At 58.5% G+C, this 115,343-nt stretch carries 104 protein-coding genes and 1 other annotated feature; of the genes, 37 read left to right on the forward strand and 67 right to left on the reverse strand.

The annotated features are described in order from the left end of the window. Positions 1–284 precede the first annotated feature (284 nt). Complete coding sequence (locus AACR93_RS11070; RefSeq protein WP_043850803.1) at positions 285–635, reverse strand: DUF3653 domain-containing protein; 351 nt, start codon at positions 633–635, stop codon at positions 285–287. A gap of 115 nt (positions 636–750) precedes the next feature. Between AACR93_RS11070 and AACR93_RS11075 the strand changes: the two genes are divergently transcribed. Both AACR93_RS11075 and AACR93_RS11080 read left to right on the forward strand, forming a co-directional pair. Next, positions 751–975: a helix-turn-helix domain-containing transcriptional regulator gene (locus AACR93_RS11075; protein ID WP_043850804.1), complete on the forward strand. Its 225-nt coding sequence runs from the start codon at positions 751–753 to the stop codon at positions 973–975. Positions 976–1,064: 89 nt separating this feature from the next. Next, positions 1,065–1,307 (forward strand): YodC family protein, encoded by a 243-nt coding sequence (locus tag AACR93_RS11080; protein ID WP_043850805.1) that lies wholly within the window; start codon positions 1,065–1,067, stop codon positions 1,305–1,307. 89 nt (positions 1,308–1,396) lie between these two features. Here the strand turns inward: AACR93_RS11080 and AACR93_RS11085 are convergent, their stop codons facing one another. The 3 genes from AACR93_RS11085 to AACR93_RS11095 form a co-directional block, all read right to left on the reverse strand. Next, complete coding sequence (locus AACR93_RS11085) at positions 1,397–1,783, reverse strand: hypothetical protein (protein WP_156152944.1); 387 nt, start codon at positions 1,781–1,783, stop codon at positions 1,397–1,399. A 102-nt stretch (positions 1,784–1,885) separates the two neighbouring features. Next, complete coding sequence (locus tag AACR93_RS11090; protein ID WP_442853471.1) at positions 1,886–3,133, reverse strand: tyrosine-type recombinase/integrase; 1,248 nt, start codon at positions 3,131–3,133, stop codon at positions 1,886–1,888. Positions 3,134–3,419: 286 nt separating this feature from the next. After that, complete coding sequence (locus tag AACR93_RS11095; protein WP_043850931.1) at positions 3,420–3,722, reverse strand: YebG family protein; 303 nt, start codon at positions 3,720–3,722, stop codon at positions 3,420–3,422. 169 nt (positions 3,723–3,891) lie between these two features. Here AACR93_RS11095 and AACR93_RS11100 point away from each other — a divergent pair, with 169 nt between their 5' ends. Further along, positions 3,892–4,767 carry an esterase/lipase family protein gene (locus tag AACR93_RS11100; RefSeq protein WP_043850807.1) on the forward strand — a complete coding sequence of 292 codons (876 nt, stop codon included), beginning with the start codon at positions 3,892–3,894 and terminating at the stop codon, positions 4,765–4,767. 85 nt (positions 4,768–4,852) lie between these two features. On the opposite strand, the gene AACR93_RS11105 is transcribed toward AACR93_RS11100, so the two are convergent. Continuing rightward, positions 4,853–6,826, reverse strand: a complete 1,974-nt coding sequence (locus AACR93_RS11105) for an SDR family oxidoreductase (RefSeq protein WP_043850808.1) — start codon at positions 6,824–6,826, stop codon at positions 4,853–4,855. Between the two features lie 248 nt (positions 6,827–7,074). On the opposite strand from AACR93_RS11105, the gene AACR93_RS11110 reads away from it, so the two are divergent. From AACR93_RS11110 to AACR93_RS11125, 4 genes are all read left to right on the forward strand, one after another. Further along, positions 7,075–7,647, forward strand: a complete 573-nt coding sequence (locus tag AACR93_RS11110) for a phasin family protein (RefSeq protein ID WP_042030972.1) — start codon at positions 7,075–7,077, stop codon at positions 7,645–7,647. Positions 7,648–7,728: 81 nt separating this feature from the next. Beyond that, positions 7,729–8,916: a patatin-like phospholipase family protein gene (locus tag AACR93_RS11115; RefSeq protein ID WP_043850809.1), complete on the forward strand. Its 1,188-nt coding sequence runs from the start codon at positions 7,729–7,731 to the stop codon at positions 8,914–8,916. Position 8,917: 1 nt separating this feature from the next. Beyond that, positions 8,918–9,559 (forward strand): TetR/AcrR family transcriptional regulator, encoded by a 642-nt coding sequence (locus AACR93_RS11120; RefSeq protein ID WP_041207755.1) that lies wholly within the window; start codon positions 8,918–8,920, stop codon positions 9,557–9,559. Between the two features lie 25 nt (positions 9,560–9,584). Further along, positions 9,585–10,373 carry a hypothetical protein gene (locus AACR93_RS11125; protein ID WP_042030969.1) on the forward strand — a complete coding sequence of 263 codons (789 nt, stop codon included), beginning with the start codon at positions 9,585–9,587 and terminating at the stop codon, positions 10,371–10,373. 93 nt (positions 10,374–10,466) lie between these two features. Here AACR93_RS11125 and AACR93_RS11130 read toward each other — a convergent pair whose 3' ends face one another. Together AACR93_RS11130 and AACR93_RS11135 are read right to left on the reverse strand one after the other, a co-directional pair. Next, on the reverse strand, positions 10,467–11,897 hold the full coding sequence (locus tag AACR93_RS11130; RefSeq protein ID WP_043850810.1) for a wax ester/triacylglycerol synthase family O-acyltransferase: 1,431 nt from the start codon (positions 11,895–11,897) through the stop codon (positions 10,467–10,469). 261 nt (positions 11,898–12,158) lie between these two features. Beyond that, positions 12,159–12,494 (reverse strand): polyhydroxyalkanoic acid system family protein, encoded by a 336-nt coding sequence (locus tag AACR93_RS11135; RefSeq protein ID WP_043850811.1) that lies wholly within the window; start codon positions 12,492–12,494, stop codon positions 12,159–12,161. 258 nt (positions 12,495–12,752) lie between these two features. Between AACR93_RS11135 and AACR93_RS11140 the strand changes: the two genes are divergently transcribed. Further along, complete coding sequence (locus AACR93_RS11140) at positions 12,753–13,481, forward strand: FFLEELY motif protein (RefSeq protein ID WP_043850812.1); 729 nt, start codon at positions 12,753–12,755, stop codon at positions 13,479–13,481. 271 nt (positions 13,482–13,752) lie between these two features. Here the strand turns inward: AACR93_RS11140 and AACR93_RS11145 are convergent, their stop codons facing one another. The 3 genes from AACR93_RS11145 to prpB are packed head-to-tail and all read right to left on the reverse strand — an operon-like array spanning position 13,753 to position 17,234. After that, complete coding sequence (locus AACR93_RS11145; RefSeq protein WP_043850813.1) at positions 13,753–15,198, reverse strand: bifunctional 2-methylcitrate dehydratase/aconitate hydratase; 1,446 nt, start codon at positions 15,196–15,198, stop codon at positions 13,753–13,755. 10 nt (positions 15,199–15,208) lie between these two features. Continuing rightward, positions 15,209–16,336 carry a bifunctional 2-methylcitrate synthase/citrate synthase gene (gene prpC, locus AACR93_RS11150; protein ID WP_043850814.1) on the reverse strand — a complete coding sequence of 376 codons (1,128 nt, stop codon included), beginning with the start codon at positions 16,334–16,336 and terminating at the stop codon, positions 15,209–15,211. Between the two features lie 10 nt (positions 16,337–16,346). After that, positions 16,347–17,234 carry a methylisocitrate lyase gene (gene prpB / locus AACR93_RS11155; RefSeq protein WP_043850815.1) on the reverse strand — a complete coding sequence of 296 codons (888 nt, stop codon included), beginning with the start codon at positions 17,232–17,234 and terminating at the stop codon, positions 16,347–16,349. A gap of 147 nt (positions 17,235–17,381) precedes the next feature. Between prpB and AACR93_RS11160 the strand changes: the two genes are divergently transcribed. The 4 genes from AACR93_RS11160 (at position 17,382) to rsmF (ending at position 22,762) form a co-directional block, all read left to right on the forward strand. After that, positions 17,382–18,008, forward strand: coding sequence for a paraquat-inducible protein A (locus AACR93_RS11160; RefSeq protein WP_043850816.1), 627 nt, complete (start codon positions 17,382–17,384; stop codon positions 18,006–18,008). Then, on the forward strand, positions 17,992–18,594 hold the full coding sequence (locus AACR93_RS11165) for a paraquat-inducible protein A (RefSeq protein WP_033113812.1): 603 nt from the start codon (positions 17,992–17,994) through the stop codon (positions 18,592–18,594). The genes AACR93_RS11160 and AACR93_RS11165 overlap by 17 nt, the downstream gene beginning before the upstream one ends. Before the next feature lie 55 nt (positions 18,595–18,649). Continuing rightward, on the forward strand, positions 18,650–21,202 hold the full coding sequence (locus AACR93_RS11170; protein ID WP_043850817.1) for an MlaD family protein: 2,553 nt from the start codon (positions 18,650–18,652) through the stop codon (positions 21,200–21,202). 132 nt (positions 21,203–21,334) lie between these two features. Next, positions 21,335–22,762, forward strand: coding sequence for a 16S rRNA (cytosine(1407)-C(5))-methyltransferase RsmF (gene rsmF, locus AACR93_RS11175; protein WP_043850818.1), 1,428 nt, complete (start codon positions 21,335–21,337; stop codon positions 22,760–22,762). A gap of 229 nt (positions 22,763–22,991) precedes the next feature. Here rsmF and AACR93_RS11180 read toward each other — a convergent pair whose 3' ends face one another. The 15 genes from AACR93_RS11180 to yceD all read right to left on the reverse strand — a co-directional run bounded on the left by AACR93_RS11180 (position 22,992) and on the right by yceD (position 35,179). Further along, the gene (locus tag AACR93_RS11180) at positions 22,992–23,276 is read right to left on the reverse strand and encodes a hypothetical protein (RefSeq protein ID WP_042030958.1); all 285 of its coding nucleotides are present in this window, start codon (positions 23,274–23,276) and stop codon (positions 22,992–22,994) included. A gap of 171 nt (positions 23,277–23,447) precedes the next feature. After that, positions 23,448–24,476 carry a site-specific integrase gene (locus tag AACR93_RS11185; RefSeq protein WP_156152945.1) on the reverse strand — a complete coding sequence of 343 codons (1,029 nt, stop codon included), beginning with the start codon at positions 24,474–24,476 and terminating at the stop codon, positions 23,448–23,450. A 296-nt stretch (positions 24,477–24,772) separates the two neighbouring features. Then, positions 24,773–25,552, reverse strand: coding sequence for a TatD family hydrolase (locus tag AACR93_RS11190; RefSeq protein WP_043850820.1), 780 nt, complete (start codon positions 25,550–25,552; stop codon positions 24,773–24,775). 26 nt (positions 25,553–25,578) lie between these two features. Beyond that, positions 25,579–26,526 (reverse strand): DNA polymerase III subunit delta', encoded by a 948-nt coding sequence (gene holB / locus AACR93_RS11195; protein WP_043850821.1) that lies wholly within the window; start codon positions 26,524–26,526, stop codon positions 25,579–25,581. Further along, positions 26,511–27,137 (reverse strand): dTMP kinase, encoded by a 627-nt coding sequence (tmk, locus tag AACR93_RS11200; protein WP_043850822.1) that lies wholly within the window; start codon positions 27,135–27,137, stop codon positions 26,511–26,513. Before tmk ends, holB begins: the two co-directional genes overlap by 16 nt. Then, positions 27,137–28,138 (reverse strand): endolytic transglycosylase MltG, encoded by a 1,002-nt coding sequence (mltG, locus tag AACR93_RS11205; protein WP_043850823.1) that lies wholly within the window; start codon positions 28,136–28,138, stop codon positions 27,137–27,139. The genes tmk and mltG overlap by 1 nt, the downstream gene beginning before the upstream one ends. Beyond that, positions 28,128–28,934, reverse strand: coding sequence for an aminodeoxychorismate lyase (gene pabC / locus AACR93_RS11210; protein ID WP_156152946.1), 807 nt, complete (start codon positions 28,932–28,934; stop codon positions 28,128–28,130). The genes mltG and pabC overlap by 11 nt, the downstream gene beginning before the upstream one ends. 67 nt (positions 28,935–29,001) lie before the next feature. Beyond that, positions 29,002–30,243, reverse strand: coding sequence for a beta-ketoacyl-ACP synthase II (gene fabF / locus AACR93_RS11215; protein WP_043850825.1), 1,242 nt, complete (start codon positions 30,241–30,243; stop codon positions 29,002–29,004). Between the two features lie 82 nt (positions 30,244–30,325). Then, positions 30,326–30,562, reverse strand: coding sequence for an acyl carrier protein (acpP, locus tag AACR93_RS11220; protein ID WP_005300909.1), 237 nt, complete (start codon positions 30,560–30,562; stop codon positions 30,326–30,328). A gap of 157 nt (positions 30,563–30,719) precedes the next feature. After that, positions 30,720–31,454, reverse strand: coding sequence for a 3-oxoacyl-ACP reductase FabG (gene fabG, locus AACR93_RS11225; RefSeq protein WP_033113680.1), 735 nt, complete (start codon positions 31,452–31,454; stop codon positions 30,720–30,722). A gap of 13 nt (positions 31,455–31,467) precedes the next feature. Further along, positions 31,468–32,403 carry an ACP S-malonyltransferase gene (gene fabD / locus AACR93_RS11230; protein ID WP_043850826.1) on the reverse strand — a complete coding sequence of 312 codons (936 nt, stop codon included), beginning with the start codon at positions 32,401–32,403 and terminating at the stop codon, positions 31,468–31,470. Between the two features lie 71 nt (positions 32,404–32,474). Beyond that, entirely contained in the window at positions 32,475–33,434 is a 960-nt protein-coding gene (locus AACR93_RS11235; protein WP_033113678.1) for a beta-ketoacyl-ACP synthase III, read from the reverse strand. A gap of 7 nt (positions 33,435–33,441) precedes the next feature. Continuing rightward, entirely contained in the window at positions 33,442–34,461 is a 1,020-nt protein-coding gene (gene plsX, locus AACR93_RS11240; protein WP_041207723.1) for a phosphate acyltransferase PlsX, read from the reverse strand. A 9-nt stretch (positions 34,462–34,470) separates the two neighbouring features. Then, a complete protein-coding gene (rpmF, locus tag AACR93_RS11245) occupies positions 34,471–34,638 on the reverse strand; it encodes a 50S ribosomal protein L32 (protein ID WP_005300935.1) in 168 nt (55 codons plus the stop codon). 19 nt (positions 34,639–34,657) lie between these two features. Next, a complete protein-coding gene (gene yceD, locus AACR93_RS11250) occupies positions 34,658–35,179 on the reverse strand; it encodes a 23S rRNA accumulation protein YceD (RefSeq protein ID WP_043850932.1) in 522 nt (173 codons plus the stop codon). A 119-nt stretch (positions 35,180–35,298) separates the two neighbouring features. Here yceD and AACR93_RS11255 point away from each other — a divergent pair, with 119 nt between their 5' ends. Beyond that, positions 35,299–35,880 carry a Maf family protein gene (locus AACR93_RS11255; RefSeq protein ID WP_043850933.1) on the forward strand — a complete coding sequence of 194 codons (582 nt, stop codon included), beginning with the start codon at positions 35,299–35,301 and terminating at the stop codon, positions 35,878–35,880. A gap of 97 nt (positions 35,881–35,977) precedes the next feature. Here the strand turns inward: AACR93_RS11255 and AACR93_RS11260 are convergent, their stop codons facing one another. Both AACR93_RS11260 and rluC read right to left on the reverse strand, forming a co-directional pair. After that, positions 35,978–36,640, reverse strand: coding sequence for an HAD-IA family hydrolase (locus AACR93_RS11260; protein WP_043850827.1), 663 nt, complete (start codon positions 36,638–36,640; stop codon positions 35,978–35,980). Then, positions 36,640–37,584 carry a 23S rRNA pseudouridine(955/2504/2580) synthase RluC gene (rluC, locus tag AACR93_RS11265; RefSeq protein WP_042030945.1) on the reverse strand — a complete coding sequence of 315 codons (945 nt, stop codon included), beginning with the start codon at positions 37,582–37,584 and terminating at the stop codon, positions 36,640–36,642. Before rluC ends, AACR93_RS11260 begins: the two co-directional genes overlap by 1 nt. 412 nt (positions 37,585–37,996) lie before the next feature. On the opposite strand from rluC, the gene rne reads away from it, so the two are divergent. Next, positions 37,997–40,984, forward strand: coding sequence for a ribonuclease E (rne, locus tag AACR93_RS11270; RefSeq protein WP_043850828.1), 2,988 nt, complete (start codon positions 37,997–37,999; stop codon positions 40,982–40,984). A 952-nt stretch (positions 40,985–41,936) separates the two neighbouring features. On the opposite strand, the gene AACR93_RS11275 is transcribed toward rne, so the two are convergent. The 4 genes from AACR93_RS11275 to apbC form a co-directional block, all read right to left on the reverse strand. Then, positions 41,937–43,406 carry an inorganic phosphate transporter gene (locus tag AACR93_RS11275; RefSeq protein WP_041207908.1) on the reverse strand — a complete coding sequence of 490 codons (1,470 nt, stop codon included), beginning with the start codon at positions 43,404–43,406 and terminating at the stop codon, positions 41,937–41,939. A 396-nt stretch (positions 43,407–43,802) separates the two neighbouring features. Further along, positions 43,803–44,384: a dCTP deaminase gene (gene dcd / locus AACR93_RS11280; RefSeq protein ID WP_041207718.1), complete on the reverse strand. Its 582-nt coding sequence runs from the start codon at positions 44,382–44,384 to the stop codon at positions 43,803–43,805. A gap of 63 nt (positions 44,385–44,447) precedes the next feature. After that, on the reverse strand, positions 44,448–45,092 hold the full coding sequence (gene udk / locus AACR93_RS11285; RefSeq protein WP_041207717.1) for a uridine kinase: 645 nt from the start codon (positions 45,090–45,092) through the stop codon (positions 44,448–44,450). Positions 45,093–45,202: 110 nt separating this feature from the next. Next, complete coding sequence (apbC, locus tag AACR93_RS11290) at positions 45,203–46,285, reverse strand: iron-sulfur cluster carrier protein ApbC (protein ID WP_043850829.1); 1,083 nt, start codon at positions 46,283–46,285, stop codon at positions 45,203–45,205. 186 nt (positions 46,286–46,471) lie between these two features. Between apbC and metG the strand changes: the two genes are divergently transcribed. After that, complete coding sequence (metG, locus tag AACR93_RS11295) at positions 46,472–48,505, forward strand: methionine--tRNA ligase (RefSeq protein ID WP_041202234.1); 2,034 nt, start codon at positions 46,472–46,474, stop codon at positions 48,503–48,505. 110 nt (positions 48,506–48,615) lie between these two features. Here the strand turns inward: metG and AACR93_RS11300 are convergent, their stop codons facing one another. Both AACR93_RS11300 and AACR93_RS11305 read right to left on the reverse strand, forming a co-directional pair. Further along, positions 48,616–49,374: a CHAD domain-containing protein gene (locus AACR93_RS11300; RefSeq protein ID WP_043850830.1), complete on the reverse strand. Its 759-nt coding sequence runs from the start codon at positions 49,372–49,374 to the stop codon at positions 48,616–48,618. 15 nt (positions 49,375–49,389) lie between these two features. Then, positions 49,390–49,662, reverse strand: a complete 273-nt coding sequence (locus AACR93_RS11305) for an acylphosphatase (protein WP_033113652.1) — start codon at positions 49,660–49,662, stop codon at positions 49,390–49,392. Positions 49,663–49,744: 82 nt separating this feature from the next. Between AACR93_RS11305 and AACR93_RS11310 the strand changes: the two genes are divergently transcribed. From AACR93_RS11310 to AACR93_RS11335, 6 genes are all read left to right on the forward strand, one after another. Continuing rightward, on the forward strand, positions 49,745–51,175 hold the full coding sequence (locus AACR93_RS11310; protein ID WP_043850831.1) for a methyl-accepting chemotaxis protein: 1,431 nt from the start codon (positions 49,745–49,747) through the stop codon (positions 51,173–51,175). A 110-nt stretch (positions 51,176–51,285) separates the two neighbouring features. Beyond that, the gene (locus tag AACR93_RS11315) at positions 51,286–52,479 is read left to right on the forward strand and encodes a class I SAM-dependent methyltransferase (protein ID WP_043850832.1); all 1,194 of its coding nucleotides are present in this window, start codon (positions 51,286–51,288) and stop codon (positions 52,477–52,479) included. Positions 52,480–52,831: 352 nt separating this feature from the next. Beyond that, positions 52,832–54,016, forward strand: a complete 1,185-nt coding sequence (locus AACR93_RS11320; RefSeq protein ID WP_043850833.1) for an acyltransferase family protein — start codon at positions 52,832–52,834, stop codon at positions 54,014–54,016. 411 nt (positions 54,017–54,427) lie between these two features. Beyond that, a complete protein-coding gene (gene selD / locus AACR93_RS11325; protein ID WP_043850834.1) occupies positions 54,428–55,465 on the forward strand; it encodes a selenide, water dikinase SelD in 1,038 nt (345 codons plus the stop codon). Next, entirely contained in the window at positions 55,462–56,577 is a 1,116-nt protein-coding gene (gene mnmH, locus AACR93_RS11330; protein ID WP_043850835.1) for a tRNA 2-selenouridine(34) synthase MnmH, read from the forward strand. Before selD ends, mnmH begins: the two co-directional genes overlap by 4 nt. Positions 56,578–56,599: 22 nt before the next feature. Next, the gene (locus tag AACR93_RS11335) at positions 56,600–57,244 is read left to right on the forward strand and encodes an MBL fold metallo-hydrolase (RefSeq protein WP_042030935.1); all 645 of its coding nucleotides are present in this window, start codon (positions 56,600–56,602) and stop codon (positions 57,242–57,244) included. 179 nt (positions 57,245–57,423) lie between these two features. On the opposite strand, the gene rnd is transcribed toward AACR93_RS11335, so the two are convergent. From rnd to AACR93_RS11370, 7 genes are all read right to left on the reverse strand, one after another. Beyond that, complete coding sequence (gene rnd, locus AACR93_RS11340; RefSeq protein ID WP_043850836.1) at positions 57,424–58,536, reverse strand: ribonuclease D; 1,113 nt, start codon at positions 58,534–58,536, stop codon at positions 57,424–57,426. A 97-nt stretch (positions 58,537–58,633) separates the two neighbouring features. Beyond that, complete coding sequence (fadD, locus tag AACR93_RS11345) at positions 58,634–60,310, reverse strand: long-chain-fatty-acid--CoA ligase FadD (protein WP_108570586.1); 1,677 nt, start codon at positions 60,308–60,310, stop codon at positions 58,634–58,636. A 198-nt stretch (positions 60,311–60,508) separates the two neighbouring features. After that, a complete protein-coding gene (locus AACR93_RS11350; protein ID WP_043850837.1) occupies positions 60,509–61,375 on the reverse strand; it encodes an alpha/beta fold hydrolase in 867 nt (288 codons plus the stop codon). Positions 61,376–61,384: 9 nt separating this feature from the next. Further along, positions 61,385–61,900, reverse strand: coding sequence for a Slp family lipoprotein (locus AACR93_RS11355; RefSeq protein ID WP_043850838.1), 516 nt, complete (start codon positions 61,898–61,900; stop codon positions 61,385–61,387). Between the two features lie 101 nt (positions 61,901–62,001). Then, positions 62,002–62,703 (reverse strand): tRNA (adenosine(37)-N6)-threonylcarbamoyltransferase complex dimerization subunit type 1 TsaB, encoded by a 702-nt coding sequence (tsaB, locus tag AACR93_RS11360; protein WP_043850839.1) that lies wholly within the window; start codon positions 62,701–62,703, stop codon positions 62,002–62,004. Positions 62,704–62,837: 134 nt separating this feature from the next. Beyond that, positions 62,838–64,745 (reverse strand): ATP-dependent DNA helicase, encoded by a 1,908-nt coding sequence (locus AACR93_RS11365; protein WP_043850840.1) that lies wholly within the window; start codon positions 64,743–64,745, stop codon positions 62,838–62,840. A gap of 67 nt (positions 64,746–64,812) precedes the next feature. After that, complete coding sequence (locus tag AACR93_RS11370) at positions 64,813–65,055, reverse strand: hypothetical protein (protein WP_041207701.1); 243 nt, start codon at positions 65,053–65,055, stop codon at positions 64,813–64,815. Between the two features lie 187 nt (positions 65,056–65,242). After that, positions 65,243–65,371 (forward strand) — a sequence feature (His leader region). Between the two features lie 24 nt (positions 65,372–65,395). Between AACR93_RS11370 and hisG the strand changes: the two genes are divergently transcribed. The 9 genes from hisG to AACR93_RS11415 all read left to right on the forward strand — a co-directional run bounded on the left by hisG (position 65,396) and on the right by AACR93_RS11415 (position 74,222). Continuing rightward, entirely contained in the window at positions 65,396–66,292 is an 897-nt protein-coding gene (hisG, locus tag AACR93_RS11375) for an ATP phosphoribosyltransferase (protein ID WP_043850841.1), read from the forward strand. A gap of 12 nt (positions 66,293–66,304) precedes the next feature. Next, positions 66,305–67,630 carry a histidinol dehydrogenase gene (hisD, locus tag AACR93_RS11380; RefSeq protein WP_043850842.1) on the forward strand — a complete coding sequence of 442 codons (1,326 nt, stop codon included), beginning with the start codon at positions 66,305–66,307 and terminating at the stop codon, positions 67,628–67,630. Further along, positions 67,627–68,697, forward strand: a complete 1,071-nt coding sequence (gene hisC, locus AACR93_RS11385) for a histidinol-phosphate transaminase (protein WP_043850843.1) — start codon at positions 67,627–67,629, stop codon at positions 68,695–68,697. Before hisD ends, hisC begins: the two co-directional genes overlap by 4 nt. A gap of 15 nt (positions 68,698–68,712) precedes the next feature. Then, on the forward strand, positions 68,713–69,837 hold the full coding sequence (hisB, locus tag AACR93_RS11390; RefSeq protein WP_043850844.1) for a bifunctional histidinol-phosphatase/imidazoleglycerol-phosphate dehydratase HisB: 1,125 nt from the start codon (positions 68,713–68,715) through the stop codon (positions 69,835–69,837). Next, positions 69,837–70,478, forward strand: coding sequence for an imidazole glycerol phosphate synthase subunit HisH (hisH, locus tag AACR93_RS11395; RefSeq protein ID WP_043850845.1), 642 nt, complete (start codon positions 69,837–69,839; stop codon positions 70,476–70,478). The genes hisB and hisH overlap by 1 nt, the downstream gene beginning before the upstream one ends. Next, positions 70,479–71,240 (forward strand): 1-(5-phosphoribosyl)-5-[(5-phosphoribosylamino)methylideneamino]imidazole-4-carboxamide isomerase, encoded by a 762-nt coding sequence (gene hisA / locus AACR93_RS11400; RefSeq protein WP_043850846.1) that lies wholly within the window; start codon positions 70,479–70,481, stop codon positions 71,238–71,240. After that, the gene (hisF, locus tag AACR93_RS11405) at positions 71,240–72,013 is read left to right on the forward strand and encodes an imidazole glycerol phosphate synthase subunit HisF (RefSeq protein WP_043850847.1); all 774 of its coding nucleotides are present in this window, start codon (positions 71,240–71,242) and stop codon (positions 72,011–72,013) included. Before hisA ends, hisF begins: the two co-directional genes overlap by 1 nt. Beyond that, positions 72,006–72,656 carry a bifunctional phosphoribosyl-AMP cyclohydrolase/phosphoribosyl-ATP diphosphatase HisIE gene (hisIE, locus tag AACR93_RS11410; protein ID WP_043850848.1) on the forward strand — a complete coding sequence of 217 codons (651 nt, stop codon included), beginning with the start codon at positions 72,006–72,008 and terminating at the stop codon, positions 72,654–72,656. Before hisF ends, hisIE begins: the two co-directional genes overlap by 8 nt. A 276-nt stretch (positions 72,657–72,932) precedes the next feature. Continuing rightward, complete coding sequence (locus AACR93_RS11415) at positions 72,933–74,222, forward strand: sensor domain-containing diguanylate cyclase (protein ID WP_043850849.1); 1,290 nt, start codon at positions 72,933–72,935, stop codon at positions 74,220–74,222. An 86-nt stretch (positions 74,223–74,308) separates the two neighbouring features. On the opposite strand, the gene AACR93_RS11420 is transcribed toward AACR93_RS11415, so the two are convergent. Beyond that, complete coding sequence (locus tag AACR93_RS11420) at positions 74,309–75,931, reverse strand: acyl-CoA synthetase (RefSeq protein WP_043850850.1); 1,623 nt, start codon at positions 75,929–75,931, stop codon at positions 74,309–74,311. A gap of 636 nt (positions 75,932–76,567) precedes the next feature. Between AACR93_RS11420 and AACR93_RS11425 the strand changes: the two genes are divergently transcribed. Continuing rightward, positions 76,568–78,094, forward strand: coding sequence for a YfcC family protein (locus AACR93_RS11425; protein WP_043850851.1), 1,527 nt, complete (start codon positions 76,568–76,570; stop codon positions 78,092–78,094). A 55-nt stretch (positions 78,095–78,149) separates the two neighbouring features. Here the strand turns inward: AACR93_RS11425 and AACR93_RS11430 are convergent, their stop codons facing one another. Then, positions 78,150–78,338, reverse strand: a complete 189-nt coding sequence (locus AACR93_RS11430; RefSeq protein ID WP_043850852.1) for a hypothetical protein — start codon at positions 78,336–78,338, stop codon at positions 78,150–78,152. A gap of 482 nt (positions 78,339–78,820) precedes the next feature. Between AACR93_RS11430 and AACR93_RS11435 the strand changes: the two genes are divergently transcribed. Next, entirely contained in the window at positions 78,821–79,360 is a 540-nt protein-coding gene (locus tag AACR93_RS11435) for a glycine zipper 2TM domain-containing protein (protein WP_043850854.1), read from the forward strand. A gap of 107 nt (positions 79,361–79,467) precedes the next feature. Here the strand turns inward: AACR93_RS11435 and xdhC are convergent, their stop codons facing one another. The 10 genes from xdhC to ygfK all read right to left on the reverse strand — a co-directional run bounded on the left by xdhC (position 79,468) and on the right by ygfK (position 96,322). Further along, the gene (gene xdhC / locus AACR93_RS11440; protein ID WP_043850855.1) at positions 79,468–79,953 is read right to left on the reverse strand and encodes a xanthine dehydrogenase iron sulfur-binding subunit XdhC; all 486 of its coding nucleotides are present in this window, start codon (positions 79,951–79,953) and stop codon (positions 79,468–79,470) included. Beyond that, positions 79,950–80,828 (reverse strand): xanthine dehydrogenase FAD-binding subunit XdhB, encoded by an 879-nt coding sequence (gene xdhB, locus AACR93_RS11445; RefSeq protein ID WP_043850856.1) that lies wholly within the window; start codon positions 80,826–80,828, stop codon positions 79,950–79,952. The genes xdhC and xdhB overlap by 4 nt, the downstream gene beginning before the upstream one ends. Further along, the gene (gene xdhA / locus AACR93_RS11450; RefSeq protein ID WP_043850857.1) at positions 80,821–83,139 is read right to left on the reverse strand and encodes a xanthine dehydrogenase molybdenum-binding subunit XdhA; all 2,319 of its coding nucleotides are present in this window, start codon (positions 83,137–83,139) and stop codon (positions 80,821–80,823) included. The genes xdhB and xdhA overlap by 8 nt, the downstream gene beginning before the upstream one ends. 313 nt (positions 83,140–83,452) lie before the next feature. After that, a complete protein-coding gene (locus AACR93_RS11455; protein ID WP_162516894.1) occupies positions 83,453–84,754 on the reverse strand; it encodes an NCS2 family permease in 1,302 nt (433 codons plus the stop codon). A 379-nt stretch (positions 84,755–85,133) separates the two neighbouring features. Beyond that, on the reverse strand, positions 85,134–86,450 hold the full coding sequence (guaD, locus tag AACR93_RS11460; RefSeq protein ID WP_043850858.1) for a guanine deaminase: 1,317 nt from the start codon (positions 86,448–86,450) through the stop codon (positions 85,134–85,136). Between the two features lie 38 nt (positions 86,451–86,488). Continuing rightward, positions 86,489–88,006, reverse strand: coding sequence for a nucleobase:cation symporter-2 family protein (locus tag AACR93_RS11465; RefSeq protein WP_043850935.1), 1,518 nt, complete (start codon positions 88,004–88,006; stop codon positions 86,489–86,491). A gap of 95 nt (positions 88,007–88,101) precedes the next feature. Continuing rightward, positions 88,102–90,999, reverse strand: a complete 2,898-nt coding sequence (locus AACR93_RS11470; protein ID WP_231556933.1) for a molybdopterin-dependent oxidoreductase Mo/Fe-S-binding subunit — start codon at positions 90,997–90,999, stop codon at positions 88,102–88,104. Next, positions 90,996–91,772 (reverse strand): molybdopterin-dependent oxidoreductase FAD-binding subunit, encoded by a 777-nt coding sequence (gene ygfM / locus AACR93_RS11475; protein WP_043850859.1) that lies wholly within the window; start codon positions 91,770–91,772, stop codon positions 90,996–90,998. The genes AACR93_RS11470 and ygfM overlap by 4 nt, the downstream gene beginning before the upstream one ends. An 80-nt stretch (positions 91,773–91,852) precedes the next feature. Then, positions 91,853–93,181: a putative aminohydrolase SsnA gene (gene ssnA, locus AACR93_RS11480; RefSeq protein WP_043850860.1), complete on the reverse strand. Its 1,329-nt coding sequence runs from the start codon at positions 93,179–93,181 to the stop codon at positions 91,853–91,855. Positions 93,182–93,211: 30 nt separating this feature from the next. Beyond that, complete coding sequence (ygfK, locus tag AACR93_RS11485) at positions 93,212–96,322, reverse strand: putative selenate reductase subunit YgfK (RefSeq protein ID WP_043850861.1); 3,111 nt, start codon at positions 96,320–96,322, stop codon at positions 93,212–93,214. A 136-nt stretch (positions 96,323–96,458) separates the two neighbouring features. On the opposite strand from ygfK, the gene AACR93_RS11490 reads away from it, so the two are divergent. After that, positions 96,459–96,686, forward strand: coding sequence for a hypothetical protein (locus AACR93_RS11490; protein ID WP_156152947.1), 228 nt, complete (start codon positions 96,459–96,461; stop codon positions 96,684–96,686). Positions 96,687–96,795: 109 nt separating this feature from the next. Here AACR93_RS11490 and mocA read toward each other — a convergent pair whose 3' ends face one another. Further along, entirely contained in the window at positions 96,796–97,461 is a 666-nt protein-coding gene (gene mocA, locus AACR93_RS11495; RefSeq protein WP_331428979.1) for a molybdenum cofactor cytidylyltransferase, read from the reverse strand. Here mocA and yqeC point away from each other — a divergent pair. Both yqeC and yqeB read left to right on the forward strand, forming a co-directional pair. After that, positions 97,460–98,296 (forward strand): selenium cofactor biosynthesis protein YqeC, encoded by an 837-nt coding sequence (gene yqeC, locus AACR93_RS11500; RefSeq protein WP_043850864.1) that lies wholly within the window; start codon positions 97,460–97,462, stop codon positions 98,294–98,296. The two genes, mocA and yqeC, sit on opposite strands and share 2 nt — an antisense overlap. Before the next feature lie 39 nt (positions 98,297–98,335). Continuing rightward, complete coding sequence (yqeB, locus tag AACR93_RS11505) at positions 98,336–99,928, forward strand: selenium-dependent molybdenum cofactor biosynthesis protein YqeB (protein WP_043850865.1); 1,593 nt, start codon at positions 98,336–98,338, stop codon at positions 99,926–99,928. 71 nt (positions 99,929–99,999) lie between these two features. Here the strand turns inward: yqeB and AACR93_RS11510 are convergent, their stop codons facing one another. The 7 genes from AACR93_RS11510 to AACR93_RS11540 form a co-directional block, all read right to left on the reverse strand. Continuing rightward, complete coding sequence (locus AACR93_RS11510; protein ID WP_043850866.1) at positions 100,000–100,923, reverse strand: DMT family transporter; 924 nt, start codon at positions 100,921–100,923, stop codon at positions 100,000–100,002. 171 nt (positions 100,924–101,094) lie between these two features. Further along, complete coding sequence (gene arcC, locus AACR93_RS11515; RefSeq protein ID WP_043850867.1) at positions 101,095–102,027, reverse strand: carbamate kinase; 933 nt, start codon at positions 102,025–102,027, stop codon at positions 101,095–101,097. A gap of 95 nt (positions 102,028–102,122) precedes the next feature. Continuing rightward, positions 102,123–103,547 carry a dihydropyrimidinase gene (gene hydA / locus AACR93_RS11520; RefSeq protein WP_043850937.1) on the reverse strand — a complete coding sequence of 475 codons (1,425 nt, stop codon included), beginning with the start codon at positions 103,545–103,547 and terminating at the stop codon, positions 102,123–102,125. A gap of 105 nt (positions 103,548–103,652) precedes the next feature. Next, positions 103,653–104,870, reverse strand: a complete 1,218-nt coding sequence (locus AACR93_RS11525; protein ID WP_033113252.1) for a YgeY family selenium metabolism-linked hydrolase — start codon at positions 104,868–104,870, stop codon at positions 103,653–103,655. A 140-nt stretch (positions 104,871–105,010) separates the two neighbouring features. Continuing rightward, the gene (gene dpaL / locus AACR93_RS11530; protein WP_043850868.1) at positions 105,011–106,210 is read right to left on the reverse strand and encodes a diaminopropionate ammonia-lyase; all 1,200 of its coding nucleotides are present in this window, start codon (positions 106,208–106,210) and stop codon (positions 105,011–105,013) included. 156 nt (positions 106,211–106,366) lie between these two features. Beyond that, complete coding sequence (gene ygeW, locus AACR93_RS11535; RefSeq protein ID WP_033113254.1) at positions 106,367–107,554, reverse strand: knotted carbamoyltransferase YgeW; 1,188 nt, start codon at positions 107,552–107,554, stop codon at positions 106,367–106,369. A 397-nt stretch (positions 107,555–107,951) separates the two neighbouring features. Beyond that, positions 107,952–108,911, reverse strand: a complete 960-nt coding sequence (locus AACR93_RS11540) for a Wadjet anti-phage system protein JetD domain-containing protein (protein WP_043850869.1) — start codon at positions 108,909–108,911, stop codon at positions 107,952–107,954. 217 nt (positions 108,912–109,128) lie between these two features. On the opposite strand from AACR93_RS11540, the gene AACR93_RS11545 reads away from it, so the two are divergent. Both AACR93_RS11545 and AACR93_RS11550 read left to right on the forward strand, forming a co-directional pair. Beyond that, the gene (locus tag AACR93_RS11545; protein WP_043850870.1) at positions 109,129–110,361 is read left to right on the forward strand and encodes an esterase/lipase family protein; all 1,233 of its coding nucleotides are present in this window, start codon (positions 109,129–109,131) and stop codon (positions 110,359–110,361) included. Between the two features lie 126 nt (positions 110,362–110,487). Beyond that, positions 110,488–110,691, forward strand: a complete 204-nt coding sequence (locus tag AACR93_RS11550) for a hypothetical protein (RefSeq protein ID WP_033113256.1) — start codon at positions 110,488–110,490, stop codon at positions 110,689–110,691. A gap of 79 nt (positions 110,692–110,770) precedes the next feature. Here the strand turns inward: AACR93_RS11550 and AACR93_RS11555 are convergent, their stop codons facing one another. From AACR93_RS11555 to AACR93_RS11585, 7 genes are all read right to left on the reverse strand, one after another. Beyond that, positions 110,771–111,601 (reverse strand): hypothetical protein, encoded by an 831-nt coding sequence (locus AACR93_RS11555; protein ID WP_052497070.1) that lies wholly within the window; start codon positions 111,599–111,601, stop codon positions 110,771–110,773. A gap of 49 nt (positions 111,602–111,650) precedes the next feature. Then, on the reverse strand, positions 111,651–112,154 hold the full coding sequence (def, locus tag AACR93_RS11560) for a peptide deformylase (RefSeq protein ID WP_043850871.1): 504 nt from the start codon (positions 112,152–112,154) through the stop codon (positions 111,651–111,653). After that, complete coding sequence (locus AACR93_RS11565; RefSeq protein WP_043850872.1) at positions 112,154–112,636, reverse strand: GNAT family N-acetyltransferase; 483 nt, start codon at positions 112,634–112,636, stop codon at positions 112,154–112,156. The genes def and AACR93_RS11565 overlap by 1 nt, the downstream gene beginning before the upstream one ends. Positions 112,637–112,774: 138 nt before the next feature. Next, entirely contained in the window at positions 112,775–113,401 is a 627-nt protein-coding gene (locus AACR93_RS11570) for a DJ-1/PfpI family protein (protein WP_043850939.1), read from the reverse strand. Between the two features lie 119 nt (positions 113,402–113,520). Next, positions 113,521–114,018, reverse strand: coding sequence for a GNAT family N-acetyltransferase (locus AACR93_RS11575; RefSeq protein WP_043850873.1), 498 nt, complete (start codon positions 114,016–114,018; stop codon positions 113,521–113,523). Between the two features lie 174 nt (positions 114,019–114,192). Further along, positions 114,193–114,783: a hypothetical protein gene (locus AACR93_RS11580; RefSeq protein ID WP_043850874.1), complete on the reverse strand. Its 591-nt coding sequence runs from the start codon at positions 114,781–114,783 to the stop codon at positions 114,193–114,195. 104 nt (positions 114,784–114,887) lie between these two features. Further along, positions 114,888–115,301 carry a septal ring lytic transglycosylase RlpA family protein gene (locus AACR93_RS11585; RefSeq protein WP_043850875.1) on the reverse strand — a complete coding sequence of 138 codons (414 nt, stop codon included), beginning with the start codon at positions 115,299–115,301 and terminating at the stop codon, positions 114,888–114,890. Between the last annotated feature and the right edge of the window lie 42 nt (positions 115,302–115,343).

The raw sequence follows: 115,343 nt of genomic DNA on the forward strand, positions 1-115,343 counted from the left end.
TACTGTTGACTTCTTTGATGATAAGGAGGTCTTAGTGCTACTTTTCTACTATGTGAACAAAAATCCCCAGAACAACGGGGATCATGAAGTGCATGTTGCCAGCTGTACCCAGCTGAACAAAGTTAGTGATCCTGCCGCTAACCTAGCTAGTCTCGGCTGGCACGATGACTGCTCTTCAGCTGTGGCAGCAGCAAAGGAACTATATCCTAAGGCTGATGGTTGCTATTACTGCTGCGAAGCCTGTCATACCAGTTAAGAAAGGGGGCTTTTGCCCCCTTCCCTGTTTAGTTAACGCCTAATTTTTTTCTCCAGTAGAAGGCAGCCATCTGCCGTTCGGATCTCTCCGCTTGGATGATAGCTATCGCCTCCAGCCTTCGCCTGTCGTAAGTGACTCCTGTTGGTGATACAAGGCAATCATTCTTCATCCGCCAGCCTTCCCATTCCTTCCAGATAGTAGGCAACTCCCTACCCGAAGCCATACGCATAAGCCGTTTATAAGCAGGTGGGATCTCTTTGCCCTTATCCCAATATGTGACCTGCCTCACAGAAACAAAACAAAGATTGGCCGTCTCTTCAATTGATAAACCGCACTCAAACCAACGAAAAATGAAGTTTTTGGTCAACTCTCGTTCCATCCAAGTAAATACCTGATAAACCAGCAAAATTGCGTGGGTTGGCTTATCGGCAGGTTTCAGATGGGGATTTAACAAAACGTCGCATTATGCGCAATGACGGGTGCAGGAGGACAGAATGAAGAAACCTGAGCAATGGAGCCGTTTTGATGCGGCTGACTGCTTGGCCACTGAGGCCGATATGGTTTCCTATCTGCAGGCAGCTCTTGAAGATGGCGATCCGGCGCTGCTGACTGCGGCGTTTGAAGATGTGGAACGTGCCCGCGCTAAATTGCGCAGTGATGCACTGCCAAACTATACGCTCGAAGAGCTGCTCGCACAGTGCCAGAACTTAAATAATTGAAATGCAATCAATAAGGGATTGAAATCTGAACTGACGCCTCCATATGAGACATAGAGCACTCCGCTCTTTTTCTTTGGATGGAAAGTCTTATGTCTAGATTCGTTGTTGGTGACATTGTTCGTTTAAAAAGTGGCGGCCCGATGATGACGGTTACTGGTCGTAACTACGATGGGCATTGTGTGTGTGCTTGGTTTACTGATAACAAAGAAACACAAACGGTATATCCGGATGATGCCCTCTACTCAAAGGACGAGGTCAATGAGCAAGTTGCGGCAGAGAAAGAAAGAGCCAAGGCCAAGATGGCTGAGCTGGGACGTAAAATGAATGGTTAAAGACTGCTCATGATTGCAGCCTCATTCTTGACGGTCGATGCCGATAACCCCATTTATCGGCATCACTGTGAGAGATAACAAGCCTCTATTCAGCCGGTTCTGCGGCACAACTCCTTCATCAGTCCAGCACATGACGATGAGCCGTCATGAATGCCGGTCTCGGCCAGCTTAAGAAGATCTTCACCCAAGTCAGCAAGACCGGCCATCCGGTTCCCCTGCAGTTTGGCAATGTAGAGGTCGGCCAATTTGGCTAACTGATCCGCCAAAGCCCCCTCGCCCACAACATCTTCTCGCTCAACCAGAAAGTCAGGCGGTGCCTTTTCCTGGTTGAAGTTGTCATCCCAATGATCAGATATACCCCCTCCCCTCGGTCGATATTCTGAAACCACAAATGCCGTATTTTGAGACAAGCGTTCACTATTAAAACGCTTGAGCAATATGTGTATTGGGCTCCCCTTTTCACTGTGGGCAACCATTGCGCTCGCGCCGATTGACAGGAATATGCCGTAAAAATTACGGCACCTTGGTAGTCCTATCTCCGATTTTTACCTCTTGTTATCTCTCATTCGTCTGGGGCTTTATCGCAACCTGTCGAGCGGCTTTTGCTGGGCGCTCTCATGACGTTCGCTCTGGCTGGTGTGCAGGTATTTGGAGGTGGTGTCGATGCTGTCGTGGCCCGCATCGGCTTGTACGTGGGAAAGTGGTCGACCGTTGAGGTTGATGTCATGGGTGATCCCGGTATGGCGAATGGCATGGGGGGTCAGTTGCCGCATTTCGGCACCATCCTGATAAAAGCCGTCCAGCTCGGCCAGCTCGGCCCCCTTGGTTATCACTGCCTGTACCAGTTCGCGCAGCTGACGGATCCCCAGATTGGCATTCAGTTCTCCCTGCTCCCGACCGTGGGCGGCCGCTTTATGACGGATAAAGATCGGGGTCTGCTCGTTGGGTGCCGGCAAGGGCGAGAGTCCCAGAAATGCACGGTAGCGTTCGAGGGCGTGGAGCAGTGCCTGTGAGACGGCGACGGTACGGCGTTTTCCCCCCTTGCTGCTCGGTATGTAGTAACCCCAGACGCCGGTTTTGCTGTCGCGACGAAACTGCCCCATCACGGGAGTAAAGCCGGGCCTGGCCGCCACTTCCGAGATCCGCAGATAACAGGCATACATCAGGATGACGAGAAACCGGCTGCGCTCATGTTGCTCCGGATTATCTTGTGCCAGTGTTTCGGCGGCCTGCAGCACGTAGGACCATTGCAGTTCGCTGAAGGCTTGCACCTGATCGTCAGCCTCCTGTGCAAGGGGCTTTTTCACCCGTTGCAGTAACAGTGCCGGGTTTCTATCCATGTACTCCTCCTGAATGAGGAACTGGAAGAAGGCTGACAGGATAGCGAGCTTGGTCTTCATCGCCGGCTCGCTCAAGCGGTATGGCAGTGGCTGGCCCAGCTCCTTTTTACCAAGAAATGGACGCCACTGGGGATTGGGCAACCGCTCTCCCCACTCTTTGTCCTGCACGAACTGGGCGACGTTGCGATAGGCGATGAGCACCTCCGGTGGTGATTGGCAGTAGTCGAGGTAGCGCATCATGATGCGCCGGGTCAGCGCCTTTGGACTGATGGCAACTTCGCAAAAGCACCAGTGCAAAAAGGTGGTCAACTCGCTGCGGTAGGTCTTGTAGTTGTTCTCGCTATGGCGCTGTTCAAGCAGCCAGTCGACCGCCAGCTCATAAACCAGACCTGCATCAGGCACTGTGTTGAGGCTGAGATTGGCGAGGTAGTGGTTAACCTGAGCATTGCCCTCTTCCAGATAGGTGAGATTGTCAAAGAGCGGCATGGCCGGTGGCAAGGGAATGGGTTGATGAGTCATGGTCTTGCTTGGTTAAAAAAGAAGAGAAATGGCCGGTGGTATCGACCGAAAGACAGGGCCTGGCCCGGTTTGTCAAAGGTGTGATTGGCTGGTTACCAGCCAGAAACAGAAATCTGGCATTGAATTACCTTATGCAATCAATATGCACCTTTGTTAAAAAATCCTCGGGGTAAATAGCCTGGAAAATGGTGATAAATGCAATTTAAGTGAATGATGTTCAAGCCGTTACCCCGATAGGCCACCAAAAAACTGCTTATGCCACCTGTTTGAGCACCTTCTCCTTGCGCTTGGCTGCGGGCTCTTCCTCCTTGTTGCCAGTTGCCGCAACCTTGCCACCACGCAGCAGGTTTTGCAGCTGATCACGCTGCTCGGCGAGGTAAAAAGCCAGACTCTCCTGCTGCTCCGGGGTCATCTCGACAGGGGCGCCGGCAAGTAGTGCCATCAGCTCATCGGCGGTATCCAGCAGTTTGTCATAGGCGTCCGCCTCTTTCTTGCTGGCAAAAGTCATTTTTTCCACTCCCCCACGAACCACAACATATTTGATTTCAACAGCCATGATGGCCTCCTCCTGGTGATGATGAAACAAGTATATGTATGGATATACAGTATTGCAAATATCCTGACACGGTAATCAGGAAGGGCTATGTCGGGGCAAGCGTGACGGGGCCTGCAGGGTAGAAAAGCGTCATTTGACTTCTATGGCTATGTCGCCGGATCATGGGGTCATGACGATCGTACGACACCTGTTTATTCTGCTGATGGTTGAGGTGCTGCTCATTGGGAGCATCGCCCATCTGGTACTGGATTTTTCATGGCTGGTCACTCTGCTGTTCGTGATCCTGGCTCTGCTCACCCTGCGTTGCCTGGTGGTACTCGGTAGCTGGCTATTTACCCGCTTTTACCCCTCCCCGGCCATCGGCATGCCGGCGAGAGTGAAGATGATGGCGCGCGAGATGCTCGCCTATCTCTACACCTTTACCTGGTTGCTCCCCTTCGAGCCGCTGCTGATGGCGCCAGACAGGCTGCCTCCCGGCAGACGGCCGGTACTGCTGGTGCATGGCTATGGTTGCAGCCGCGGCATCTGGCGTACCCAGCGCGCCCGGCTGGAAGCTGCGGGTCATGTGGTGGCCACCATTACCCTGACGCCGCCATTTGGTCATATCGACGAGATGGTGCCGCTGCTGGCCAAGCGAGTTGACGATGTGCTCGCGGCAACCGGTGCCAACCAGCTGGTGCTGATCGGCCACAGCATGGGGGGATTGGTCTGCCGCGACTATCTGGCGGTCCATGGCGGCGACAAGGTGGCAAGCCTTATCACGCTGGCAACGCCCCATCAGGGCAGCCAGCTGGCGATGTTGGGGGTGGGTGCCAATGCGCGGGAGATGGAGCCGGGCTCCGGCTGGTTGCAGCGCTTTGCCTCTGTGCCTCTCTGCGTTCCCGGGATCTCGGTGCGTACCAGCCACGATAACGTAGTGATGCCGCAGGAGCGCCAGCGTCTGGCTGGCATGGAAGATATCGAGCTGGCTGGCATTGGCCACCTCACCTTGCTCTACTCGCGCCGTACCACGGCGCTGCTGCTCACTCTGCTGGCTCGCAATTAAGCCATAAACAATCATTTCAAACTAAAAGAGCGGGCCCGAATGTTCGGGCCCGCTCTGTTTTTATCTTCCTTTCAGCTGCGCTGGCTTAGAAGTGGATCCCCTTGATAAAGGTGGAGACGGCAACCTGATCGGCGGTGGCCTTGGACTTGTCGCCATCCTTGGGATCGGCAAAGGTGTGGAAGCTGGTGTTCATGATGACCTGAGCGACACGCGGAGCCAGAGCATGAACCACCTGACCAAATACCCCGAGGCGAGTGGCCAGACGAACGTGCTTGTTGATGATGGTATCGCATACCAGATCGGCCGCCTCTTCCGGCGTCATCATCGGTACCTGCTCATAGACCTTGGTCGGTGCGACCATCGGCGTTTTCACCAGCGGCATATTGATGATGGAGAAGCTCACCCCTTTATCGGCAAACTCGGAGGCGGCGGTACGCACCCAGGCATCGAGGGCAGATTTGGAGGCAACATAGGCGGAGAAGCGCGGCGCATTGGTCAACACCCCGATGGAGGAGATGTTGATGATGTGCCCTTTTTTCTTCTCGATCATGGTGGGCAGCACCCCCATGATCACCTTGAGTGCACCGAAGTAGTTGAGCTGCATGGTGCGCTCCAGATCGTGGAAGCGATCGAAGGAGTCCTCGATGGAGCGGCGGATGGAGCGGCCGGCATTGTTGACCAGAATATCGACGCCGCCGTGATCGGCCACGATGCGAGCGGTGATCTCCTCGGCCTGCGCCAGATTGGAGAGATCCCCCTGATAGATCTCGATGGTCAGCCCCAGCTCGGCAAACTCGGCCTTAGTCTCGGCAATCTTCTGCTCGTCGCGGGCGATGGTAACGACGTTGGCCCCCGCCCCCGCCAGCTTGCGTGCGGTTGCACGGCCAATGCCGGAGGTGGCCCCGGTCACCAGCACCACCTTGCCCTCTACCCGACCACGGAGGGAGCGATCGATGAAGAGTTCGGGGTCGAGGTGGCGCTCCCAGTAGTCCCACAGCCGCCAGGCGTAGCTGTGCAGCGGCGGCACTTCGATACCGGTCCCTTTCAGTACCCGCTGGGTTTCGCGACTGTCGAAACGGGTGGGATAACTGATAAGGCGGAACACATCCTTGGGCAGACCCAGATCGGCGATGGCGGCATCGCGGATGCGGCGCACCGGCGCCATGGTCATCAGCATGGCGGTCAGGTGGCGGGGAATGAAATTAAAGAGAGAGGCGTTGATGCGGATCGCAGGCTCCGGCGCATGGGCTGCGCGGGAGAAGGTGCTCAGCATATCGCCAACCCGCATCGGGTTGGGGTCGGTCAGATGGAAGGTTTTGTTCTCCTCTCCCTCCTGATGGGCGATATGCACCATGGCATCGACCACAAAGTTGACCGGCACTATGTTGATGCGCCCGCCCTCAACCCCGATGGCCGGCATCCAGGGCGGCAACAGACGGCGCAGCTTCTGGATGGTCTTGAAGAAGTAGTAAGGGCCGTCGATCTTGTCCATCTCGCCGGTATTGGAGTCACCGACAACGATGCCCGGGCGGTAGACCCTCCACGCAATGGTGCACTCGTTGCGCACAATCCCTTCCGCTTCGTGCTTGGTCTGGAAATAAGGCATGTCGAGGTGCTCGGCCTCATCGAACATATCCTCGCGAAACAGACCATCAAAGAGACCGGCGGCAGCAATAGAGCTGCAGTGGTGGAACTGGCGGGCCGCGAGTCGTTCGGCCAGCTGCACGGACTGACGGGTTCCTTCGGTGTTGACCTGCTGCTGGATCCCCGCCTTGGCGTTGAGATCATAGATGGCAGCCAGATGGAAGAAGTGGTCGATCTTGCCGATCAACTGCTCCTGCATCTCGACCGATACCCCCAGCAGCGGTTGCGTCATGTCGCCAAACACCGGGACCGCGCGCGATTCATCCACATTCCAGAATGAGAACAGCTCTGGCAATTTTTCCTGATGAGAAGAGCGCATCAGAAAATAGACGGTACAGTCGGGATGCTGTTGGAATAACTTTTTGATCAATCGACGCCCGATAAAACCACTACCGCCGGTAATGAAATAGTTCATAAAGAGAATCCTGCTACTGATTAGGGTGTTACTAGGTTGTTAGATATATCACGATTCATATGGAAATCCGCAATTTGATTGTCGGTTCGTGAGCAAACCCTAATTTCGGTGGTGTGCCTGTTCCGTTATTAGGTAGAACCCTCTATTTTTTGTCCCTAGACTGAAGTTGAAAAATCAGTAATGCCACAACCCGATTGCAGTTTCGTTGTCGCCATTACATTTATCTGTCGTTATTCAAGGAGAAGATCATGGCTAAAAAACTTAAAGCGCTGGCAGGTTCGGTGACCGACAACCAACTCACCTCCACCATCAAAGAGTCCACCCAGCAGATCTGGTTGGCCGGCTTGGGCGCCTATGCCAAGGCGCAGGAAGAGGGCGGCAAGATTTTTGAAGCGCTGGTGCAGGAAGGTGAAGCGCTGCAAGCCAAAACCCGTCAAAGTGCTGACGAGAAGATTGCTGCGGTAGCCGATAAGACTGCCGGTACCTGGGGCCGTCTGGAGCAGGTGTTCGAAGATCGCGTTGCCCGCGCCGTAGCCAGTCTGGGTATCCCGACTCGCAAGGACATCGACAAGCTCTCCAAGCGCATGGCCGAGCTGACCGAAGTAGTGCAACAACTGCTGGATGCTCAGGACGAAGAGGCTCCGGCCGCTGAAGCCAAACCGGCAGCCCCGAAGAAAGCGCCGGTCAAGAAAGCTCCGGTAAAGAAGGCGCCGGTCGCCAAGGCTAAAGAGGCTGTGGTTGAGCAGGCTGCTGACCTCCTCTCCGCTGCAGAAGATGCTGTCAAAGAGGTGAAGGCCAAGGCCGAGAGCGTTCTGCCGTAATCCGTCTCGATGGCAAAGAGTGAGCATCACCGGCCCATGCCCAGCGCTGGGCCGGTTTTCTATGGATAGGGAGGAGGCTCTATGAGTACGGTAGCAATCGCCCTTGCCGGTGGCGGGCCACTCGGTGGCATCTACGAGATCGGTGCCTGCGCCGCCCTCTCCGACAGCATCAACGGCCTGCGCCTTGAACATGCCGATATTTATGTCGGCGTCAGCTCGGGCGCCGTGGTGGCATCGGCGCTGGCCAACGGCATCTCGGCAGAAAAGCTGGTGCGCATACTGCTCAGCGACGACTCCGGCGAGATGTTTGATCCCGCCACATTGCTGCGTCCCGCCTTTCGTGAATACGCTTTGCGACTCGGCTCCATCCCGCCTCTGGCGCTGGAGTGCCTGATGCGCTATCTGGCTGCCCCCTGGAAACGCAGCCTGTTTGAATCGCTGCAGGGCCTCTCCAGGGCGATCCCGACCGGGCTGTTCGACAATCGCGGGGTGGATCGCATCCTGACCCAGTTCTTCTCCCGTCCCGGTCGCAGCAACGATTTTCGCCAGCTAAACCGCCGTCTGTTCGTGGTGGCGACCGAGCTGGATACCGGCCATCCGGTCGCCTTTGGCGGGCCGGGGCTCGACGATGTGCCCATTTCGGCGGCCGTGCAGGCCTCTGCGGCCCTGCCCGGCCTCTTTCCTCCCTCCTTGATCAATGGCCGTTACTATGTCGATGGCGCCCTGATCAAGACCCTGCATGCCTCGGTGGCGCTGCAGGAGGGGGCAGATCTGGTCTTCTGCATCAATCCGCTGGTGCCCTTCGATGCCGGAATGGCGCCCGGAGAGCCCACCAATCTGGTGGATAGCGGTTTGCCTGTGGTGCTGGCCCAGACCTTCCGCGCCATCATCCACTCGCGGATGCATGTGGGGATGGATCGCTATCGCCATCAATACCCCAACGCCGACGCACTGCTGTTTGAACCATCCCCCGCCGATGGCGAGATGTTTTTTACCAATGTGTTCAGCTATCGGGATCGTCGCCGCCTGTGCGAACACGCCTTCCAGCACACCCGTCGTGATCTCTGGCAGCGTCGCCACGAGCTGGCACCCATTTTGGCCAAGCATGGCTTCGAGCTCAATCTGAAGGCGCTCGCCGACCCCGACCGCACCCTGTTGGCCCCCAGCAGCGGCTCGGTCGCGGCCCTCGACAAGTCGCTGGAACAGCTGCAACACTGGCTCGCCAAGCGTTATCGCCGTGGCGTACGTCGTCCACACGTGAAGGAGTAGCATGGATCGCAAGCCCAAACGCCGTACCCGGGAACGGATCCTGACCACTGCCCTCGCCCGCTTCAATCTGCTGGGCGAACCCAGCGTTACCACCTCGGCCATTGCGGCCGAGATGGAGATAAGCCAGGGGAATCTCTACTACCACTTCCACAACAAGGAGGAGATCGTCAATGCCCTGTTCGACGAGTTCGAGCAGGAGATGGAGCGCTTGCTCGATGCGGTCAGCGCCCCGTCCGATGAGCCTGAGGATATCTGGCTCTTCCTCCACCTGATGTTTGAAGCCATCTGGAAATACCGTTTCTTCTACTACGATATCTCCACCCTGATGAATGGCTACCATCGGGTCGAGCAGCGCTTCTCCGCCCTGCTGCGCCGCAAGGAGCAGACAGCCATCACCATCTGCACTCACCTGCAGACGGTCGGCCTGATGGAGGGAAGCCCCCAACAGCTGCGTTCACTGGCTGCCAACGTGGCGCTGGTGGGCACATTCTGGATCTCGTACCAGCGGGCACTGCACCCCCGGAGCGACGCCGATATTGCACTGGGCGTCTTTCAGGTGATGCAGCTGGTCGCCCCCTACCTGCGGGACGATGCCCGTGTTCATCTGGGCGCTCTCGCCCACCAATACACCGAAAAGGTTTGACTCAAATGCTACAGGGAGAACAAGCATGACCACCTCACAACTCGAATTTGTCCCCTTCCCCTACGCGGATGCGGCCTATGACTATGCTGGCCAGAAGCTGGCCGATAACTGGGAACGCCTCCATCAGGGGGATGCCGAGCCATGGCCGGAAGACGAGCAGGTACAGGATGCCTGGCGGGCCTATCACGCAGGGGATTTTGCCCAGGCTGTCGCCCTTGGCGAAGCGGCCGGTGAGGCGGGTCTCAATGTGGCGAACAAGGCGCTGGTGATCCACGCCAGCTACCTGCTGGAGGACAAATATGCCAAGCGTGCCGCTTTCGAGCGGGCTGCCAGCCATGCCGAGAAGCTGCAAAAACGCCAGCCGGACAATGCCAACGCCTGGTACTTCCACGCTCTGGCCCTTGGCCGTTACAGCCAGGTGATCTCCATCTCCAAAGCCCTCTCTCAGGGTATTGGTGACAAGATCAAGGCAAGCCTGGAGAAGGCACTGGAGATCGAACCCGACCACGCCGAAGCCCATATCGCCTTTGGCGCATGGCATGCCGAGATCGTCGACAAGCTGGGCGCCATGATCGGCGGCCTCACCTATGGCGCCAAGAAGGAGGAGTCCGAGCGTCACTTCAAGGAGGCGCTGGCACTGATCCCCGACTCCGCCATCGCGCGGATGGAGTATGCCAATGCCCAGGTGATGCTGCACGGCAAGAGCCGCCTGAAAGCGGCCGAAGCCCTCTATGCCGAAGCGGCCGAGTGTGAGCCGATGGATGCGATGGAGCGCCTCGATGTGGAGGCGGCGCGCGAAGAGCTGGAGGATTAATCCCCCCGGCTTTACGCAGCAGCGTCAGGCAACAGATAACAAAGAGGCCAACCCGCGGGTTGGCCTCTTTTTATCGGGGTTTTACGTACCGGATCAGCCCAGCAGGGCATCAAGACCGTTCGGGTCGAACAGTAGCTCCGGCTCCAGCAACACCAGCAGCAGTAGCTGTTCAAACTCCACCGCGAAGCGGTCGACAACCTTATCAGGATCAGGTACCAGCTTCTTGTCGGTGATAAGCCCCAGCTGCACACCGTGATCGTAGGAGAGGATGGAGACGCCGACGCCGATATCCCCGGCCTGCGGTACCCAGAACAGCGGCTGGCGCAGGCGCGCACCGGCCAGATAGAGGGTCTGCTGCGGCCCCGGCACATTGGTGATCACCGCGCTGGCTTTGGCCGCCAGCAGATCGACCGCCTGCTGTTGTACCGCCTTGGGCGCCATGCCAAGACCATGGAGCAGATTGAGCACCACAACCGGCTGCAGCGAGCTGCGCAGCGCCTGCATCCGATCCCGTACCGCATAGAGGCGTTGCAGCGGATGGGCGATATCGAGCGGCAGATCGAGGGCCACCAGCCCGAAACGGTTGCCAAGGGCACCGTCATCGTCTGGGGATCGCATATTAACCGGCACCAGAGCGCGAATTTCGATGTTGTCGACATCGTCCCCCTTCTCTTCCAGGTAGTGGCGGAACGCGCCGGCGGTGGCGGCGATCAGCAGGTCGTTGACCGAGCAGCCCAGCACCTTGCCCACCGCCTTGATGTCTGGCAGCGGGATCTGTTCCGACCAGGCAACCCGTTTGCTGCTGCCCGTCTTGCCCTTGAGGCGGGAGGGTGAATCATCGCCCAGCGTCGCAATGTTGCACAACTCGCTGGCCACATCGCGACCGGCTTTGAGGTAATCCACCGCCTTGGTGGGATGGGTCAGCACCTCGACATATTTGGACCAGAGGGTGCCGGTCAGCTTGAGGCCCGCCTTGACCAGCCTGCTGCCGTGGGGCGTGTCGTCATCGTCCTCCTCATCGGTGGGCTCCGGCGCCGCCTTGGGACGGATGGGGGTGACCGGCTGCGGGGAGTTGTCCATCATGGTGAGCATGGCCCGCACCAGCGAGAAGCCATCCCCCATGGCGTGGTGGATGCGCACCACCAGCGCCTGACCGCCCAGCGAGGTGTCGGTCAGGTGCATGTCCCACAGGGGACGCTGGTGGTTGAGCGGGGTCGAAGCGAGATCGGCCACCAGCTTCTCCAGCTCAATTTTGCCCGCCTTGCCGGGCAGGATCACCCGTTTGAGATGCTGGTCGAGATCGAAGTCGGGATCATGGCGCCAGCAGTAGGATCCCCCCTCCAGCACGGCTCGCTGGTGGAAGCGGGGCTGTACCGAAATGGTGTGGCGCAACCCGTTGCGCAGACGCTCTTCATCAAGCTGCCCTTCAAACATCAGAACGCCGATGATCTGCATCAGGTTGTTGGGTCTGTCCATGCGTAGCCATGCGGTATCAACGCAAGAGATAAATTCACTCGTTGGCATGCTGTTTCCCTGCAAAATGAAATTGTCGAGACAGCCAGAAACCTTCTCCCTTCATCTCGCAATGAGCGGAAAACGTAATTAAAGATGAGGTGGTCAGGCCGACTCGAAATATTAAGTACGAAAAGTGATGGCTATATTAAATATCCAAAATGCATTGCTAAACATTCACCGAACAATAAGCAGAGAGTCGAGCAGAAATAGCCTGTTCAATACATGTCTTACTCTCTTCACCGCTATTTAAAATGGCGGGTGAAATTGGTTTCATACCCGTTTCGGGCAGGGTAATCGGTTATCCACATAATCGAGGATCTCCTGCTCCAGCACACTGCGTACCGGCAGCAGCATCAGGCCAAGATGAACATCGAGCTGCAAATTATCTTCATCGAGAATGAGCGAACCATGAACGCCCGAGCCACGAAACCGCAATTCGGTCTCCTCTTCATCCGCCCATTCACAATCCAGTTGATAGTTTTCGCACATGTCCTGGGCAATGGCTTCTGCGACCACCCGGGCACCGACCAGCCCCAGCGGGTGCTGACGGCTGATCTGGATGGTTGAGAGCCCGCGACTGCCAGCGAGCGAATCGTATAGAAACATGATGAGTACTCAGGGTAATGACATATCTGTTGATATTAAACACATGTTCACAACAAGTGAAAGAGTCATTTACATAAATGGGACTCACTTAACAGTGTCTGCCGTCATGGCAAGGGCTGGCGTGGCGCAGGATTTATTCCCGGTCGCCTTCAGGCTACACTTGGCAGTGAAGAAGGTGTAAAAACTGTATGTTTTTCATTCGGTTGTCTATTTCGAATCTATAACTCCGTCCTGTTACACACAATCAGAGAGCTGTCGATGACCCATCAATCCCACTCCCCCGATGACGAGAGCACCCTTGGCCAGCTCTATCGCCAGCTCAATCGGGTGGCGGCTTTGCGCGAGCAGATGCGCAGCCATCCGCAAGATATGCAGGATCGGGACTGCTTGCGTCAGTGGCAGGCCGACCGGCTGGGGCGCACCCACAGGGATTTGCTGGAGAGCGACCGTTATGGCCCGGCCGCCCGCTTCTTTCTGACCGATCTCTACGGGCCGGGTGACAGTGCTCGCCGCGATGCCGACGTGATGCGGGTGATGCCAACCGCCGAGCGGCTGTTGCCGGAGTCCGGCCACAAGGTGCTGGCGCAGGCGATTGAGCTCGACGCCCTCTCCGAAGAGCTCGATTACCTGATGGTGGTGGCGCTGCGCCGCATTGGCGGGCTCAATCCCATTACCGCCGAACGCTACACCATCGCCTATCGTGCCGTAGGTGAGCAGGCGCGTCGGGAGCATCAGATTACGCTGGTGAGCCAGCTTGGCATGACGCTGGATCGGCTGGCGAGAAAGCCGCTGCTGGGGGCAACCCTCAAGCTGGTCTCGGGCCCGGCCCATTTGACGGGGCTTGGCGAGCTCTTCTCCTTTGTCGAGCGGGGTTATCAGGTGTGCCATCACATGGGGCGTGCCAACGAGTTTCTTGAAACCATCGCCAGTCGCGAGACGGCCATCATGACGGCGCTTTTTAGCGGTGATAGCAGCATGCTGGCTTAAGCTCGGTAGACGAAGATTGTTGCAAATAAATCGAGTTGAAATTGGTCATTGTTGCGTCAGAGAAACAGCGCGCGGAAAGCGGATCGTTGCCGTGGTAGTGGCACGATAAAAACGCGAGGCCCGATCGTTGGTAACAGACAGATGCAGCAACGTCTGAACGTCTGATTGTGCAAGAGGTTGCCAGATAACCGTTGCCAGACGACAAAGCGGGCCGATGGGCCCGCTTTTCGTTTATCACTGTTTGCCGATATGTTGGCCAATGCAAGATCGGTCAGATCACCAGCAGATCTATAAAGGCGTGTACCGGGGTGGCAGCAAGCCGCGGCCCATCCTGACAGAGGGCAAGGATGTCGCTGACCCGTTTGGCCGGGAAGCGGGTGGCCAGATTGTGCTGGAATTTCTCCACCAGCAGCGGGATCCCCTCCTCCCGGCGACGGCGATGGCCGACCGGATACTCCACCTCCACCTTGGCGGTGTGAGTACCGTCCTTGAAGAAGATCTGGATGGCGTTGGCAATGGAGCGCTTGTCTGCCTCCAGATATTCGCGGCTGTAACGCTTGTCCTCCTGCACCACCATCTTGCTGCGCAGCGCGTCGATGCGGGGATCGGCGGCAACATCGTCCTCGTAATCCTCGGCAATGAGTCGACCGAAGATCAGCGGCACCGCCACCATGTACTGCAGGCAGTGATCTCTATCGGCCGGGTTGTTGAGGGCGCCGACCTTGCTGATGATGCGAATGGCCGACTCATGGGTGGTGAGCTCGATACGGTCGATCTCGTCGAGCCGTCCCTTCACCTGCCCATGCAGCTTCATGGCGCACTCCACCGCGGTCTGGGCATGGAACTCGGCGGGATAGGAGATCTTGAACAGCACGTTCTCCATCACATAGCTGCCGTACCCCTGATGCAGGGCGAACTGGTTGCCCTTGAACAGCACATCGTAGAAGCCCCATTTTGGCGCGCTCAGTACGCCGGGATAGCCCATCTCGCCGCTCATGGTGATAAGGGCGAGGCGCACTGCGCGAGAGGTGGCATCCCCTGCCGCCCAGCTCTTGCGCGACCCTGCATTGGGGGCATGACGGTAGGTCCGCAGGCTCTGGCCATCGACCCAGGCCTGGGAGACCGCATCGATCACCTGATCGCGGGTGCCCCCCAGCATATGAGTCACCACGGCGGTGCTGGCAACCTTGACCAGTACCACGTGATCGAGACCGACCCGATTGAAGGAGTTCTCCAGCGCCAGCACCCCCTGAATTTCGTGGGCTTTGACCATGGCCACCAGCACATCGGCCATGGTGAGCGGCGCCTTGCCCTCGGCCACGCGAGTACGGGAGAGCCAGTCGGCAGTGGCGAGAATACCGCCCAGATTATCCGAGGGATGACCCCACTCGGCGGCTAGCCAGGTGTCGTTGTAATCGAGCCAGCGGATGATGGCACCGATGTCCCAGGCTGCCTTGACCGGGTCGAGGCAGAGCTGGGTGCCGGGCACCCGGGCACCATGGGGCACGACAGTACCGGGTACGATGGGGCCAAGGTGCTTGGTACATTCGGGGAAGCGCAGGGCCAGCAGGCCACAGCCCAGCGTATCCATCAGGCAGTAACGGGCGGTGTCGAGAGCCGCCTTGCTGGTAATGGGGTGGTTGCAGACATAATCGGCAATATCGACCAGCACCTGATCGGGGTCTGGTCTGTTGTTGACGTCGACGTTGGCGGACATCGTGACTTCCTTATCGTTGTTGTAGAGAGACAAAGTGACGGGGGGCCGGGCCGACATAATCGGCGCTTGGGCGGATGATCCGGTTGTGCTCGCGCTGCTCCATCACGTGGGCGCACCAGCCGGTGACCCGCGAGCAGACGAAGATGGGGGTGAACAGCTTGGTCGGGATCCCCATGTAGTGATAGGCGCTGGCGTGGAAGAAGTCGGCGTTGGGAAAGAGCTCTTTCTCCTCCCACATCACCTTCTCCGCCTCGCAGGAGACGCGATAGAGGCGATCATCACCCACCGCCTCGGCAAGTTTGGCCGACCACTCCTTGATGATGACGTTGCGCGGATCCGAGGTGCGGTAGATGGCGTGGCCAAAGCCCATGATCTTCTCCTTGGCCGCCAGCTTGGCCAGCAGTTCGCGCCTTGCCTGCGTCTCGTCTTGCCAATCTTCAATCATCGCCATGGCTGCCTCGTTGGCGCCGCCGTGCAGCGGGCCGCGCAGGGTGCCGATGGCGGCGGTGATGCAGGAGAACATGTCGGAAAGGGTTGAGGCGCAGACTCGCGCGGCAAAGGTGGAGGCGTTGAACTCATGTTCGGCGTAGAGGATGAGGGAGACATGCATCACCCGCCGCTCCAGCTCGCTTGGCGCCTTCTGGTGCAGCAGGGCCAGAAAGTGGCCGCCGATACACTCCTCGTCGCTGTCGAGGGCGATGCGAATTCCCTCGTGGCTGAACTTGTACCAGTAGATCAGAATGCCCGGAAAGGCGGCCAGCAGCCGATCCGCCACTTCGTGTTCATGCTCGAAACCATCTTCCGGCTCCAGATCGCCGAGCATGGAGCAGCCGGTACGCAGCACATCCATCGGATGAGCATCGGCGGGAATGCGCTCCAGCACCTCCAGCAGCGCCGCCGGCAACGTGCGCAAGCGGCGCAGCTCGCGTTTGTAGTCGGCCAGTTGCTGGTTACTCGGCAACTCTCCCTTGAGCAGCAGATAGGCGACCTCCTCGAACTGGGCGCTATCGGCCAACTCCTTGATGTCGTAACCGCGATAGGTAAGCCCGGTGCCACTCTTGCCCACGGTGCAGATACTGGTCTCCCCTGCGCTTTGGCCGCGCAGACCTGCCCCGCTCAACGGTTTCTGTTGTCCCATAAGCTGCCTCCTATTCCTTGGCTGAAAACAGACGATCCAGTGTCTGCTCGTAGTGGTGATATCCGAGGAAGTCGTAGAGCGACTCCCGGGTCTGCATGGTCTCCACGACGGCGCGTTGATGGCCATCCTGGCGAATATGGTGATAGACGTTGAGGGCGGCCTGATTGGCGGCCCGGTTGGCACTCAATGGATAGAGCACCATGTCGACCCCGTGGGCGGCGAGCTGCTCCTTGTCAAACAGCTCGGTTTTGCCGAACTCGGTCATGTTGGCAAGGATCGGCACTTTGGCCACCTGCTTGAACTGGTCGTATTGGGCCAGTTCGGTCACCGCCTCGGCGAAGATCATGTCGGCCCCGGCGGCCACATAGGCGGCGGTGCGCTCAAGAGCAGACTCCATCCCCTCCACCGCCAGCGCATCGGTGCGAGCCATGATAACGAACTCGCCATTCTCGCGAGCATCTACTGCCGCCTTGATCCGATCACACATCTCCTCCAGCGACACCACCGCCTTGTTGGGGCGATGACCGCAGCGCTTTTGGGCCACCTGATCTTCCATATGGACGGCGGCGACACCGGCCCGCTCGAACGCGCGAATGGTGCGGGCAATGTTGAATGCCCCGCCCCAGCCGGTATCGATATCGACCAGCAGCGGCACTCGGGTGGCAGCAGTGATCCGCTCTGCATCGATCAGCACATCGTTGAGGGAGGTCATGCCGAGATCCGGCAATCCGTAGGAGGCGTTGGCGACACCGGCACCCGAGAGGTAGATCGCCTGAAAGCCGCTGCGCTCGGCCATCAGCGCCATATAGGCGTTGATGGTGCCGACGATCTGTAGTGGCTTTTCGTTGGCAAGGGCGGTACGAAAACGCAGCCCTGCCGAGAGGGGCAAACTGGACATCATGACTCCTTTCATCTGTCTGGTTTGACCATCTAATATCACGTTTACGTTAACGTCAATTATACTTTCGTAACATTAAGGAGGCAGGCAAGACAGGGAACCGGTTTTAGGGTAAATTTCACCAATTGCTTCAACAGGTTGAATTGTATGATGGAGCCCGGTTCCGTGATCGTCTGCCCGGCGTGCGACTTGCTTATCCAGCGCAAGGCGCTGCCGCTGCGTCGTCATGCCCACTGCCCTCGCTGTCACCAGCATCTCTATGGCCGTTATGCTTTTCGTCCCTCTCAATTGATGGCGCTGACCATCACCGGATTTCTGCTGCTCCCCTCCGCCTTTTTCGAACCCCTCATCTATCTGCGGTTGGCGGGGGTCAACTCTGATGCCAACTTGTTGCACGGGATTTTTGTGCTGTTTGGCGAGGGGGAGTTCTGGGTTGCTTCCTTGGTGCTCTGGTGCGCCGTGCTGGCCCCCATCGGTCTGTTGACCGGGATTTTTGCGCTGGCATCGGGCCTTGCGAAACGCTGGCATCTCCTTGCGCCAACCTTGAAGGCAGTCGAAGTGTTTCGGCACTGGGCCATGCTGGAGGTCTATATCGTCAGCCTGCTGGTTGCCCTGTTCAAACTGATCGATATTGCCGATGTCAGGTTGGGGGGCGGGCTGCTCAGCCTCGGCATTCTGATGCTGCTTAACATGAGTTTGCTGATCCTCTTTGATCCGGCCCCCTATTGGGATCGGATCCCGCTCAAGGAGAAAGGCGATGACCAGCGCCCGTGAGATGGGGCTCTGCCGCTGCCATACCTGCGGCCTGCTGGTGCGTTATCAGGCGGGATGCGTCTGCCCACGTTGCGACAGCAAGCTGCAGGTGCGGATCCCTCATTCGCTTGCCTGGTCGTGGGGCTTGCTGGCACTGGCCACCTTTATGCTGCTCCCCGCCAACCTGCTGCCCATCACCCACTTCTACAACAAGGGGCTATTGCAGTCGGATACCATCTTCAGCGGGATCCTGATGCTCTATCGCAGCAAGATGAGCGGGATTGCCACCATAGTGCTCACCGCCAGCATACTGGTACCGGTGGGCAAGATAATCGGGTTGGCCTGGATCTGCTGGCAGCTGCAACGGGCCAAACCGGTGCGGCGCAAGCGTCAGCTCTTGATGTATCGGGTGATCGACTTTATCGGCCGCTGGTCGATGCTGGATCTGTTTGTCATTTCGCTGATGGTGGCGCTGGTCGATCGTGGCGTCATGCTAAGCGTCCGGGCTGGCCCCGGCGCCACCGCCTTTGCCGGTGTGGTGGTGCTGACCATGATGTCGGCCCGCATGCTCGATACCCGACTGCTTTGGGACAAGGCGGCCCGTTGATGCGTTTTCTGTTTCTGTCTGATGGGCGGCTGCGCCTGGTCAATAAGGAGTCACTATGATCGGGGCTGAACCCGTCATCGAAAAGCGCCGCTGGCTATCGCCAGTCTGGTTGTTACCACTCATCGCCCTGCTGCTGGCTGGCGGCTTTCTCTATCAACAGATAGCGAGTCGTGGCCAGCTTATCCAGATCAACTTCGCTCAGGGTAATGGCATCTTGCCGGGCAAGACCCAGATCCGTTATCAGGGGGTGGCCATCGGGGTGGTGCAGGAGCTGGAGTTGGCCGAGGATGGCCGCCGCATTGCGGTGCTGGCCAAGATTGACAGCCGTGCCCGCCCGCTTATTCGCAAGGGGTCCGACTTCTGGCTGGTGAGCCCCAAGGCATCGCTGACCGAGATCTCCGGTCTCGATACCCTGGTCTCCGGCAACTACATCAATCTGCAACCTGGGCACGAGAGCAATCCGCTGCAGGAGAAGTTTGATGCCCTCGACGGCCCTCCCCCCGGCTATCAGGCGCAAGGGCGGATGCTGCATCTGACCGCCGATTCGCTGGGCTCGGTCGGTATCGGTGCCAAGCTCTATTTCCGCGGCATCGAGGTGGGCAGCGTCATCAATACCCGCCTGGGTCAGGACAACCAGAACGTTATTCTGGATCTGGTGATCGAGCCTCGTTTTGAACATCTGGTCAAAACCGATACCCGCTTCTGGAACATCAGTGGCATCAAGGGCTCTTTCAGTCTGGCTGGCGTCAGCGTTGAGGCTGGCAGCCTCACTTCCATTCTGAGCGGCGGCATCGCCTTTGACTCCCCCAAAGCGTCTCCCGAGTCGGAGAAAGGACAAACCTTCGTCCTCTACAAGGGGCTGGCAGAAGCGGCGCGCGGCAAGCGCATCGATATCATGGCGGGCGATCTGCCCATCAAGGAGGGAATGCCCATTCTCTTCGAGGGAATCGAAATTGGTCGCGTCGATCCTATCCACCTTACTGACAAGGGGCGGGTGGTAACAGCGCTGATCAATCCGGAGCAGGCATATCGCATCACCGACAAGAGTCAGCTGGTATGGGAGAGCGTTTCTCTCTCCCCGACCGGTGTGAAGAATGCCGATCGCCTGCTCTCTGGTCCCGCCATTCGCCTTGACTATGTGGCGGGCAAAGAAGTGGCCAGGATGGCGCTGACCGATCGGGCGCCACAAGATGGCATCAAGGTGACGTTGCAAGCGGACGATCTGGCAGGTCTTAATCAGGATGCCCCCCTCTGGTACAAGGGGCTGCAGGTTGGTCGCATCAGCCAGCTCGATCTCGATGGGCGCGGCAATGCTAGCGTGGCCCTGCAGATCCAACCCGCTTACGCCCATCTATTGAACCGTGCCCGTTTCTATCGCGCTGCGCCGCTACAGATAGATGCCGACCTGAGCGGTATCAAGGTCGAGGCCAGTCCGGCCAGTGCCTGGTTGAGCGGTGGCATCAAGCTGGTGCAGGCGAGCAGCGGCGAGCGGATAAACCGCCTCTACCCCAATCAGGAGCTGGCGTTGCTCGGTACCCGTGATGCCAAGCCCCAGCGCTGGTTGCTCAAGGCGGATCAGGCGGACGGCATCGGCATCGGCTCTCCGGTGCTCTATCTGGGGTTGGAAGCGGGCAAGGTGAAACAGCTGCGCGCCGCCAAAGAGGGAGTGGAGATAGAGCTCGAGATTGACGGCATCTATGCCCCTCTCCTCGCCCGCCAGCCACAATTCTGGAAAAAACCGGCTATCGACACCCGGGTTCGGGTTGATGGTGTGCAGGTAAAAGTTGGCAATCTTGGCACCCTGCTGCGCGGTGCCATCGAGTTCGACTATCTGGCGAATGGCCGCAGCAGCCATCAATTGTTCGATTCCAAGGAGCAAGCCAAGGCCAAGGTACGCCAGCTGTCACTGGTGGCAGAGAGTAATCCGGGGCTCGGGATTGGCAGCCCGATCCGCTATCGCGGGGTGGATATCGGTAAAATTGAAGAGATCGAGCTGGAGCTGACCTTGGGACAGGTGATCTTCAAGGCCGAGCTGGATGGCCTGTACGCCGAGCGTTTCCTGCAATCCGGAGCGCGCTTTACCCTGGTGCAAGCCAAGCTGGGTCTGGGTGGTGTGGCCCATCTCGATACCCTGATCAAGGGGGCCTTTGTTGAGGCCGAGCCCGGTAAAGGGGCTGGTCGGAACAGCTTCCCCCTGAGCCAGAGCGGCCCTGCCGGTTTGGCCCTCACCCTGAAAAGCCCGTCGGTGAATGGCCTCTCGGTTGGCAGCCCGCTGCTGTTTCGCAAGATGGTGGTCGGCAGCGTGACCAAGGTGGCACTGGCCCGCGATGGCAGCGAGGTGGTGATCGACGTCAATGTGGAGCAGGAGTATGCCCATCTGGTGCGCGCCAACTCCCGCTTCTGGAATGTCTCCGGGGTCAAGGCGGACATTGGCCTGACCGGTGGCACTATCGAGGTCGAGACGGTGCAGAGCCTGCTTGCCGGCGGCATTGCCTTCAATACGCCGGAAAAAGAGATGGGGCCGACCGTCAAGGCCGGGCACAGCTATCCCCTCTACGGCAAGGCCGAGAAAGAGTGGCAGGAGTGGAGTCCCCGCATCAAACCCTGATTCCTCTCTTCACGTTGTTATCCAAGCCCGGTCCAATGCCGGGCTTGTTCATTTTTACCTGCTGCACTTTAAGAATATTCCTAGCCCTGTGATAAGATGTCGCCCCTCTTTTTCGGTCAACGAGACGGCACAGTGCACGACAATACCTATCTACCCGATCACTTTTTGCGCCATATAGCGGCCATCATGCCTGCTCATCTCTCCATGGATGAGTTCGTTGCAAGTTGCCGACGACCGCTGCGCCGCAGTATCCGGGTCAACACGCTCAAAATTGCCGTCTCTGACTTCGTTGAAAAGATGCAGCCACAAGGCTGGCAGTTCGATCCCGTGCCCTGGTGCGAGACAGGCTTCTGGCTGAGCCGCACTGATGAGAGCGTGCCCCTTGGCAACACGGCCGAGCATTTGAGTGGCCTCTTTTACATTCAGGAAGCGAGCTCCATGCTGCCGGTGACGGCACTGTTTGCCAGCGACAAGATCAAAGCGGACGGCATGTTGCTGGATGCAGCGGCCGCCCCCGGCTCCAAGACTACCCAGATCGCCGCCCTGATGAACAATCAGGGGATGCTGGTTGCCAACGAGTTTTCCAGCAGCCGGCTCAAGGTATTGAGCGCCAATATTCAGCGCTGCGGGGTGACCAATGTGGGGATGACTCACTTTGATGCCAAGGTGTTTGGGCAGTGGCTGCCGGAGACCTTCGACGCCATCCTGCTCGATGCCCCCTGCTCCGGTGAAGGTACCGTGCGCAAGGATGAAGATGCGCTGCGCAACTGGAGCATCGAAAGCATTGACGAGATTGCTGCGGTGCAGCAGGGGCTGCTGGAGAGTGCCTTCCATGCCTTGAAACCGGGTGGCGTACTGGTCTACTCCACCTGCACACTCAGTTTGCAGGAGAACCAGGAGGTCTGTCAGTCACTGCTGGACAAGTTTGGCGATGCCTTGAGTTTTGACTCGCTGGCCGATCTATTCCCCCATGCAGAGCAGGCCTGCACATCCGAAGGATACCTGCACGTTTGGCCCCAGATCTTCGACAGTGAAGGCTTTTTCGTTGCCAGATTGCGTAAGCACCACTCGGTGCCAAACACCATGTTCAAACCGGGCAAGCTCGGCAAATTCCCCTTTCTGCCATTGGCATCGAAAGAGTCTGAGCCCATGCTGCGCGAGATTGAAGCCAATTTTGGTGTGGCGCCACAAGGTCAACTGTTTGGCCGCAATGACGAGATCTGGCTGTTTCCTCATCTGTTTGAACAGGTTCAGGGCAAGCTGCGCTTTGATCGCATCGGCATCAAGTTGGCCGAGACGTTCAAGAAAGGCTATCGCCTCACCCATGAGTGGGCGCTCGCCTATGGTGATAAAGCGAACAAGGGCGTGGTCGAACTGGACAGCGCCAACGCGCGGGAATTCATGATGGGGCGGGACGTCTGGCCAGAGCAGGATGCTGGCGCAGGCGAGGTGATTGTCCGCTATCAGGGGCATACCCTGGGTATGGGGAAATGGGTGGGTAGCCGGATCAAGAATGCCCTGCCCCGGGAGCTGGTGCGCGACAACAATCTGTTTGGCTGATTTTGACTGAACGAGGAAAGGTGACTCGACGCTGTTCGAGTCTGTAAAACCCACACTCTGGTTGAAATTTTATCGGGTTCTTGAAAAGCCTTGAGCCTTGTCTAAGCTTAAGGCAATCCGAACACCAAACACCAGTTAGCGCACGGCTCTGCAAGGAGCCAATTCCCCTATGCCAGGTACACGGAATTCGTACCTGGCTTTTTTTATCTCTTCTTAGCCAAGTTCATCGTTATTCGACACTCTCTTCCAACAGAGCTATCTCCACTTTCTCTGCGTGAGGTTCGCTCCCCAGCTCATGGTGATAGAGCAGATCGATCGCCTGTTCGATGAGTGATGCCTGGCTATCTTCAAGATGCAAGCCGAGTGCCGCCAACCGTTCGGCATGGCGATTACTGATCCAGCATTGCAACCGGGTATGACTCTCTTGTTTGCGTTTTACATGCTGACGCTGGCGCTTGGCGTTGTTCTGCGAGGCAGTCTCTTTTGCCTCAAGCTCGTTGATTTCCTGGCTCATATGACCTTGCGATACTTGTTTTTATAACTGGTTATCTCTCACACCTCTTCGCATAGTGGTAAAAGATGGGGCTTCCCCCTACCCTCTGCCAGCTGACTACGAAGCCAACCAAATATACCACCAGATCAATGGGATATCATTTAACATAAAAAATGCAGTGACGCACTTATGCTAAAGCAGTCCATCCAGCGCGTGATCAGAGAATTTATGGGCATCGTCAAAGTACTCTTGCAGGGTGCGCATATCCTTGTGACGGGTAACCTCGATGATCTTGTTCATCGGTTTGCCAGCGGTGACGGCCGAGGTGATAAATCCGCGACGTAAACTGTGGCCACTGACATAGAGGTCATCGATAGCCTGACCGGTGCGCCGCTTGATCATCAGGTTGATACCCTGCGGTCCCAGAGGATCTGGTGTGAGTTGGCCCCAGCGATTCATCCTCCGAAAGAGCGGCCCTTCATTGATCCGGCTCTTCTTGAGCCAGCTGCCAATCGCAGCAACCGGGCAATAGTGCTTGCCCGGGATAAGGGCAATTTCGGTCTCATGGAGTTGATGCTTGCTTGGTTTGAGACGAAGCCGGATCCCCTGCCCCACAAAATCGAGGTCACTCACCTCGATTCTGGCTGCTTCCGAGCGGCGTAAAGCGCCACTGAACATCAACAGCAACAGGGTGTGATCCCGAAGTCCTGCCAGATCATTGGTATCGATGCCATCCAACACCTGGGTCAATGGCTGCAGCGTCAGGGCGCCCGTTTTGCGCTTGCGGTTATCACCAAGACGGACAATACCGCGCATCATCTCTTTGATTTCAGGGTGTTCGGTCGGCATCGGGTGAATGCCTTTCTGTTTGAAGGCGTAGCGGATCCCGGCGAGCCTTCGCACCAGAGTTGCTGGTTTGCGCGGTTCACCATTACGCAGCTCCCCTCTCCCTTCTTCTTTATTGAGCCATACCCAGTCAGCCAGTACCCCGTCGGCCTGATCTGCCAGAAAGTTCATGATGTCGTGATGGGTCGTTTGCAGTGGATCCAGACCATGCAACTGGCACCAAAAGACAAAAATCCGGGTATCCGCCTGATAGGCATTGAGGGTCGAATCTGCTTTGGCACTGCGCAGGAAACGGCGAGCACGGCTATTTAGCTGGGCATCAAAGACCGTTTGCAATGACTGATGAGCTGAGCCTGAAATGGATGGATGTGACACGGAAGATCATGATTCATATGAAGTTTAGGAGGATCTTACAGGATCCTCCAGCTTCATCAAGTATCGATAATGAATATTATCGATACTAATGAGTGTCTGTTTAACCCCCAATCTAGCATCTCCGTTTTCTCTAAACTGATGTCGTATTCATGTCCGGTTTACAGGTTGAGTCATTGCGCTGATGGCAATTCAATGTTGCGATAGTGAGAGATAACGGCTTGGTGAGTTGCGTCTTGCTTTACCGCCATATACGGGTTACTGAAAGTAAAACGCCCCGTAATACGGGGCGTCGGCTCTTATTTCTGGGCAAGTTTGAACAACTCAAAGAAGTTGCGACTGGTTGCTTCTGCCAGTTCACTGAGCGGTATTTGACGCAGGTCGGCAATAAACTGGGCAACGTCGCGCACGAAGGCGGGTTCGTTCTCCCTCCCCCGATGTGGAACCGGAGCAAGATAGGGCGCATCCGTTTCGACCAGCAGTCGATCGAGAGGCAACGCCTTCACTACCTCCTGCAACGCCGAGGCATTCTTGAACGTGGCTATCCCCGAGATGGAGATATAGAACCCCATCGCCATTGCCGCTTCTGCCATCTCGAGAGACTCGGTGAAACAGTGCAACACGCCGCCAACCTGATCCGCCCCCTCTTCGCGCATGATCTGCAAAGTATCTTGCTGGGCATCACGAGTATGAATGATCAGCGGTTTGTTCAGCGCACGGGCAACCCGGATATGTTCACGGAAGGAGGCTTGCTGAACCTCCTTGTTCTCGGGTGAGTAGAAGTAATCGAGACCGGTCTCACCAATGGCCACCACACGTGGGTCGGCAGCTTGCTTGAGCAGCAACTCGGCATCAACACCGGGTTCCTGATTCAGGGGGTGCACCCCGCAGGAGGCAAACACCTGGGGATAAGGGGCAATGGCCGTGATCATGGTCGGAAATTGCTCTTGCGTCACGCTGACACAGAGAAAGTATCCCACCTCCTGCGCGGCCGCTTTGGCCAGCACATCAGCCATATTGCTCTGTTTGCTGCCATAGCTGAGACGATCGAGGTGACAGTGGGAGTCAACGAGTAACATACAAAACCTTTATTGCTAATGACGTTCTATAACCAGCGACTGAGCCAGTTCATCAGATGAATGGTGGGATTGGAGAGCTGTCCCGGCTGACAGGCCGCTTTCAGGGCGACCAGTTGCTGCTCGGCATCCAGCAGTTTTTCACTGGAATGCAGCCCGGCGAACTGCTGGCTCAAGGTAGCCAGATCCGGCATCGCCAGTTGATGGTGACCGCATCCCGCCTGAGTTTTCAGGGCATCGCACAAAAAGAGCTGCACCCAATGCAGACGAACTTGTGTCTCCTGACCGAGCTGGCTGCACAAGGTGGTCGCCTTGCTAGGGGACTTGGCGAGGGCGACCAGATCCTCGAGCAGCTCACGGCGAGCACCATCTTGCAGCTGCTCGATGTAGTCGAGCACACGCAGCGGCGCCCCCTGACAGATCCGCACCTGAGCCAGAGTCGCCTGATGTCCCTGTTCAGCAAGCCAGCGCACCGTTTCACCCTCACTTGGCAACTGACACACGTGTTTGTGGCAACGGCTGAGAATGGTGGGCAGCAGACGGGAAACCTGGGAGGCGATGAGGATCAGCAGGCTGTCACCGGCAGGGTCCTCCAGGGTTTTCAGCAGCGCATTGGCTGCCGATTCGGTCATCCGCTCCGCATCAGGAATGATCACAACTTTGCCACGGCCAAGCTGGGCCGTGCCTTGCAGTCGGTTGCAGATATCACGGATCGCTTCGACCCCGATGGTCTTGCTGTCGCGACTGATGGTGCCGAGATCCGGATGATGGCCTTTGTCAAAAAGCTGGCAGGAGTGGCAATGGCCACACGGCTCTCCGCGATCCGGTTGTTGGCAAAGGTGCAAACGCGCCAACCGTTCAGCTAGCTGCTCCTTGCCAAGACCGGGATCGCCAAGCAACAACCAGGCATGACCCAGTCTGCCGGCCGCTGCCGTCTGGCTCAGTGCCTGCCAGTCGGGGATCAACCAGGGATACATAGGCGAGCATCCAGCGCAGCTTCAATCGCCGCTTTTACCTGTGCCGGGGTTTGCCCCGCATCGATCACAACGATGGAATCATCCTTGGCGGCGAGTTCGAGATAACGGGTACGAGTCCGTTCGAAAAAGCTGAGCTGCTCCAGCTCGATCCGATCCAGTTCGCCACGATGGCGGGCGCGTTGCAGACCGAGTGCGGGATCGATATCGAGATAGAGGGTGAGATCCGGTTTGAAATTGCCGAGTACCGCCTGCTTGATGGCTCCGATCAGAGCAGCATCGATACCACGGCCACCCCCCTGATAGGCCTGGGAGGAGAGATCGTGGCGATCCCCCACCACCCAGACACCATCGGCCAGTGCCGGCTTGATGCGGGTCTCCACCAGTTGTACCCGGGAGGCATACATCAGCAGCAGCTCAGCTTCGATGGTAAGGCGCTCGTCATGCACCTCTTTGACGATGGCCCGCATCCGCTCGGCCAGCGGCGTACCACCCGGCTCGCGGGTACATTCGATCCGCTCGATGCCTTGGCGCTGCAGATAGTCGGTGACGTAACGGACGGCAGAGCTCTTCCCTGCCCCTTCCAAACCTTCAATAACGATAAATTTAGACATCAGGATTTCTTCAATATGTATTCGCGAACCGCCCGATTGTGTTCATCGAGGGTCTTGGAGAAGTAGTGAGCACCACCGCCCTTGGCAACAAAATAGAGATAGTCGGTCGACTTGGGGTTGAGTGCCGCTTCGATGGATGCCTTGCCCGGCATGGCAATGGGCGTCGGCGGCAGACCATCGATCACATAGGTGTTATATGGGTTCTTGTCAGTCAGATCGCTGCGGCGAATGTTGCCGTCGTAACGGTCTTTCACCCCGTAAATCACGGTGGGGTCGGTCTGCAACTTCATGCCAAGACGCAGACGATTGACGAACACCGAGGCAATTTGTGCCCGCTCTTCAGGCAAACCGGTCTCTTTTTCGATGATCGAGGCCATGATCAGCGCTTCATAGGGGGTCTTGTAAGGCAGATTGGCCTGCCGCTTGTCCCAGCTCTGCTGCAGGAATGTCTCCATGTCCTGGTGAGCGCGGCGCAGAATGGAGAGATCGCTGGCATGGGTGGTATAGGCGTAGGTTTCCGGCAAAAACCACCCCTCCAGCTTGCCATTCTCGATACCCAGCTCCTTGGCCAGATCAGCCTCGGGCAACTCGACCGTGAGCCGTTCCAGATAAGGGGCACTGGACAACTGCTTCAGCCAATCCTCAAAGCGGGAGCCCTCGACGAAGGTGAGGCTGAAGTGGAACTCCTTGCCCGAGGCAAAGAGCGAGAGGGTCTCCTTGAGCAGCGCCCCCTCCTTGATTTCATAGGTGCCTGACTTGATGGCAACCAGCTCGGGATGACCGCGCAGCCAGAGGCGCACCGCCCACGGACTGGGTTCACCATCACCCAACTCGGCGATCAGGCGAGCAGCATGAGCTCCCTTCTCCACCGTAAAGAGGCGAGTCGGCCCCTTGTTGGTGAGCGTCTCCACCTGCTGCCACTTGTAATGCACATAGCCCCCGGCGACGGCCACAGTCAGTGCCGCCCCCGCGAGCAGGGTGTAAAGCCGATTAAACTTCAATGACCAAACGCTCCTGTAAACGGCGGCTCAATACCGGGGCTGGATAGTGTTTATCCTCGATGCCGATGACCGGCACCACCCCCATCAGGGTATTGGTGAGCCACACCTCTTCCGCCTGCCATAGTGACTCCAACGGAGCCTCTACCACACGCAACTCAATACTCATCTGTTTCAGCATCGCCATGACCTGACGGCGCATGATGCCGTCAACCCCGCAACGGGCCAGATCGGGCGTAAACACCGTCTTGCCCCGACGCCAAAACAGATTGGCACTGACCCCTTCGACCAGCACGCCACGGCTGCTGAGCACTACTCCTTCGACTGCACCACGGCTGACAAGTTCGCTCTTGAGCAGCACCTGCTCCAACCGGTTGAGGGTCTTGAGCCCGGCCAGCATGGGGGCATCACCAATTCGCTGGCGGCACACCAGCAAGTTGATCCCCTCGCGTTGCCACTGGGCATACTGGGCAGGAAAAGGCGCCAGCGAAAGAATACGGGTCGTCTGCTGGCACCCGCTGCCATCATAACCGCGGCCACCCTCCCCCCGAGTCAGCATCACCTTGGCAACACACTGTTGTTCACCAGCAACCAGAGTCTCGAGTTCCAGAGCCAACAATTCCCAGTCCGGTTCAACCATTCCCAGCCGGCTATTGGTCTGTTGCAGTCGAGCCAGATGCGCTGGCCACTGCAATACCTTTCCTTCTTTCACCGCCATGGTGGTGAAATGGCCATCGCCATAGGCCAGACCACGGTCGCGGGCCGAGATGGTATCGAGCTTCAATCCATTGATCAGCAAAGAGATCCCTCCGATAAAAAAGGCCCGATACCGGCAGTATCGGGCCTCTGTCATTGCCCGCAGGCAATTATACGCGTTTGAAGATCAGGGAACCATTGGTACCGCCGAAACCAAACGAGTTGGATAGGGCGTACTCGAAGTTACCCGGCTTGGCCACATGGGGCACCAGATCCAGATCGCACTCATCATCCGGGTTGTCCAGGTTGATGGTGGGCGGTGCAATCTGATCGCGCAGGGCCAGCACAGTGATGATCGCCTCGATGGCACCGGCGGCGCCCAACAGGTGACCGGTCATCGACTTGGTGGAGCTCACCATCAGGGATTTGGCGTGCTCACCAAACACCGACTTCATGCCACGCAGCTCGGCCACATCACCCAGCGGGGTGGAGGTACCGTGCGCGTTGATGTAACCAATCTGCTCGGGGGCAATGCCGGCATCCTTGATGGCATTTTTCATGGCGCGAGCACCACCGTTGCCATCTGCAGGAGGCGCAGTCATGTGGTACGCGTCACCGCTCATACCAAAACCGACCAGCTCGGCGTAGATCTTGGCGCCACGGGCCTTGGCGTGTTCGTACTCTTCCAGCACCAGTACACCGGCACCGTCACCCAGCACGAAACCATCGCGATCTTTATCCCACGGACGGCTCGCTTTTTGCGGCTCGTCGTTGCGGTTGGAGAGTGCCTTGGCGGCAGCGAAGCCACCCATCCCCATCGCGGTGGAAGCTTTCTCGGCACCGCCGGCGACCATCACGTCGGCATCACCGTAAGCGATCATCCGGCCAGCCATGCCGATGGCATGGGTACCAGTGGTACAGGCGGTCGTCACGGCGATGTTCGGCCCTTGCAGACCTTTCATGATGGAGAGATGACCGGACACCATATTGATGATGGTGGAGGGCACGAAGAAGGGGCTGATCTTGCGCGGGCCGCCGTTGACGAGGCTGTCGTGGTTCTGTTCAATCAGACCCAGACCGCCAATCCCGGAACCGATCGCCACACCGACGCGCTCGGCATTGTCGTCGTTGATGGCGAGGCCTGAATCGTCCAGTGCCTGCATACCGGCAGCAATACCGTATTGAATGAAGAGATCCATCTTGCGAGCGTCTTTACGGTTGATACCGTACTGCTCGGGATCGAAGTCCTTGACCAGACCTGCAAAACGGGTTGCAAACTCGCTGGCATCGAAATGGTCGATAAGGGAAATGCCGCTCTGCCCGTTGAGCAGGGCTTGCCAGCTGGATTCGGCTGTGTTGCCTACCGGGGAAAGCATCCCCAAGCCGGTCACCACGACTCTGCGTTTTGACACTGAGGTAGTCTCCGAGAGGTGATTTGAAAGGAAACAAATACAAAAGAAGCGGCCCTTGGGCCGCTTCTTTCAGAACAGGAACTTATTCCTGATTAGCGGTGATGTAGTCGATAGCCGCTTGAACAGTGGTGATCTTCTCGGCTTCTTCATCAGGAATTTCGGTATCGAATTCTTCTTCCAGCGCCATTACCAGTTCAACGGTATCCAAAGAGTCAGCGCCCAGGTCGTCGACGAAGGAGGCAGCGTTCTTAACGTCTTCTTCTTTAACACCCAGTTGTTCAATGATGATTTTCTTTACGCGTTCTTCGATGTTGCTCATGACCTGAATTTTCCTTTAAAAATACGCTATTGCGTCTGGTTGGGGTAGTTTATTCAATTGACGTGAGTTTGCAAGTAGCTTGCCGCTGGTCAAACCACGAAATTCGCCAAACTTCGGCGTACTATCGCAAATTTGAACAGAACTCACGACAAATTGATTACACCATGTACATCCCGCCATTAACATGCAGGGTTTCACCGGTGATATAGGCTGCTTCATCGGAAGCCAAGAATACCACAGCGGCGGCAATTTCTTTCGGATCACCCAGACGAGCGGCAGGAACCTGGCTCATGATGCCGGCACGTTGCTCTTCGTTCAGGGCGCGAGTCATGTCGGTTTCGATGAAACCGGGGGCAACCGCGTTGACCGTGATACCACGGGAGGCCACTTCACGCGCCAGCGATTTGGTAAAGCCAACCAGACCCGCCTTGGCGGCTGCATAGTTGACCTGACCGGCATTGCCCATGGTACCAACGACGGAACCGATGCTGATGATGCGACCATTGCGCTTCTTCATCATCGCCCGCAGTACCGGTTTGCTCAGACGGTAGAGCGAGGTCAGGTTGGTATCGATGATCTCGTTCCACTCGTCATCTTTCATCCGCATCAACAGGTTGTCGCGGGTGATACCGGCGTTGTTGATCAGGATGTCGATGTCACCAAAACGCGCCTTGATGGCAGCGAAAACGGCTTCGATGGATTCCTGGCTGGTCACGTTCAGTGCCATGCCACAACCCTGCTCACCCAGATAGGCGCTGATCGCCTCGGCGCCGCTCTCGCTGGTCGCTGTGCCGACGACTTTGGCGCCACGGGCCGCGAAAGTTTCGGCAATTGCACGGCCGATGCCACGACTGGCACCGGTCACCAACACAACCTTATCGGTAAAGCTCATTACTTGCTCCTGTTTACTTGATCTGGGCCAGCGCCTGCTCGAAAGAGGCTGCATCGTTGGCGTGAATACCTTCTACGCGCTTGTCGATGCGCTTGGCGAGCCCAGTCAATACTTTGCCCGGGCCCATCTCGATTTCGAGGGTAACGCCCTCATTGGCCATCCGCTCGACAGTCTCGGTCCAACGAACCGGGCTGAACAGCTGACGCACCAGAGCTTGCTTGATGGCGACCGGATCCTGTTCACAGGATACGTCGACATTATTGATGACCGCGATGGCAGGAACCTTGATCTCGATCCCGTCCAGCGCAGCTGCCAGTTTTTCTGCGGCAGGTTTCATCAACGCACAGTGAGACGGCACGGAAACCGGCAGCGGCAGCGCACGCTTGGCGCCCGACTCTTTCATCAGCACGTTGGCGCGCTCGACAGCCTCTTTATGGCCAGCGATAACCACCTGGCCCGGAGAGTTGAAGTTGACCGGAGAAACCACCTGCCCCTCTGCCGCTTTTTCGCAGTTGGCAGCGATGGCGTCGTTGTCCAGACCGATGATGGCAGCCATGGCACCAGTACCTTCCGGTACCGCTTCCTGCATGGCCAGACCACGCAGCTCGACCAGTTTAACGGCATCGGTAAAGGCCAGCGCACCGCTGCAAACCAGAGCGGAATACTCACCCAGGCTGTGACCAGCCATGACGGAAGGCGTTGCCCCCCCCTGCTGTTGCCACAGACGCCACAGTGCGACAGAAGCAGTCAGCAGTGCGGGCTGGGTACGCCAGGTTTTGTTCAGCTCTTCGGCCGGACCGTTCATTACCAAGGCAAACAGGTCATAACCCAGCACCTGGCTCGCCTCGGCGAAGGTCTCCTTGATCACGGCATGTTGCTCGGCCAGCTCGGCCAGCATGCCCACGGTTTGGGAGCCTTGTCCCGGGAAGGCAATGGCAAATTGGGTCATCATTGATTCCTTTTAGATAAGCAAAAATGAAATCGTTGCGGGATGACAGCACTCGCTCATCCCGCATTAGATCAGAGGCGAACCAGTGCCGAGCCCCAGGCAAAACCACCGCCGAAGGCTTCCAGCAGTACCAGCTGGCCCGGTTTGATCCGGCCATCCCGCACCCCTTCATCGAAAGCGATAGGTACGGACGCAGCAGAGGTATTGCCGTGCTTGTCGAGGGTCAACACTACCTTATCGAGGCCCATGCCGAGTTTCTTGGCTGTGGCGCTGATGATGCGGAAGTTGGCCTGATGGGGCACCAGCCAGTCCAGCTCACTCGGCTCGAGACCGGCAGCTGCCAGCGTCTCGGTCACGATCTCGCTCAAACGGGTGACCGCCACTTTGAACACATCGTTGCCCTTCATGTACATGTAGGCTTCGAGTTCGGCGCCCGGCATACCGCGACGGGGTTGCGGCAGCTTGAGCAGATCGCCATAACGGCCATCGGCATGAAGATGGGTGGAGAGAATGCCCGGTGTTTCGCTGGCGCCAATCACCACGGCACCGGCCCCATCACCAAAAATAATGATGGTGCCGCGATCTTCCGGATCGCACATGCGCGACAACACATCGGCCCCGACGACCAGCACATGGCGGGCAGCACCGGATTTGACGAACTGATCGGCAATGGAGAGTGCGTAGGTAAAACCGGCGCAGGCTGCCGCCACGTCAAAGGCAGGGATCCCCTGTACACCCAGTAGCCCTTGCAGTTCGCAAGCAGCTGCCGGGAAGGCGTTTTCTGCGCTGGTGGTGGCCAGCACAATCATGTCGAGATCGGCCGCGGTCAGGCCCGCGGCATCCAGGGCCCGCAGGGCGGCCTGGTAAGAGAGGGTGGCAACGGTCTCATCAGCACCGGCAATGCGGCGCTCACGGATCCCGGTGCGTTCCACGATCCACTCGTCACTGGTCTCAACCATCTGCTCGAGATCGGCGTTGGTACGCACTGAACTCGGCAGGTAGCTGCCAGTACCCAGAATTTTGCTATGCATAGAGTTCTTATAGGTCCCTGTCGGAAAAGACAGCTTCAAGGCGATCTGCTATTTGCAGTGGAAGTTGATGTTTGGCCTCTTGTGCGGCCAGCAGGATCGCATTACACAGGGCGCGCCGCTCGGCTCGCCCATGACTTTTTACCACAATGCCGCGCAATCCTAACAGACTTGCCCCGTTATACTGGTCGGGGTTCAGGTAAGAAAAACGCCGTTTGAACATAAAACCGGCGATCCGGCCAAGAAAAGTGCGCTTCTTGCGGGGATATCCCGCCAGCTGAGCCATCATCCGCACTACCCCCTCGGCCGTTTTGAGGGCGACATTGCCAACAAAACCATCGCAGACGATCACATCGCACTCACCGCTGAAGATGCGATCCCCTTCAATGAAACCGACATAGTTAAGCGCGTTGCACTGGCGTAACAATTCGGCACTGTGGCGCACCAAGTCGTTCCCCTTGATCTCCTCTTCCCCGATGTTGAGCAAGGCAACACGAGGAGAAGCGATGCCTTCGACTTTCTCGGCCACCACGGAGCCCATCACCGCAAATTGAAGCAAGGTATCCGCATCGCAACTGACGTTGGCACCAAGATCCAGCATCACGGTGCGCTTGCCGCTCAGTGTCGGCAGCGCCTTGATAAGTGCCGGCCGATCGACCCCGGGCAGAGATTTGAGCACGCACTTGGCCATCGCCATCAACGCACCGGTGTTGCCGGCGCTCACGCAGGCATCGGCCTCACCGGCTTTCACCAGATTGAGAACCACCCGCATGGAGGAGTCTTTCAGAGTACGCAGCGCCACGATCGGTTTATCGCCCATGCCAACCACCTGGGATGCATGTACGAAACGGACGCGGGGATGATTCAGCAAGCCATGTTGCTGCAGCAGAGAGGAGGTCTGATGTTGGTCACCGACCAGGATCAGTTTTAGCTGGGGTAAAAGAGACAGTGCCTGCACGGCGGCAGGCACTGTTTCCGAGGGGCCAATATCTCCCCCCATGATGTCTAGCGCGACAGTTTGCGTAGACAAAGGCAATCCTTAAGCGATTACCTTTTTACCGCGGTAGAAACCATCGGCAGTCACGTGGTGACGACGATGGATTTCGCCACTGGTCTGATCAACAGTCAGGGCAGCGGTGGTCAGCGCATCGTGGGAACGACGCATGCCACGCTTGGCACGGGTTTTACGGTTCTGTTGTACGGCCATTGTAGGCTAACTCCTAAATTCACTTACGTTTAAGCTCTTCAAGAACTGCAAAGGGATTCGGCCGCTCATCAGCAGGTTCGATTTCCCCCCAAGTCATCTCCATGTTACCGCGGGGACACGCATCCAGAGAATGCATGGCTACCTGAGGCAACGAGAGGATGAGTTCATCCTCCAGGATTTGATGAAGATCCATCTCGCCGTTTTCGTCCAACTCAATGGGCTCATAAGCTTCCGGCAGTTCTTCCTCGTTTGTTCTCTCGAACAGCGGAGTGTAGATAAATTCAGCTTCACAGAGATGCTCGAAAGTCTCTCCGCAACGTTGGCAAACCAGGTCAACCTTGGCATGGGCAGTGCCTTTCATAACGGTCAACTTCTGGACATCTTTGCCAAAATGCAGCGATACCTCGATATCACTCCGCAAGCCAGCGGTTGATTCCTCCAGCCTGGGCATCTGCGACTTTTCCACTATCCCGATGTAATCGAGCAGCTTCAAGGCACTACGGACTGGATCAACCTTAACGGGCAACTTCACCTTTTGCATAGGGCGCGAATAATATAGGTCCAACAACTGATAGTCAAAGGAAAAAGTCCTTACCGCCGATGATTTTAACGCCACAAGTCCCTAGAATGCCGGTACTTGCTTTCATCGGTATTCGGATTATGCCACAGAATCTTATCCTCGCCTCAACTTCTCGCTATCGCAAAACCCTGCTGGAGAAGCTTGGCCTCCCCTTTGAATGTGCAGCTCCCGACGTAGACGAACGCCCGCTGGCAGATGAATCCGCTCAGGAGCTGGTGGCCAGACTTGCCCGGGCAAAGGCCCAAGCCATTGCAAATAGTCGTGATCACGGGCTGATCATCGGCTCTGATCAGGTGTGTGTCTGCGATGGCCGCATCCTCGGCAAACCGGGCACCATAGATAATGCCATAGCACAGCTGATGGCGGCCCAGGGTCGCAGCGTCACCTTTTACACCGGCCTGTGCGTACTTAACGCTGCAACCAACGAGATTCATCAATTGATTGAACCGTTTATGGTTCACTTTCGCGATCTCGACGAAGCCGCCATTCGCCGCTATGTAGAGGCTGAACTCCCCCTCGATTGTTCTGGCAGCTTCAAATGCGAAGGGATGGGGATCGTGCTATTTAAGGGGCTGGAAGGGCGTGATCCTAACGCCTTGATCGGTCTGCCGCTGATCGGTCTGATCGAGCTGCTGGAGCGCCACGGCATCGCCCTGCCCTGATGGTGGGCGAATGGATGAGCTAGAAGATATATAAAAGGCCCGGTCAATTGACCGGCCTTTTATCAATCAGATTGATGTCACTCAAGGCGAGAGACGTTTACAACAACGTGCGAAGAGCCGTCATAGAGTCAACCACTGCTACTGGCTCGTAACAACTGAGGGCATCGCGGCTATCCACACCCCAGGTGACGCCAATGCGCGGCATGGCGATTGCCTCGGCCATCGCCATATCGTGAACAGAGTCGCCGACCATCACGGCCTGCCGGGGTGAAAGCCCCAGTTCGTCCAGGATCTGCTCAAGCATCAGCGGATCGGGCTTGGAGTTGGCCTCATCAGCCCCACGACTGGTCATAAACAACGGGCGCAGCCCGGTCTCATCAAATACCCGATCCAGCCCACGGCGTGATTTACCGGTCGCGACGGCCAGTTGCAGGCCCCGTGACCGCCAGTCATGCAGCAGCTCCCCTGCCCCGGCAAACAGCGGACTGGGGGTGGTGTCGTGCAGATAGTGATAACGATAGCGATCGATGAGTGCGGCAATCTGGCGCTCATCAATGGTGATGCCACTGTCGCTACGTAAAGGGAACAGGCGGGACATGGCGACATCGAGGCTCAACCCGATAATCTGCCGGATCTGGGACGGTGCAGGTACTGCCAGCTCACAATCTCTGGCGGCCCCCTGCACACAGGCAACAATGCGGCCCACCGAATCCATCAGGGTACCGTCCCAATCGAAAATGGCGAGCCGGATATCCTGCATCAGCGTGGCAAGCCGTTGAGGAAGTTGTCGAGTTCAGGTGCCAGCGGTGCTTCTACCTGCATCTCGCGACCATCGGCCGGATGGGTGAAGCTGAGCTTCCAGGCATGCAAAAAGAGCCGTTTCAGCCCTTGGCTGCGCATTTTCTCGTCAAACGCCGCTTCACCATACTTATCATCACACGCAATCGGGTGACCGGCATGCAGGGTGTGCACCCGGATCTGGTGAGTACGACCGGTGATAGGGCTGCACTCGACCAGGGTCGCTTCGGCAAATTGACGCACGATACGGAACCGGGTTTCCGATGGCTTGCCATCGGCGCTGACCCGTACTACCCGTTCGCCAGACTGCAGGTCGTTTTTGCGCAGCGGGGCATTGACCACCTTGACGTGAGCCTGCCATTTGCCACGAACCAGCGCCAGATACTGCTTGCGCATGGTCTTGACGCGCAACTGCTCATGCAGGCTGCGCAGGGCGCTGCGTTTTTTAGCAACCAGCAGTACGCCAGAGGTATCGCGATCCAGTCGATGAACCAGTTCGAGGAAACGGGCTTCAGGACGCAGGGCGCGCAGCCCTTCGATAACGCCAAAGCTCAGCCCGCTGCCGCCATGTACGGCCATGCCGGAGGGCTTGTTCAGCACGATCATGGCATCGTCTTCAAACAGGATCTGGCTCTCCAGACGCTGGATAACACCGAGGTTGGCGGATGGCAGCTCATTTTTTTCAGCGACGCGAACGGGAGGAACCCGCACCTCGTCACCTGCGCAGAGTTTGTACTCCGGTTTGATGCGCTTTTTGTTTACTCGCACTTCACCTTTGCGAAGGATGCGATAGATCAGGCTCTTGGGGACGCCCTTTAGCTGAGTCTTGAGAAAATTGTCGATGCGCTGCCCGTCATGCTCAGCTTCGATGGTGAGCAGCTGCACTTGTTGATGTATCTGTGTCATGGCGCGGATTTTACCACTGCCAGCGCCCCTTGGCTGCTGGTTTGTTGAAAAATGGCGCCTTGCTATAAAAGAGGTTTAAATGGGATAATAAACAAGGTTTTGTCATTGTGTTCAAGCCTTGTACTAAGTGGCCAAAAAGTATGCCACCCAATCCCGATACACCGTGTATACAAGAACATGACGGTTCCCGGGTGCGAGGTACAACGCATGGAGAACACAAACATCACCGTTTATTTGTCTCCATTTCGGCATCCTTATTCATCTCTTCTCGAGAAAAGATGACCAGAACGCCCTTAGTTTGCGCCTCATGCATACCCCAACCGGGAGGTTGCCCCAGTATGCTGAAGACCCGAGGCCGGCGCTGGCAGGACCCAGATGGAGGAAATCAAAATGACACAATAATGAGAACTCAATGAAAAGAATGCTTATCAACGCAACTCAAGAAGAAGAGTTGCGCGTAGCGCTGGTTGACGGACAACAGCTCTACGATTTGGATATTGAAAGTCCGGGACACGAGCAGAAGAAAGCGAACATTTACAAGGGTAAGATCACCCGCGTAGAACCCAGCCTTGAAGCTGCTTTTGTCGACTACGGCGCCGAGCGCCACGGTTTCCTGCCGTTGAAGGAGATCGCCCGCAATTACTTCCCCTCCGGTTACTCCTATCAGGGTCGTCCCAACATCAAAGAAGTGGTCCGCGAAGGTCAGGAAGTTATCGTCCAGATCGACAAGGAAGAGCGTGGCACCAAGGGTGCAGCCCTCACCACCTTTATCAGCCTGGCAGGTAGCTACCTGGTACTGATGCCCAACAACCCCCGTGCCGGTGGTATCTCCCGCCGCATCGAGGGTGATGAGCGGACTGAACTGAAAGAAGCCCTGAGTGGATTGACCGTGCCGGAAGGCATGGGCCTGATCGTGCGTACCGCCGGTGTAGGCAAGTCGCCAGAAGAGCTGGAGTGGGATCTGAACGTCCTGCTCAACCACTGGGACTCTATCCACAAGGCCTCCCAGGAGCGCGCTGCGCCGGTGCTAATCCATCAGGAAAGCAACGTCATAGTGCGTGCCATCCGTGACTATCTGCGTCGCGATGTGGGCGAGATCCTGATCGACAATCCGGTGATTTTCGAACGTGCCAAGGCCCATATCGAGCTGGTACGTCCCGATTTCCTCAACCGTGTGAAGCTGTACAAGGGTGAAGTTGCCCTGTTCAACCACTTCCAGATTGAGAGCCAGATCGAGTCAGCCTTCCAGCGTGAAGTGCGCCTCCCCTCCGGCGGCAGCATCGTTATCGATCCGACCGAAGCCCTGACCTCCATCGATATCAACTCCTCCCGCGCCACCAAGGGCGGCGATATCGAAGAGACGGCGCTGCAAACCAACTTGGAAGCGGCCGATGAAATTGCCCGTCAATTGCGTCTGCGCGACCTGGGTGGCCTGATCGTTATCGACTTCATCGACATGACGCCGGTTCGCCATCAGCGCGAAGTGGAAAACCGTCTGCGTGAAGCGGTTCATCAGGATCGTGCCCGCATCCAACTGGGTCGGATCTCCCGTTTCGGTCTGCTGGAGATGTCTCGCCAGCGTCTGCGCCCCTCCCTCAACGAGTCCAGCAGCCACATCTGCCCCCGTTGCCAGGGTCAAGGCGTGATTCGTGACAACGAATCCCTCGCCCTGTCCATCCTGCGTCTCATCGAAGAAGAGGCCATGAAGGACAACACCGAGCAGGTTCACGGCCAAGTGCCGGTTGATGTTGCCGCCTATCTGCTCAACGAGAAGCGTGCTGCCATCGCCAGTCTGGAGCAGCGAAATGATGTGCGTGTTTACATCATTCCGAACCAGCATCTGGAAACCCCGCACTACGAAGTGACCCGCATTCGTCAGAACGAGATCCCGGAAGCGGCCAGCTACGAGCTGAAAACCGAGATTGCCAAGCCGGTCTACCAGCCGAAGCAAGCTCAGGTGATCGAACGTGAACAACCGCTGCTGCAAGGCTTTGCCCAGCCGACTCAACCCGCGCCAGTTGCAGCACAGCAGCAGACAGCCCCGGCCGTTGCCGCTGCACCTGCCGAAGCAGGTTTCTTCAGCAAGCTGATCAAAGGCATTACCGGCCTGTTCAGCAGCGATGCTGCCCCTGCCGAAGTAAAAGCTCCGGCTGATAAACCGGCGGCTCGGGAAGCACGCAAGGAAGAGGGTCAGCGTCATCAGCGCGAAGAAGGTCGTGGCCGTGGTCAGCGTCCTCGTCGTGACGACAACCGTGGCAACCGCAACAATGCGGAAGCTGGCGAGAAACGTGAAAATGGCAACCGCGAAGGTGGTGAAAACCGCAATCGTCGTCCTCGTAAAGAGCGCGAGCCCCGTCAAGAGCGTGAAGTTCGCACTGAAGCGCGTCAAGAACGTGAGCCCCGTGCTCCACGTCCCGCTCGTGAGCCACGCGCTCCCCGTGAGCCTCGTGCCGAGGTTGTCGTTGACGCGGTGGAAACCGTTGATGCCATCGAACCACGTCAGGAAAAAGAGCAGAAAGTGGCTGAGCGCCGCGAACGTCGCCAGCTGCGCAAGCAGATCCGCGTTGATGTTGCTGCGAGCGACACCCCTGCCCTGCCTGTCGTAGAAGAGGTTCAGGTTGCAGCTGTTGAGACTGGCGACCAGGATGAGCAGGCCGAAGGTCAGCGCCGTTCCCGCCGTACTCCGCGCAGCCAGCGCATCGAAGGCCAACGTCGCAAGCGTATTAATGAAGAAGCACGTAGCCAGCGTGATGAAGAGCAACAAGCCGAGCCTACTCTGACTACCGCCGCCCAGGCCGATATTGCCAAAGCGCAGGTTGAAGAGCCGGTAGTGCCTGTTGTCACCATCCCGAGCGCTGAAGCTGTCGCGGCAGCCCTGCAAGCTTCTGCTGCACTGACCGAACACGTGGTTGTCGAAGCTGTTGCTGAGGAGTCAGCTGAGCAGGCTCATGCGGTACAGACCGAAGTGGCCGCAACACCTGTTGTTGATACCGTAGAAGTGGAAGCCCCTGCTGTCGCAGTAGTTGCAGCAACTCAGGTTGAGATTACACAAGCTGAACAACCTGCTGAAGTTGTTGCCGAAGCTCCGGTAGCCGCTGTTGAAGCAGTTGAGGTCACCGAAGCAATAACTACTGCACCTGTTGCTGAAGAGCCGGTAAAAGTTGTAGCTGAAGAGACTCCCGTAGCCGTAACCAAGCAGGTTAAGCACGGTGCCGGTCTGTTGGCTCGAGCTCGCAAGGCATCTGCGCCAATGGCAACCCCTGCCGAAGCACCTGCCCTGCCAGCTCGTGAACCGGTGGACTATCCGCCTCTGGTTCGTGGCGAAGTGGTTAGCTCTGGCCGCCACGGTGGCAGCACCGCAGCCGTCAATGTGGCTTCCTGCCCGGCTGGTCGTCCTTAATAGTTCCTGTTGTTGGAACAAGCAAAGAGCCACACATTGTGTGGCTCTTTTTTATGGGTGACATTCACCTAGTTATCAGTTGCTAATGCGTCAGTGTGATTCCGATATCGAACGCCATCTGGATGAGGGCAAGATCGTCATGAACGGATCAGTGGTGTCTTTGGTTTATTCCCTTAAAACTAAAGGCGTACTAAGTTTTCTACCTAAATTCTATTTATTCGAAATAATGGCCACAAAAGCTTAAGTCACAAACAAGTTTGTTGGCATATGAAACTAATCAGTCATGCGCCCAGTAGTACATCTCTCGGTCTAGTTCCGACTCATTATTGCCAAGTCGCGGATTACAGCTTGAACTGCCAATGTGATTTAGATATCAGGATATCTATCCACTATCCAGATTAAGTCCGCTCCACATAAAACCACAATCTGACATACATCTGGAATATGTGTGATAGATCAATCCAAATCCTATACCCAGGGACACAACGCAGCAAATGCTGCATCATGTAATCGTATATTTTGTAGCGGTAACTTTCTGATTGGAGGCAAAGTTATCCCTCCCCTCCGCTAATTACATGTACTAACCAAATAACCCAGGTTCCTGTTAATAGAAATCCCTGATGCTGATTGGAGAACACTTGGCTACGGCGCTCTTGCTTATGTCTATGGGTGAAATACTATCTATTGACTGGGTATCGCAGGATAACGCGAGCTGCGATAAACACCGATCAGGGTTGTATCTAAAAACACTGTGTGGCTCTTTTCTTGTACCAATAACGGGATATCCCTTATCCCTCCCTCCCCCCTACTTGTTAGGGGTCGTTCTACATCACATCAATCTGAATTAGCAAGGTGCAGTAGGCTCTAATCGATAGGTAAAAAAGGGGTATGGAACTCATGTCGAAATAAAAAAGGGCCCGAAGGCCCTTTGATATACAAATGCTTGAAGACATTATGCAAACAGATGATGGCTGATGATAAACAGGCCACCAGAGAGCAGCATGGTCAGCGGCAGGGTCAGCACCCACGCCATCAGAATGGTCTTGATGGTCTGGCTTTGCAGGCCTGACTTGTTGGCCACCATGGTACCCGCCACCGCAGAGGAGAGAATGTGGGTGGTCGATACCGGCATACCGGTCAGGCTGGCAATACCGATGGAGCTGGCCGCCGTGATTTGGGCAGCAATCCCCTGGCTATAGGTCATACCGGTAGAACCGATTTTCTCACCAACGGTGTGAACGATACGACGCCAGCCCACCATGGTGCCGCAACCCAGCGCCATCGCGATGGAGACGATCACCCAGGTCGGAGCGTATTCGGCTGTCGCGGTCAGATCCTTGCGCCATTTGGCCAGATCGGTCAGCTCCTTGGCCGGCAGAGAGAGTTTGGAAACCTTGCGTGCGGTGTCATCGATACAGAGCAGCAGACGACGCACTTCACGGCGATCGGTCAGGCTCATCTCTTCATAGGTACGTACGGCACCAAGACGGGCATCCAGAGTGTTCATCGCCTGCAGCACGCTGTCTGCTGAACAGTGAGTCATCAGCTCTTCTTGCACAGCAGAAGCTGAGTTGAAGTTGATAACACCACTTACCGCATCCTGATTGCGCTTGTAGATTTCCATGATGCGCTGGTTGGCATCCTGGGTGCGGTCCAGATCGTAAGAGCGGCTATTCATGTCCAGCGCGAAGTAGGCTGGCGCCATGCAGATCAGCACCAGCATGACCAGACCGATGCCCTTCTGGCCATCGTTGGAGCCGTGCACAAAGCTAACCCCCATCGCAGAAGCAACCAGAGTGAGGCGAGCCCAGAATGGCGGGTGCTTCTTGCCATCAACAAGTTGACGCTCTTCCGGGGTCTTGTGGATCTTGTTACTGGTCCAGATGCGTTTCATAACCAGTAGCAGCAGCGCTGCCACGATGAAACCGATGGTGGGAGAGATGATCAGGGAGAGCATGATGTCGATCGCCTTGCTCACGTTGATCCCCTCGGTCACCGGCTTGTGACTGATCCAGGCATAGGCACCGCCTACCCCCAGAATGGAGCCGATCAAGGTATGTGAACTGGAGGCCGGGATCCCGAAAAACCAAGTACCCAGATTCCACACGATAGCGGAAAAGAGCAGCGAGAAGACCATGATCAACCCTTGGGTGGAGTCCATCCCAAGCAGCAGGTCGATGGGCAGCAGATGGACGATGGCATAAGCCACACCCAGACCGCCAAACATGACGCCGAAAAAGTTGAAGATCCCTGATGCCACAACCGCCAGGTGAGCGGGCATCGCTTTGGTGTAGATAACCGTTGCTACCGCGTTGGCGGTATCGTGAAAGCCATTGATGAATTCATAGGCAAGCACAAAAAAAACGGCCAATACCAAACCGATTGACCACCACAAACCCAAACCACTAAACATTTCAAACATAAAAAAAAGCCTGTTTATGAGTTGCGGCGGATTATGCCAGATGGCGGCCAACACCATAGCTATCCGTGAAATATTTCAGCCATAAAAAAAAAGAGCTTTTTGGTAAAAAATATCTTACAGCCAGTCGCCATGCGGCTTGCCAGAGATTAATTAAAGCAAGCAGTTGTTGCCAATAAACAACAAAGCTGCTGATAATTCAGCCAACAAACGTCATTTTCAGCCCCTTTTTTCACCCCTGCTGGGCATTAAAAAGCATAAAAATATCGTTTGCCAACCATTCTCATCCGACCAGCCAGGAGCCATCCGTATCTTCGCAGCGCCCGCTCGCCTGCAACCTAGCCAAAAAAAGAGGAGCCACATTGTGCTCCTCTTTCCCAATCATGCCTGCCGGCTGCATCAATCCTGGTTGATACGGCTGGCGACAGCACCCTGCTGGCTCTTGTACTTGGCATTTTCCCGCTTGTTGTAGGGACGAGCTGCGGTGCCTGAGAGCATCTCGAAGTTCAACGCGCCGATCTTCATCTTGGGGCGCAACGCCAGCGGCAATTTGCCGCCATTGTAGAACTCCAGCACGATACGGCCAGACCAGCCCGGATCGATACGGTGTGCCGTGACATGCACCATCAGACCGAGACGGGCCAGCGAAGAGCGGCCGTCGAGCCAGCCGACGATATCTGCCGGCAGGGTGACTGATTCATAGGTCACGGCCAGCGCCAGCTGACCCGGGTGCAGATAGAAGGCTTCGCCATCCGGGATGTGGATCTCGTCGCTCATCACCCGATCGATGGCATCGGCCATCTCGCTGCTCGGGCCGCTCAGATCGATATAGGGAGCGGTATGATCGCGAAACACCCGAAACTCGTTACCCAGCAGCACATCGACGCTGACACCACTGATCCGTTCTACACCGGGCCGTGGCTCAATGACGATCTTGCCCTCATCCAGATGGCGTTCGATATCGGTATCACACAGACGCATTGGGCGACTCTCCTGACTACTTTGTGCTTTAAAAAAGCCGGGCATCACCCGGCTTGTTTCAACTTAACCAATCAACATGTGGCGAATACGCGCCTTGAGCATGTCGATCGCGATACGGTTCTTGCCACCACGGGGCACAATCACATCGGCATACTGCTTGGAAGGCTCGATGAACTGCAGGAACATGGGGCGTACGGTCTTTTGATACTGCTTGAGCACGGAGTCCATAGTCCGGCCACGCTCCTGCACATCACGCACCAGTCGGCGCAGCAGACAGATGTCGAGCGGGGTATCCATAAAGATGGAGGCATCCATCAGGTCGCGCAGACGGCTGTCGGTCAACAGCAGAATACCTTCCAGAATGATCACACGGCGCGGGGCGAACGGAGTCACCTCGCTCATCCGAGTGTGCTCGGTGTAGGAGTACTGGGGAATGTCTACCGCATCCCCTTTCAGCAATTGACTCAGGTGCTGAACCAGCAGGTCGTGATCCAGCGCATTGGGGTGGTCATAGTTGGTTTTTACCCGCTCTTCCATGGTCAGGTGGGTCTGATCACGGTAGTAGCAATCTTCGGTGATCACACCAATCTGACCTGCACCCAGTTCTGCCACCAGCTCTTCATAAATGGTCTGGGCTATAAGACTTTTGCCAGACGCGGACGCGCCGGCAATACCGATGATCACACACGAATGTTGAGTATCAGACATGACAAATACCTAAAAGAGAAGAGCAGTGGGGATTGTTTAAACCGATCCATTATATGAAAAAGGGTGGGCCATGCCCACCCTCAAATCCCCATCAGGTGACCGACAGCTGATTATTCATCCAGCGCGACAGTATAAAGCGGGGTCGCAATCGGTTTTGCGCTGAAAAAGAGTTCGGCTCCCACCCTGCGTGCCAGCTTCAAATAAGCCTGAGCCAGGCTTCCTTCCGGCGAACTGAAGACGGTCGGACAGCCATCATCCATGTGCTGGCGGATGTCGATGTGCAGCGGCAGCTGACCAAGCAGCGCCACTTGATACTGCTCTGCCATCTTCTGGCCGCCACCGGTACCGAATAGCGGCTCATGGTGGCCACAGGCGCTGCAGACGTGGTAGCTCATGTTCTCGATGATGCCGAGCACCGGCACATTGACCTTGTGGAACATGGCGATCCCCTTGCGAGCATCGGCCAGCGCTACATCCTGCGGGGTGGTGACGATCACCGCCGCCGAGGTGGGTACCTGTTGGGCCATGGTGAGCTGGATATCACCGGTGCCCGGCGGCATGTCGACCACCAGATAATCCACCTCGCCCCAGCGGGTCTCATGGAGGATCTGCGCCAGCGCCTTGCTCGCCATCGGGCCGCGCCAGATGGTGGCATCCTGCTCGGAGACCAGATAGCCGATGCTGTTGCTCTTGAGGCCACAGGCTATCACCGGCTCCATCAGCTTGCCGTCATGACTGACCGGGCGCTCCTTGAGGGTGCCCATCATGGTAGGGATGGAGGGGCCATAGATATCGGCATCGAGGATGGCGACCCGCGCCCCCTCCTTTTTCAGGGCCAGCGCCAGGTTGACCGCGGTGGTGGACTTACCCACCCCGCCCTTGCCGGAAGCAACCACGATGATGTTGCGGATCCCCTGCACTGCGTTGAGCCCCTGCGCCCGCGGCATGCTCGCCACATCGATCTCCAATGCCCAATCGATGCGGGAGGCGCCGGTGGCAGCGCGCAATCTGGCGTCGAACTCCTCCTTGAGGGTATCGAGCAGCGACAGCGCGGCAAAGGGCAGCACCAGGCGGACAGAGAGACTTTGATCCTTGCTGATGACCTCGCGCACAAATCCGGCACCGACCAGATCCTTGCTCCAGCCTGCCGGCTTAAATTCGGCGAGGATCTGTTTTACTGAATCAATCACCATTAACTCCTCATTATGTTGTCATTATCTTGAGGTGAACGGTTACCGCACACAAATCAGTGGCTTGCCTGCGGTACAGATGGTGCATCCGGCCAAGCCCGGCACAGCCACAACCCTAGGCAGGCTACCCCCAATTCGGGTAACATGCACGGCACTCTATCATCCCAACAAGCACATCAAGAACGTAATATGGCAACTGATCCTCGTAAAATGCTGGTAACCTGCGCCCTCCCCTATGCCAATGGCTCCATTCACCTTGGCCACATGCTGGAACATATCCAGGCCGATATCTGGGTTCGTTATCAGCGAATGCGCGGTCATCAGGTGCACTTCATCTGTGCCGATGATGCCCACGGCACCCCGATCATGCTCAAGGCACAACAGATGGGGATCACCCCGGAAGAGATGATTGCTGCGGTCTCCAAGGAGCACCAAGCAGATTTCGCCGGGTTCAACATCAGCTTTGACAACTATCACTCCACCCACAGCGACGAAAACCGCGAGCTGGCGGAGTTGATCTATGGCCGCCTGAAAAATGGTGGCTTTATCAAGAGCCGCACCATCTCCCAGCTGTTCGATCCAGAAAAATCGATGTTCCTGCCGGACCGTTTCGTCAAGGGTACCTGCCCCAAGTGCAAGTCCCCGGAGCAGTATGGCGACAACTGTGACAGCTGTGGCGCGACCTACAGCCCGACTGAGCTGATCGATCCGAAATCTGCCGTCTCCGGCGCCACCCCGGTGATGAAGGACTCCGAGCACTTCTTCTTCGACCTGCCGCAGTTTGAAAAATGGCTCTCTGAGTGGGTACGCGGCTCCGGCGCCATTCAGGAAGAGATGGCCAACAAGATGCAAGAGTGGTTCGAAAGCGGCCTGCAGCAGTGGGACATCACCCGTGACGCCCCCTATTTCGGTTTCGAAATTCCGGGCGCCCCGGGCAAGTACTTCTACGTCTGGCTGGATGCGCCCATCGGTTACATGGCTTCCTTCAAGAACCTGTGCAACAAGCGTGGCGACATCGACTTTGACAGCTACTGGAAAGCGGACTCCGACGCCGAGCTCTACCACTTCATCGGCAAGGACATCGCCTACTTCCACTGCCTGTTCTGGCCGTCCATGCTGGAAGGTGCCAACTTCCGCAAGCCGACCAAGGTCAACGTGCACGGCTATGTGACCGTCAACGGCGCCAAGATGTCCAAATCCAAGGGCACCTTCATCAAGGCATCCACCTACCTGAACCACCTGGATCCGGAGTGCCTGCGTTACTACTACGCTGCCAAGCTCAACAGCCGCATCGACGATCTGGACTTGAACCTTGAAGATTTCGTGCAGCGGGTCAACGCTGACGTGGTCAACAAGCTGGTCAACCTCGCCTCCCGCAACGCCGGCTTTATTGCCAAGCGTTTTGGCGGCAAGCTGGCGGCGACCTGCGCCGAACCCGAGCTCTACGCCGAGTTTGCCAATGCCCGCACCGCCATTGCCGAGGCCTATGAGAGCCGCGAGTTCAGCCGTGCCATCCGCGAAATCATGGCGCTGGCCGACAAGGCCAACCGCTATGTGGACGACAAGGCTCCCTGGGTCATCGCCAAGCAGGAAGGGGCAGATGCCGAGCTGCAAGCAGTTTGCTCCGTCGGTATCAACCTGTTCCGCGTACTGATGGCCTACTTGAAGCCCGTCATGCCGCTGCTGGCCGAACGTGCCGAAGCCTTCCTGGCCGAAACCCTCAGCTGGGATGGCATCGAGATGCCGCTGGTCGATCACACCGTTGCACCGTTCAAGGCCCTCTTCTCCCGCATCGAGCCTGCGAAGATTGAAGCCATGATCGAGGCATCCAAGGAAGACCTGGCCAAAGAGCAGGCACCGAAAGTGAGCGGCCCGCTGGCTGATGACCCCATCAGCGAAACCATCACCTATGACGACTTTGCCAAGATTGACCTGCGCGTGGCACTGATCAAGAAAGCCGAAGCGGTACCGGAAGCCGAGAAGCTGCTCAAGCTGCAACTGGATATCGGCGGCGAAACCCGTCAGGTGTTTGCCGGTATCAAGTCAGCCTACAATCCGGAAGATCTGGAAGGCAAACTGACCGTGATGGTGGCCAACCTGGCACCGCGCAAGATGCGTTTCGGCATGTCCGAAGGCATGGTGCTGGCCGCAGGCCCGGGCGGCAAGGATCTCTGGATCCTGGAGCCGCAGGAAGGCGCCCAGCCGGGCATGCGCGTCAAGTAAGCGCATCGACCCGATAAAAAAGAGGCCTGCGGGCCTCTTTTTTTGTCTCTGCACTCTTTTAAATCTCTGCGACTCTGCGGATTACTCCCGTTGAGCATCCGGCAAGATGGTTAGAGCGGGCTATCCAGCATCGCCACCTTGAGCCCCACCAGTTCCGCCTGCTGGCAATCGAGGCGGCGCAATCGCGTCACTATCTTGCGCTTGAGTTTGCACCTCACCCTGCGCTGCCGTTTGTTTCCTTTCAGTGCGCGCCGCCACTGCCGCCAATCCTGCAACTGCCCGAGCCGCTCCTGCCAATGACTAAAGGCGCTGACCCACTGTGCCTCACCCGCCCCCAGCTCCAGCAGCAACTCGGCGCCGTAGCGCGCCTGTTTTATCTCAAGGCGCAGATGATGCCAGCGGCGCAGCTGCTGGCGATGGGAGACGTTGCCAGCCGGGTGTTCATCAAGTCGGCTCAATGCCCCATCGAGGCGGCGGGCAAGATGGCGCCGGTAGTGACGAGCCAGCCCTGAGGTATCGGGAGTTTGCTCCAATGCATCCAGCCAGCGGGCAAGCAGGCCCGAAAAAAGGGGAACCGTTACCCTGGGCAAGACGATTGTGGATGACGCGCCAAAGCGCGCGGCGTAAACCTGTGCATCGCGCAGGGCCGAGAGTCGGCCAATGGCCCGCTGCAGCCGTCGTTCCAGTTTTGGATGGCAAAGGGCGGGTCGCCATAATGCAAGCAGCGCCTGCATGCGGCGCGCAGCGATGCGATAACCATGGACATGGGTTTCACTCGCTTCACGGCGCACAGCGCGAGCAGCATGGCGGTAGCTGGCAACCAGCACCCGGGCCTGCGCCAGCAAGGGATCACGCGTATCGGCAGTCATGATGTTCCCGGCAGATCAGTTGGTATGAAAGCCCTGGCCGCTTGGCGGCAGCGCCTCTTCATACTCCATCCGGGTCACCCGGGCGGTGCGCGGGCCATGTTCCAGCCAGCCCAGCATCATCTGTACCCCCTGCGTCGGCCCGCTGATGAGGATCTCCACCGAGCCATCCTCCAGGTTGTAGGCATGGCCGCGCAGCCCCAGCTGCAAGGCTCGCTCACGGGTGAAGTAGCGAAATCCGACCCCTTGCACCTGCCCCCACACCCGAATGACAAACGATTGCTCTCCCATTTCTCACACCTTCTGCTTAAGAAAAAAATTCCCGAGACGATAATGTGCCCGACACTCTATCTCTGCAGGATGCAGCTCCATTATGAAAGAAGTTAAATTCCGGTGGGTTGACCGCTATCTCATTCACCTCACCATCAGTGAAAAATTCCACATCGCCTTCTGGCTTCCCCTGCTGATCATCGCCTTTCTCAGCTGGTATCTGCTGGCAAACAGCCACGAGCAGGAGATAAAACTCAAGGTTGAGCAGTTGCAGCAGCGGGTCGAGACCACGGCACAACTGGTCAGCCAGCAGCCAACGCTCACCCTGCCAGCCGATCTGCGCATCCAGCCACAAGGGGTGAGCGGGCTCGAACAGCAGGGCGATCGCTACCGCTTCACCGCACCAGCGGGTCAGGCTGGCTATGTGACCGGCGAGCTCGACACCAGTACCTCCTCAATGTGGGATGATCAGGGCACCACGCTCACCATGATTGGGGCGCTGGCTGCCCTGATGGCACTGGTGATCCACTACATGATGACCTTTGTATCCGGCGCCCTGTACTCCACCAACAAGGCGCTGCAAACCGTGGCCGACGGCGATCTCACCTTCCGCCTCAACTTCTTCCCGGTACGCGACGAGTTCTCTACCCTGGCGGGCAGCATCGACCGCTTTACCGACCGCCAGCATCAGATCGTCAAGCTGGTCGAAGAGTCTGCCGAGGCGCTGACCATGGCCGCCGACGAGTTTCGCGACCACGCCAGTGAAGGCGAAAACATGGCGCGCGCCCAGCGCCAGCACATGGATTCGCTGGCCACCGCCATGGAACAGATGTCAGCCGCCATTCGCGAAGTGGCACGCAATGCCAACGACACCCTGCAGCAGACCCGTCAATCGAGCGAAGAGGCGGCCAATGGCGCCAACCGGGTGGCTCGTACCATAGAGGCGATCCGCACTCTGGCCGATGAGATTGGCAATGCCTCCGGCGCGGTAGAGCGCCTGACCCACAATGCCAACCGCATCAACGAGGTGGTAAGCGTCATCAACGCCATCTCCCAGCAGACCAACCTCTTGGCCCTCAACGCCGCCATCGAAGCGGCCCGCGCCGGTGAGCAGGGACGCGGTTTTGCGGTGGTGGCTGACGAAGTGCGTACCCTCGCCAGCCGTACCCAGCAGGCAACGGTCGAGATCCAGAAGATGATCGAAGAGCTGCAAGCCGGCACCGGGGCGCTGAACGACATCATGGAGAAAACCGTGGGGCGCGCGGCCAGCAGCCAGCAACTCATCAGCGAGGTGGGGCTCGATATCGAGAAGCTGAGCAATCACAGCGATGCGGTGCTGGAGATGAGTACCCAGATCGCCACTTCCAGCGAAGAGCAGAGCTCGGTGGCCGCCGAGATCACCCACAATCTGGATCAGGTACGCCATGAAGCGGCGCAAGTGGAGGAGTCTGCCAGCGCCTCGGTGGCTGGCACGCAGGGGCTGAAAGCCACCGCCAGCGAGCTGACCCGGGCACTCAAGGGGATCCGGATCTGATCTGTCAGTCACATCCGGTTCGGGCACGCTGATGCACCGGGCCGTTTGAGTTTTACCTGCGGGCCACATAGAATGTGGCCCCTTTTCTTTTGACCATCTGGCATACATCCATGAGCGCTTCCATCTATCTCGTCAAAGGCCGCGAAAAATCCCTGCTGCGTCGCCATCCCTGGATCTTCTCCAAGGGGATCGAGCGGGTTCAGGGCAACCCCATTGACGGCGATACCGTCGAGATCCTCACCCATGACGGCAAATGGCTCGCTCGTGGCGCCTGGTCGGGCAGTTCCCAAATCCGTGCCCGGGTCTGGACCTTCGACAAGGATGAGACCGTCGATCTCGACTTCTTCATCCGTCGTCTCAAATACGCACAAGAGTCCCGCGACGGGCTCATCAAGCGTCAGGGCCTCACAGGTTATCGCCTCTGCGCTGCCGAATCCGACGGTCTGCCGGGTCTGACCATCGACCGCTACGCCGATTTTCTGGTATGCCAGATCCTCTCTGCCGGTGCCGAGTTCCAGCGTGAGCTGATAACGCAGGCGCTGCGTACCCTCTACCCCGAGTGCAGCATCTATGAGCGCTCCGATGTGGCAGTGCGCAAGAAGGAAGGGCTGAAAGAGCGCACCGGCGTCATCTATGGCGAGACCCCGAACGAGCCGGTGGTCATCGAGGAGAATGGTGGCGTCAAGATCCTGGTGGATATTCGCAACGGCCACAAAACCGGTTTCTATCTGGATCAGCGGGACAACCGTCAGGCTGCCGCCAAGTACACCGAAGGCAAGCGGGTGCTCAACTGCTTCTGCTACACCGGCGGTTTTGGCGTCTATGCCCTCAAGGGCGGCGCCAAGGAAGTGGTCAACGTCGATCTCTCCCAGAATGCGCTGGATATTGCCCGCCAGAACGCCGAGCTGAACGGGCTGGATACCCGCAACACCCAGTTTATCCGTCACGACGTGTTCAAGCTGCTGCGTGAATATCGCGAGAAGGGCGAGAAGTTCGACGTCATCGTGCTGGATCCACCCAAGTTCGCCGAGAGCAAGGCCCAGCTGCTGGGTGCCTGCCGCGGCTACAAGGACATCAACATGCTGGCGTTCCAGCTGTTGGCGCCGGGTGGCGTGCTGTTGACCTACTCCTGCTCCGGCCTGATGGAGCAGAGCCTGTTCCAGAAGATCGTTGCCGATGCAGCGCTCGATGCCGGTCGCGATGCCCAGATCCTGGAGCTGCTCTCCCAGGCCTCTGATCACCCCATCGGTACCGCCTATCCGGAAGGCTTCTACCTCAAGGGTCTGGTGGTACGCGCCCGCTGATCGGCAACTACCCTCCCCTTGTGATCAATCAGGCCCCTTGCGGGCCTGATTGTTTTGCATCGCGTCCAATAGGCCTGAGCCTGACGTTCGCCCCGTTGACCACCCTCTCTGCTTTATGGGGATTCTCTCTCCTCCTCTTTCCCTGCCTGCGTCCCACGTCTTTATCTGTTTAAATTTTTTTGCACAATAACTGCACATTTATGATTTAAATCACACCCGTATGACTCTCTTTTCCGTAGTGTGATCCCGCCTGCGGCAGCCAAGCCGGGGCAACCGTCCCATCAGGAGTGATGGACGGTACAACAACAAAAATCGATGTCAGGCCAAGCTGAACATCACAAGGGATCCCGTTATGAATCAATCATTGCCGCTGTTAACGCCGCTGCGGGGCATCGCTGCCCTGATGGTGGTGCTGTTCCATGCCCGCTTGCTGCTCTTTCCCCAGTGGATGGAGTCGATCGCAGGCCACACCCAACTCATCGAGAATGGCTACCTCTGGGTCGATCTGTTCTTTATTTTGAGCGGCGTGGTGCTGGCCCATGTCTATGGGGAGGCCTTCACCCATACGCCCCGCACCGTGAGCTATGGCCGTTTTCTCTGGCTGCGGCTGACCCGCGTCTACCCCCTCTATCTGGTGACCCTGCTACTGCTGGTCGGCTGGGAGCTTTACAAGGCGCAGCACGGGGTGGGCTTCTACGCCGGCCCCTTGTTCAAGATGTGGGAGTGGGAAGGAATGCCCCCCTTCGGCTCCCCCTTCACCCCGGCCGAGGCGCTGCCGAGCGCCTTCCTGCTGATGCAGGTGGTGACCGATCACGGGCTGACCTGGAACTTCGCCGCCTGGTCGCTCAGCGTGGAGTGGATAAGCTACCTGCTGTTCCCGCTGCTTATTCCGCTGGCGGTCACCCGCAGTCGCTGGAGCCATCTCGCCCCCCTGCTGGCGCTGACGGTGCTGGCCTTTATCGTGCACAGTCGCGGCACCCTGGATGTCACCAGCGGCGCGCTGGCGGTGGGGCGTGGGGTGAGTGAATTTGTGCTCGGCCTCTGGCTGCTGCCGAGGGTCAAGGCCGCGCAAGGCTTGCCCATGATGAAGCGAGATCTGCCGCTGCTGGTCGCCTTTGTGCTGCCCTTCGCGCTGATACAGTTCACCATGACGCCACCACTGACACTGCTGCTGATCGGCTCCTACGTGCTGCTGATCTGGATTGCCGCCTGCCAGGGCAATCGCCAAAGCCCGCTGCTGCACCTCCTGGATAACCGCTTCACCAACTGGCTGGGGGATCTCTCCTACTCCATCTACCTGCTCCATGCGCTGGTGCTGCTCACCGGCTGCGAGCTCATCCACTATCTGGCGCCGGGGATCACCGAGTGGTGGTATGGCCAGACCAACCCGCTGCTGGGGGTGGTAGCAACCTTGCTGATGCTGGCGGTGCTGATCGGCCTCTCGGCGCTGAGCTACAACCTGCTGGAGCGGCCACTGCAACGGCGCCTGCGCCGCTGGGGCAAGGCTCGCCAACCGGTGCTGGAGCAAGCCGGCTAATCTGCTTTCGCCAACTGATAGCCCCGCTGAGGTTAAACCGACCTCAGCGGGGCAACTCCGCGAGTTCTCTTCACCCCTGCCGATGATTGAGTGGCTCAAGCCTGCGCTCTACTCCCTTACCTTTCACCCGCCAATCCCCTTCGCTTTGTGTGAATTCCTGTTCGAACCGGAGGGGGCATTTATGGCATAATGCCCTGTCCTGTGGCCCTTGGCGGGGCTGTGTTGGCGCATCTGTCGCCTCTTCTTCCCCGTCCTACCCGGCAGCCCTGCGTGACTGCCTGACATCACTGCTTCCAGAAGCAGCCAAGGCCACCTATTTTTGCGGCTCTTTACATGACGGTAGATGGCCGCGCATTGACCAAGATGGCTCCCACAGAGCCTCTGCACACGGTGCACAAACAAGGGGTAAGTATGTCTTCCATTCGTCTGACCCAATACAGCCACGGCGCTGGCTGTGGCTGCAAAATCTCTCCCAAGGTGCTCGACACCATTCTCAAGAGTCAGATCCCGGGCTTCAACGACCCGACCCTGATCGTTGGCAACAGCAGCAAGGATGACGCGGCCGTGGTCGATATCGGCAACGGTCAGGGCATTGTCTCCACCACCGACTTCTTCATGCCCATCGTCGATGACCCCTTCACCTTTGGCCGCATCGCCGCCACCAACGCCATCAGCGATATCTACGCCATGGGCGGCAAGCCTATCGTTGCCATCGCCATCCTCGGCTGGCCCATCAATACCCTGGCGCCAGAAGTGGCCCAGCAGGTGATCGACGGCGGCCGTCAGGTGTGCCACGAAGCAGGGATTTCGCTGGCCGGTGGCCACAGTATCGATGCCCCCGAGCCCATCTTCGGCCTCGCGGTCACCGGTATCGTGCCTCTCGACGCCATCAAGCAGAACGACACCGCCAAGGTGGGTGACACCCTCTATCTGACCAAGCCCCTCGGTATCGGCATCCTCACCACCGCCCAGAAGAAGGGCAAGCTGAAGCCGGAACACGAGCAACTGGCCCCCAACGCCATGTGCACCCTCAACAAGATTGGCCAGCGCTTTGCCGAGCTGCCGGGTGTCCACGCCATGACCGACGTGACCGGTTTTGGTCTGGCGGGCCATCTGCTGGAGATGTGCGAAGGATCCAATGTCAGCGCCCGCCTCGACTTCAAGGCGCTGCCGCTGCTGGACGAGGTGGATTACTACCTCGCCGAGGGCTGCGTCCCGGGTGGGACCCTGCGCAACCACGACTCCTATGGCCACAAGCTCGATGCCATGGACGATCGCACCCGCAACATTATGTGCGATCCGCAAACCAGCGGCGGCCTGCTGGTGGCCGTGGGGAAAGAGAGCGAAGCCGAGCTGCTCGCCATCGCGCGCGAAGCTGGCCTTGCGCTCTCGCCCATCGGCCAGATCAAGCCCCTTGAGGGCTCCCGCTTTATCGAGATTGTCCAATGAGTGAATTGCCACTGGCCACGGACTACGCCCAACTCTTTTTGGACGATGTGCCGTTGATTGATGTGCGCGCCCCCATCGAGTTCAAGGAGGGGGCCTTCCCCTGCTCGACCAATCTGCCCTTGATGACAGACTATGAGCGCGCCCAGGTGGGGACCTGCTTCAAGAAGCAGGGTCAGGCCGCCGCCATTGAGCTTGGACACAAGCTGGTGGGGGGAGCAGTACGTGCCGAGCGACTCGAAGGCTGGCTGGCGCAGTTGCGCCAGCAGCCTGATGCCGTGCTCTACTGCTTTCGCGGCGGCCTGCGCTCGCAAACCGTGCAACAGTGGCTGGCTGAAGCGGGAGTGACTCGCCCCCGCGTCGCCGGTGGCTACAAGGAGCTGCGCCGTTTCCTGATCGACACCCAGGACAAGGCCTCTGCCGAGTGTCACTGGAGCGTGCTGACCGGCATGACCGGCTCCGGCAAGACCCATATGCTCGATCAGGTGACCCAGGCGGTGGATCTGGAGGGGCACGCCCATCACAGGGGCTCCTCCTTCGGTCAACTGCCCGGCGGCCAGCCCAGCAACATCAACTTTGAAAACAACCTCGCCATCGAACTGCTCAAGCGCCGCCATCGCGGCGAGCAAACCTTCGTGGTCGAGGACGAGAGCCGCCTGATCGGCCGCTGCTGCCTGCCCCTCTCCCTCCATGAGGCCATGAGTCAGGCACCGCTGGTGGTGGTGGATGTTCCGCAAATCGATCGGGCCGAGCAGATCCGCGAAGATTACGTGCACGATCTCTGGCTGCGCTATCAAGCCATGTATGGCCAGGAAGCCGGTTGGCCACTGTTTGCCGCCTACCTCACCGATGCGCTGGCCCGCCTCAAGCGCCGCCTCGGCGATCAGGCCCACCGCGAGCTGGATGCCCTGATGCAGACCGCCCTCACCGAGCAGGAAAAGAGCGGCGATACAGCGCTGCATCTGGCCTGGATCACGTTGCTGCTGACCCGCTACTACGACCCCATGTATCTCTATCAGCTTGGCAACAAGCAGGAGCGCATCGTGTTTCGCGGTAACAAGCAGGCCTGCCTCGACTATTTCGCCGAGCAGCATGCCAGCGCGCTGCGCGGCTGACCCATCCCAAGAGAGGAACTCTATGTTGAAATTCGAGGTGATCCCGGTCACCCAGTTCGCCCAGAACTGCTCCCTCATCTGGTGTGACGAGACCCATCAGGCGGCCCTGATCGATCCGGGCGGCGAAGCGGACAAGCTGCTGGCCGCCATCGCCAAACGCGGCCTGACCCTGACCCACATCCTGCTGACCCACGGTCATCTGGATCACGTCGGTGCCGCCGCCGAGTTGCGGGAAAAAACCGGCGTCGCCATCACCGGCCCCCATAAGGAAGACGCCTTCTGGCTCGACATGCTACCCCAGCAGAGCCAGATGTTCGGCTTCGCCCATACCCCCGCGTTCACGCCGGATCGCTGGCTTGAGCAGGGTGACAAGGTGCAGCTTGGCCAGTGCGAGCTGGATGTCTACTTCTGCCCCGGCCACACCCCGGGCCATATCGTGCTGCTCTCCCAAGCCGAGCAGCTCGCCTGGGTTGGCGACGTGCTCTTTGCCGGCAGCATCGGCCGCACCGACTTCCCCCGTGGCGATCACGGGACGCTGATAAAGTCGATCACCGAGACCCTGCTGCCGCTGGGTGACGAGATCGTCTTTATCCCGGGCCATGGCCCCAGCTCCACCTTCGGCCGCGAGAAGGCGAGCAACCCCTACCTGACCCAGCCTATCTGGTGATCAAAAAAGGCAGCGGTTTCCGCTGCCTTTTTCACTCTTCCCCTGTTCCCGCAAGCACCAGCCAAATTGATCGCTTGGCCAGATAGGCTCCCCGGTCATTACCTCTCTCTGAATGTCGTCCAATAAAAAATCCCCACCCGAGGGTGAGGATTGATTCATAGGTGCAACAATAAGTGCGCTTATTGTTCCAAAAGGTGACCGACCAGCTCATGGCGCCACCCTTGCAGCAGCATGGGTTTGTCGGCACGGGCACGCTCCGCATCTCCCATCCGCCAGCTCCAGGTGAAGTACTGGTGGATGATCTTCTTGCTGGCAATCAGCTCGGGCGGAATGTTGCTCGCTTTGGCCTTCTCCTCCACCAGTGCCTTGATCCGCTTGAGCTCGCCCTTGTACTGGGGATAGTCCACCAGCCGGCGAATGGGCTCGGGCCAGCTCTCGGGGTCGCTCTGCTGCGCCCTGGCAACGATATCGAGCATCCGCTTGCCGTGGATCTTGATCTCGATAGGCGAGAGGCCGAGCTCGTTGAGATCGCGCAGGGAAGCGGCACGGCGCTCCGCTACCTTGAACAGGTGCAGCTCTTTGACCACAAAGTTCAGAGCCAGATCGCGGCGCACCGCCTCCTGCTGGCGCCAGGCGGCCAGTTCGCGCAGGATGGCCAGCTCGCGGCGCCCCAGTTGCCAGGCGTTGACGATATCGAGATAGGCCTGACGGGGATCGCTGCCCTGGGTCTTGCGGGCGGAGTGGCTGTGGCACTCCTGCTCGAACCAGGCAAACTTGCCGCTTTCACGCAATTTGGCCATCACCTTCTCGTAGAGCGGCATCAGGTAGAAGACGTCAGCCGCGGCGTATTCAAGCTGGCGCGGAGTCAGCGGGCGGGCCAGCCAGTCGGTACGGGCCTGATCCTTCTCCAGCTCCACGCCGAGGAACTCCTTGACCAGCGCGCCGAAACCGACCGATACGCCGTGACCGAGGAACGCGGCAGCCAGCTGGGTGTCGTGCATCTGGTTGGGCAGATGGCCGGCCTGATGCTGGATCAGCTCCAGATCTTCACCGGAGGCGTGCAAAATGGCGATCTGCCCTGCCCGGCCAAGCCGCTGCCAGAGCGGAGCCAGATCGAGAGTAAGCGGGTCGAGCAGCGCCAGTTGCTGGCCGTCATAGATCTGAAACAGGCCAAGCTGGGGATAATAGGTGCGGGTGCGAACGAATTCAGTATCGATAGCCAAGGGAACGTCGGCCAGAGAAGCGAGATACTGCTCAAGTTCGGCTTGCTGAGTGATAAGTTGATATTGCATCTGTGCCTGCGCGGTTGATCAGGGCCAAAAAGAAAAAACCGTGGGATGACCCACGGTTTTGCATCACTGCGACACACCAGAAAGCCGGTGCAGCGCCTTACTGCTTGGCAATCTCCTCGTCACGCAGTACGCGGCGCAGGATCTTGCCCACATTGGTCTTGGGAAGTTCGTCACGAAATTCTACCAGTTTCGGCACCTTATAGGCAGTCAGATGTTTGCGGCAGTGGGCAATAATCTCGTCCTCCTGCAGCTTTGGATCTTTCTTGACCACAAAGATCTTCACCAGCTCGCCGGAGACTTTGTGTGGCACGCCGACCGCGGCCACTTCCAGCACTTTCGGATGGAGCGCCACCACATCTTCGATCTCGTTGGGATAGACGTTGAAACCGGAGACCAGGATCATGTCCTTCTTGCGATCAACGATCTTGAAGAAGCCCTGCTCGTCGCACACGGCGATATCACCGGTACAGAGCCAGCCATCCTGCATCACTTCGGCAGTGGCCTCGGGACGCTGCCAGTAGCCAACCATCACCTGCGGGCCGCGCACCTGCATTTCGCCCGGGGTACCGAATTCGTGGATCACCTGACCGTTGTCATCCACCAGACGGATATCGGTGGAGCAGACCGGCAGGCCGATGGAGCCGTTGTAATCACTCAGATCGTAGGGGCAGACGCTCACCAGCGGTGAGCACTCGGTCAGGCCGTAACCTTCCAGCAGCGGGGTGCCGGTCAGCTTCTTCCACTGCTCCGCCACTGCGCGTTGCACCGCCATGCCGCCACCGATGGTCAGCTTGAGCTTGTCAAAGGCGATGCTCTGAAACTCGGCATTGTTGACCAGGGCGTTGAACAGGGTGTTGACGCCGGTGATACAGGTGAAGGGGTACTTCTTGATCTCTTTGACAAAACCCGGGATATCGCGCGGGTTGCTGATCAGCAGGTTGTAACCGCCAAGGCGCATAAAGAGCAGGCAGTTCACAGTCAGCGCGAAGACGTGGTAGAGCGGCAAGGCGGTAACCACAAACTCCTTGCCCCGCTCCAGCATGGGGCCATAGACGCCAAGGCACTGCTCGACGTTGGCAATCATGTTGCGGTGAGTCAGCATGGCACCCTTGGAGAGACCGGTAGTACCGCCGGTGTACTGCAGGAAGGCGAGATCTTCGCAGGCAATCTCCGGTTTGATGTACTGCTGATAACGCCCTTTGGCCAGCGCCTGGCGCATGGTGGTGGCGTGCGGCAGGTTGTATTTGGGTACCAGCTTCTTGACGTATTTCACCACGAAGTTGACCAGGGTGCCCTTGGCCAGACCCAGGTTGTCACCCATGCGAGTCAGGATGACGTGCTTGACCGGGGTGTCGTAGACCACTTTTTCCAGGGTATGGGCGAAGTTGGAGACGATAACGATGGCCTTGGCACCGGAGTCCTTGAGCTGGTGCTCCAGCTCGCGCGGGGTATAAAGCGGGTTGACGTTGACCACTATCATGCCGGCACGCAGGATGCCAAACACGGCGATGGGGTATTGCAGCAGGTTCGGCATCATCACCGCGACCCGATCACCCTTCTCCAGCTTCAGCTCGTTTTGCAGGTAGGCAGCAAAGGCGCGGGACTGCTCTTCCAGTCGGCGGTAGGTGATGGTCTGCCCCATGTTGACGAAAGCGGGCTGGTCGGCGAACTGGCTCACTGAGGATTCAAACATCTCGACCAGTGAGCTGAACTGCTCCGGATTGATCTCGGCGGGGACCCCTTGTGGATAACGCTTGAGCCAAACTTTTTCCACGAACTTCTCCTGCATAACTAGCACCTGTGCGCTCACTCTGTTGCCTCCGTCCCTGTTCACATCGATTTCAATCAACTGTTTTAAGCACGTACTCTAATGCCGCCCATATTTACACAGCGCAACATCAATTAACAGCAAATTAACAACGGAAAAATGTGAGGGGGATGACAAACCTGGAATTATAGAAAGCCGGTGATTCTACCGAACTTGACAAAAATTTACGATACAAACGGCGGTTGCTGCGCCATTTTCCATATGAAAATGGTGATTTCCCGGCAAAATCACCTGCTCTATCTGCCTGAAGGCCCCCTGTCGCAACTGCCACTGCGCCTCCAGCTCGGCAAATCCTTGTTCACCGCAGATAAAGAGCACCGGGCAACAAATGGCGCGGATCAGCGCCTGCGCCTGTCCCTCGCTCATTCTGAGCGGCGAGAGATCCCGCAAGCGGGGATCGCTGCGCCAGTGCCAGCGCCCTGCACGCTCCTCGAGTTGCCGCTCGCAGATAAGGCGCGCCGCCTCAGGCGTTATCTCTGCCACCTTGCAACGCGCCGCGACCGCTTCATCAATGGAGGCAAAGCCAGCTGCACTACGCTCGCGGGTGCGGCTGCGATTGAGGATCGCTCTCCTTATCTGGACGGGAACCGCCTCGTCAGGTTGCGTGAGCGGCCCGAGCCCCTCCAGCAGAACGAGCCGCTCTATCTGTTCGGGGAACACGCCGGCATAGGCAGAAGCGATGAGGGCGCCAAGGGAGTGGCCCAGCAGGGTGAAACGGGACCAGCCTGCGGCCTGAGTGATCTGGTAGAGATCGTCGAGCCAGTCGACAAAGACATAGGGCGTGGTTTTGTGATCGGAGTGACCATGCCCCGGCAGATCGACACACACCAGATGAAAATCATCGAGATACGGGGCAAGAGGCAGAAAGCTGGCTCCATTGTCGAGCCAGCCATGCAGGGCGATCAACAGGGGCTTTTGTGGCAACTCGGGAGCCGCTTGCCGGTTCTCGAGCAAGGCCACCCGGCGGCCATCCGCCAGAGTGACGAAACGCTCTTGCATCGGGGTACTCAATGCCTGCTCCTAGCGATGGAGTGGCCGTCTTGGCCAGAAGGGATCGTAAAAGGGGTCGTAGAAGTAGGGATCCACATAGCGAACCTCCACCACCTTGACCGGTGGCCACAACTTGCTGCCCGTTACATTGAGCACCGAGAAGCGATAGTTGTGCTCGCCAATCTGGCTATCCACCGGTTTACCTATGGTGCCGAGCACCGTCAGGCTGCGCCCCTTGGCATAGAGGGTCGGGTCGACAAAGCCCTTCATGATGGCCAGAAAACGGCCGGGACTCTGCTCGGTCTGCTCCGGCACGCCGTTGGCCTGCAGCGGCAGATAGACCACCTCGATGACGCTCTGATCCGCCTTGTTGTGCACCGCGGAAATGATGCCGCTCCAGCGGGCAGGTTTGCCTTCCATACCGCCGAGGGCTGGCTGATAGGCCACCAGCTGGTTCTCCGGTTGATAGACCAGCTCCTTGGGCACCGTACTGCAGGCTCCGAGCAGCAGGGCTGTCACCCCAATCACCATCGCACGTTTCAACATGTCACTCTCCTCTCGCCGAACGGCCCCAAGGCCACGACACAACCCATGACAGGGCGAGTCTCGGTGGCAGAGGCGACATGAAAGCCATGGCGCCTTTGCCCTTATTCGCGACCCGGCAGCTTTTTCCAGGTCACCTTGTCACGCAAATATACCGGGGTCGCCTGCTCGACCGCTACCGCTTCACCCGCCAGCCAGGCGGTGCGGGCCAGCGGCAACATGTCTTCTGCGGCCGGGAAACGCACCTGGCTGACCACCAGTTCGTCGGCAAGGGCCTTTAGGGTCTCACCATAGGTCTCAAAGCCGGTGCCGACACAGGAAAAGCGGCCAGAGTGCTTGCCACGGGCTTCCACCAGCGCGGCCGGGCCACTCACCACCTCTTCACCCACCAACTGGATACGACCATCGATCAGCTCGTAGTGACCGAAATAGACCTCGTCCATGCGCGCATCGATGGCGGTCAGCACCCGCTCGGCCCCTTCCAGCCGATAAGCCCCTTGTGCCATGGCCGCCAGGGTGGAGATGCCAATCAGCGGTACGCCAGCACCAAATGCCAGCCCTTGTGCGACGCCGATGCCAATCCGTACACCGGTAAAGGAGCCCGGGCCACGGCCAAAAGCGATGGCATCGAGCTTGTCCAAGGTTATCCCCGCTTCATCCAACAGAGCCTGAACCATCGGCAGGATCTTGCGGGTGTGATCCCGTGGCGCCTCCTCCCAACGGGAGAATACCTTGTCACCCACCAGCAAGGCGGCGGAGCAGGCTTCGGTGGCGGTATCAACGGCCAGGATCTTCAACTCATTCATGCTTTCCAATCTCTATAAAATCAGTCAATTACATAACGGGCAAGCAAGAGATGCTCGCCCGTTGTTCAAATCGTTTGTTAGCGGCAATCCCCCGCCTGAACGGCTGCGACAGGCCATATGTCAGGCGGGTATATTCAACTGCGGTCAAAAAAATTGCCCAGCGTCGCCAGCTCGCGGGTTCGCGGAATGGCGGGCAAACTCTTGATGAAGGTGGCGCCGTAGGGTTTGTTGACCATCCGTGGATCACAGATAACCAGTACGCCGTGATCACTGCGATCACGAATAAGCCGCCCTACCCCCTGTTTGAGCGCAATCACCGCCTTGGGCAACTGAAGTTCGGCAAAGGGATCGCCGCCCTTTAACTTGCAATCCTCCACCCGTGCCTTGAGCTGAGGGTCATCGGGGCTCGCAAAGGGAAGCTTGTCGATGATAACACAGGAGAGCGCAGCGCCTCGCACGTCGATCCCCTCCCAGAAGCTGCTGGTCGCCACCAGCACGGCGCGGCCATTCTCGACAAACTCCTTGAGCAACCGCTGCTTGTTGTCCTCTCCCTGCAGCAAGACGGTACGGCCAATCTCCCGACGCAGCACCTCGGCTACCTGACGCATCACCTGATGGCTGGTGCAGAGGAAGAAACAGCCGCCCGGCGTCTTGTTGATCAGCGGGATCATCAGATTGGCCAGCTGCTCGCCGCGGCCAAAGGCGTTGGGCTCGGGCAGATAGCGGGGCACGCAGAGCCGTGCCTGCTCGCCATAGTCAAACGGACTATCGAGGATTAGCTCGGCGCTGCCCGCCAGTCCCAGCTCGGCCTTGAAGTGATCGAAACGCTGATCGACAGTCAGGGTGGCAGAGGTAAAGACCCAGGCCACTTCGGGGCGTAGCACCTCGGAGCCAAAGCGCTCGGCTACCGAGAGCGGCGTCAGGTTGAGGGTAAAGTGCAGCCGTGAGCAGTCATACCAGTAGGAGAATCCGGTCTGATTGACCGCCAGCACCTCGCCAAGGCGGGTGCGCAGCTCACTGATCCGCTCGAAGGCGTGATCCAGCTGTTCACCCCGCCCCAGCGCCAGCTTCAACACTTCATAGCAGAGCCCGATGGCATCGTTAAGACGAGCCAGTGCCTGGCCCCAGAGCGGTTGGCGCAGCATGTCGCGGGTATTGCCGCGACCTCCATCCACCCCAAAAGCGAGCCGCAGATCCTGACTGGCAATAGCGAGCCGGTCAGCCGCCTTGCCGAGCTGGGCCATATCGTGAGCTTCGGCCCGATAGGCGAGCTGGATATCCTGTGCCAGATCCAGAATGGTACGGCTGCCCACCGACTTGCCAAAGTAGCTGGTGGCGATCTCCGGCAGCTGATGGGCTTCATCAAACACATAGACCTGAGCTTCCGGTACCAGCTCACCAAATCCGGTGTCTTTGACCGCCATATCGGCGAAGAAGAGGTGATGGTTGATCACCACTACCTGGGCGTCCATGGCGCGGCGACGGGCGACCACCAGATGACAGTCGTCGTAATAGGGGCAATCGCGACCGAGGCAGTTTTCATTGGTGCTGGTGACGTGAGCCAGGATCTCGGCGTTCTCCTGCAGCCCCGGAATATCCCCCACGTCTCCATTGTCGGTGGCGGTGGACCAGGACTTCACCTTGACCAGATCATTGAGCACTTCCGGTTTTTGCAGATGGGATTCGCTCAAGAGCCGGTTCATCCGCTCGATGCACAAATAGTTACTGCGCCCCTTGAGCAGGGCCACCGGCGGGGTATAGGAGAGAGCGCCTGTGATGGTCGGGAGATCCCGATAGAAAAGCTGCTCCTGCAGGTTTTTGGAGCCGGTGCTGATCACGATCCGTTTGCCGGACTCCAGCGCAGGCACCAGATAGGCGTAGGTCTTGCCGGTACCTGTCCCCGCCTCCACCAGCAAGCGACCATGACTCTTGATGGCGCGGGCGACCGCCTCGGCCATCTCCAGCTGGGGAGCGCGAGCTTTGAAACCGTCGATATGGCTGGCCAGAGGGCCATCTGGCTTGAACAGGGTCTGGATGGTCAAAGGAGCGTCCCGCGGTCAAAGCGGCCATTATGCCAAAAGTGCGGCAAAAGCGGGACAGATAATCTGCTTAGACGAAGAGATCGATCTGGTGGTCGGGATCCGGCTTGTGATCACTCTCTTCCACCTTCTGCTGATCGTGCTTTTTCTGGCTATAAGCCTGCTCGCGCTGCTGGGAGTCACTGTTGTCGGTGCTGGTCTTGCGCAGCTGATGCTTCTTGCTGATCTGGTTCACTTCCCGCTTGATCTCTTCGCTACCGGGGGTGGCGGGGGCCCGGGGCAAAATGGGGAACAACAGGTCCTGGCTGGGCATGATACGAACTCCTGCAAGGGGTTATTGCCTAGTTATCGACCAGAAAACCGTTTTCTCAACTTTAATCGACCAAATTACATTTTCCGGTTGCTTTTTCCGTCAAGGCAGGTAGTTTAAATCGGGCGTCAACAACGACATCTTATTTGTAAAGGATTGATTACATGCAGTTCACCAGCCTGAAGACTCATCACCACCATCATCATCCCGAATAGTCTTTCAGGAGGTTGACTGCTGGAAGACACGTTACTGGTGACTTCCAAAAGGACCGCAAGATTCATAAACCCTCGGAAGCACCCACTTCCGAGGGTTTTTTCGTTTTTGACTAGAAGGAAATCGAGCAATGGAAACACAACGTCTGCGTATCGCCATGCAAAAGTCCGGTCGTCTTAGCCAGGACTCCCAGGCCCTGTTCAAGAGCTGCGGCCTCAAGATCAACCTGCGCGAGCAGCGCCTTATCGCCCATGTCGAGAACATGCCCATCGATATCCTGCGGGTGCGCGATGACGACATCCCGGGGCTGGTAATGGAAGGGGTGGTCGACCTTGGTATCATCGGCGAGAACGTGCTGGAAGAGGTGCAGCTGATCCGCGCTTCTCAGGGTCAGCCCTTTGCGGTCAAAACCCTCAAGCAGCTCGACTTCGGTGGCTGCCGTCTCTCCCTGGCGGTACCGGAAGACGTAACCTACACCGGGCCAGAGAGCCTGGCCGGCAAACGCATCGCCACCTCCTATCCCGGGCTGCTCAAGCGTTTCTTTGACGAAAAGGGTCTTGGCTTCAAGAGCGTGATGCTGGGCGGCTCGGTGGAAGTGGCGCCCCGCGCGGGTCTCGCAGATGCCATCTGCGATCTGGTCTCCACCGGAGCGACCCTGGAAGCCAATGGTCTGAAAGAAGTAGAGGTGATCTACCGCTCCAAAGCGGTGCTGGTACAGGCCGCCAACCCCTTGTCCGATGCCAAGCAGAAGATCATCGACACCCTGCTGCCCCGCATTCAGGGGATGCAGCAGGCGCGCGAGAGCAAGTACATCATGCTGCACGCCCCCAAAGACAAGCTCGATGCCATCACCGATCTGCTGCCGGGTGCCGAGCGCCCCACCATCATGCAACTGGCCGGTGACACCAATCAGGTGGCCCTGCACGTCGTCTCCAGCGAGACCCTGTTCTGGGAGACCATGGAGCAGCTCAAGGCCCTCGGCGCCAGCTCCATTCTGGTGCTGCCCATCGAAAAGATGATGGAATAAGGAAGGGATATCATGCAGACCCTGATCTGGAAGACCCTCTCCCCCGCCCAGCAGGCCGATGTGCTGACCCGGCCCGCCCTCAATGACGAGGCCGATATCGGCGCCGTGGTCAAAGAGATCATCGCAGCGGTACGCAGCCGGGGCGACGAGGCCCTGCGCGAGCTGAGCCAGCGCTTCGAGCGCGCCCCCCGTGAACAGCTGCGCGTTAGTGAAGATGAGATTGAAGCCGCCTGCACGCGGCTGGAGGACAGCATCAAAAGCGCCATCGAAGCGGCGATTGCCAATATTCGCACCTTCCACGCCGCGCAACTGCAGCAGGTAGTGCGGGTGGAAACCCAACCCGGGGTGGTGTGCGAGCTGCGAACCCAGCCCATCAGCCGGGTCGGCCTCTATGTGCCTGGGGGCAGCGCGCCGCTCCCCTCCACCGTGATGATGCTGGCTATTCCGGCTGCTATCGCTGGTTGCCGTGAAGTGGTGCTCTGCACTCCGTCCCCGGCGAGCGACGAGATCCTGTTTGCCGCCCGCGCCTGTGGGGTCGAGAAGGTGTTCGCCATCGGCGGTGCACAGGCCATCGCCGCCATGGCTTACGGCACCGAGAGCATTCCCAAGGTGGACAAGATCTTCGGCCCGGGCAACGCCTATGTGACCGAAGCAAAGGGGCAGGTTTCCCGCGACTGGCGCGGCGCCGCCATCGACATGCCCGCCGGCCCCTCCGAGGTGCTGGTCATTGCCGACGAGAGCGCCAACCCCGCCTTCGTGGCGGCGGATCTGCTCTCCCAGGCCGAGCATGGCCCCGACAGTCAGGTCGTACTGGTGACCACCTCGCCAGTGCTGGCCGATGCCATCGCAGGGGAAATCAAGAGCCAGCTGGCCAAGTTGAGCCGCCGGGATATCGCCGCGCAGGCGCTCGGCAGCAGTCTGGTGATCCTCTGTGACGATCTGGCCAAGGCGTGTGCCATCTCCAACGCCTACGCGCCGGAGCACCTGATTGTGCAGACCCGAGCCCCGCGCGAGCTGCTGGACCAGCTTGAGAATGCCGGCTCCATCTTTCTGGGAGCATGGACACCGGAATCGGTCGGCGATTACGCCAGCGGCACCAATCACACCCTGCCAACTTATGGCTATGCCCGCACCTGTTCCAGCCTTGGCCTCGCCGATTATCAGCGCCGCTACACGGTGCAGGAGCTGAGCGCCGAAGGCATTCGCGGCCTTGGCCCTATCGTCGAGCGCATCGCAGAGGCCGAGGGGCTCGATGGCCACAAAAATGCCGTCACCCTCAGGTTGAACGCCCTGGCCACCGCGCCCCAACCAACAGCACAGCAGAAGGATTTGTCATGAGCATTGCCAATCTGGCGCGCCGCGTGGTGCGGGCCCTCACCCCTTATCAATCCGCCCGCCGCATCGGCGGCAAGGGCCACGTCTGGCTCAATGCCAACGAGGCGCCGCAGGCCTATCCCTTCACCATCGAGGGAAGCCACCTCAACCGCTACCCCGAGTGCCAACCGGCCGAGGTGGTGAACGGCTATGCCGCCTATGCCGCGGTTAATCCCGATCAGGTGCTGGTGAGCCGCGGCGCCGACGAGGCCATCGAGCTCTTGATCCGCACCTTCAGCGAAGCGGGTGAAGATCAGATCCTCATCTGCCCGCCCACCTACGGCATGTACGCCATCAGCGCCGAGACCTGTGGCGTTGGCATCGTCGAACAGCCGCTGACCGCCAGCCGCCAACCGGACTGGCCCGCCATCGCCGATCGCCTGTCCGACGTGAAACTGGTGTTTCTCTGCTCCCCCAACAACCCCACCGGGGATCTGGTGGGTCGCGACGGCCTCATCGCCCTGCTGGAAAAAGCTCGGGATCGCGCCATCGTGGTGGTGGACGAGGCCTATATCGAGTTCTGCCCCGAGGCGTCCGTGGTGGACCTGCTGGCCCGCTTCCCCAATCTGGTGGTGACCCGCACCCTCTCCAAAGCCTTTGCTCTGGCGGGGATCCGCTGCGGCTTTACGCTGGCAAGCCCCGAGGTGATCGCCATGCTGGCCAAGGTGATCGCCCCCTATCCCATCCCCGAGCCCATCGCCCAGATCGCGGCGCAGGCCCTCTCCCCCATGGGGCTGGAGCTGATGCAAGCGCGAGTGGTCGAACTCAACAAGCAAAAAGCCGCCTTCAAGGCAGAGCTGACAAAGCTTGCCTGCGTGAAGGAAGTGTTCGAGGACAAGGGCAACTTCGTGCTGGTGCGCTTTGTGGATGGCGCCACCGTCTTTGCCGCCATGAAGGCCGCCGGCATCATTCTGCGGGATTTCTCCAGCAAGCCGGGTCTGGACAACAGCATTCGCGTCACCATCGGCTATCAGGGCGAGATGGATGCCGTGCTGGCGGTATTGCGTGACCAGCCCTCTCCCTCTTTTTAAGACAAGGATGTAGCGATGAAGACCCCGTTTTTGTTTATCGACCGCGACGGCACCCTGATTGAAGAGCCGGTGACCGACAAGCAGGTGGATAGCCTCGCCAAGCTGCGCTTCGAACCCATGGTCATTCCGGTGCTGCGCGAGTTGCAGGCCGCTGGCTACGTGCTGGTGATGGTGACCAATCAGGATGGACTGGGCACCGCCAGCCTGCCGCTGGAGAACTTCCAGCCCCCCCACGACCTGATGATGCACCTGTTCGAATCGCAAGGGGTGAACTGGGAAAAGGTGCTGATCTGCCCGCACTTCCCCACCGACGGCTGCAGCTGCCGCAAGCCCCATCTCGGGCTGGTGAAAGAGTACCTCGCCTCCGGTCGTATCGACTTTGCCAACTCCTTCGTGATTGGCGATCGCCAGACCGATCTGCAGCTTGCCGAGAATATGGGCATTGGCGGTATTCGCTACCACCCGCAAGATCACGACTGGCTCGCCATCCGTGATCAGCTGTTGTCCAAGGGGCGCGTAGCCTCGGTGGAGCGCAACACCAAGGAGACCCGTATTCAGGTGGCGCTGGATTTGGACCCTTCTGCCACAAACAAGAGCGGCGGCAACCAGATCGCCACCGGTATCGGCTTCTTTGATCACATGCTGGATCAGATCGCCACCCACGCCGGTTTCCAGCTCAAGCTGAACGTCAGCGGCGATCTGCATATCGACGATCACCACACGGTAGAGGATGTGGGGCTGGCGCTGGGTCAGGCGCTGCGTCAGGCTCTTGGCAACAAGCGCGGTATCGGCCGTTTCGGCTTCGTGCTGGCGATGGACGAGGTGCAAGCGGTGATCGATGCGCGTCCGCTGACCGAGCAGGAAGTGAGCACAGCACTGGATCTCAGCGGTCGCCCCTACTTCGTGTTTGACTGCCCGAGCGGCTTTGGCCGCGACAATGTGGGCGAGATGGCCACCGAGATGGTGCCCCACTTCTTCCGCTCGCTGTCGGATGCCATGGCCATCACCTTGCAGATGAAGGTGGGCAGCGGCAACACCCACCATCAGGTGGAGGCGCTGTTCAAAGGCTTTGGCCGTGCCCTGCGTCAGGCCATTCGGGTGGAAGGGAGCGAGCTTCCCTCCAGTAAGGGAGTGCTGTGATGGATGTGAGCAAGCAGAAGCTGGTCATCATCGACACCGGCTGCGCCAATCTGGCCTCGGTCAGGATGGCGTTCGAGCGCCTCGGCGTGCGGCCGCAGGTCTCCAGCCTGGCAGCCGATATCGAGCAGGCGGACAAGCTGATCCTGCCCGGTGTCGGCACTGCGGTGGCCGCCATGAAAAACCTCAACGAGCGGGGGCTGGTGCCGCTCATTCGCGCCGCCAAACAGCCGCTGCTGGGCTTTTGCCTCGGCATGCAGATGCTGGCGGAGGCCTCCGAAGAGAGCATGAGTGCCGATGGCAGTAAAGGCGATCTCATCGACTGCCTTGGCATAGTGCCGGGCAAGATCCGGCTGATGGAGGTCGGTAATCTGCGGCTGCCCCATATGGGCTGGAACCAGATTGAGCATGACGAGACCCATCCTCTGCTCAAGGGGATCCCGAGCGGCAGCTACTTCTACTTCGTGCACTCCTATGCGCTGGAGGTGACCGAAGCGACGCTGGCGACCTGCGACTACGGCCAGCCGTTTACCGCCATCGTCGGTGGGGTTGCAGAGCACAGCAACTTCTTCGGCGCCCAATTCCACCCGGAGCGCTCAGGCGCAGCCGGTGCCCGTTTGCTGCAAAATTTTCTGGAGCTATGAATGATCATTCCCGCAATTGACCTTATCAACGGTCAGGTAGTTCGCCTCTATCAGGGGGACTACGAGCAGAAGACCGAATACAGCAGCAGCCCGCAAGCCCGCTTCGATGAATATGTCTCCCAGGGGGCGGTGCAGCTCCATCTGGTGGATCTGGACGGTGCCAAGGATGCCAAGGCGCGCCAGCTGCCCCTGCTGACCCAACTGCTGTCGGCCACCGAAGCACCGGTGCAGGTCGGTGGCGGCGTGCGCACCGAACAGGATGTGGCGGATCTGCTGGCCGCCGGTGCCAGCCGGGTGGTGATTGGCTCCACCGCCGTCAAATCCCCGGATCTGGTAGCCAGCTGGATGGAGAAATATGGCCCCGAGCAAATCGTGCTGGCGCTGGACGTCAATATCGATGAGCAGGGAAATCGCCATATCGCGGTGGCGGGCTGGCAGGAGAACAGCGGGGTGACCATCGAAGCGCTGATCGAACGCTTCCTCCCCGCCGGTCTCAAGCACGTGCTCTGCACTGACATCAGCCGTGACGGCACCCTGGCTGGCACCAACGTCGAGCTCTATCGTGATCTCTGCGCCCGCTATCCGAGCGTGGCTTTTCAGGCTTCCGGTGGCATTGGCGGCATCGCGGATATCGAGGCGCTCAAGGGCTCCGGCGTCAAGGGGATCATCCTTGGCCGCGCCCTGCTGGAGGGCAAGTTCTCGGTAGGTGACGCCATCGCCTGCTGGCAAGCTCCCGCGGCCGTTACCACAGGAGGTAACTGATGCTGGCAAGACGCATTATCCCCTGCCTCGACGTGAAAGATGGCGTGGTGGTCAAAGGGGTGCAGTTTCGCAACCACGAGGTGATGGGCGGTATTGTCGAGTTGGCCCGCCGCTACGCCGAAGAGGGCGCTGACGAGCTGGTGTTCTATGACATCACCGCCTCCAGCGATGCCCGGGTGGTAGACAAGAGCTGGGTGAGCCGGGTAGCGGAGGTGATCGATATCCCATTCTGCGTCGCCGGTGGCATTAAAAGCGTGGAAGATGCCCGCCAGATCCTCGAATTTGGCGCCGACAAGGTCTCCATCAACTCTCCGGCGCTGGCCGACCCGACCCTGATCAGCCGACTGGCCGAGCGCTTTGGCGTGCAGTGCGTAGTGGTGGGCATTGACTCCTACTTCGATGCCGAAACAGGCCACTATCAGGTCAAACAGTTTACTGGTGACGAGAGCCGCACCCGCACCACCGCCTGGCACACCCTCGACTGGGTACAGGAGGTACAAAAGCGCGGCGCGGGCGAAATCGTGCTGAACGTGATGAATCAGGACGGCATGCGCCAAGGTTATGATCTCGACCAGCTCAAGCTGGTGCGCAGTGTCTGCAAGGTGCCGCTGATTGCCTCCGGCGGCGCCGGTGCCATGGCGCACTTTCGTGATGCCTTTACCCTCGCCGATGTGGACGGGGCGCTGGCCGCCTCTGTGTTCCACAAGGGCCTTATCCCCATTCCCGAATTGAAACGCTGGCTGAAAAACGAAGGAGTCGCCATCCGTGAATAACTTCTCAGACAACACACAAACAACCGTCAGCGCGCGCCCTCTTGCCGAGCAACTCGACTGGGAAAAATGCGATGGCATGATCCCCGCCATCGTCCAGCACGCCGCCAGCGGCGAGGTGCTGATGCAGGGCTTTATGACCCGCGAGGCGCTGGAAAAGACCCAGACCACCGGTCAGGTCACCTTCTTTAGCCGCAGCAAACAGCGGCTCTGGACCAAGGGTGAAAGCTCGGGCAATGTGCTCAACCTCGTAGCCATCAGCACCGACTGCGATCAGGACTCTCTGCTGATTGCCGCCAACCCCGTCGGCCCCACTTGCCACAAGGGCACCACCTCCTGCTTTAATGGCCACCCGCTGCCCCCCCTCGGTTTTCTGGCCGAGCTGGAGCAGGTGCTGGCCGCCCGCAAAGGGGCCGATCCGGCCACCAGCTACACCGCCAGCCTCTACGGCAAAGGGACCAAGCGCATCGCCCAGAAGGTAGGTGAAGAGGGCGTGGAAGTGGCGCTGGCCGCCATGGCCAAGGATCGGGAGGAGCTCATCAACGAATCCGCCGATCTGCTCTACCACCTGACCGTACTGCTGCAAAACGAAGGGCTGGGATTACAGGATGTGGTGCAGCGACTTTATGAGCGGCATCAAAAATAGTGTTCATCTGCAAAGCCGGGATTAAAACCCCGGCTTTTTTACTTGTTTGCCACTCCTTCCCACGCACGTTGTCATTCAGCTTCCATCATTCACAAAATGCAGGACTCAGCTGATTTCCTTCGATATCAGGACATGAAAATAACTGTGCGATATACCGCAGATCCCTCACAAAATCCGCGAAAATTGAGGGGGATAGTGCTTAATTTAAAGCAGTTGATGGAAATGTTCGTCACTGTTCGAACTCCATCGTTTCTGCTCAAGGATGACCAGACAAACATGAAGGCCCCCTCCTTCTCTACCCGATTGCAGCACGAGTTGGATCACCTCAAATCTATCTTCAACGAGACGGGCGCCTACATGTTTACCAAGGATCTGGAAGGGCGCTACACCTATGCCAATCAGGCAGTCCTCGACCTGTTTGGTTGCTCACTGAGAGAGTTGCAGGGGCAGGATGACAGTGCCTTCTTCGATCTGCACATTTCGGATTCCATTTCCCGCAACGACCGGCTGGTACTGGAACAACAGGTTGCGATCGCCAGAGAGGAGGTGAACTACCTCAAACTCACCGGAGAAAAGCGGGTTTACTGGAGTGTAAAGAAACCGCTCTACGACGGTGAGGGACAACTTATCGGACTATGCGGCATCTCCACCGACATCACAGAGCAAAAACTGATAGAAGTCCGCCTGGCCGAGCAGCACCAGTTGCTGGAGATCATCCTCGCCAATGTCGATGCCCATATCTACATGAAAGACAGCCAGCACCGCTTTCTTTACGTCAATCAAAAGGTCTCCGACCTGCTTGGCCTTCCTGCCGAGCAGATCATCAACCGGCGCGATGATGAGGTGATCCCGGCCGCCAGCGCCTGCCAGCTGTGGCGGCTGGACAACCGGGTATTCGAAACGGGAGAACTGCAAGCCGGAGAAGAGACGCTGACCGATATCGAGGGCAATCAGCACTACTACTGGTCGGTCAAGGTGCCCTTTCTGCTGGGGGATGGCACCCCGACCCTGATCGGTATCTCCTCCGATATCACCGAACTGCACCAGCTCAAGGAGCAGCTGCACCAGCAGTCGGTACGCGATGGCCTCACCGGCCTCTACAACCGCCGCTTCTTTTTCGAGATGTGCGAGAAGAACCTCAGTCTGGACATGCGCCACCACCTCACCTCGGTGCTGATGGTGCTGGATGTGGATCAGTTCAAGTGCATCAACGATCGCTTCGGCCATCCCCTGGGGGACAGGGCGCTGGTTCATCTGGGCAGGGTGATGCAATCGGTGCTGCGCAGCGAAGATGTGCTGGCTCGTATCGGCGGCGACGAATTCGCCATTTTACTGCCCAACACCACCCTCCAGGCTGCCGCATCTCTGGCCGAACGGCTGCGCCTGCAGGTGATGCAAAGCACGCTGCCCCTGCCCGATGGGGATGAGCTGGTCATCACCATCAGTGCCGGACTGGTGGAAAATGGCGAGGGGGAGCTGATGGAGAGCCTCTACGCCCGCGCTGATCAGATGCTCTATCAGGCCAAACAGACCGGCCGCAACTGCGTCGCGTGCAAGGCGCGATAGCTGGCTGGCCAGTCATCTCCCTTTTTGCTCTTATCCCGACCTCTCCATCCTATTACACACTGCTTTCAATCACGCCCTATTGGCGCCTAGCCCAGCTGTTTGCGCAGCACAAACTTTTGCACCTTGCCGGTGGAGGTCTTCGGCAACGGGGTGAAGATGATGCGCTTGGGCGCCTTGAAGTGGGCCATCTGCTCGCGACAAAAGGCGATAAGCTCGGCCTGGGTGGTCTCTCGCCCCTCTTTTAATTTTACGAAGGCGCAGGGCACCTCCCCCCACTTCTCATCGGGCATGGCGATCACTGCCGCTTCATCCACATCGGGATGGCGATAGAGCACATCTTCCACCTCCAGACTGGAGATGTTCTCCCCGCCCGAGATGATGATGTCCTTGGACCTGTCCTTTATCTCCACATAACCGTCCGGGTGCCACACCGCCAGATCGCCACTGCGAAACCACCCCTCGGCCATCGCCTCGGCGCTGGCCACCGGATTTTTCAGATACCCCTTCATCACCACATTGCCGCGCAGCACTATCTCCCCCATGGTTTTGCCATCCCGGGGGACCGGCTCGCCGCTGACCGGGTTGATGATCCGCATCTCCCCCTGCAGGGGTGACGCGACACCCTGCCGTGCCTTGAGGCGGGAGAGCGCCGTGGCATCCTGCCCCTGCCAGCTTCTTTGCGGCTCGCACAACACGCAGGGGCCATAGGTTTCGGTGAGACCATAGACATGTGTCACGTTTATCCCCATCGCCTCCATGCCAGCGATCACGGTGGCGGGGGGCGCAGCACCAGCGGTCATCACCTTGATGGGGTGATCCAGACCCTGCTTGAGTGCCGGATCGGCATTGTTGAGCATATTGAGTACGATGGGCGCTGCGCAAAAATGGCTCACCTTGTGCTCGTGCAGCGCCTCATAAATGGCGGCCGCCTGCACATGTCGCAGGCAGATACTCACCCCGGCGGTGGCCGCCAGCGTCCAGGGGAAACACCAGCCGTTGCAGTGAAACATCGGCAAGGTCCAGAGGTAGACGGGATGTTTGGGCAGCTCCCAGGAGAGCACATTGTTGATGGCGTTGAGATGGGCACCGCGATGGTGATAGACCACCCCCTTGGGATTGCCGGTAGTGCCGGAGGTGTAGTTAAGGGAGATGGCCTGCCACTCATCCTCTGGCAACCAACCGGGTTCATCGCCACTCCCTTGCGCAAGGAACTGTTCATACTCGAGGTCACTGACAAGCGCCCCCTCCCGGTAGAGGGGATCGTCGATGGCGATGACCAGCGGTTGGCTCTCCAGCAGATCCAGCGCCTTGCGCACCACAGAGCCAAACTCCCTGTCCACCAGCACCACCTTGCTCTGGGCATGCAGGAAGATAAAGGCCATCGACTCGGCATCGAGCCGGGTATTGATGGTGTTGAGTACGGCGCCGCTCATCGGCACCCCGAAGTGCGCTTCAAACATCGCCGGGATATTGGGCGCGACGATGGAGACGGTATCCCCCTCCCCGATACCGCGAAGCCGCAGGGCCGAGGCCAGCTGGCGGCAACGGTGGGCGGTCTCGTCCCAGCTTTGGCGCAGCGGGCCGTGGATCAGCGCCGGATAGTCGGGGTAGACCCGGGCGGCCCGCCCCAGAAAGCTGATGGGGGTCAGCGCCTCGTAATTGGCGGGATTTCTTTCCAGATCGCGCTGATAGATGTTCTGCTCTGTCATCGGGTTCCTTCCTCGCAGGTAGCAAAAGCGGTGCGCTCCCGGGAGCGCCGGCAACCATTCTCTGGCGTCCTGCCAGATGGTGCTCGTATCGGGGATCACAGCCTACCGCGAGGTGATGGCCACAGGTATTAGCAAAACGTCTTAGAGGCGCTGCACCGACGACGCTAATCTGACCGAACTGCATTCTGGTGCCTGTTTTTTCAACGACAAATGTCGACGGCCAATATTCTCAGCATAAAATCCGTCAAATAATGAATACGCTGATATTGGCATGCAACCAAACCATATTAGGTTGCAGGGGCATCAATATTGACTTATTAAGTAAGATAGTTTGCGTGGATATTTATGGCATAAACAAGCGCATCGCTTTATCGCCAGTAAATTAATGACAAACTTCCCATTAAATATATTTTGTGACGGCTTCCATAAAGCAGGCCCGCAGCGCTGTTCATGCTTCCCCTTGGCGGGTTATGGTTTCTTGGTGAAACAATCTACCGGATGTTCAATATCAGGCCAGATTTCTCGCCATACGATGCGCCACAACCAGTGAGTTTACGCACTCCCGCTGCATGACGAAGGAACCCTATCGACCCGATATTCCGCCGAGCCCTAACCTGCTTTATCGAGGAGCATTTTATGTGTGCCGAGCCGAATACCCAGACCCGCAGACAATTTCCCACCGCGTTTACCATTTTGTTTTTGATCATGTTGTTGGCCATCGGGCTGACCTGGATAATTCCGGCGGGAGCCTATGCCAAGCTCTCTTATAATGCCGCCAGCCATATGCTGACCATCAATACGCCGCAAGGGGAAACCCGGCGAGTGCCCGCCACTCAGGATGAACTGACCAGACTCGACATCAATATCGGGGTGGAGCAGTTCGTCAACGGCACCATCCGCAAGCCCATCGCTATCCCCGGTACCTATGAGCGACTGGCCCAAGCGCCCAAGGGGCTCTCCGACGTGGCGGTGAGCATGGTCAAGGGCACCATAGAGGGGGCCGACATCATCGTCTTCATTCTGGTACTGGGGGGACTGATCGGCGTCATCAACAAGACCGGCGCCTTCAATGCCGGGCTGGTGGCGCTGTCGCGCAAGACCCGGGGCAATGAGTTCCTGTTTGTGGCGCTGGTCTGCTTTGTGATGGCGTTGGGGGGCACCACCTGTGGGCTGGAGGAAGAGGCTGTCGCCTTCTATCCCATCCTGGTGCCCATCTTTCTGGCGCTCGGCTATGACTCCATCGTCTGTGTGGGGGCCATCTTCCTTGCCGCCTCCATGGGTACCACCTTCTCTACCATCAACCCCTTCTCGGTGGTGATCGCCTCCAACGCCGCCGGCATCCCTTTTACCGAGGGGCTGATCTTTCGCGCCATCGGCTGTCTGGTAGGCACCCTGGTGGTGATCGGTTATCTCTACTGGTACTGCAAGAAGATCAAGGCCAACCCGGCCTTCTCCTACACCTATGAAGATAGAGAGAGCTTCCGGGCCCGCTTCCTGAAAGAGGGCTCCCTCGATGAAGGGGTTCCCTTCACCCTCCGCCGCAAGATCATCCTGACCCTGTTTATCCTCGCCTTTCCGCTCATGGTGTGGGGCGTATCCATGGCTGGCTGGTGGTTCCCGCAGATGGCGGCCTCCTTCCTTGCCGTCGCCATCGTCATCATTTTTATCTCAGGCCTGAAAGAGAAGGAGGCGGTCGAAGCCTTCACCCAGGGGGCGTCGGAACTGGTGGCGGTATCGCTCATCATCGGGCTGGCACGTGGGGTCAATCTGGTGCTGGATCAGGGGATGATCTCGGACACCATCCTGGCCTATGCCTCCAGTCTGGTGGCTGGCATGCACGGCGCGGTGTTTGCGGTGGCGCAGATGCTGGTGTTCACCCTACTGGGGCTGGTGGTGCCCTCCTCCTCTGGGCTCGCGGTGCTCTCCATGCCTATCATGGCGCCGCTGGCGGATACAGTGATGATCCCGCGCTACATAGTGGTGTCGGCCTACAACTGGGGGCAATACGCCATGCTGTTCCTGGCCCCCACCGGGCTGGTGTTGGTCACCCTGCAGATGCTCGGCATCCAGTTCAATCAGTGGGTCAGGTTCGTGCTGCCCATGGTGGGTTTTGTGCTGGGATTTGGCGCCATGATGCTGGTGGCGCAGGTGATGATGGCCTGATTGGCTAACTTTGTGCTCCCCCCCGTGCCAGGCGCGGGGGGTTCTTTTGTCAGTCTTAATGACGTACCCGCCCCTGTTGGCGGAAGCAGTAGAGTTTGAGACTGATGTCGGCCAGCTCAGCAGGCAACTCTTCACCCTGCTCAGCAAGTGGCTGGTAGAGAGAGGCAAGCAGGCGCTCCGCTTGCTGCACCGTGATGATGTTGGCCTGAATGGCCGGGGTGATCCAGCTGGGTAACATTGACATATCTCCCCCTCATTGCTTCGTTTCGGAGGTGGTCTCCTGTCTTATGTGACACCTTGGTGCCTAACGCCCCACTCTCCTTACCCCAATCCAAGCAAAAGGCTTGCCGTATTCTCTTATCGGCACAAAGACGATCTGGCTGCAGTGTTTTATCAATGAGTTGGCAGCAGCATCCTGGGGATTACCCACTGCACTTGACCTCGCGGGCGGAAGCAGTTTGCCACTTGCCAGACAATCGTCATTTTTTCATTGCAAAATGCGACTCATAATGGGCTGTTCACCCTCTCATTTCCTTTTCATTATCCCCAAAATGGTCATTTTTACGGCGCTGTCGCCAAAGTCAGACACTTTTTTGTAGTGGCTGTTTTTTGACCTTGTCACCAGCTGTCGCACCCTCATCCCTCTCGCCTTGTCCGCTGCAGCGGCTATGACAAGATGGCGCCAGATTGGAACAGCTCGAATGGACATTGCAGGAGAACAACAAAATGAACAGATCCATGATGGCAGGTATCGGTATTGGCGTCGCTTCCGCACTGGCTCTGTCGGCGGCGGCCAGTGGCTCGCTCTTTACACCGACCCCCACCTTTGCCGAGGTGATTGCCAGCAAGCCGGTCACAGAGACTATCCAGACCCCGCGTCAGGAGTGCCGCAACGTCACGCTCACCCACCGCAAACCGGTGCAGGATGAGAACAAGATCCTCGGCACCGTGGTTGGCGCCGCGCTGGGTGGTGTGCTCGGCCACCAGTTTGGCGGTGGCAGTGGCAAGAAGGTTGCGACAGCCGCCGGAGCGGTTGCGGGTGGCTACGCCGGCAATCAGGTGCAGGGCAATATGCAGGCGGGCGACACCTATACCACCACCGAGCAGCGCTGCAAGACGGTGCAGGATAGCAGTACCCGCACCATCGGCTATGACGTGACCTACCGCCTAGCCGGCCAGGAGGGGGTGATCCGGATGAAACAGGCTCCCGGCCCCACTATTCCGGTCAAGGATGGCAAACTGGTGATCGAGCCGCAAAAAGGGTAATCAACCCGGTTAACGACTCAAAGAGAGAAGGCCCGCCTCTTGCGAGACGGGCCTTTGATTTTATCGCTTGTTACGCGGCTTTTGTCACCGAAGATGCAAACTGCAGCTCAACCCTTGCAGCACTTCTTCACCGCCCGCACCACGTTCTGATAACCGGTACAACGGCAGAGGTTGCCCGACAGCCCGCGGCGGATCTCCGCATCGGTCAGCGGACGGCGCTCGGTCTTGTCGAGCAGGGCGGCGCTCGCCATCACGAGACCTGGGGTACAAAAACCGCACTGCACCGCCCCCTCCTCGATAAAGGCCTGCTGCACGTCGGAGAGTTCGTTACCTTTGCGCTCTCCCTCCACTGTGCGAATGGATTTGCCATCGGCCCACACCGCCAGATAGAGGCAGCTGTCGATAGCCGTGCCATTCACCCGCACGGTACAGGCGCCACACTCACCGACGCTGCACCCCTCTTTCACGCTGATAAGCCCCTGCCCGCGCAGGAAGTGGAGCAGCGACATGGTGGGCGACACCGCATAGGAGTATGGTTTGCCGTTGATCTCGCACTGGATCTCTACGGCGGGACAGCATTGCGGTTGCATCATAGGATCTTGCCTCCGGCACGTTCGACTGCGCAGGCGACCACCCGCTGCGCCAGGGTTTTGATAAGGTGCAGGCGAAACTCCTTCTCTGCCCGCCAGGAGGATCGCGGCGCCACATCGGCTACCACCGCCTCGGCAATCGCTGCCAGTGTGGCGCGAGTCAGGGGTTGCCCCTCGGCCGCCGCTTCCGCGTGTGGCGTGCGCACCGGTGTCGGTGCCGCCACCCCATAGGCCAGCCGCAGACTCTTGAAGTGACCATCCTCAATCTGGCAGTAGGCGGCGCAGCCGATGGTGGCGATATCCATGGCATCGCGCATGGCGTATTTGAAGTAGTGGGAGCCCACATGGGGATGAGTATCCGGGGCGAAATGAAACGCCACCAGAATTTCCGCCGGTTGCAGCGCCACCTTGCCAGGGCCGGTGTGAAAACCGGCGATGGGGATGCGGCGCGTGCCGTTAGGGCCAGCAATCTCAAGCTCGGCCTCCAGCGCGACGGTGGGCGCCGCCGAGTCGGCACTGGTGGCGCCGTTGCAGATGTTGCCGCCATAGGTGGCGACGTTGCGGATCTGCGGCCCCGCGATGGTGGTGGCGGCCTCGGCCAGCATCGGCAGACGGCGCTGCACCAGTTCGTTTTCGATGAGCTCGGTAAAGGTGGTGCCAGAGCCGATGCGGATCGACCCATCAGGCAACTCGCTCACCCCTTTGAGCTCGGGCAAGTCGTGAATATCGACGATATGGCGATAGGCGGCGTTGAGGTGATGCAGCTGGATCATCACATCGGTGCCACCGGCCAAGAGACGCGCCTCGGGGTCAGCCTGACGCAGGGCGACCGCCTCGGCCACACTGTGCGCCTTGTAGTAACGGGCAATATCAAACATGGTGTTGCTCCTCCCCTGATCCCTCGCCAATCAAACCCGCCGCGACAAACTCCCGAAACAGGGTTTTGGGGGTGATAGGCAGCTCGTTGATGGCGACGCCGGTCGCCATGCGAATGGCGTTACGGATCGCCGGGCCCGGCGAGATGATAGGCGGTTCCCCCAGGGATTTGTGGCCATAGACCGACTGGGGCTCATAGGTCTGCACGAAATCGCACTCAAGCTCTGGCAAATCCAGCATGGTGGGGAACTTGTAGTCGAGCAGGTTGGGGTTGCGCACCACGCCGCTCTTGGCGTCGATGATCATCTCCTCGAACAGCGACCAGCCGATCCCCATCCCCATACCGCCATGCACCTGCCCCTCAGCCAACTGCGGGTTGAGGATCTTGCCCGCATCGTGCAGGTTGAGAATGCGATTGATGGTCACCTTGCAGAGATCGATATCGACGCTGAGATCGACAAAGGTGCAGCCAAAACTCGGCGGATTGGTGGTGGTCTTGTGGGAGACCTCGGAGGTGATCTGGCCGCCGATGGTGAGGTGGTAATAGGCGTTGACCGACACCTCGGCGACGCTGATCAACACCTTGTCCGGCGCACCAGCAAGCACCACGTAGCCGTCGATCAGGGTGAGCGACCCCACATCCTGATGGCAGAGCTGGGCTGCCAGCGACAAAATGCGCGCCCGCAACTGCAGCGCCGCCTGATGGATGGCGGGGGCCGCCACATAGCTCTGACGCGAGGCGAACGAGCCGGGATCGTAGGCGGTGATGTCGGTATCCTGAGTCGAAATGACCCGGATCTGCTCAAACGGGATGCCTAAAGTCTGGGCCGCCATCTGGGCAAAGACGGTATCCGACCCCTGTCCTATCTCGGTGGCACCGATCTGCAGATTGACGGTGCCATCCTGATTGAGCAGCATGCGGGCGCCGGCAATTTCGACCCCCACCGGGTAGGTGTTGGAGCCATAGCTAAAACACGCCACCCCGATGCCACGGCGCACCCGGCTTGCCGGATCCTGCGCCAAGCACTCGGCCTTGAGCCGTTCCCACTGGAACTGCTCGCCACCCCGGCGCAAACACTCAGGGAGCCCTGCGCTGTAGATGGTCTTCTGGTTGACCTGATTGACATCCCCCTCGCGTGCCACGTTGGCGATGCGTACTTCGAGCGGATCCAGACCCAACTCGGCGCAGGCATCATCCAGCATGCATTCGAGGGCAAACACCACCTGCGGTGCACCGTAACCGCGCATGGCTCCGGCTGTGGGCAGGTTGCTGTAGAAGGTTTTGGCGTCGTAGCCAAAGGCGCTGCGCGGATAGAGGTAGCTGATCTTGTTGGCGCCGGCGCTGGCGATGGAGTGGCCGTGAGAGGCATAGCCACCGGTGTTGGAGAGCACGTCGAGCTGATACCCCCTGAGGGTGCCATCCCGGTTGATACCGAGGGTGCCGTCGATGGCAAAGCCGTGGCGGGTGCGGGAAGCAAAGAAGCACTCTTCCCGGCTCAGAGTCACCTTGACCGGCACGCCGCCAAGCTTGTAGCTCAAAAATGCCGCCATCGGCTCTTCCAGCACATCCTGCTTGTTACCAAAGCCGCCGCCCATGTAGGGCTTGATCACCCGCACGCTCGACCAGGGCAGACCGAGAGATTTGGCCACCCGGCTGCGCACAATCTGGGGGATCTGGGTACTGCTGACCACTATGATGTGGTCCGGCTGATCCATATAGGCGTAGCAGGTCACCGTCTCCAGATGGCAATGCTGTACCACCGGCGTCTGATAGTGCGCCTTGAACTGCAGATCCGCAGCGGCAATGGCCTGTTCCGGCTCACCCGCCCGGATCTGGCTTTGCCGCAACAGGTTGCCATTCGGATGGATGGGATAAGCATCCTCGGCCAGCGCACTGTGGGCATCCGTCATCACCGGCAGCGGCTCGTAGGTCACCTTGACCAGGGCGGCAGCCTTCTCGGCGACCAGCGGATCGCGCGCCACCACGATGGCGACGCCATCGCCGAAGTGGCGCACATGGTCGGTGAGCAGACGGCGGTCTTTTACATCCCGCTTGGCCTCATCGAGGGACCAGGCGTGGCCGGCAGTGCGAAAACAGGTGGTGGGCACATCCTCGTGGGTGAACACGGCTTCGACCCCGTGCAGCGCCAGCGCCTCGCTGGCGTCGATGGCAAGCACCTTGCCGTGGGCGATATTGCTGCGCACGTACTTGGCGTGGCGCATGCCGAGCATGATGTTGTCATCGGTATAACGGGCACTGCCGGTCACCTTGGCCTCGGCATCCACCCGCTTGAGCGGTAATCCTATGGACATGATTAAGTCCTTTTTCAGGGAAGAAAAATCCAGAACCGGGATAAAAAACAGCAAGATATGCGCCTGTTTCCCCCTCTCTCCCCGGCGATGGGAAGAAGTGTGAAGAGGATCCCATCTGTCTCCCTTTTTCTGGCCGGCAAGGTGCCTGCCGAAGACGAAGCAGCAGCCCCCGAGATGCAACCAGTGCCCGCTGCGCTATCAATCTGGTAAGGGGATTTATCAAAATGGTACGGGGTGAAAATCAAAGGAACATGCAGGTTTGGCAAAGAAAAGCGGGGCTGCCAATGACAGCCCCGAAACGGGCGGGTTATCCCTAAATAGCCCACCCCCCAGCATAGAAAATCACCAGCGCCAGGGCGATGATGACGGTGCCCGTGTTGAGCTTGTGCCACTCCTTGGAGCAGATGCGGCCAATCACCAGCGCACTGAAGCCCAGCATGATGCCGGTGACGATGTTGCAGGTGAGCACGATAAAGACCGCGCACAGTAGACCGGACATGGCCCCGACGAAGTCACTGAAATCGAGCTTGGTGACGTTGCTCAGCATCAGGAGACCCACATACATCAGTGCCGGTGCGGTGGCATAGGCCGGCACCAGATAGGAGAGCGGCGCCAGGAACAGCATCAGCAGGAAGAGGCCGCCCACCACGGTGGCAGTGAGGCCAGTCTTGCCGCCCGCCGCCGTGCCCGCCGCCGATTCGATATAGACGGCGGCCGGGGATGCTCCCACCAGACCGGAGAAGATGCTGCTCACCGAGTCGGCACTCAGCGCCTTGCCGCTGTTGATGATGTGGCCATCCTTATCCAGTAGATTGGCCTGCCCCGCCACGGCGCGAATGGTGCCGGTGGCATCGAATACCGCAGTCATCACCAGCGCAAGCACGCTGGGCAGCACCAGCGGCGAGAGCGCCCCCATGATGTCCAGGCTGAAGATAAGGGACTTGCCCTGATCGTCGGAGAGACTCGGCAGAGCGAACAATCCCTGATACTTCACCGCCGGGTCAAAAATGAGACCGAAGATGGAGATGGCGATGATCACCAGCAGGATCCCGCCCGGGACTTTGAGCTTCTCCAGACCGAAGATCACTGCAAGACCGAGCAGGGTCATGATGACCGGCATCGAGGTAAAGGCCCCCAGCGCGACCGGCAGCCCCTCGAGCGGGTTCTTGATGACCAGCCCTACTCCGTTGGCGGCGATCAGCAGCAGGAAGAGGCCGATCCCGATGCCGGTGCCATGGGCAATCCCCATCGGCAGGTTGTCGAGGATCCAGCTACGCACCCCGGTCACAGAGATGGCAGTGAACAACACCCCCATCAGGAAGACGGCACCGAGCGCGACCGGAATGGGGATCTGCTGCCCCAGCACCAGACTGAAAGCGGTAAAGGCGGTGAGCGAGATGGCGCAGCCGATAGCCATTGGCAGCTTGGCCCAGAGCCCCATCAACAATGAACCACACCCCGCCACCAGACAGGTGGCCACAAAGACGGCGCCCGGTGGAAACCCTGCCTTGCCGAGCAGGCCGGGCACCACGATCACCGAATAGACCATGGCGAGGAAGGTGGTGAGCCCGGCCAGCACCTCCTGTCTGACGTTGCTGCCCCGCTCGCTGATCATGAAATAGCGATCGAGAGCGGTGAGCGATTGCTGTTGTGATGCGGTCTTGCCGGTGTCTTGACTGGCCAGCCCTTCCACGCTGTTTGTCCTGCTGTTTGCTTGGGTCATACCCAACTCCTTCACAAGCGCCTGAATGTTTCATCACGAAATGGCGACAGGATCTGTGGATCTGCCATTGCACACGGAAGGTGCAACTCAGAGACCAGGGCTGGCAGCATAAATCAAACGTTTGCCTTGCTGATCAAAAAACCGGGCCATTTCAGGTTGGTCATCAGGGGGGCGCCCTGATGTATCGCGGCGCTGGCGCCCCGAACGGGCACGCCAGCCTCCGTATTCGTGGCAGGGCAGCACGCTTGCTGCCCTGCCCGGTTTATTCTCCCTAACCCCGCTCGTGGACCAGCTGACCATCCACATAGGTACGGTAGATGGCTCTGTCATCACCCAACGTCAACAGCACAAAGAGCTTGTCCCGCAAGGTGGTGGAGTTGTCGTAGCGCAGCTGTTGCAGCGGGGTGGCGACCGGATCGAGCACCACAAAGTCAGCCTCCTTACCCACGGCAAAGCTGCCGATTTTCTCGTCCAGCCCCAGCGAATGGGCACCGCCCAAGGTCGCCAGATAGAAGGCCTGATAGGCAGAGAGCCGCTCACCCTGCAACTGCATCACCTTGTAGGCCTCGTTGAGGGTCTGCAGCATGTTGAAGGTGGTACCGGCGCCGATGTCGGTGCCCATCCCCACTTTCACCTGCTTGCGCCACGCCTTGTGCAGCTTGAACAGGCCACTGCCGAGATAAAGGTTGGAGGTGGGACAAAACGCGATGGTGGAGTTGGTCTCTTTCAGGCAATCCCACTCCTGCTCTTCCAGATGGACGCAGTGGGCAAACACGCAGTTGTGACCGGTCAGCCCATGCTGGTGATAGACGTCGAGATAACCCTTGTGTGCCGGGAAGAGGGATTTTACCCAGGCGATCTCCTCCTTGTTCTCGCACAGATGGGTGTGCAGATAGGTGGTGGGAAACTCTTCGCGCAGTCGCCGCGCCATCGTCAGCTGCTCGGATGTCGAAGTGGGTGCAAATCGTGGTGTGATGGCATATAGAAGCCGACCGTTACCATGCCAGCGCTCAATGAGCTGCTTGCTCTGTTCATAGCTGCTCTCGGCGGTATCGAGCAGATAGTCGGGCGCGTTGCGATCCATCATCACCTTGCCCGCGATCATCCGCATATTGATGCGACTGGCCGCCTCGAACAGGGCATCCACCGACTCGGGGTGAACGGTGCCAAACACCAGCGCCGTGGTAGTGCCGTTGCGCAGCAGCTGCTTGATAAAAAAGGTGGACATCTCGCGGGCATACTCGAGATCGTTGTAACGCCGCTCGGCCGGGAAGGTGTGGCGGTTTAGCCACTCCAGCAGTTGCTCGCCATAGGCCCCCACCATCTCGCTCTGGGGATAGTGAATATGGGTGTCGACAAAGCCGGGCACTATCATCTTGCCGCGATAATCGCGCACCCGCACCTCGGCCGGAATGCGATCTTTCCCCTCCTCCCACTCGCCGAACCAGTCGATGCAGCCGTTGCGAATGATCAGCAGACCATCCTCGATAAGACGGGCGTTGGACTCAATCTCCTCGGGCTGATCCACCACCCGGGTGATGTCGAAGAAGCTGCCGCGCACGGCTTTGACGGAGTTGTCGTATTTCATACCTCGTTCCCCTACTTTTTATTGTTCTGTTGTGACCATCAAACCCGTTCGACCTGGACGGCGGCGACCGGTTTGGCATCGGCCAGCGCCTCTTCATCGCGGCGGTTCGCGGTACTGACAGGACGGGCCGTGAAGGTCACATCCGGTTTGTCGCTCAGCTGGATCACCTCCACCGCCTCGGCATCCCTGACGGCCGCCTTGCGTTTGCGGCTTTGCGGCAACACCAGATTCATGATGATGGCGGTGATGCCACCGGCACAGATGGGGTTCTCCACCAGCATGTAGATACCCGCCGGCAGCACCTTGAAGACGTTCGGGTCATAGGAGACACCAAGCCCAAGACCCAGCGAGGTGGCGACAATCAGGGTCTCCCGCCGATCGAAGCCGTGGCTGATGATGATGCGACCACCTGCGATGGCGATCATGGAGAACATAATGACCATGGCTCCCCCCATCACAGGTGACGGTATAGTGGTAAAGAAGCGCCCCACCACCGGGAAGAGCCCCAGCAGCACCAGGATGACGGCAATAAACTTGCCCACATGGCGTGAGGCCACCCCGGTCATCTGGATCACCCCGTTGTTCTGGGCAAAGGTGGTGAGTGGCAAAGAGCCGAGGGCCGAGGCGATCACCGAGACCAACCCATCAGCCAGCACACCGCCGGAGAGCCGTTTTTGAAACTCGGGGCCCTGAATATCCCGGTGGGAGACCATGGCGGTGGCGGTGATGTCCCCCACCGCCTCCAGCACGCTCAACAGATAGATGGTGCCCGCCAACATAAAGGCGTGAAAGTCGAAGGAGAAACCGTACTTGAACGGGATCGGCACCGTAATAAGCGGCAGGTTCTCAAGGGCGGAAAAATCCACCATGCCGAGCATCAGGGCCACCGCATAACCCACCATCAGACCGATGGCAATGCCGCTCATCCGCAGCAGCGGGCTTCGGCTGCAGTTGAAGGCGACGATGACGCAGAGCACCAAAAGCCCCAGCCCTATGTGCTCGTATTTGCCAAAGGTGCCGCTGCTCATGGCGGAGAAGCCGCCGCCAAAGTCGATAATCCCCACCTTGATAAGGCTCAGGCCAATCATCAACACCACAACCCCGCTCACGGTCGGGGTGATCACCCGCTTGAGGTAGGGCAGCACGAAGGAGGAGCCCATCACCAGAAAGGCGCCGACAAAGGAGACCCCGAGCAGGGTCGAGACAATCAGCTCCTCATGGATGCCATCTTTTTTCATGGCGCCGCCCAGGGCGATCATCACGGTGACGAAGGAGAAGTTGACCGACTGGATGGAGAGCAGCCCCGAACCGATGGGGCCATAACGGTTCACCTGCAGCCAGGTGCCGATACCGGAGGCGATCATCGCCATGGAGACCAGATAGGCGGTGATCTCGGTAGAGAGGCCCAAGGCGCCGCCGACGATCAGCGCCGGGGTCACCATGGGGACAAAAATAGCCAGCAGATGGGTCACTGCTCCCATCAGGGTTTGATAAAACGGAGGTTTGTCTTCCAGCTCGTAAATGAGATCCGAGTGCTTGCGTGTTGTTTTAGACATCATGTTTGTCCCATCACACAGAATGTAGGCGGAGTACTCATTCCGCCGTCAGGCGCTGGGGGCGAGCTGGCGCCCGCCCCTCACCTTTTCTTTTGTTATGCCGACACGTTTTGCTCCAGCTTGCCCAGCTCGCGCAGGATCTGCTCCGGCGTGAAGTGCCACTTGCGCAGCCAGACACCGCAGGCGTCGTGGATGGCGGTGGCGATGGCGGGCGCCGCGCCGTTGACCCCGATCTCCGAGATGGACTTGGCGCCGTAAGGGCCGACCTTGTCGTCACTCGGTACCAGGAAGGCCCGAAAATCGCGCGGAATGTCGCCAATCTTGGGCGCGCCATAGCTCTTCAGATCCCGGGTGAGCGGAATGCCCTTGCCGTCGTAGCAGATCTCCTCGGTCAGGGAGTGACCGATAGCCCGCATGGTCGCCCCGTAGATCTGGCCGAGCGCCAGCTCCGGGTTGATGGGGGTGCCGCAGTCGAGCAGGGCATAGAACTTGTCGAGCCGGATCTCGCCGGTTCTGACGTTGACCGCCACCTCGGCGAAGTTGGCGCCATACGGGAAGGCAAGCTCAGAGGTGATGTAGCTGGCGGTGCCCACGAGGATACCGAAGCCGGTACCGGTCTCGGCCTTGTGGGCCAGCTTGGCGAGGCTCACCTCCCCCAGCTTGCCGCGCACCACACCCGGGAACGCCAGCTCAACATCTGTTATCGGCTCGCCCAGCATGGCAGCGCCGTGGAACAGGATCTTCTCCTTGAGGTTCTCGGCCGCCTTCTTGGCCGCGTTGCCGGAGAAGCAGGTGCCTGACGAGGCGTAGGCCCCCTTGTCGAACAGGGCGTGGTCGGTATCACCGGAGATGACATGCACATCACCGAGCGGGCAGTGCAGCACCTCGGCAGTCAGCTTGGCCACCACGGTATCGAGGCCGGTGCCGATATCGGCACCACCGGAGTGGACGATAAAGGTGCCGTCAGATTCCAGCTTGACCATGCAGTTGGCCTGATCGATATCCGGGATCCCCGATTTTTGCATGATGATGGCGACGCCACGGCCGATCCGCCAATCCCCGTCAGCGGGTTTTGGGCTATCCCACTCAATAAGCTCGCGGCCCTGCTTGAGGATGGGTTCGAGGGCGCAGCTGGCCGCATGGGGCACCGAGGTAGGCATCTTGCCCTCGCCGATGGCACCCAGCACCTTGAGGATGTCCCCTTCATGCACCCGGTTGTGCTCCACCATGTCGAGTTGATCGATGCCCAGTTTCTCGGCAAGTTCGGCAATGGCCATGGTCAGCGCGAAGTTGCCCTTGGGCGCGCCATAACCCTGATAGGCGCCAGTCGGGCAGATGTTGCTGTAGTAGGTGTTGACGGTAAAGCGCACGTTGTCGCACGGATAGAGCGGCAGGGAGAGCGCCGGGCCGTTGCTCGGCACCGTCAGAGAGTGGTTGCCATAAGGGCCGGTGTTGGCACGAAAATCCATTTCGATGGCGGTGATGGTGCCATCTTTCTTGGCCCCCACTTTCACCTTCACCTTGGCCACATGGCGGGAGGTGTTGCTGATGAACTCCTCTTCACGGGTGTAGCGGAAGGTGACCGGACGGCCGGTAACCTTGGTCGCCCAGGCACACACCTCTTCCAGCAGGATATCTTGCTTGGAGCCAAAGCCGCCCCCTACCCGCTCCTTGATCACATGCACCTGATGCTGCTTCATGCCGACGATGCGCGCCACCTGACGGCGCACGTGCCACGGCACCTGGGTAGAGGCGTGAATAACCAGACGGTCGCCATCCATGTAGGTGAAGCAGATGTGTGGCTCGGTCGGGCACTGCTGGGCCTGGGTCGATTCGTAGGTGCGCTCGACAATCTCGTCCGCCTCGGCAAAGCCTTTGGCCACATCGCCGATCTGGCCATGGACGCTGGCGGCCAGGTTCTCGTGCGGACGGGAACCGATGGGGAAGTTGATGATCATGTGCTCGTCGCCACGGCGCACCGAGCAGGCGTTCTGCTGCTCCAGATCCGCCGGTGCCCCGGCCATGTAGACGATGGGCTCGTCGTGCACCAACGGTGCATTGGGGGCCATCGCCTCGTCTATGCTCATGACCGCCGGCAGCACCTGATACTCGACCTCGATGAGTTTGAGCGCGGCCAATGCGATGGCTTCGCTCTCGGCCACCACGGCGGCCACCCGGTCACCGACGTGACGCAACTTGCGGCCAAACATGCGGCGATCCAGCGGTGACGGCTCGGGGGCACTCTGGCCACCCGGGGTGTAGTAGATATCGGGGCAGTTGAGGTGGGTGATCACATGCACGACGCCCGGCATGGCTTCGGCGCGGCTCACGTCGAGTTTGGTGATCACCGCATGGGGATGGGGGCTGCGCAGCATCTTGATGACCAGCGCATCCTCGGTGACCCGATCCTCCACGTAGCAGGGCTTGGCCTGCACCATCTTGGCGGCGTCCACTTTCGGGCAGCTCTTGCCGATATGGCGCAGATCGTCGCGAAACTCGGGGGCAATCTGGCACAGGTAATCGGGATCCTTCATCCGTGAACTGGCAAGCTCGATGGCCTGATAGAACTGCTGGTAGCCGCCGTCCCGGTGAAACAGGCCCGAGAGCGCGTCATCGATTTGATCACGGGTCGGTTCGGGATGGCGATCAAGCAGGTCGGTGACGATGAGCGCCGCAGCCGGATCGTTGTAGCCGGACTGCACCACGCCCACATCCACCATCGCCTGCTGCACCAGACTGAGCTGGTTCCAGCTGCCCAGCGACTCGGCGGTGCGCACCTGCGCCCCATCCAGTTGTGCTGCGATCAGCAGGGAGGCGTTGATCATCTTGCCGTTGAAGAGAATGACGTCGGAGCCGGCAAAGCCAAAACCGTCGTCGCTGTTGCGCACCGAGTGCATCCGGCACTGGTTGAACAGCACCCGCTGGGCATTCTCGCCAGCCGGGGTGATGACAGTGCGCAGGGCACCGTTCAGTGTGAAGTTGAGTTCCATCATGCCTGTACCTCCTGCTGCTGGCACTCGACCAGCAGATCCGCCACCACTACCCCGCTGATATAGCGCTTGTAGGTCACGCTGCCGCCGAGATCCTCGCGCGGTGCAACCAGCTCGCTCACGGCCGCCTCCAGTGCGGCATCGTGCAGATCGCGGCGCTCCACATCACGCAGGCGCATCGGCTGCGGCGTAACGCCAGCAACGGCGACCCGCATCTCGCCAAGGGCATCGAGGGCCACAGCGGCGGTCATTACCGCCAGACCGTCGGCGTTACGGCTGATGCGGCGAGTGGCGCAGCGCAGCGCGGGCTCCGGCAGCACCACCCCCAGCACCAGCTCCTTGCGCTGGCCCGCCAGATAGGCATCGATGGGTTGCAACTGATTGTTCTCCAGCACCACCACGGCTTCGAGTACCAGCAGTACCGGCAACAGCGGGGAGTCCTGCTGCTGGCAAGCAATTTCGCCGCCAATGGTGGCCTGATTGCGCAGATGGCGGGAGTAGACAAACCCCAGCGCCTCGCACAGGGCGGCTGGGGTACGGGGGTCATCTTTGAGGGCTTGCAGGGTGATGGTGGCGCCGATGTGGAGTTGACCGTGCTGCTGCTCAATCTGGCCAAGTCCGAGCTTGTCCAGCGAGATGGCGACCTTCTTGTCGGTGCGGGTCGGGGCTGCGTTGAGCTTGCTGCCGCCCCCCATGTAGACGGCGTCGTTGCCAAAGCGGGCCTTGAGTTCCAAAGCCTGACCCAGTTGCTCGGGTCGGAAGAATTGCTCAATCATGTGTCGTCCTTACTCTTGCAGCCCGCCGCCGGGCAAATCCACAGGGCGGGCAATCCAGTCCAAACGTACGGAGGGGGGCCTCAGGCCAGCTGATCCATCCGTTGCCACAGGCGGCTCGCCACCTTGCTCGCCTGCTGATAAATGGGCTCGACGTCAAAGGCGAACTCGCGGTCCTGATAGACCATGCGCCCCTCGACCATCACGCTGTTAACGCTGGCAGAGCCCATGCCAAAGGCGAGATGGCCGCCGAGGTTGCGCGGCGCCAGCGGGGTCGGTGCGGCGTAATCACAGATGGTGAGGTCGGCCTTGTATCCCGGCTCCAGGCGGCCAAATTTGGCGTCGAAGTTGCGCTCCAGCAGGGTGTTGCCGTTCCAGAGGAAGCGGGCAAAGCTGTCGGGCCAGAGCGCTCCGCCGGCATCCTTGTGTTTGAAGTAGGCGAACTTGAGCTCTTCGAGCATGTCGGAGCCGATACCATCAGTGCCGAGCGCCAGATTGCGATACTCCGGCAGGTGCATGTTGTAGCCCACGTGGTTGTTCATGTTGGAGCGGGCGTTGTGCACCAGGAAGGCATCGCGGCTGTTGAGCAGCTCGATGTCAGCCGGGCTCAGGTAGATGCCGTGGGCGATCAGGGTCTTGCTGTCGATCAGGCCAAACTCGTCCAGCCGGGCGATGGGCTCCTTGCCATAGTGGTGGTGACCGTGGGCCATGTCGTAGCGGTCTTCCGCCACATGGATATGCAGACCACGACCGGTAACCTGTACCGCTTCGCGCAGCATGGCCAGCCCCTCGTCGGGCACGGTGAAGGGGGCGTGGGCACCGATATGAGCCTCCACCAGATAGGGTTCGCTCCCCTTGGCTTTGGCCGCATCGATCTGTTGGGCGAACAGGATGTTCTCCTCCACCCCGGCCTGCAGCTCGGCAAGGCCGCCGTTGCGATCCGTGGTCTCGAAGCAGGTCATGCCGCGCAGGCCCGCCTCCATAAACCCTTTGCGCAACACATTCAGGGAGCCCTTGATGAAGTTGGGCGAAGCGTGGTGGTCGATCACCGCACTGCAGCCGCTCTTGATCGCTTCCAGCGAGCAGATGAGGCCGCTGTAGTAGAGGGACTCTTCATCGAGCGCCCGATCGAGGCGCCACCAGAGGTTTTTCAGGGTGGAGATAAAATCCGGGCAGGGGGCGATATTGGCCATGATCCCCCGCGACAGGCCGGAGTAGAAGTGGTTGTGGGCACAGACGATGCCAGGCATCACCAGCTTGCCGCCCATCTCCCGATAGTTGGCCTCCGGGTAGAGGGCCCGCAGATTGGGCCCCACCGCTTTGATAAGCGATCCTTCGATGGCGATATCCACCCCTTCCAGCACCCGGGTCGGCTCCAGCTGGACAGCGGTGACGTTCTTCAGAATAAACATGGTTTGCTCCTTCGCTTATTCGTGGTTCGCTCAGGCCTCGACGGCCCCCAGCAGGTAGTGGTGATGAGCATGGACATGGCTGATGATGCGGCACATGTCAGCGAGCGCCTCGGGGGCATCCTTGATCCGGCTCTGGGCGTCTATGGTCAGGCGATAGGTCTCGCCATCCTGACGCACCCGCAGTTCGCCACCATCCGCCAGATAGAACCCGGGGTTGCGACTGTTGTCGAAGTCCTCGGGCAGGCTGAAGATGGTGACCTTGTCCTGATAGGGCTTGCCCTGCCACGGGCAGAACTGGGCGCAGTTGCCACACTCGTTGCAGTAGGCATCCAGGTGCAGGGTCTGGAACTGATCCTTGAAGCCCGGCACCGCAATGGCGACGTTGGCCCGGTTGGGGCAGACATCCACGCACTTGCTGCAGAGGTAGTTGCACTCGAGGCAACGGTGCGCCTCTTGCGCTACGAAGGCATCGCGCTCACTCTTGTCAACCATGGTGACGGCGATGCTCCCCTTGCGACGGTAGATCTCATCCTTGCCCGACGGCTGGATGGTCACGTCACTCTGCTGGCTGGCGATATGCTCGCGAGAGAGCACCAGATCCGCGGCGCGGCGGGCACCACCGATGGCACCGACGATGGAGGATGGTCCGCTCTGCACGTCACCGATGAGGAAGACGTTGCGACGGCTGGTTTCGCCGGTCTGGCCATCCACCTCGGGCCAGCCATCGCTGCCCAAGGGAATGCCCATCGCTTTCAAAACGTCGCAATCAGGCTGCTCGCCGATGGCGGTGATCAGGGCATCCATCTGCATCACTTCGGTCTGCTCGGTGGGCACCGGACGGCGGCGGCCCTGCTCGTCAGGTTCCCCCAGCGCCATCATCCGCACCGTGAGCTTGCCATCTTTCTCAAAGCGCTCCGGATTGGTGAGGAAGCAGAAACGCACCCCATCCTCCACCGCTTCCAGATACTCCTCGCGATAGGCGGGCATCTCTTTTTCGCTGCGACGGTAGATCACGGTCACATCACTGACACCGGGCACCTTGAGGGCAGCGCGGGCACAGTCCATGGCGGTGTTGCCGGCACCGATCACCGCCACATGGCGGCCAAGCGGCAGCGGTTTGCCCTGATTGAAGCTGCGCAGGAAGTGGAAGGATTTGTAAATCCGCTCGTGACCCCCCTCGAGGCGCATGCCGCCATTCTTGTCGGCGCCGATGCCAACAAAAACATAGGTAAAGCCCTGGGCATGCAGCTTATCGACGGTGAGCGCCGGATCGCAGCCAAACTCGAACTTGACCCCGTGGGCGGCAACAAAGTCGATGTCATGCTGGATAAGTTCGGCCGGAATGCGGAATTCGGGGATAATGTGCTTGACCACACCACCGGCATCCGCTTCGCGCTCGAACACGGTGACCGGATGGCCGGCACGGGCCAGGAAGTAACCGGCGGAGAGACCGGCCGGGCCGGCGCCAATGACCGCCACCGGATGCTTGTCACCACTGCCGGCCGGTTTGTGCCAGCGGGCCTTGTACCCTTCCCAGCCGCGCTCCAGCGCCACTTTTTTCAGCTCGCGGATATTGAGCGCGCTGTCGTAGTCGAGACGGGTGCAGTTGTACTGGCACTGGTGATCACAGATGTGGCTGGTGATGGCGGGCAAGGCGTTGCGCTGATAAATCAGCTCAAGGGCCGCCACATACTCCCCCTCGCCCATCAGGCGAATGTACTCGGGGATATCCTGATGCACGGCACAGGCGGTGACGCAGGGCGCCACGTAGCAGTCGGTCAGCGGCAGGCCGCCACCCACTTCGATGCGATCCTCGGACTTCCACTCCTTCTGGGTGTAATCCATGGTGAGCGCCTTGGCGGCAAGCGCTTCCAGCTTGGCCACATCCACCAGAGTCATGCCCCAGCTGTCAGAGGCGTCGATCTCTTTGAGGCACTCAATCTGGCGCAGGTATCCGCCCGGTTTGAGCAGATCAGTGGCCATGGTGATGGGACGGATACCGGTCTCGAAGATCTCGGCGATGTTGAACTTGCTGGCACCGCCCGAGTATGAGATGGGCAGCTTGCCATCGAAGGCGCGGGACAGCACGGCGGCCACGTTGATGGAGAGGGGGAACAGCGCCCGGCCGGACATATACATCTCATCCCCCGGCAGTGCCCCTTTGCGGTTGATGGTGCCAAGGGTATTGGTCAGCTTGACCCCGAAGGTGAGCCCCTTCTCGGCCCCCAGCGCCATCAAGCGGGTCAGCATCGCCTTGGCCTGATCCAGCTTGAGGTCGTGATCGAACGACTCTTCGCTCAGACCAATGTAATCAAAGCCGCAGGTATCGAGGATCTCGCGCACCCGCGGGTAGCCCAGCAGGGTCGGGTTCAGTTTGACGAAGGTGTTGAGCCCCTTCTCTTCCAGCATGTAGCGGCAGATGGCCTCAATCTCGTTGGGCGGGCAGCCATGCATGGTGGAGAGGGTGACGCCGTGCACCAGATTGGCCGGGATACGATCCACCAGCTGTTGCAGGCGAGCGCGGCGCGCCCCCAGTCCCAGCTCGGCGATAAACTGCTCGTCGGCCACGAGGTCACGTACCACCTGCTGGTACTCGGCAAATTTCGGACTGCTGCTGGCATCCATCAGGCTGTGGATGAAATGCTGCATCGGTGGCTGTTTGATGCCATCGAGGTTGTACCCCACGCTCATGTTGAAGATGAATGACTTGGCCTCTCCGTCGAGACGGGGATCGAACACCTCTTCCAGCAGGTAGAGGGCAAACCAGGCTTTCAGATACTCGTCAAACGCCTTGGGCAGGGTGAACTCGGTAGACCACTCGGTGTTGAAACACTCATCTTCGGCATCGATGCAGGGCTTTTCCAGTTCGAGACGGTCCAAGATCTGCACCGTCTTGAGCTCGATAAAGCGCCCGCCGGTCAGCCAGGAGGTGACGATGTTCTGGGCCAACTGGGTATGAGGGCCGGCTGCCGGGCCAATGGGGGTCTCGCAGGTTTCACCGAACACCTTGATCTTGCGCTCGTCCTGCTTGCGATAAAATTGTGCGGCGGGAATACCGAAAATAGTCTGACTCTCTTTATATTCCGCAAAAATACGGGTCAGAAGGTTCTTGAAGGGAACGGGTCGCATAATATCGCCCATGGCTATCTCCTTGCAGCTGTTCTGCGCATTGGCAGCATGAATAAATGGGGTATCCCGCACGGGCATTACCCCTTGGCAAGGAGAGGAGCAACTATCAGGCCACTCCATCGGCAAAACTATTTTTTAGGGTAAAAGCGTGAGATGGCTCGAATTAATGAAGGCGGTTTGGCATGTCTCCATTATGATTAATGAGAGTGGTTCTCACTCACTTGAAATTTTATTCAAGGCAATGCCAGAGAAAAAAGAGAAGTATCAAATCGGCAGCGATAAATATCACTTTGATAGGGTAAAAATCATCCAGCATTATCGCAAGCAAACCCCGGCCAATATGGCCGGGGTTTGCTTAAAAGTCACTGCTATATAAAAGGCGGTCGTCGCTATTTCGGTTTATCCAAAGGCTGCGAGATGACTCGGCGTTACCGCCCCGCTGGCTGCCATTGCACGCAGAGGGAGGTGGGCCCCAACGATGCGACTCAGCCCTGCTCGGTCGTAAACTCGTCGGCAGCACGCAGCTCCAGTTCGCCACGGATCAGCGCCTGATAGCGCTCGGGGGTATCGATATCAAAGAGGATGGCAGGACTCTCGACCGGTATGGTGCGATGGGGACGTTGTAGCAACCAGCGGCGCACCGAACCCTGTGCCGGCGCGGCAGCCAGCTCCCTTGCGAGGGATTTTGGCAGCAATACCGGATGACCCGCCTCCCCCTCAAAGCTCGGGAACAGGGCGAGCTCTCCGCGCGCCTGCCACAACTGCTGATAGACCTCGCACGGGATACAGGGCAGATCCCCGTGGCTGATAAAGAGGTAGTCAGCATTGCTGGCCGCCAGAGCGCAGCGGATGGAACTGCCCAGCCCCAACTCATAGTCAGGGTTATGGACGATGAGAATGTCGGGGCGATTCCCATAACAGGCAGCGAGTTCGGCCCCGCGATGGCCCACGACCAAAATAATCCGGGAACAGAAGGCCAGGGCATTTTTGAGACTTGCATCAAGAATTGTCCCAGAGCCATAAGGTAGCATCATTTTCCATGCCCCCATGCGGGATGACAAACCTGCTGCGGTAATTATACAGTCACACTGTTCACGCCCCCGAGCCTGCACCTTTTCATTCACCTCGCTATTTATTTCGGTCATTGCCATGTCCTTGCCACACTCTGTTATTCACGCGTTTCCGGATATTGGTTCGCTTTTAAATCCACTGCTTGAAAATAGTGACAACCATACCACGCTAATTAGCCTTTGTGGTGCCGGCGGAAAAACCAGCACCCTGTTCTGGCTTGCGGAATATTTTTATAAGCAGGGTAAAAGGGTGCTAATTACCACCACCACCCGGATGTTTCTGCCAGCCCCGTCACACTATCGGGAATTGATTATCGAGACGGATCCCGTTCGTCAACTTACCCGCTGTCAGGCTCTGCCGGATGGCCCGACCCTGGTTGCCCTGTTCAGCCATCTCGACGAGCGCACCGGCAAGGTTGCAGGGCCGGATCTGCGCCAAATCGACCTGCTCAAAGGACAGCAGCGCTTCGATCTCATCCTGGTCGAAGCGGATGGCGCCCATCACAAGTTATTGAAAGTGCCCGCTTTGCACGAACCTTGCATTCCACACCAGAGTGACTGGGTGATCGCCCTGCTGGGAGGCGCCATGGTGGGAGCCAATGCCGAACCGGCGCAGATCCACCGCTGGGCTGAATTGCAGGCCCTGTGCGGGATTGCAGCGGGTGAGCCACTGGACTGGGCACTGTTTGACAGGCTGCTCTGCCACCCCGAGGGGGTGTTCAAGGGCACCCCGCCCGGGGCGCGCCGGATCTGGTTTATCAATGGCGATTATCAAAATGAGGCGTCGTGGCTGGCGGAATTGATAAAGCTGCAGAGCCGCCACCCCGAGATCCACGCCATCTGGCAGGGGGCCGTGCGCGAATCTCCCCCCATCCGTCACCTGATCTGCACAGCTCCGCACGGGGAGGCGCTTTAGCCTCACCCCTGACGTTTTAAGGATGAAAAGAGGTACCTTATGAATCTGTTTGCACACGCAGCCCGACTGGAACAGGAGAACACTCCGTTTGCCATGGCCCAGATCATCGAGAGCCGGGGCTCCACCCCGCGCCATCAGGCCCAGATGCTGGTGATGGCCGATGGCCAGATCCTCGGTACCATCGGCGGCGGCATGATCGAGCGGCTGGTGATCGAGGAAGCGATGGCCGCCATTGCCGAGCGCAAGCCCCGCATCTTCCACGGCCGGATGGCGCGCAACGGTGAGCATGCGGTCGGGTCGGATTGCGGTGGTGCCATGTCGGTCTATATCGATGTCTATGGTCTGCGGCCACGGCTGGTGCTCATTGGTGCCGGCCACGTCAACCGGGCTGTGGCCCATGCTGCGGCGCCGCTCGGCTTTGATGTCCATGTAGGGGATTGCTTCGAGGGGAGCCTCAACCCTGACCTCTTCCCCGCCGGTACCCATCTGGTGCAGGCCGATACCATCAGCGCGGTGATCGATAAACTGGCCATCGAGCCCGCCAACTTCGTCATCATCGCCACCAACCATCAGGACAAGGAGGCGCTGGATCGGCTCATCAGCCGTCCCCTCGCCTATCTGGGGCTGCTCGCCAGCAAGCGCAAGGTGCAGACCTTCACCCAGGCACTGCGCCAGCAAGGGGTGAGCCAGGATCAATTGCAGCAGCTGCACGCCCCCATCGGTTACAACATAGGTGCCGAAACCCCCGAGGAGATCGCCATCAGCATCCTCGCCGAGTTGTTGCAGGTGAAAAACGGCAAGGCAGGCGGTCTGATGCAGGATGATGTGCGCCTCAAGCGGGATCAGCTGGTGGTGATGCGCGGATCAGGCGATATCGCCACCGGGGTGGCGCTGCGCCTGCACAATGCCGGCTTCAAGGTGGTAATGCTGGATCTCGACAAGCCCACAGTGATCCGCCGCACTGTCGCCTTCGCTCAGGGGATGTTCGACGGTGAAACAAGGGTCGAGGGAGTGCGTGCCAAGCGGGTCGAGAGCGTCGAGCAGGCGTTCGAGCAGCTGGATCGGGGAGTCATTCCGCTACTGGTTGACCCCGACTGTGCCACCCTCGCCGAGCTCAAGCCCCGCTATCTGGTGGATGCCATCCTCGCCAAGCAGAATCTCGGCACCCACAAGGAGATGGCCCCCATTACGGTGGCCCTCGGCCCGGGGTTTGAGGCGGGACGCGACTGCGATGCGGTCATTGAGACCAACCGCGGTCATCATCTGGGCCGGGTCATCTATCAGGGCCCTGCCCAGCCCAATACCGGCATTCCCGGAGTGATCGAGGGACACTCCGCCCGCCGGGTGGTGCGCGCCCCTGTCGCAGGGGTGATGAAGAGTCTGATCAAGCTCGGTGATCTGGTGCAGGAGGGGGATGTGATCGCCCATGTGGGGGACGCCCCCATTATCGCGCCGCTCTCCGGCATGGTGCGAGGTCTGCTCAGCGATGGCATCGAGGTGACCGTCGGCTTCAAGATCGGTGACATCGACCCCAGAGGCGAGCGGGCCGACGCCACTACGGTATCGGACAAGGCACGCGCCATCGGCGGCGCCGTGCTGGAGGCCATGATGCATCTGGCCCAGCGCAGATAAGAGAGTGTTCTTAAAACCAGAAGGGCCCGCCATGATGGCAGGCCCTTTTTATTTCGTTGCCGACAATCGACTCAGCCGTGCTTGATACGGGTCTCCCCCGCCACCGACATTACAGAGCGCTTGCCCTTGCGGCTGATGACGATAAGCGCCAATACGATAAGGGCGATGCCGCTCCCCTCCACCGGCCCCGGATTTTCACCAAGCAGCCACCAGGAGAGCAGCACGCCGCTCACCGGCACCGCCAGTGTGCTGAGGCTGGCGATCCCGGCCGGCAGCTTTTTCAATACAAACAGCCAGAGGCTCCAGGCCAGCGCCGTGGCGAAGATGGCGCTGTAGGCGAGCGCGCCAAACACATAGGGCTGCCAGTCGATGGGTCGCTCCGGCACCAGCGCCGCCACCACGGCCATCACCATGGTGGCATAGATCATCTGCCAGGTGGTGAGGGACATCAGATCCACCGCGGGATGGCGGGCATACATCCGCTTGGCGATGATGGCGCTGATCCCCCAGCAGATGCCGGAGGCAATCCCCAGCAGCGCACTCTTCATGGAATCGAGATGCAGCTGCCAGGGCTCGATCACCAGCAGCAGCCCGCAGGCGGCCACCCCGACCGCCAGATAGTGGAGCTTGCGCATCCTCTCGCCGAGAAAGAGTGCTGCGAAGATCACCACCCAGAACGGCATGGTGTAGCTCAGAATAGCCACCTTGCCCGCCCCGCCGCTGATCAGCGCCCACTGGGCCAACCCCACCATGCCGCAGGTCTGGAACAGGGCGATGGCGAGGGTATAGCGAAACGGGGTGGGTTTGAGATAACGGCGCCCGCGCAGGGCCAATACCAGCAGCAGAACCAGAGATCCGCACAAGCAGCGCAGGGCGGTGAACTCGAAGGCCCCCGCGTAGAGCATCACCTGCTTCATCACGATCCAGCTGTAACTCCAGATGGCGGTGAGCAGGATCAATCCCACCAGCGCCGCCATATTGATCTTTCCGCTCATTTGTTTGCTACTCACCTCTTGTCACTCATTGCGCCTGATCTGCTCTCGGCGTCTTGCCCGCGCTTGAAGGCGGCCATCTTACGCCTCCCATCCTCTGCTGACCATGGCCGCCCCGAAATGAACAAGGGGGCCGACGGCCCCCACAATCACACTCAACCCGAGCTGGAACGTCTAGCGGCAGATAAGGGTTCCTGTCTTGCCGGCAATGCCGTCGGCGGCCTTCTCCAGCAAGGTGATCAGGGATTTGCGCCCCGGCATGGAGGTAGCGAACGAGAGCGCCGCCTCCACCTTGGGCAGCATGGAACCCTTGGCAAACTGCCCCTGTGCAATAAAGCTGTTGGCATCGGCCACGCTCAGCTGATCGAGCCACTGCACATCCGGCTTGCCAAAGTTGATGGCGACCTTCTCTACCGCGGTAAGGATGATCAGCATGTCGGCGTCGATAAGCTCCGCCAGCTTGGCACTGGCCCAATCCTTGTCGATCACCGCGCTGGCACCGCGCAGGTGATTGCCCTCGCGCAGCACCGGAATGCCGCCGCCCCCGACGGTGATCACCACCTGACCGGCAGCCAGCATGGCAGAGACGGTCTCCTTCTCGATGATATCGACGGGTTTGGGGGATGCCACTACCCGGCGATAGCCGCGACCGGCATCCTCTTTAAGCCGCTCGCCCTTGGCCATCAATGCCTCAGCCTCCTCCTTGCTGAAGAAACCGCCGATGGGTTTGCTCGGGTCGAGGAAGGCGGGATCGTTTTTATCCACCTCCACCTGGGTCACCAGGGTAGCGACCGGCTTGTGAATACCACGCGCCAGCAAGGCCTCGCGCAGGGCGTTTTGCAGGTCATAACCGATATAACCCTGACTCAGGGCCACGCAGACCGACATGGGCAGATGGGGCGCCTTGGGGTCATGGCGGGCCGCCACCTCGAACGCCTGCTGGATCATCCCTACCTGCGGGCCGTTGCCGTGGGTCACCACCACCTCATGCCCCTGGGCGATCAGGTCGGCAATGGTGCCCGCCGTGCTCTGCACCGCCTTCATCTGCTCGGGCAGGTTGTTGCCCAGCGCATTGCCACCAAGGGCCAGTACAATTCTCTGTTTCATCTTGTTATCTCCAGTGATGGGACAAGCCGGCGCAACACCGGCCCACCTTTCGTTGTTCACATAACCTTGCTGCTCTGCGTGTTTCGAACGGATTGTCAGCCTGCAGCCGCGGGGCAAGGCGAGTGCAGATCCGGCGCCAAGGCCGGATCAAAGGGCGCTCTGGCCAGAAAGCGGCCATGACCACGGCGCCCGAGAAACTCGCCATCGCGAGCGACTATCTCGCCACGGCTCAGGGCCATCCTGATCCGGCCGGGGCAATGCATCCCCTCGTAGGGGCTGTAGTCGCCGTTGTCATGCAGCAGTGGGTGAGAAATCAGGGTGTCACCGCGGGGATCCATCAGCACCAGATCAGCGTCAGACCCCGGTTGCAAGTTGCCCTTGCGCGGCCAGAGGCCAAACAGGCGCGCCGGGTTGGTGCTTGTGAGGGCCACGAAGCGGGACGGCGAGATGCGCCCGCCCAGCACCCCGTGGGCAAACAGCAGCAGCATCCGGTTTTCGACCCCGGGCAAGCCGTTGGGGCAGCGGCTGAAATCGCCCCCCGAGAGGGTCATGCGCTGGGCGTGGGAGAAGTTGCAGTGATCGGTCGCCACCGTATCGATGTCACCCGCAGCGATACCGACCCACAGCTTGTCCTGCTCGCGGCGCGAGCGCAGCGGCGGGCTCAGCAGATAGTCGACCCCGTTCTCCTTGTAATAACACTGCTCATCTAGCAGCAGATATTGCGGGCAGGTCTCCACCCAGACCGGTTGCCCCTGACGGCGCGCCAGTTTCAGGTACTCCAGCCCCAAGCCGTTGGAGAGGTGGACGATATAGAGCGGCGCATTGCCAGCGAGCCCCGCCAGATTGATCATCCGGGCCACCGCCTCGGCTTCGCACTCCAGTGGGCGGCTTTGCGGGTGATACCAAGGCTCATGATGGCCTGCGGCCAATAGGGCAGCCCGGCGCGCCGCGATGGCGGCATCGTTCTCGGGATGGACGGTGGCGAGCGCACCCACCTCCTTGAGGCGGGCCAGCGCGCGCAGCACGTCGTGATCACCCAGCTTGTACTGGTAGGTAAGATAGAGCTTGAAGCTGCTGATCCCCTCCTCCTGCACCATGGCGGCCATCTCGTGGAGGATGGCGTCATCCACATGCTGGACAACGCCGTGAAAGCTGTAATCGACCACCGCCTGATCGGCGGCATAGTCGTGATAGCGGGCCAGCTGGTGATGCAGATTGCACCCCGCCGGGCCAAATCCCATGTGATCGACGATGGTGGTGGTGCCACCACAGGCGGCGGCACGGGTACCGCTAAAAAAATCATCGCAACTGCGAGCAATGCCAACATCGATGTTGAAGTGGGTATGGACGTCGATGCCACCCGGCATCACATAACAGCCGCTGGCATCGATCACGTCGGTCTCGCCATCGGGCTGGATAGCGGCGGCTCGCGCGCGGATCACCCCGTTATCGATCAGCAGATCCTGACGATATTCACCCTGTGCATCGACCAGCACACCGTTTTTGATCAGCCGTTTCATCCCTACCACCTCGAACATCACTTCAAACAGCAAAGCCCCGCCTCAATGGAGACGGGGCACTTGCAACAGCCGAGCGGCGATGGCAGTCACCACCCGGCAGACCCCTTACTTGTCCAGCTCGGCCAGATAGAGCATGGGGATCACGGCGTACATGGCGGCGCACTTGACCAGATGCTCTTTCCAGGTCTTCTCGTTCGGGGCGTGGGCCTCCGGCTCTTTACCCGGGCCAAAACCGATGACCGGAATACCGTGGCGACCCATGATGGAGACCCCGTTGGTCGAGAAGGTCCACTTGTCCACCACCGGCTCCTTGTTGAACAGCTCGCGATAAGCCTTGGAGAGGGTTTTGACGGTGATGTGATCCTCTTCCACCTTCCAGGTCGGGAAGTAGCACTCGGTCGGGTAGACCAGACCGGTGTAGGCCGGACGGTCGTACTGGTACATGGAGACCTCGGCACCGGCGGCTTTCACCGCAGGCAGGGCGCGGATCTCGTCGAGCGCACCTTGCCAGGTCTCGCCCCAGGTCAGACGACGGTCGATGGAGACAGCGCAGCTATCGGCCACGGCGCAGCGGCTCGGCGAAGTGAAGAAGATCTCGGAGACGGTCAGGGTACCCTTGCCGAGGAAGTCGTCGTTGCCGAGGTTATGGCTCAGCTCCTGCAATTCGCCAAGGATGGGACCCATCTTGAAGATGGCGTTGTCACCGCGCTCCGGTGCGGAGCCGTGGCAGCTGACCCCCTGCACATCGATGCGGATCTCCATGCGGCCACGCTGGCCACGGTAGATCTGGCAGTCGGTGGGTTCGGTACTGACCACGAACTCGGGGCGGATCTTGCTCTGCTCGATGATGTACTGCCAGCAGAGGCCATCGCAATCCTCCTCCTGCACGGTACCGGTCACCAGCAGGGTGTACTGATCTTCCAGCCCCAAATCCTTGATGATCTTGCCCGCATAGACCATGGAGGCCATGCCGCCTTCTTGGTCAGATGCGCCGCGGCCACCGATGATCTCGTGATCTTCCATCCCCTCATAGGGGTCGAACTTCCAGTTGGCCATGTTGCCGACGCCCACGGTATCGATGTGGGCATCCATGGCGATCAGGTGCGGGCCGTGGCCGATATAGCCCAGCACGTTGCCCATGGGGTCGATCTCGACCTTGTCAAAGCCAACCTTCTCCATCTCCTGCTTGATGCGCAGCACGACGCGCTCTTCATCGCAGCTCTCGCTCGGGATGGCGATCATGTCGCGCAGGAACTGACTCATCTCGGCCTTGTACTGGTAGGCCTTCTCCAACACCATTTCAAACGGAATTTGCTTGCTCATTGTGATTCTCCATAACAACTGAGAGTGCGCGGCCTGTTCGTCGGCAGCGCCCTGTGCCCGTTACCGCGCCCCGTTGGCGAGGCGCGATCAATGCTTCAATTCGTGTCTCTGCTCTCGCAGGGATTACTCACAGCCGGGGGTTAATCGCAGGCAGGATGTTTGCCTTCCCACACCACTTCCCGGTAGTGCTTCACATCGGTGTCCCCTTCGGTGTTGATGATGAGCACCACCGAGTTGCTATCCAGCCCCAGACGTTCCATCAGCGCCGCGCGATCCGGGTGGTGACGCACTGCCGCCAGTACGCCGGTACCGACCGAGCCGGACTCACCGGAGATGATGCGGGGGTCATTGCCAAGAGGGTTGCCAAGCACTCTCATGCCCAGTGCCGACACCTTGTCGTGACAGGAGATGAACTGGGTGGTGCAGCCCCTGAGCAGCGGCCAGCCGAGCGGATTGGGTTCGCCGCAGGCGAGACCGGCCATGATGGTGCGCATGTCGCCCCCCACGTTGACCATCTCCCCCGCCACGCCGGAGCGGTAGATGCAGTCGGCCTGATCCGGCTCGACCACGATGCTGTGCAAGTTTTTCGCCCCGAAGCAGTCCACCAGATAGCCGAGCACGCCGCCCGCCAGCGCCCCTACCCCGGCCTGCAGCAGCACGTGGGTGGGCTGCTTGATGCCCATATCCTGCATCTGCTCGACCGCTTCGTCGGCCAGAGTGGAGTAACCCTGCATGATCCAGGTCGGGATCTTGGTGTAACCCTCCCAGGCGGTGTCCTGCACTATGTGCCAGCCGCGCTCTTCGGCCATCTTCATGGTCAGGCGCACGGTATCGTCGTAGTTCATGTCGGTGACGATGCACTCGGCACCGAGATTGAGAATGTGGTCAACCCGCTCCTGGGCAGAGCCCTTGGGCATGTAGACCACCGCATGCTGACCCACCTGCTTGGCGGCCCAGGCAACGCCACGACCGTGGTTGCCATCTGTGGTGGTGGCGAAGGTCATCGGCTCCTTGATGGTGCGCTTGATGAGATCGAAGGAGAAATCCTCGACGGCCACCCCGTATTTTTCACAGAGCAGGTTGGCAATGGCGTAGACGCCACCCAGCATTTTGAAGGCATTGAGACCAAAGCGTTTTGACTCATCCTTGACCAGAATATTTTTTACCCCGATATAGGCGGCCAGATCTTTCAGGTCGCACAGGGGTGTCGGTTCATAACCGGCCAGTTTTTTATGAAAGGCACGGGCCTTTTGTGCTTCGGCGCGAGAAAACAGGGGAGATGGTTCACCGGTAAAAAAACGGTTATCGGCAATATCCATCTTCAGAGAAAATTGGGACATGCGTACCTCATCCAGATTATGGGGTCGGGAGCCATCTCACCGGGAAATCCGATATTCAGATACCACGGGGAGAAAACTCACGACAATTCCGCTGTTGTAGCAGGCAGGGGAATGATTACCCCTGCCATTTCTTTTATTTATTTCAGCCAACGCTACTTATTTAACCCGCTTCTGGGCCTCTTTCAGCAGCGTTTCGAGGGTCTCTCCCGGGGCGGAGAATTTACGAGCCATGATCATGGCGGCGATAATATAGGGCTTCCAGCTCGCCTCTTTATAAGTGGCGATACGATATTTCTCGAATACCCCTTCGGTAACTTCGCCCTCTTTACAGGAGACACCGGAAATATCGGCCGGCAGGCAGTGCATATAGAGCGCTTCACCACCCTTGGTGAGCTTCATCATCTCTTCGGTGCAGTGCCAATCCTTGTGCTTGGCGTTCTGCTCAAGGCAGTGTTTCTCCAGCTCTTTGAGACCGGCGTGGTCATTGGCACGCAGCAGTTCGGTACGCTGCTCCATCACCTTGTAGGGGGCCCAGGACTTGGGATAGACGATATCGGCATCCTTGAAGGCCTCTTCCATGGAGGTGACCTGGCGGAAGCTGCCACCGGATGCCTTGGCATTCTCCTTGGCCACTTCGATCACGTCCGGGATCAGGTCATACCCTTCCGGGTGGGCCAGGGTCACATCCATACCAAAGCGGGTCATCAGGCCGATGATGCCCTGCGGCACGGAGAGCGGCTTGCCGTAGCTCGGGGAGTAAGCCCAGGTCATCGCAATCTTCTTGCCCTTGAGGTTTTCCAGGCTGCCGAAGTGCTCCTGCAACCAGGCCAGATCAGCCATGGACTGAGTCGGGTGATCAATGTCGCACTGCAGGTTGACCAACGCCGGACGCTGGGGCAGCACCCCCTTCTCGAACCCTTCATCCAGTGCGGCCCCCACTTCACGCATATAGGCGTTACCGGCACCCAGATACATGTCATCGCGGATACCGATGGCATCGGCACAGAAGGAGATCATATTGGCGGTTTCACGGACGGTCTCGCCGTGAGCAATCTGGGATTTGCCCTCATCCAGGTCCTGCTGGGCCAGACCGAGCAGATTCAGCGCAGAAGCATAAGAGAAGCGGGTTCGGGTGGAGTTATCGCGGAAAACCGAGATACCGAGCCCGCTGTTAAACAGTTTGGTAGCAATATTTTCGGCACGCAGTGTCTTGAGGGATTCGGCCAGTTTCAATACCAGTTCAAGCTCCTGAGGTGTTTGCTCCCAGGTCAGCAGAAAATCTTTTTCATGCAGGTTGGATTTGAGTGCTTTGATCTCTTTGATTAACTCGTTCACTGCTTTCATCGTTCGCCCCAATTCGTTGGATGATATATGAATAGCTCCCCAGTCACTCACGATGTCACCAGCATCCCGGTTATGGGTGAGCTCATCGGTTAGCGTCGATATAGGGCAATCAATAAGCGTGCCAAGGTAAAGATTTGCGGTGGAATAATAAGAAATGGCAAAAGTATGTGATGGGCGCCACAAAAATAGCAGCGATTAGCCCTATTTGGCTGATGAGGTGATGCGTTCACTGAATTTATCCTGCTGCGACCACATCTCATGGGGTGATAAAACCGAGTAACGGTAGAGATAATTATCACCCGGACACATCACTCGGGGCTGAAATGATATAAAGCAGACCAACTTTATCATTATGATAAGCGGCCGGGAGGTGACGGCCCTCCCCTTTAACACTCTGCTACTCAAGCGCCCACAGACGCCAGTGCGGCGCAGCAATCAATACCTCCTGTTCCAGCCACTTTCCATCGGTGATCAACTCATCGAGCCAAGGGAGAGCTCCCCTCACTCTTTCCTCTTTACGCCAGTGCACCTTGCCAGCCACCTCCGTAAAAGCGCCTACGGGACGGGCATAGTGTTCCAGATAAGAGTGGATGGCGTCGGGAAGCCAGAGCATGGCGGGGCGATGAAGCTCACGAGCCAGTTCAACGGCGATATCTATGCCACGTTGATCAAGATCGCCAAAGTGCGCCCACTCTATGCTTTGAGGCAGCAAGGGGATCAGCCGCTTGGCAAGTCTGGTGTTGCGCCCGGGGGCAAACAGCAGCAGTTGTCCCGGCTGCAGCGGGTAGTCGACAAAGGCCCCTTTGTTCTCCACTGTAATAACAAGCTCTCCCTGCCACTCGAGAGCCGCCAGCGTGTCCAGAGCCCGCTCCGGCAACACCAATTCACCCAGTTGTGCCATCACTGCCGTCATATCGTGCTGCTGACCGTGCATATCGACCAGCGAGAACGGATCGAGTGTGCGGATGCGGATCACCTCATCCTGTGTCAGCGTCAGATTCGCCAGTTGTGGATCCGGACATTCACTGCGCGGATGCTTGCTGTCCCCATACCAGAGCGCATACCCGCAGGCTTGATTCAGCTGCACCGGCAACATCACACCAAGAAGCGCCAGTTGCTCACGCTTGTTCGGTTCCGGTGGCACTACCTGCGCCAACTGGCTGACAAGATACGTCCGTCCATCATCGGTCAAGACATAGAGTGCGCCACGTCCAACCGGCCTGATCCCGCCCACCGCCTGCAACAGCTCCTTCAACTCGCGACCATGTCTGCTCTCAAGAGAACAGCCCTTCTCGTTCCGGCTATCGAGCAACCGTGCACACAGTTCCTGCACCCGGATCTCATCAAACAACGACATCTCACCTCTCCATGACAGCGTCATATGAGGAAGTAGATGTGATTTTCCTTGCTGTTACCGTGACCAGCTTCGCAAGAGAAATTTTCAACGCCTGTGCGCCCGCCAATGCATTTGATGAAACTGGTAAACACAGGCCAAAGGGCGCAAGCTGGTTTGGCCTGCAGACCATTCGCAGCATGGCTACCACCCACGTTACCCACCACAGCAAGGAGTGCTTATGCCCGATGCCGCTGACAAGTCGCCCTCCTCCTGGCAGCTTTCGGATATCCGCGAGCTGGCGCAACTGCTGACCCAGGCACTGCCCGCTACCGTGCAGATAACGGAAGCGGTGCATCAGGCGGTGCTGGGCGGTATGGGTATCAAGGGGCGAGAGAAAGGTAAAACGGCGGGGCTCACCGGGCTTATTTACAAGGGAGTTCACGGAGCCGCCAATAGCCTCGGCAGTGGTATCAATGGCCTGCTGGCCCGCCTGCCACTCCCGACGCAACCTTCTGTGGCAGAGACGCCCAAGCGCGCCGCTCTGCTTGCCACCCTCAATGGCGTGCTGGGGGACAAGCTGGTCGAGCAGCAAAACGCCCTCGCCACCCCGATGACTCTGCGCTATCAGGGCAAGCCGCTCGATTGGAAGGATATACCTGCCGACCTTCCCCACGCGGGACGAGTGCTGCTGATGATCCATGGCCTCTGCATGAACGATCTGCAGTGGCACACCAGCTATCAGGGGAAGTCCGTCAATCATGGCGAAGCGGTGGCCAGAAAGCTTGGCTATCTGCCTCTCTATCTGCGCTACAACTCGGGTCTCTCTATTGCCAGCAACGGGCAGGCGCTGGCGCTGCAGCTGGAGGATCTGTGTGACCGATGGCCGGGGGCCATCAAGCAGCTCAGCGTGCTGGCCTACAGCATGGGGGGACTGGTTATCCGAAGTGCCTGCCATTACGCCCAAATCCACTCACTGCGCTGGCCCAAGCGACTGCAGCATCTGATCTTTCTTGGCACCCCGCACCACGGCGCGCCGCTCGAATCCGCTGGCCACTGGCTGGAGCAACTGCTGCCAGTCACCCCTTACAGCATGCCCTTTGTGAAGCTGACCCGCATACGCAGTCAGGGCATTCGGGATCTGCGTCATGGCAAGGTCATCGACGCCTCCCGTAATAACAGGGAGCGCACCATCGGACGCGATCCCCGCCAACCGCTCCCGCTTCCAAGCGGCGTAGCCTGCTTTGCCATCGCCGGCACCACATCCGCCAAACGCACCCTGCTGGCAGAGCGGCTGATTGGCGATGGACTGGTCCCCCTGCGCAGTGCGCTGGGCCTGCACCGGGAGCGCGCACATCAACTCGACTTTCCCCCCGAACATACCCTGATTGTCTATCGCACCACTCATATGGCCCTGCTCGGCAGCCCGGAGGTCGGTGCACAACTGCTGGACTGGCTTGACGATGCCAGGTGATCCCCCTTCTCTTTGCATACCGTTTCAGAAATTTGGTCGAACAGCGCCAATCGGGCGCCGCATGCAGTGCTCGCAGCAACTAGCCTTGGAGGCAGTGTTTGATATGAGCCAGCAGTGGAGCGCCATATGTTCTCTTACACCCTCACCTTCAAGGATGATGTCGACCGCCTGACCGCCCCCGAGCAGGAGGTCTCCTTGCAAAGCCCTGCCCAAGCGGGCGATTTCCTTATCCTCTCCGACGGTAGCCGCCATCAGGTGATGTTTGTCACCCACAGGGCCAACTACAGCAGCCTCTATCTCGATAAAGGGGTCAGGGTGCCGCAAAGCTAGCGAAGCTGATCCCTCAGTTTGCGAAAGCAAAAGAGCGGCACCTGGCCGCTCTTTGATCTCTCTTTATGTGGATTTGCTGTCACAGCACCTTGATCACCGGTTGGTGCACTATCTCGGCGTCGTTTTTATAGACCACCAGCTCACCCGGTGGCACGCCTCGCTCACCCAATACGGTTACAACGCACTCGTAGCGATAGGGGCCGCTCGTGAAGAGATAGGTATGATTGCCCCCCGTCCCCTCCACCCTGACGGTGCCATTTCTCAGCACCAGATCCGGCTTGTCGGCGAGCGTCTTGCCCCTGGCCCAGGAGGCGTAGCGATAGTGGCCATCGTTCAACTCGTCGATGCGAATGGTAAATTTCTCGGTCTGCCACATCAGCGCGGGGCTCTTGTACTCCCGCACACTGGGATGCAGACCGCTCTTCTGCCTGGCGATAAGCTCGGCTTTCAATTTGGCGGCCTGCCCCGTCTGATGATTGATACCGATCACCTTGCCATCAAAATCCATCCAGACCTCGCCACTGCCCAGCATGATGCCGCGCCAGCCCATGGTCTGCCAATCCTGCCCGATCCGGGAGGTTGCGATGCTTTTTAATATGGCGTCATCAAATACCTCGTCAAAACGGGTCAGCATCTCCGCCGGGGTTTTGATGGCGGGAATGGGATACTCCTGCTTGAAGGGGTACTTCATCTGGTTGGCAAGTGCCTGATGATCACGGGCTTCTGCCGCATCGACCAACTGCTGCACAAAGGGGCGATATTCGGCCGGCAGCTGCTCTTCGTCGGCTGATACGGGGAGAGCGACCCACAATGTTCCCAGCAACAGCAGGGCCTTCAGCCCATAACGTCCCCGCACCTCATTGCTATTGCGGCCAAACAGTGCCCTGACATTCCATCTTGCCACTTTCATTCTGCCTGCTCTCCACATAACTAAAACGGCCAGCCACTATCCGCAAACATTAGCTGGCGGACTTGAGCGATTTTTTAACTCGTTTGAGTGCCATCTGCCGCTTGAGCGGTGACAGGTAATCAATGAACAAGTTACCATCCAGATGATCAATTTCATGCTGCATGACAATGGCCAAAAAATCGCTGCTCTCAATCGTAATCGGATTGCCTTTTCGATCCAGTGCAGATACCACCACCGAGCTGTAACGCTCGACATCCGCATAATAATCCGGCACGGAGAGACAGCCCTCTTGTCCAAGCACCTTTTCAGTACCGCTTATCACTTGTGGATTAATCAAAACCAGCGGCTGATCCCTGCTCTCAGACAAGTCGATAATAACGATCGCCTCTTTACGCCCGACTTGAGTTGCGGCCAAACCAATCCCGTTTTCCGTCGCATACAGGGTCTCCAGCATGTCATCGATCAGCCCCTGTACGGTAGCGATATCCTCAACTCGCTCGGCCTTGATCCTCAACCTGGGGTCGGGAGCCGTCAAAATATTCAAAATCGCCATCACAACTCTCCATTAACCACTTTTTTCAATCCGAGGTCACAGCCCAACGGCCGGGACATGGAGACAAACGCCTGCTCCTCTTCGACCACGCTGTAACCAAGGCGCTCATAAAACCGTATCGCCCCATGGTTCTCTCTGAAGCTGGACAGGGTGACCCGGCATTTGCCCTCACGCTCAGCCTCCTGATGCAGCCGTTCCATCACGGCAGCGCCAAGCTGCCGTCCCTGATACTGAGGGAAAATGATCAGCAGATGAACATGCAGGGCATCCTCATATGGCTTGCGACATAACAGACCAATACGTTCTCCCCCATGCAGGATCCACGAAAACCATTGCGGCAAATATGAGCTGGCTAGCCGTTCGCGTTGAAATTGGTCATCCCAGCCAAAGAGCACCTCAACATAGGGAAATATTCCCTGTTTCACGGCAGTAAAGACCTGCTCAAATTCACTTTGCGGCACATTAATCAGCTCAATATCCATCTCTTTCCCTGCTCAAGCCATATTGAAAAAATAAACAAACTGATAAATTATTAAGACATACTGATAGCCACAAAGATCTACCCTGAGCACTCAATATAAAGCACCAAGCTATTTTTACTTCAACAAGAACTCGTACATTTAGCAGATACCACCTTCGAGAAACCCCATCCCCTCTTTAATTTTTTCTAGATTGGCTTTTGAGGTAAGCATCTCCACGACAAGAAACGCAACGTCCATTGCAGTGGACGGGCTACGTGAAGTGATAATATTCCCATCGATAACGATAGGTTGATTCAGTACCTGTACACCATACTCTTGCATCTGTTGTTGCCGTTTCTGACTCAGATGATAAGTCGTACCATTGCGACCGCTTAGCACACCACTTTTGGCAATAGGCAATGCCCCCACGCACACCGAAGCAATAACTTTTCCCTTGACATCAAAATCTTTAATCAATGCCAATAGCCTTGGATCATACGCATCATCATAAAAGCCTGCACGGCTCATACCTCCCGGTATTACTAGGGAATCAAACTCTTCGATATCTATTTCATCAAACAGACATTCCGGTTCGATCGTAAAATTCCATGCACATTTAACTCGTTGGTGAAAACCAACTGTAGTTAACTGTATGGGCTCAAGGCCATAAGTTGTCGTCCAACCAAAGGCATCTGTAAATACTGATGCCTCATACTCTTCAACCCCATTACACAAAAATAGAATTACTTTTGAATTTCGCTTCCTTTCTGAGTTCACTCTATCCATCCTGTAATCAACATGAACTAACATTTGCCACAAAACACTTTAATAACCGTTGCATGGTAATATACCATGCTAATTTTTTCACGAAGAAAGGCAATCAAAACTCTAAATTGTGACATAACTTAAATCAGCTTAGCCATTAAGTATTCATCAACATATTCACCATCAACTTTCATCGAGTTTCGCTTTATTCCCTCGACCTCAAAACCACAAGCGTGATAAAGAGCACAAGCTCGGACATTATGACACATGACATTTAACTCCATACGGGTAAAGGCCCGCGCGGTTGCCCACTCTTCCAGCGCAGAAAACAACTGTTTACCAAATCCCTGTCCAGTTGTGGATTGTTGAATACCGATAACACAATACAAGACATGTTTGTTACGATTTGCTGGTTGACCAATGCCGACAATAAAGCCAGCAATCTCATCGAGCTCTGCCAGTACCAGCATGACTTTGTTGTTTGCATCAACAAACGATGCCAATATTTGGGCTTGTTCAACCTCTGTCGTAGTGCGCTCTCCCGGCTCATAAAGCATAAAAGTTGTTTCACTGTCGAGTCGGTTCATTAACGCCAAGACATTGTGTGCATCAGATACACATACTTTTCTCACTTCCATCTGATGGCCTCAGATTTAATAGTTAATGTCAAGTTATACATATATTTATGAAGCTTTATCGCTTTTATATCATCTAAAGTTATCCACTTCCAGTTGTTCGATATTAAAGAACCTCAACCTTTACCTTGATAACACCTTCGAGAATATTGGCGATGAACTATTTAAATATGACGATTACTCTGTTGTCGCCCCCTTGTGGCAAGCCAGAGCCACAATAGCTAAGGAGAGGATGGTCAGTATCAACAAGTGCTTGGCCAGCCATTCGTCGCTTGGCCTATAACGCAGTAGGCCTTTGTACGTATTTTCATAACTTATCAAGACCTGCTCACCTTCCTGCACCTGCCACGCCTGTTCGAAATAAAAGGGCCACCAAAATCTGTAATAAAGCTGACTCCAGACCGTGACCCGTTTTCCTTTTGCGGCAAGCAACGCTGCTTTGTTATAGATACTACCTCGATAGGCTATTTCCTCTCCCGAGTCCGTCAGGATCCTGATCGCGGAGTCATGTGCAGTACGGAGGGGCTTATAAACCTGCACAAGCACTCCCTCATTTTTCGTCAACTGTTCCAGCGGCAGGATGGGGTTAAGCAATTCAACGTAAAAAAACACGCTCCAGAAGCCCGCCATGATGGCTACCGCCACCAGAAACTTGGTCCACCCCTTTTGCATGGCACGGACGCCGAACACACGCCAGAACCAGGTGGCTTGCATGCGCGCCTTCGTCATGCGCCATTGTTTGCGAAACGCGAAAATGTCCATAGTCATGCTTTATTCATCCCTGTGTATGTTTCCAGCCGCCATCTGCTGCAAAGACATTACGATCTGCAGAGCCCACCATATTCCACCAGAGTCTGCGACATCGTAAGCAGTCACAACACCTCAACCTTTACTTTGATAATTCCATCGCGAATATTGCCGATGGTGCTGAAGGCAGATTTGGAGAGATCGATAATACGCCCGCTTTTAAAGGCGCCACGATCATTGACCTTGACCACTACGCTCTTGCCGTTGGCGAGGTTGGTCACCCGCACCATGGAGCCAAAGGGCAATTCCATATGGGCGGCGCTATTGAGGTTGTTGCGATAGAGCTCGCCGCTGGCGGTCTTTTTACCGTGATAGCGGTCGGCATAATAGCTGGCATAACCGGTCTCGCTATAGCCGCGCCAGCTGCCGCCGTGGCTCTCGTCATAGCGGCTGCTACAGGCTGCCAGCAGCAGGCAGACAAACAACAGCCCCCCTTTGCAGGCCGATTGCACCACTCCCTCTCTCCCGATGCCGCGCATCTACTTCTCCTCGCTCACCTTGCCGGATAGATAGCCCGGCTG

This window comes from Aeromonas sp. L_1B5_3, assembly GCF_963866575.1.
Lineage (GTDB): Bacteria > Pseudomonadota > Gammaproteobacteria > Enterobacterales > Aeromonadaceae > Aeromonas > Aeromonas jandaei.

Excerpts from the sequence above, each read along its gene's own strand:
- hisA (WP_043850846.1), top strand. The coding sequence starts at position 70,479 with ATGATCATTCCCGCAATTGACCTTATCAACGGTCAGGTAGTTCGCCTC.
- rne (WP_043850828.1), top strand. The coding sequence starts at position 37,997 with ATGAAAAGAATGCTTATCAACGCAACTCAAGAAGAAGAGTTGCGCGTA.
- AACR93_RS11310 (WP_043850831.1), top strand. The coding sequence starts at position 49,745 with ATGAAAGAAGTTAAATTCCGGTGGGTTGACCGCTATCTCATTCACCTC.
- AACR93_RS11575 (WP_043850873.1), bottom strand. The coding sequence starts at position 114,018 with ATGGAAGTGAGAAAAGTATGTGTATCTGATGCACACAATGTCTTGGCG.
- AACR93_RS11570 (WP_043850939.1), bottom strand. The coding sequence starts at position 113,401 with ATGGATAGAGTGAACTCAGAAAGGAAGCGAAATTCAAAAGTAATTCTA.
- AACR93_RS11510 (WP_043850866.1), bottom strand. The coding sequence starts at position 100,923 with ATGAGCGGAAAGATCAATATGGCGGCGCTGGTGGGATTGATCCTGCTC.
- AACR93_RS11095 (WP_043850931.1), bottom strand. The coding sequence starts at position 3,722 with ATGGCTGTTGAAATCAAATATGTTGTGGTTCGTGGGGGAGTGGAAAAA.
- AACR93_RS11165 (WP_033113812.1), top strand. The coding sequence starts at position 17,992 with ATGACCAGCGCCCGTGAGATGGGGCTCTGCCGCTGCCATACCTGCGGC.
- hisG (WP_043850841.1), top strand. The coding sequence starts at position 65,396 with ATGGAAACACAACGTCTGCGTATCGCCATGCAAAAGTCCGGTCGTCTT.
- fabG (WP_033113680.1), bottom strand. The coding sequence starts at position 31,454 with ATGAGCTTTACCGATAAGGTTGTGTTGGTGACCGGTGCCAGTCGTGGC.
- hisC (WP_043850843.1), top strand. The coding sequence starts at position 67,627 with ATGAGCATTGCCAATCTGGCGCGCCGCGTGGTGCGGGCCCTCACCCCT.
- AACR93_RS11170 (WP_043850817.1), top strand. The coding sequence starts at position 18,650 with ATGATCGGGGCTGAACCCGTCATCGAAAAGCGCCGCTGGCTATCGCCA.
- AACR93_RS11300 (WP_043850830.1), bottom strand. The coding sequence starts at position 49,374 with ATGACTGCCGATACGCGTGATCCCTTGCTGGCGCAGGCCCGGGTGCTG.
- AACR93_RS11470 (WP_231556933.1), bottom strand. The coding sequence starts at position 90,999 with ATGATGGAACTCAACTTCACACTGAACGGTGCCCTGCGCACTGTCATC.
- AACR93_RS11115 (WP_043850809.1), top strand. The coding sequence starts at position 7,729 with ATGAGTACGGTAGCAATCGCCCTTGCCGGTGGCGGGCCACTCGGTGGC.
- AACR93_RS11550 (WP_033113256.1), top strand. The coding sequence starts at position 110,488 with ATGTTCTCTTACACCCTCACCTTCAAGGATGATGTCGACCGCCTGACC.
- AACR93_RS11110 (WP_042030972.1), top strand. The coding sequence starts at position 7,075 with ATGGCTAAAAAACTTAAAGCGCTGGCAGGTTCGGTGACCGACAACCAA.
- fabD (WP_043850826.1), bottom strand. The coding sequence starts at position 32,403 with ATGACCCAATTTGCCATTGCCTTCCCGGGACAAGGCTCCCAAACCGTG.
- AACR93_RS11555 (WP_052497070.1), bottom strand. The coding sequence starts at position 111,601 with ATGAAAGTGGCAAGATGGAATGTCAGGGCACTGTTTGGCCGCAATAGC.
- AACR93_RS11415 (WP_043850849.1), top strand. The coding sequence starts at position 72,933 with ATGAAGGCCCCCTCCTTCTCTACCCGATTGCAGCACGAGTTGGATCAC.
- AACR93_RS11370 (WP_041207701.1), bottom strand. The coding sequence starts at position 65,055 with ATGCCCAGCCAGGACCTGTTGTTCCCCATTTTGCCCCGGGCCCCCGCC.
- arcC (WP_043850867.1), bottom strand. The coding sequence starts at position 102,027 with ATGAAACAGAGAATTGTACTGGCCCTTGGTGGCAATGCGCTGGGCAAC.
- def (WP_043850871.1), bottom strand. The coding sequence starts at position 112,154 with ATGGCGATTTTGAATATTTTGACGGCTCCCGACCCCAGGTTGAGGATC.
- acpP (WP_005300909.1), bottom strand. The coding sequence starts at position 30,562 with ATGAGCAACATCGAAGAACGCGTAAAGAAAATCATCATTGAACAACTG.
- hisH (WP_043850845.1), top strand. The coding sequence starts at position 69,837 with ATGGATGTGAGCAAGCAGAAGCTGGTCATCATCGACACCGGCTGCGCC.
- tmk (WP_043850822.1), bottom strand. The coding sequence starts at position 27,137 with ATGTCTAAATTTATCGTTATTGAAGGTTTGGAAGGGGCAGGGAAGAGC.
- rpmF (WP_005300935.1), bottom strand. The coding sequence starts at position 34,638 with ATGGCCGTACAACAGAACCGTAAAACCCGTGCCAAGCGTGGCATGCGT.
- hydA (WP_043850937.1), bottom strand. The coding sequence starts at position 103,547 with ATGAAACGGCTGATCAAAAACGGTGTGCTGGTCGATGCACAGGGTGAA.
- AACR93_RS11070 (WP_043850803.1), bottom strand. The coding sequence starts at position 635 with ATGGAACGAGAGTTGACCAAAAACTTCATTTTTCGTTGGTTTGAGTGC.
- AACR93_RS11190 (WP_043850820.1), bottom strand. The coding sequence starts at position 25,552 with ATGTTACTCGTTGACTCCCACTGTCACCTCGATCGTCTCAGCTATGGC.
- hisD (WP_043850842.1), top strand. The coding sequence starts at position 66,305 with ATGCAGACCCTGATCTGGAAGACCCTCTCCCCCGCCCAGCAGGCCGAT.
- ygfK (WP_043850861.1), bottom strand. The coding sequence starts at position 96,322 with ATGGGCGATATTATGCGACCCGTTCCCTTCAAGAACCTTCTGACCCGT.
- AACR93_RS11580 (WP_043850874.1), bottom strand. The coding sequence starts at position 114,783 with ATGACTATGGACATTTTCGCGTTTCGCAAACAATGGCGCATGACGAAG.
- AACR93_RS11105 (WP_043850808.1), bottom strand. The coding sequence starts at position 6,826 with ATGAACTATTTCATTACCGGCGGTAGTGGTTTTATCGGGCGTCGATTG.
- hisF (WP_043850847.1), top strand. The coding sequence starts at position 71,240 with ATGCTGGCAAGACGCATTATCCCCTGCCTCGACGTGAAAGATGGCGTG.
- yqeB (WP_043850865.1), top strand. The coding sequence starts at position 98,336 with ATGAATCTGTTTGCACACGCAGCCCGACTGGAACAGGAGAACACTCCG.
- AACR93_RS11420 (WP_043850850.1), bottom strand. The coding sequence starts at position 75,931 with ATGACAGAGCAGAACATCTATCAGCGCGATCTGGAAAGAAATCCCGCC.
- tsaB (WP_043850839.1), bottom strand. The coding sequence starts at position 62,703 with ATGAATGAGTTGAAGATCCTGGCCGTTGATACCGCCACCGAAGCCTGC.
- AACR93_RS11335 (WP_042030935.1), top strand. The coding sequence starts at position 56,600 with ATGTTGAAATTCGAGGTGATCCCGGTCACCCAGTTCGCCCAGAACTGC.
- AACR93_RS11430 (WP_043850852.1), bottom strand. The coding sequence starts at position 78,338 with ATGTCAATGTTACCCAGCTGGATCACCCCGGCCATTCAGGCCAACATC.
- AACR93_RS11180 (WP_042030958.1), bottom strand. The coding sequence starts at position 23,276 with ATGAGCCAGGAAATCAACGAGCTTGAGGCAAAAGAGACTGCCTCGCAG.
- AACR93_RS11565 (WP_043850872.1), bottom strand. The coding sequence starts at position 112,636 with ATGGATATTGAGCTGATTAATGTGCCGCAAAGTGAATTTGAGCAGGTC.
- rnd (WP_043850836.1), bottom strand. The coding sequence starts at position 58,536 with ATGCAATATCAACTTATCACTCAGCAAGCCGAACTTGAGCAGTATCTC.
- rluC (WP_042030945.1), bottom strand. The coding sequence starts at position 37,584 with ATGACACAGATACATCAACAAGTGCAGCTGCTCACCATCGAAGCTGAG.
- dcd (WP_041207718.1), bottom strand. The coding sequence starts at position 44,384 with ATGCGTCTGTGTGATACCGATATCGAACGCCATCTGGATGAGGGCAAG.
- yceD (WP_043850932.1), bottom strand. The coding sequence starts at position 35,179 with ATGCAAAAGGTGAAGTTGCCCGTTAAGGTTGATCCAGTCCGTAGTGCC.
- AACR93_RS11075 (WP_043850804.1), top strand. The coding sequence starts at position 751 with ATGAAGAAACCTGAGCAATGGAGCCGTTTTGATGCGGCTGACTGCTTG.
- AACR93_RS11255 (WP_043850933.1), top strand. The coding sequence starts at position 35,299 with ATGCCACAGAATCTTATCCTCGCCTCAACTTCTCGCTATCGCAAAACC.
- AACR93_RS11275 (WP_041207908.1), bottom strand. The coding sequence starts at position 43,406 with ATGTTTGAAATGTTTAGTGGTTTGGGTTTGTGGTGGTCAATCGGTTTG.
- AACR93_RS11465 (WP_043850935.1), bottom strand. The coding sequence starts at position 88,006 with ATGTCTAAAACAACACGCAAGCACTCGGATCTCATTTACGAGCTGGAA.
- AACR93_RS11160 (WP_043850816.1), top strand. The coding sequence starts at position 17,382 with ATGATGGAGCCCGGTTCCGTGATCGTCTGCCCGGCGTGCGACTTGCTT.
- AACR93_RS11130 (WP_043850810.1), bottom strand. The coding sequence starts at position 11,897 with ATGCCAACGAGTGAATTTATCTCTTGCGTTGATACCGCATGGCTACGC.
- AACR93_RS11585 (WP_043850875.1), bottom strand. The coding sequence starts at position 115,301 with ATGCGCGGCATCGGGAGAGAGGGAGTGGTGCAATCGGCCTGCAAAGGG.
- hisB (WP_043850844.1), top strand. The coding sequence starts at position 68,713 with ATGAAGACCCCGTTTTTGTTTATCGACCGCGACGGCACCCTGATTGAA.
- xdhC (WP_043850855.1), bottom strand. The coding sequence starts at position 79,953 with ATGATGCAACCGCAATGCTGTCCCGCCGTAGAGATCCAGTGCGAGATC.
- AACR93_RS11140 (WP_043850812.1), top strand. The coding sequence starts at position 12,753 with ATGACCCATCAATCCCACTCCCCCGATGACGAGAGCACCCTTGGCCAG.
- AACR93_RS11540 (WP_043850869.1), bottom strand. The coding sequence starts at position 108,911 with ATGTCGTTGTTTGATGAGATCCGGGTGCAGGAACTGTGTGCACGGTTG.
- AACR93_RS11090 (WP_442853471.1), bottom strand. The coding sequence starts at position 3,133 with ATGCCGCTCTTTGACAATCTCACCTATCTGGAAGAGGGCAATGCTCAG.
- prpB (WP_043850815.1), bottom strand. The coding sequence starts at position 17,234 with ATGTCCAGTTTGCCCCTCTCGGCAGGGCTGCGTTTTCGTACCGCCCTT.
- xdhA (WP_043850857.1), bottom strand. The coding sequence starts at position 83,139 with ATGTCCATAGGATTACCGCTCAAGCGGGTGGATGCCGAGGCCAAGGTG.
- ygfM (WP_043850859.1), bottom strand. The coding sequence starts at position 91,772 with ATGATTGAGCAATTCTTCCGACCCGAGCAACTGGGTCAGGCTTTGGAA.
- AACR93_RS11320 (WP_043850833.1), top strand. The coding sequence starts at position 52,832 with ATGAATCAATCATTGCCGCTGTTAACGCCGCTGCGGGGCATCGCTGCC.
- AACR93_RS11435 (WP_043850854.1), top strand. The coding sequence starts at position 78,821 with ATGAACAGATCCATGATGGCAGGTATCGGTATTGGCGTCGCTTCCGCA.
- AACR93_RS11525 (WP_033113252.1), bottom strand. The coding sequence starts at position 104,870 with ATGAGCAAGCAAATTCCGTTTGAAATGGTGTTGGAGAAGGCCTACCAG.
- dpaL (WP_043850868.1), bottom strand. The coding sequence starts at position 106,210 with ATGTCCCAATTTTCTCTGAAGATGGATATTGCCGATAACCGTTTTTTT.
- ssnA (WP_043850860.1), bottom strand. The coding sequence starts at position 93,181 with ATGTTTATTCTGAAGAACGTCACCGCTGTCCAGCTGGAGCCGACCCGG.
- AACR93_RS11080 (WP_043850805.1), top strand. The coding sequence starts at position 1,065 with ATGTCTAGATTCGTTGTTGGTGACATTGTTCGTTTAAAAAGTGGCGGC.
- metG (WP_041202234.1), top strand. The coding sequence starts at position 46,472 with ATGGCAACTGATCCTCGTAAAATGCTGGTAACCTGCGCCCTCCCCTAT.
- AACR93_RS11355 (WP_043850838.1), bottom strand. The coding sequence starts at position 61,900 with ATGTTGAAACGTGCGATGGTGATTGGGGTGACAGCCCTGCTGCTCGGA.
- AACR93_RS11545 (WP_043850870.1), top strand. The coding sequence starts at position 109,129 with ATGCCCGATGCCGCTGACAAGTCGCCCTCCTCCTGGCAGCTTTCGGAT.
- AACR93_RS11260 (WP_043850827.1), bottom strand. The coding sequence starts at position 36,640 with ATGCAGGATATCCGGCTCGCCATTTTCGATTGGGACGGTACCCTGATG.
- AACR93_RS11085 (WP_156152944.1), bottom strand. The coding sequence starts at position 1,783 with ATGGTTGCCCACAGTGAAAAGGGGAGCCCAATACACATATTGCTCAAG.
- AACR93_RS11315 (WP_043850832.1), top strand. The coding sequence starts at position 51,286 with ATGAGCGCTTCCATCTATCTCGTCAAAGGCCGCGAAAAATCCCTGCTG.
- AACR93_RS11305 (WP_033113652.1), bottom strand. The coding sequence starts at position 49,662 with ATGGGAGAGCAATCGTTTGTCATTCGGGTGTGGGGGCAGGTGCAAGGG.
- yqeC (WP_043850864.1), top strand. The coding sequence starts at position 97,460 with ATGTCCTTGCCACACTCTGTTATTCACGCGTTTCCGGATATTGGTTCG.
- AACR93_RS11145 (WP_043850813.1), bottom strand. The coding sequence starts at position 15,198 with ATGTCCGCCAACGTCGACGTCAACAACAGACCAGACCCCGATCAGGTG.
- AACR93_RS11125 (WP_042030969.1), top strand. The coding sequence starts at position 9,585 with ATGACCACCTCACAACTCGAATTTGTCCCCTTCCCCTACGCGGATGCG.
- xdhB (WP_043850856.1), bottom strand. The coding sequence starts at position 80,828 with ATGTTTGATATTGCCCGTTACTACAAGGCGCACAGTGTGGCCGAGGCG.
- selD (WP_043850834.1), top strand. The coding sequence starts at position 54,428 with ATGTCTTCCATTCGTCTGACCCAATACAGCCACGGCGCTGGCTGTGGC.
- AACR93_RS11100 (WP_043850807.1), top strand. The coding sequence starts at position 3,892 with ATGACGATCGTACGACACCTGTTTATTCTGCTGATGGTTGAGGTGCTG.
- AACR93_RS11120 (WP_041207755.1), top strand. The coding sequence starts at position 8,918 with ATGGATCGCAAGCCCAAACGCCGTACCCGGGAACGGATCCTGACCACT.
- guaD (WP_043850858.1), bottom strand. The coding sequence starts at position 86,450 with ATGAAATACGACAACTCCGTCAAAGCCGTGCGCGGCAGCTTCTTCGAC.
- prpC (WP_043850814.1), bottom strand. The coding sequence starts at position 16,336 with ATGGGACAACAGAAACCGTTGAGCGGGGCAGGTCTGCGCGGCCAAAGC.
- AACR93_RS11425 (WP_043850851.1), top strand. The coding sequence starts at position 76,568 with ATGTGTGCCGAGCCGAATACCCAGACCCGCAGACAATTTCCCACCGCG.
- holB (WP_043850821.1), bottom strand. The coding sequence starts at position 26,526 with ATGTATCCCTGGTTGATCCCCGACTGGCAGGCACTGAGCCAGACGGCA.
- udk (WP_041207717.1), bottom strand. The coding sequence starts at position 45,092 with ATGTCTGATACTCAACATTCGTGTGTGATCATCGGTATTGCCGGCGCG.
- AACR93_RS11235 (WP_033113678.1), bottom strand. The coding sequence starts at position 33,434 with ATGCATAGCAAAATTCTGGGTACTGGCAGCTACCTGCCGAGTTCAGTG.
- ygeW (WP_033113254.1), bottom strand. The coding sequence starts at position 107,554 with ATGAAAGCAGTGAACGAGTTAATCAAAGAGATCAAAGCACTCAAATCC.
- apbC (WP_043850829.1), bottom strand. The coding sequence starts at position 46,285 with ATGGTGATTGATTCAGTAAAACAGATCCTCGCCGAATTTAAGCCGGCA.
- AACR93_RS11135 (WP_043850811.1), bottom strand. The coding sequence starts at position 12,494 with ATGTTTCTATACGATTCGCTCGCTGGCAGTCGCGGGCTCTCAACCATC.
- AACR93_RS11455 (WP_162516894.1), bottom strand. The coding sequence starts at position 84,754 with ATGATCAGCGAGCGGGGCAGCAACGTCAGACAGGAGGTGCTGGCCGGG.
- mocA (WP_331428979.1), bottom strand. The coding sequence starts at position 97,461 with ATGGCAATGACCGAAATAAATAGCGAGGTGAATGAAAAGGTGCAGGCT.
- mnmH (WP_043850835.1), top strand. The coding sequence starts at position 55,462 with ATGAGTGAATTGCCACTGGCCACGGACTACGCCCAACTCTTTTTGGAC.